Source organism: Gilliamella sp. App2-1 (assembly GCF_001690255.1).
In the GTDB taxonomy this organism is placed as follows: Bacteria; Pseudomonadota; Gammaproteobacteria; order Enterobacterales; family Orbaceae; genus Gilliamella; species Gilliamella apicola_G.
In genome coordinates this window covers 1-115,343 of sequence record NZ_LZGR01000043.1, presented here as the reverse complement: position 1 = coordinate 115,343, position 115,343 = coordinate 1, and the positions used below count along the sequence as shown (strand labels likewise).

Sequence of the window (115,343 nt, the reverse complement as noted above, 5' to 3'; positions counted from 1 at the left end):
GTACTAGTTATTTGCTAATTCATTGTTGATGTCAAATAAAATGAGTAATGCTGCGCTGCCACCAAACTCTTTTGGTGCTTGGTGAAAACAAATAATGCGAGGGTGTTGTGCAAGCCACATAGGCGTCTGTTTTTTTAAAATATTCTTTCCATGTCCATACATGATACATGCGCAATGGGCTCTTTCACGTAAACACGCGGCGATAAGGGCTGCAATCTCTTTTTTAGCCTCTTGCTGAGTGAGCCCATGTAAATCCAAAAAGAATTCTGGTTCATAAAATCCACGGCGTAATTTTTTTACTTCATAAGGATCGGCATTTTCTCGACTATATCTGATAGGATCTTGTTGCAATAGAGGTTGATAATTATCAGAAAAATAAAACTCAGCATGCGTTTTATCATGTTGTAGTTTTTGTGTTTCCATTATTTTTTTTGAGCGTTTTATCGGTTTATGAATAACAGTATCTTGTTTTAACTTTTTGGTGTTACCAATACTATTTTTAAACAAGTTTATGTCATCTTGGTCTAAATTAAATTTATTTGGCATTAATTTTCACTCTGGGTAAACTTTTTCTTTAAATTCACACAAATCTTCTATAACACAAGAACCGCATCTAGGCTTTCTGGCAATGCAGGTATAACGACCGTGTAATATTAGCCAATGGTGACAATTTATTTTATATTCTTTCGGTACGACTTTCAGCAATTTTTCTTCAACTGCTTCGACAGTTTTACCAGGTGCAAAACCTGTACGGTTACTTACTCTAAAAATATGTGTATCAACAGCAATGGTCGGCCAACCAAACGCCGTATTTAACACAACATTGGCTGTTTTACGACCCACACCGGGTAACTCAATAAGTGAATCAAAATTTTCTGGTACTTCGCCTTGATATTTATCAACTAAAATTTGACATGTTTTTATAATGTTTTCAGCTTTACTATTATAAAGCCCAATGGTACGAATATAGCTTTTTAGTTTATCAACACCAAGAGCTAAAATTTGCTCGGCAGTATTTGCAACAGTAAATAGTGGTTTAGTGGCTTTGTTTACACTAACATCAGTCGCTTGTGCTGAAAGCACTACTGCGATTAGTAGTTCAAAGGGTGTCTGATAAACTAGTTCTGTTGTTGGATCTTTAATATGATCCTTTAATCTTTCTAAAATTTGGATTCGGGTTGATTGTTTCACAAAATAATTATATTAAAAATAGTGAGGGGCATATTATATACTTTTATTTACTATTTATCTGTAGCTCACATTTAGTTTTTATATAGATTTAAACAATGAAATGTATCGAGTACTGATTACCAATTGCAAGATACATTTATTTTAAACGTTGTGTAGGTTTTAGTTATTTGAGTATTCACATTCATAATCACTGGCTTTTTAGCATGGTGATTTTATGATAAGCTAGCCAACTATTTTTTAATTTTATCAAACAAGGTTTTTTAAAAATATGTCCTTACCAATGATTGTCACCTTTACTATATACATTTTAGGCATGATTATGATTGGCTATTTTGCGTTTCGATCAACACAGAATTTTGGTGATTATATTTTAGGTGGGCGCCGTATTGGTAGTGTTGTGACAGCACTTTCAGCTGGCGCTTCAGATATGAGTGGTTGGTTGTTAATGGGGCTACCTGGTGCGGTTTATTTGTTTGGTATTTCTCAAAGTTGGACTGCAATTGGATTGATTATTGGCGCCTATTTGAATTGGTTACTGATCGCTGGACGATTACGTGTTTTTACGGAAATCAATCATAATTCATTAACTTTACCCGATTATTTTGCTCGTCGATTTGATGATAAAAGTTCTTTACTTCGCATCATTTCTGCGGTGATTATTCTTATCTTTTTTACTATTTATTGTGCTTCCGGTGTGGTTGCTGGCGCAAAATTATTCGAAAGTACATTTGGTATGAGTTATGGCTGGGCAATGTTAGCAGGTGCCGGTGCAACAATTATCTATACGTTTATTGGTGGTTTTTTAGCTGTAAGTTGGACTGATACTATTCAAGCCAGCTTAATGATGTTTGCACTTATTCTAACCCCAATCATGGTTATAGTGAATGCTGGTGGGCTTTCTGATGCATTGGCATATATTGAATCGCTCAATCCTGATTATACCAATTTATTTGCTCACATGGATTTTATCGCCATAATTTCATTATTAGGCTGGGGGCTTGGGTATTTTGGGCAACCACATATTTTAGCCAGATTTATGGCTGCTGATTCACACGAAGTAATGAAAAATGCGCGTCGAATTAGTATGACTTGGATGATTTTATGTTTAGTCGGAGCCATTACGGTTGGCTTTTTTGGTATTGCCTTTTTTGCTCATCATCCCGATTTAGCTTATTTGATTGACAATGGTAAACATGAACGTATTTTTATTGAACTGTCAAAATTACTGTTTAATCCTTGGATTGCAGGCATCCTGTTGGCCGCTATTTTAGCTGCAGTAATGAGCACATTAAGTTGCCAGCTATTAGTTTGCTCAAGCGCTATAACAGAAGATTTTTACCGAGCCTTCTTTAGACCAAAGGCGAAGCAACAAGAGTTGGTATGGGTTGGTAGAGTAATGGTGTTACTAGTTTCAGTTATTGCGATTTTATTAGCTATTAATCCAAATAATAGCGTACTTGATTTAGTGAGCCATGCTTGGGCTGGATTTGGTGCGGCGTTTGGTCCTATAATCATATTTTCTGTTTTTTGGTCACGTATGACGCGTAATGGTGCACTAGCTGGAATGATAACGGGTACAATAACTGTGTTGTTATGGATTAATTTCAATTGGTTTAATCTTTATTCGCTTATTCCTGGATTTTTATTTGCTTCTATAGCTATTGTTGTTTTTAGTTATTTTGATAAAAAGCCAAATGAAATAGTGGCAGATCATTTTGAACAAGCGTATAAACGTTATCATAACAAAACAAAATAAATTTTATTTAAACTAGAATATAAATGTAATAAATTTAATAGGTAAAATATCATGACAAAAAATGTGATCAAACAACTACAAGAACGTGGACTGATTGCTCAGCTTACCGATGAAAAAGCACTAATAGAACAAATTGAAAAAAATCCTATTGCGCTTTATTGTGGTTTTGATCCAACAGCCGATAGTTTGCATCTCGGTCATTTAGTCCCCTTACTTTGTTTAAAACGCTTTCAATTAGCTGGACATAAACCTGTGGCTTTAGTTGGTGGGGCGACCGGATTAATTGGTGATCCGAGTTTTAAGGCGGTAGAGCGTAAACTTAATACTGAGGAGACAGTTGTTGAGTGGAGTGAAAAAATTAAACAACAGGTCTCTCCATTTTTAGATTTTAATTGTGGTGAAAATTCGGCAATTGTGGCTAATAACTACGACTGGTTTAGTCGCATGAATGTGCTGACATTTTTACGTGATGTTGGTAAGTATTTTTCAGTAAATGCGATGATTAACAAAGAGTCAGTTAAGCAACGTATCGATCGTGATGAGGTGGGTATTTCGTTTACCGAATTTTCTTATAGCTTATTGCAATCTTATGATTTTGCTTGTTTGAATAAATCGCATGATGTTGTTTTACAAATTGGTGGCTCTGATCAATGGGGTAACATTACTGCAGGTATTGATTTAACACGTCGCTTACATCAAAAACAAGTTTATGGTTTGACTGTGCCTTTAATTACTAAATCAGATGGTACTAAGTTTGGTAAAACTGAAAGTGGTGCGGTATGGTTAGATCCGAAAAAGACAAGCCCGTATAAATTCTATCAGTTCTGGATTAACACTGCAGATGCTGATGTTTATCGATTCTTAAAGTTCTTCACATTTATGCCGTTAAATGAAATTGATGCATTGGAAGAAGAAGATAAAAACAGTGGTGTTGCGCCTCGTGCTCAATATGTACTTGCGGAACAAGTTACTCGCTTAGTTCATGGTGAAGAAGGGCTTATAGCGGCAAAACGCATTACTGAAAGCCTATTCTCTGGCAAATTAACTGATTTGTCTGAAACTGACTTTGAACAATTAGCTCAAGATGGTATGCCAACATTAGCCGCTGAGGGTGATATTGATTTACAACAAGCAATCGTTAATGCGGAGTTTGCTCCATCAAGAGGGCAAGCAAGAACGATGATTGAATCTAATGCCATTTCAATTAATGGGGAACGTAATACAACAATAGATTACCATTTTGCAGATAGTGATAAGCTTTTTAATCGTTATACTTTACTTCGTCGTGGTAAAAAATATTATTGCTTGTTAATTTGGAGCTAAATTCATGAAAAATATTTTATCGATTCAGTCACATGTTGTATTTGGTCATGCAGGAAATAGTGCTGCTGTATTTCCTATGCGTCGATTAGGGGTAAATGTTTGGCCTTTAAACACCGTACAATTTTCTAATCATACTCAATATCGTCAATGGACTGGAACGATAATGTCTGCATCTCATTTAACCGAGATTGCTGATGGAATTAATGAAATTGATGAATTGAAGCGTTGTGATGCGGTATTAAGTGGATATATGGGATCACCAGAGCAAGGCAATGCCATTATAGAGATTGTAAAAAAAGTAAAAGCAGTTAACCCTAATGCGATTTATCTTTGCGATCCTGTAATGGGTCATCCAGAAAAAGGTTGCTTTGTTGCATCAGGCGTATCAGAGTTTTTATGTAATACAGCATTGCCAATGGCAGATATGATAGCACCAAATATTTTGGAGCTTGAAGAGCTAAATGGTAAACAGCGTATTCATAACGTTGATGAAGCCATTTTAGTTTGTCGAGAGTTGTGTAAAAAAGGACCTAAAGCCATCTTGGTTAAACATTTAAGCCGTGCTGGGTATAAAAATGATCGTTTTGAAATGTTACTTGTGACTAAAGATGATGCATGGCATATTGATCGCCCATTAGTTGATTTCGGTGTAAGACAGCCGGTTGGTGTTGGCGATATGACAAGCGGACTATTTTTAGCGAATATTTTACTTGGAAAATCATTGGTTGAAGCCTTAGAACATACTACCTCAGCGGTGTATGCGGTTATGCTTGAAACCTTAAAACAAGATGAATATGAATTACAATTAGTTGCAGCCCAAAATGAAATCGAAAAACCAACACAATGGTTTAATGCAAAAAGAATTGATTAATTATAAAAATATGTAAAAATGGAATTAGCTAACAGTTAGTATTAAATTTATGAGGGGATAATGGACGATATTTCATTAGGAGTGATGCTCGCTGATTTACGAGAACAAATGGGATTAACTCAAGATGATATTGCCAATAAAATACATGTGCGAAAGGCAGTGATTGTAGATATCGAAAATGACCAGTTGCCTTATTCCCCTCCTGTTTTCATAAAAGGTTATATTCGTTCTTATGCTGAAATTGTCGGTTTGTCAGTTGAACAGTATCAACCTTATCTCGATGAATTAATTAAACAATATAAGACTCAACAAAAGAAAATCCAAACGCAAATGTTTATAACGAAAAAACAAGGAAAGGCTCCTTTTATCTTTATCGGTATATTTATTCTGCTTTGTGCGTGTGGTATCAGTTTATATTATGTTAATAAAGATAATAAAAGTAATCTTATTGAAGTAAGTCATTATATTTCTCCATCTCCCTCTAAGCATGTTAATAGTTAGCAAATTTTCTTATTCTCATACAGACATTTGTCTTAAATCTTGTTAAGATTGCTGGCTAGTTATTTTGTAATATGGTTAAACATGTATGAGTCATCAAGATTCACCAATATTTAGACGAGAATCTACCCGAATTTATGTCGGCAATGTTCCTATTGGTGACGGTGCGCCAATAGCAGTTCAATCAATGACAAATACTCGTACCACTGATGTAGAAAAAACGGTAGCTCAAATTCAAGCGCTTGAACGTGTTGGTGTAGATATTGTACGTGTTTCCATTCCTACGATGGATGCAGCCGAAGCGTTTAAATTTATTAAACAGGCAACAAAAGTTCCGCTCATTGCTGATATTCATTTTGATTATCGTATAGCTTTAAAAGTTGCAGAATATGGCGTTGATTGTTTAAGAATTAATCCCGGTAATATAGGTAATGAGTCAAGAATTCGTGCCGTTGTCGATTGTGCGAAAGATAAAAACATCCCAATACGTATTGGGGTGAATTCGGGATCGCTTGAAAAAGATATTCAAGAAAAATATGGCGAGCCCACTCCAAAAGCGATTGTTGAATCAGCAATGCGTCATGTTGATATACTTGACAGGCTTAATTTTGATCAGTTTAAAGTTAGTGTAAAAGCATCTGATGTGTTTACTGCAGTTGACGCTTATCGATTGTTAGCTAAACAAATTAAGCAGCCATTACACTTGGGTATAACTGAGGCAGGCGGTGTTCGTAGCGGTGCGATTAAATCGGCTATTGGATTAGGATTATTGCTATCAGAAGGGATTGGCGATACACTCCGAGTATCCCTAGCTGCTGATCCTACAGAAGAAGTTAAAGTTGGTTTTGATATCTTAAAATCGCTGCGTATACGGTCTCGTGGTATTAATTTTATTGCGTGTCCAACCTGTTCGCGCCAAGAGTTTGATGTGATTAATACAGTCAATGCATTAGAGCAGCGATTAGAAGATATTATTACACCAATGGATGTGTCAATTATTGGTTGTGTGGTTAACGGTCCGGGCGAAGCGTTAGCTTCAACCATGGGGGTTGCTGGCGGTCATAATAAAAGTGGTTTTTATGAAGATGGTGTGCGTATTGGCCGTATTGATAATGAACAAATGATTGATGAATTAGAAGCTAAAATTCGTGCGAAAGCATTAATATTGAAAAACCGAATTGCAGCAACTGAATTATAATTTGATTAGATAGCGAATAAATAAATGACAGAGAAAAAGATTCAATCTATACGAGGGATGAACGATTTACTCCCAACAGATAGTGCAAGTTGGCAACATATTGAAAAAATCGTTAAAGGTGTATTGAACAGTTATGGCTATAACGAAATTAGAACACCCATTGTTGAAGATACTGCGTTATTTAAGCGGGCTGTCGGTGAAGTGACCGATATTGTTGAAAAAGAGATGTACACATTCAATGACCGTAATGATGAAAGTATTACCTTACGTCCAGAGATTACCGCAGGTTGTGTTCGGGCTGGCATTGAACACGGCCTTTTTTATAATCAAGAACAACGCCTTTGGTATTTAGGACCGGCTTTTCGTTACGAAAAACCACAAAAAGGACGCTATCGTCAATTTCATCAATTTGGGGTTGAAGTATTTGGCCTTGAAGGGCCCAATATTGACGCTGAACTTATTTTATTAACGGCTCGTTTTTGGAAAGCTTTGGGTATTGAACAGCATACCTCTCTTGAGCTTAATTCAATTGGTTCTCTTGAGGCTAGAGCCAATTATCGAAATGCGTTAGTTGCCTTTCTTGAACAACATAAAGATAAATTGGATGAAGACTGTTTACGTAGAATGTATACTAATCCATTGCGTGTACTTGATTCAAAGAATCCAGTTGTGCAAGAGTTACTCAACCAAGCGCCAAAATTGTTTGATTATTTAGATGAAGAGTCCAAAGCCCACTTTGAAGGCTTGTGTCGATTATTGGATAATGCCGGAATAAAATATAATATTAATCAAAGATTAGTTCGTGGATTAGATTATTATAATCGTACAGTTTTTGAATGGGTAACTAGCAGTTTAGGTGCACAAGGCACTGTTTGTGGTGGTGGTCGTTATAATGGTCTTGTGAGCCAACTTGGTGGGCAACCAACACCAGCAGTGGGTTTTGCAATGGGTGTTGAACGTTTAGTGTTATTAGTTCAAGCGGTTAATCCATCATTCAATCACGATAATTCGATTGATATTTATATGATCTCATCTGGTGATGAAAAGACAATTGCAGCTGCACAAGATGTTGCAGAGCAATTGCGCGATGGCTTACCTGATTGGCGAATTATGACAAATTATGGTAGTAGTAATTTTAAGAAACAATTTACCAAGGCAGATAAATTAGGTGCTAAAATAGCTGTTATTATTGGTGAAAATGAATTAGCTAATCAGTCAGTAATGATTAAAAATTTACAAACAGGCGAACAAGTAGAAGTTGCACAAAAAGACGCTGTTCAAACTTGCTTGTCGATTAAGTAAAAGAAATAGGAGAAAAACGTGAGTCATCAGTTATCGAGTGAAGAACAACTTGAAGATATAAAAGGCTTTTTTGCTAATACTTGGAAAATTATGGTTGCGGTTCTTGTAATCGGATTATTGGCCTTTTATGGCTGGCGTTATTGGCAATCATATAAGGCTGAAAAAGCGATTGAATCATCAGATAAGTATGAACAGTTAATTGCTCAATTAGATGATAATCAACCAGATTCTGTTAATGAATTAGTCTCTTTTGCTAAAGACAACGATACTATTTATAGTGTGTTTGCTAATTTGCGTGCTGCAAAATTTTATATTGAAGTATTAAAAGATTATCCTGGTGCGCAAGCATTATTGGTTAATGCATTAAAGCAAACTGATTCAGAACCGGTTAAAGCGATTACCAATATTCGTATAGCGCGCTTACAGTATCAACAAGGGCTATATCAAGAAAGCTTAACATCGCTAGGCAATGTAACCAGTGAAAGTTGGGGTGCTGTCATTAACGATCTCCGTGGTGATGTGTTAGTAAAAATGACTCGCTATGCTGATGCAGTGGGTGCCTATAACGTTGCTTTAACTTTTTCTCCAACCAAAGATTTAGAAGAAAGCATTAAAATGAAGTTGAACCAAACTGAATATTTAAACGCAAAGCAACAAGCTGAACAAGAAGCTCAAGCAGCTAGAGAAAAGGCAGAGCAAGAAGCTCAGGCAAAAAAAGCTGCATCTGAAGAAAGTAAAAATTAATTTATCCTGTAATAAGGGGCTATACAATGAGGTTATCAAAATATCTTTTTACTGGTGTTTTTGTGTTTTCACTTGCTGGGTGCTCTTTATTCGGTGGGGAAGAAGAAATTGTACAAATTTCACCGTCACCAACAGTAAACAATAAATTCCCGATTCAACAAGTGTGGAAAAATAGTACTGCTGGTAATACTCATATTTATTCATTATTAGGTCCGATTAATTATGATAATGTTATTTACGTAGCAAGTCGTAGTGGTCAAGTTAAAGCAATTGATTTAGCAAGCGGTAATACTATATGGAATGTAAATTTATCTAAAAGTACGCTTTTTAGCACTAAGACTGCACTATTTTCTGGTGGCGTGAGTGTCGATGATAAATATGTGTACGTAGGTAGTGAGCGGGCTGTTGTGTATGCGTTAGATCGTCGCGATGGTAACGTGGTGTGGGAAAAAGTAGTAAAAGGTGAAGTGCTCGCACGCCCAGTACCTTCTGAAGACAAATTGATAATTCATACTGCAAATGGCATTCTTCAAGGTCTTAATCGTGATACAGGTGATTATTTGTGGGATGTTTCTTTCGACGTTCCCGCACTGTCGCTAAGAGGCAACTCTACACCGACTATCGCTCATGGTGCAGCTATTGTTGGCGATGATAATGGTCGAGTAAATGCTTACTTTATTAATGACGGCCAATTAATTTGGCAGCAACGTATTTCACAGCCATCAGGCTCTAATGAAATTGCAAAACTCAATGATGTTGATTCTACTCCCGTAGTTGAAGGCAATTTAGTTTATTCCTCTGGTTATAATGGTAGTTTAGTTGCACTTGATTTAAGTAATGGTCAGACTGTTTGGCGAAAAGAGCTTGGTTCTATTCATAACTTTGCGGTTGATACTAATCGGTTATTTGTTATTGACCAAAACGATAAGATTCAAGCTATTGATAAGAACGGTGGTGGTGAACTGTGGAGTCAATCAAACTTTATACATCGCCAGTTAACTGATCCGGTCATCTACCAGAATTATATTGTGTTTGGTGATTTTGAAGGTTACCTATATTGGCTAAATGCTGAAAATGGTGAACTTGCAGCTAAAACACAAGTGAGCAGTAGTGGATTAATATCTAAACCATTAGTTGTGGACAATAAATTAATCGTTCAAGTCAAAAATGGTGATATTTACGCTTTTACAATGAATTAAGTAATTTAGAGAAAAATCATGGTACCTGTTGTAGCACTTGTTGGTCGTCCAAATGTTGGAAAGTCGACTTTATTTAATCGGTTAACGCGAACCCGAGATGCCTTAGTGGCTGACTTTCCTGGATTAACTCGTGATCGCAAATATGGACGAGCAGAAATTAAGGGCCAAGAATATATCTTGATTGATACTGGCGGTATTGATGGAACAGAAGATGGGGTTGAAAGCTTTATGGCTGAGCAATCCCTGCAAGCCATAGAAGAAGCGGATATTGTTCTTTTCTTGGTTGATGCCAGAGCCGGCGCCATGCCTGCCGATCATGCTATTGCTAAGCATTTACGCTCTCGTCAAAAAGCCACTTTTTTAGTGGCTAATAAAGTTGATGGTATTGATGCGGATACTGCAATTTCTGATTTTTATGGCTTAGGATTGGGCGAAATTCATCCAATCGCAGCTAGCCATGGTCGAGGCGTGAGCTCGTTAATTGAAACGGTATTAGATCCTATTTTTCAGTTTGATAATAACGAAGAAAGTGATTTTGAGAATAAAGAACAAGTTGAGAACTTAACTGAATCTTGCGATGATTTTGTCGATGAAACAGAATCTCTTATTAATCAACCCATCAAAGTGGCTATTGTGGGGCGACCAAATGTAGGTAAGTCAACACTAACTAATCGAATTTTAGGTGAGGAACGAGTCGTTGTATATGATATGCCAGGCACTACGCGTGATAGCATCTATATACCAATGACACGCGATGAACGTGAGTATATCTTGATTGATACTGCGGGTGTACGTAAACGTGGCAAAGTCACCGAAACTGTTGAAAAATTTTCTGTCATTAAAACCTTACAAGCCATTGAAGATGCTAATGTTGCCATTTTAGTTATAGATGCCCGTGAAGGTATATCCGATCAAGACTTATCATTACTGGGTTTTATTATTAATAGTGGGCGCTCACTTGTTATAGCTGTTAATAAATGGGATGGCTTGTCACAAGATATCAAAGAGCAAGTGAAAACAACACTAGATGATAGATTAGATTTTATTGATTTTGCTCGTGTTCACTTTATTTCTGCTTTGCATGGTAGTGGAGTTGGTAACTTATTTGATTCAATACAAGAAGCATATGATTGCGCAACGCGCCGTGTCAACACCGCCTTATTGACTAAGATTATGCAAATGGCACAAGACGATCATCAGCCACCTTTGGTGCGAGGACGCCGCGTTAAATTAAAATATGCGCACGCGGGTGGCTACAATCCACCAATTGTTGTGATTCACGGTAATCAAGTAGAAGATCTACCTGATTCTTATAAACGCTATTTAATGAACTATTTTAGACGCTCACTAAAAATTATGGGCTCACCAATTCGAATTCAGTTTAAAGAAGGAGCAAACCCATTTGAAGGGAGAAAAAATAGTTTAACCGCATCACAGCAACGCAAACGTCGTCGATTGATGAAACATGTTAGAGGTCGAAAATAATTTATGTCTCAAAAAAAGCGGGGTGATGGTGGACAAGAAGGTCTTTGCCCAAAGTGTCATCATAAAATGAGTGTTGTTTCGCCTCAACATTTTAATTGTCTTCATTGCAAGCAACATTATTTTGAACAATATATTTGCCCAACTTGTCTGCAAAAAGCGCAGATGATTAAGGGTTGCGGGTCGGTGAACTATATTTGCCCAACTGATGGTTTAATCTCCAGCAGTAAGGTGATATTTCATTATTTACCAGAATAGAAGATATTATCTATATTAAAGCCATAAGAGGTTATTTTATGCGAGTTATTTTATTAGGCGCACCAGGAGCAGGAAAGGGAACCCAAGCACAATTTATTATGCAAAAATATGAAATTCCCCAAATTTCAACTGGTGATATGTTGCGTGCAGCAGTAAAAGCAGGTACAGCGCTTGGTTTGCAAGCAAAAGAATTAATGGATGCAGGTAAATTGGTTACTGATGAACTTGTTATTGCATTAGTGAAAGAGCGTATTGCGCAAAGCGATTGTGCTAATGGCTTTTTATTAGATGGTTTTCCTCGAACTGTTCCTCAGGCTGATGCTATGAAAGCGGCCGGTATTAAAGTTGATTATGTGCTTGAATTCGATGTACCAGACGCTGTCATTATTGATCGTATGAGTGGGCGCCGTATTCATGCTGCTTCAGGTCGTGTTTATCATGTTCGTCATAATCCACCGAAAGTTGAAAATGTGGATGATGTGACTGGGGAGCCCCTCACTATTCGCAAAGATGATAATGAAGAAATCGTTCGTAAACGTCTTGTTGAATATCATGATTTGACTAAACCACTCATTAATTATTATCAACATGAAGCAAAAGAAGGACACACACAGTATTTCCGTGTTGATGGAACACAGCCTGTAGCTGAAGTAACAAAAGAATTAGCTAAAATTTTAGGATAATTTATTCTTTATCAGAAGCGCAATTTCTTGCGCTTTTTTTATTTCCAACAGATTAATCTCGCCCTCATACAGCAATGAACTAAAAACAGAGCCATTATAAACATGACCTAAAAAATTCTCAGAAAAGTCACTGATTTTATTATATTTTTTAAGTAGATTTTTGTTCTAACCAAGGACAGATTCTTTACCTAAAAATTATTCAGGTAGCGTATTGATTTTATTTTATTTTTTAAGATAGAGAGCCTTAACCATAACAGCAAGACCCTATTTTTCGCAATACGTAAAATGCTATAAGACCATTCTTACAATATCGATTTCGCCTAATTCTTTATAAAGATTTTCGACCTGCTCAATATGCGTGGCATTAATGGTAATTGATACAGAATGATAATTACCTTTACTACTTGGTTTGATTGATGGTGTATAATCACCAGGTGCATGGCGTTGAATAACTGATACCACTTTGTCTACAAGCTCAGGTTTTGCTTCTCCCATTACTTTATAAGTAAAAGAACATGGGAACTCTAATAACTCATTTAATTTTGTTTTTTGCATAATTTTATTTTTCTCATTTAATAGGTTCAATGTATTGGTATCAAGAATGATTACTATATATAGGCTGTTTATCACTCTTCAAGTAATGCACAATAAACATCGCTTTTTAAAGTATATATTTTGAGCTATGATAAGAAAATTCTAACATAGTGAAATGAGCGTTTTTTACTATTTTTACCAATAAGGCTAAAACAATATGTCATCTAACTCCAAAAATAAAGAACCTTTTGGCACATTATTAGGTTATGCACCGGGTGGGGTTGCTATTTATTCATCTGATTATGAAACTTTAGAACCAAAGCAATATCCTAATGATGCATCATTTCGTAGCTATTCTGGTTATGAATATATGGGATATAAATGGCAATGCGTTGAATTTGCAAGGCGATTTTTATTTTTAAACTATGGCATTGTCTTTACCGATGTTGGAATGGCGCATGAAATTTTTTCACTGCGATTTCTGAGGAAAGTGGTTAACGAAGCGATTTTACCTTTGCAAGCGTTTGCTAACGGAAGCAAAAAAATGCCTCAAGCCGGCGCATTACTTGTTTGGGATGACGCTGGATTTTTTGACCGTACAGGACATGTAGCAATCATTACAGAAGTATTTAAAGATAAAGTACGGATAGCTGAACAAAATGTAATACATACACGTTTACCTATTGGACAGCATTGGACACGTGAACTTAAAATGACAGTGACTAATGACGGTTATCAATTACATGACACGTTTGATGATACGAAAATCTTAGGTTGGATGATTCAAACTGAAAAAACTGAATATAGTTTACCCCAACCTAAAATTTCTAAGTCGTTACTTGAAATCCATAGTGCTCATATTGAAAATCAAGGTCAATTTGCTAAAAAATGGCTAGATGAATCAGATCCATTAGAAAGTGCATATGTAGCAGCGACAGGTCATGCAATAAGCCACGATGATCACTACCGCTACTTCACTATTTCTGAAAGTGCCGAACAAGAACTCATCCGTGCAACCAATGAATTACATTTAATGTATTTGCATGCTACCGACAAGGTATTAATGGATGATAATTTATTACTTAATTTTAATATTCCAGAAATATTATGGCCAAGATTAAGGCTTTCGTGGCAGCAACGCCGTTATCAAATGATTACAGGGCGATTAGATTTTTGTATGGATGAGCGTGGCTTTAAAGTCTATGAATATAATGCTGATTCGGCTTCTTGCCATACTGAAGCTGGCCACATTTTACAAAAATGGGCAATTCAAGCTGGACTAAATATTGGTACTAATCCTAGCAGTGGCTTACTCAATTCTTTAGCTAACTGTTGGATGCATAGTGACGCTCAACCTTTTGTTCATATTATGCAAGATAATGATAGTGAGGAAAATTACCATGCGTTATTTATGCAAACAGCACTTACTCAGGCGGGATTTAGTAGCAAAATTTTACGAGGACTTACTGGACTAAAATGGGATAAACGGGGACGACTTGTAGATGATGAAGACCGCCAAGTCACTTGTGTTTGGAAAACATGGGCATGGGAAACCGTGCTCGATCAACTTCGTGAAGAAAGCGAAGCACAAATTGCGGGGTTACCAATTCGTACGTGGCATCCTGATAATTCGGTAAGATTAATCGATGTGCTTTTACGACCTGAGGTATCTGTTTTTGAACCTTTATGGACTGTTATTCCAAGTAATAAAGCTATCTTGCCTGTATTATGGTCTTTATTTCCAAATCACCGTTATTTATTAGAATCAACTTTCGAGCTCACTGACAGCCTAATTAAAAAAGGGTATGCGATTAAACCTATAGCTGGGCGCCGTGGCAGTGATATTCAGTTAGTGAGTAATAAAGATCAGATCCTTGATAAAACAGTAGGGCGATTTGCTAAACAAGAAAACATTTACCAAGAACTATGGTGCTTACCAAAAGTCGAAGATCGTTATCTACAGTTATGTACTTTTACTGTTGGTGGACATTATGGTGGAACTTGTTTACGTTCCGATCCTTCTTTAGTTATCAAAGGTGAAAGCGATATGCAACCATTACGTGTATTGACGGATGATGTGTTTTTAAAATAATTTTGTAAAAAAGTTTTAGGAAAGTAGATGTTTTAGTATAAAACTAGCACACATTATTAGTGTAATAGTTAATTTAATAACTTGTATAAACCTAATATTGATTGCTATCTAAGGTTTATGCAAGTGGTGCTATTTATAACACCACTTATCACAAAAATGATTAAAAACTCATGATATCCATATCAATTACAATAATAGCGTTTTCTGTTAAACTTATTTTTGTTGCGTAAAAGTGCTGAGAAATAAAATAATAGAAAGGAACATATGGCAAATACATTACTTCGAAGCGGTGATATCAAAGATTTTAAAATACTGGGGCATGATGGTAAAGCTGCTTATTTAGTTGCAGCTCAAATCCGTGAAATGTTTAGAGTTAAATTAGGCAAACAATATGCCGATTATTTAGCTATTCCGCAACGCAATGATCACGGTAATATTATCGATTGGTATATTCCTTTTGATTCAAATCAGCCTGATGGGCAATATGATATTGTCCCTTGGACTTCAGCTAGTGAATCTGAGCAACAGTCAGCGCTGGTTTTACTGAAAGAGTTTGAACATAAAGTGATGAATTTCGGCAAACAACTCGCCAGTCATCCTAATTTAGAAGGCGATCAACTGCTTTTTAGCCGTCTTATTTATGATCCCAAAAATAATGTTGATAGTGCCGAACCTAATTTGATGGCAATACGTTTTCCAAGTAATCAATTTGTTTATATTGTTAACGGTAAACCGGTGATCACTTTCTGGGGATTTGTGTATCCGCACACCTCTCAGGCCAATTCTCCATTCTATAGTTTAGAAGCGCTAGAAAAAGTTGCACAAGCAGCAACGATTACTTCCGTGCAAACGCCTATCAATAATAGAGCATGGTGGAAGCGTTGGTGGATATGGTTGCTGGGATTATTACCGTTATTGTTGCTTTTATTAGCCTTGTTTTTGTTACGCGGTTGTTGGTTAAAACCTGAGATATCGATTAATCCGAATGTATCTTTAGATAATAGCAATATTAATCAACCTGAAAAAGATGACAAACAGGATAAAAAAGCCACAGAACCAGAATTAAAAACTGAGCCAAGAGATGTGGTTGTTGATAATCGGTTGGGTGTCACGGGTAACGCCATACCAAATGGTACCATTTTAGACAATACAACTAGTACTCCGACTAATCCCGATGTAGCAAGTGATTCGGTTGATTATTCTGTAGCACCAAATAATGCAAATGAGGGGAATAATACTTCAAATCCAGATGCGCAAGATAATAAAAATGATCAAGTGACTCCGCCTGATATAGGTAAAACAGATGATAAAGATGAAAAATCAATGCCTAACGATCTTGATAAAAAAGATAATAAAGCGAATTCTAACGCTGCGGTTGATCAAACAAATAATTTAGCTTTACCAGCAGATGCAATCAAGCAAGGATCCACAAAATTCTTAGATGGCCAATGGTCTGCCAATGGCGGTATTCAAGATAAAGCCACAGGAAAACCGTTGCAATTAAGTTATAACTTTAAAGATGGTAATGGCGAAGTCACTATAACGCGTAGCGACGGTGTGAAATGTACGGGTAATGTTGGCACTGATATTAAAAATACTAATCTAGGTATAGCAGGTAATACAGAGGCTGTTTGTAGTGATAACACCAAATATCAATTACCCAAAATTCAATGCACACCAGGCAAAGATAATAAAGCCAATTGCCAAGGAATTTATAATAACGGGACTTCATTCCCGATAACGATGAAAAAACAATAAAGGTTGTATATGCTTCCAGAATTACGCAATTATGGTCAAGAAGTGACACTAATTATGAATAGTGGCATTCAGTTTCTTGATTTTGCACTTAAAATCGATTGGAAAGATAATCAATGGCGCAGTAAAGTTAATGGGGCTTTTATTGACCCATCAGAAAGTGGCGCACTCATCAAGTTGATTGAAGATGTGGAAAGTGGTCAATTTTTTACACCTGATAATTCAACATTTGCTGTCAAACCAACACAAGAAATTAGTGTTGATCAGTCGTTAAAATTATACGATGGTATTTGGTTACCTGTGCCTGTTTTGCGTTCAATACCGCCAGAGCGCTTTGACCAAGGACCGCATAATTGGAGCCGAGTTCGAATTGTTAGTATTCCTGAAGGTGAAGACCCTGATGGCAATACACATCGAATTACGTTTGCTTTTGATACAAAAGTATTTGCTAACTTACAAGATGTGGCTTACCTTGCTCCAACCGAAAATGATGTGAAGACTGGCGCAGTCTTTAGTTTAGCACATCGTTCAGATCAGGTTTCATGGTATTTGGAGCTTAAATGGATAACCAGTTGGTTAATTGATCTCTTTCAAGAGCTGGCACCACAATCTGAGCGGTTAAAGATGCATAAAGATGATCTTAATCAAGAAATTAAAAACAAATCTTATTATGGGCACTACCTAAATATCATCCATTTACTTGCCGATTCATTGCAATTACCAGCAATTAAAATTGTGTCAAACAATAAAGATGATGTGGTGAAATCAATTCCTGTCGATATGATTTTAGATGTGGGTAATTCACGCACTTGTGGGATTCTAATTGAAGATCATGCTCAAGATAAAGATAGTTTAAATCATCGTTATGAGCTTGAAATCCGTGATTTAACTCAGCCTGAGCATATCTATAATGAACCGTTTGAAAGTCGAGTAGAATTTGCCCAAACTTTTTTTGGTAAGGAACATTTTTCTTTGCAAAGTGGACGACGCGATACTTTTCGTTGGCCAAGTATTGTCCGTGTAGGTCAAGAAGCAAGCCGACTTGCCAGTCGGCGTGAAGGCAATGAAGGTGCAACGGGGCTTTCAAGCCCAAAACGTTATTTATGGGATCAAGATAAATATGAACAAGGGTGGCGTTTTAACTCTCATTATGTAAAAAGTGATCATGAACCATTTGCAACAGCAGAACCTTTTTCTAGTTTAATTAATGAATATGGAGAAGCGTTGCATATTCTTAGCAATGATATTCAAGACGAGTATGATCGCAAAATGCCGGTTTTCCACCCAAAATACTCTCGCAGTTCTTTGATGACGTTTATGTTATGTGAAGTATTAATGCATGCATTAATGCAAATGAATAGTGTCGCTCAGCGTAATAAACTAGAGCATGCGAAAACACCACGTAATTTGCGTTCAATCATTTTAACGATTCCGCCAGCCATGCCAAAACCCGAACAAGCAATATTTAAAAGTTGCGTATATCAAGCCATCGGTTTGGTTTGGAAAAGCCTTGGTTGGGATAGTTCAGATGACAATATTGATTTTAATAATCCTGAACAAATAAAAAGTGTTTGGCCAAATATTCCTGAAGTTTATATCCAATGGGATGAAGCGACTTGTGGCCAAGTTGTGTATCTTTTTAACGAAACACAAAATAATTATAATGGTCGTAGTGAAGAATTTATTGCTTCAATGGTTCGCCCAACTAAAGCTAATAAACAAAAACTCACCATTGCAACAGTTGATATTGGTGGTGGCACAACGGATTTAGTGATTAACGATTATCAATTGGACTACGGCGTTAGCGGGCAAGCCAATAGTAGTAATGCCTATATTGTACCAACGCAGCGTTTTCGTGATGGATTCAAAGTGGCTGGCGATGATATTTTACTCGACATCATTCAAGACACCGTTTTAACGGCTTTAACAAATGGCTTAAAACAAGCTGGAATTGTTGATCCTAATCCTATTTTGTCCACAGTTATTGGCTCACAACAACTATCAGTTCAAGATGCGGTATTGCGCCAGCAACTTACCTTACAGCTATTTACACCAGTTGGATTAAAAATATTAAAAGCATACGAACTTTATGACCCATTACACGCAGAGCAACATGTCTATTGTTCTACTTTCGGTGAATTATTACAACACAATATGATGACTGATAACGTGCTTAATTTTATTAATGAACCGATTAAGCGCGCATTAAATAATCCTGATTTTTCAGTACTTGACTTAAGTATTGAGATTAATCTTAAACGTATTCATTATTTGTTTATTCGCGGCGATTATTACAATATTTGTAAAACTTTTGATGCGTTATCCGAAATTATTAGTTGTTATCAGTGTGATGTTCTTTTGTTAACTGGTCGTCCTTCGCGTTTACCCGGTATCCAAAGTTATTTTCGATCACGCTTATCCATGCCTGCTGGTCGAATTTTGCCTTTGCATGGTTATTATACTGGTGGTTGGTATCCTTTCCATAAACAAGAACGAATTGATGATCCTAAAACAACGGCCGCCGTGGGGGCGATGTTGTGCTTTTTAAGCAAGAATTTACGATTACCTAATTTCTATTTTAGATCCTCTAATATAGATTTATATTCAACCGTTAAGTACATTGGACTTTTAGATAATCTTAATATGATTAAAAAAGAAAATGTCTATTATCAAGATATTGATCTGGATAATCCTGATTATGATTTTCCTCATCTCTCATTTGAAATACGAGGGACCACAAGACTTGGTTTTAGGCAACTTGAAGTTGACCGTTGGCCAGCATCGCCTATCTATATTTTAACGATTGAAAGCAGTGAAGTGGCTAAGCGATTGAGCGCTGAAGGCGTCGTGCTAGAAGTGACTTTAGGCATAAAAAATAAACAAAAAATGGTCGAGAATTTTTATATTAAAGAGGTAAAAGCCTCAGATGGTCGAGCCTGTAATAAAAATCAGGATATTAAACTCAGTTTAAACACCATGGTTAATTCGGGGTTAATAAGTACGCAATATTGGCTTGATAGTGGAATGATAAAACGATGAAAAACTTAAACGAACAACTGCCTAAATCTTGGGATCAGGTCTATCAAGCATCTGCAAAGGCTATTGAGTGGGTGAATCAAACACGCCATTCATCTAAACGTTTAAATAGCGAAGCGGATAACTTAATTTTGGATTTGCGTCGGTTACGTAACAGCGCAAAACGATTGGGAGATGTATCAACGAAATCTGTTGCAGTTGGTTTTTTTGGATTATCACAGGCCGGTAAATCCTATTTAATTTCAGCACTTGCAGCTGGTGAGAATGGTAAGCTTGAAACGGTTGTCGATAATGAAGTGTTAGATTTTATTGACCATGTTAATCCCGTGGGTAGTGGCAAAGAGGCGACGGGGCTTGTTACTCGCTTTAGCCGGATTGCCAAAGGTGGCATACCTAACTATCCGTTAGAATTAAAATTGTTTAAAGAGATCGAAATTGTCAAAATTTTGATAAATGCTTATTTTAAAGATTTTGATCAGCAAAAAGTATCTAATAAAATCGAGTTTGCACCGTTAAATCAGACAATTCAACGTTTGGAAAATCAGAAACAAACGAATTATGTCGGTGGTGTTAGCGAGGATGATATTGTTGATCTTTACGATTATTTATCTGAAAACTTTGGTAACTCGCTTGAAGAATTAAAAGGCGGATATTGGGAAAAAGTAACGCACCTGATTCCTTATTTATCAATAGTAGAGCGTGGCGAGCTGTTTTCTGTCTTATGGGGTGGAATTACTGAACTGACGATAATTTATACTCAATTGGCGACAACATTATCAAGTTTACACCATGCTGAAACTGTGTATGCGCCGCTTTCAGTATTAGTGAAAGAGAATAATGGCACCAAGTCACAAATTGACAGTATTATGAATGTCGATATTCTTGAGCGATTAAATACCGACAAAGATTCATCGATTACTATAACGCCGTTAAATAGTGAACCAACATCAATATCTTTAGCGCAATTGGCTTTTTTAACCGCCGAATTAATTTTCCCATTAGTCAATAAAACCAGAGTGCCAACTTTTGAAAATGTGGATTTACTTGATTTTCCTGGATATCGAGGGCGTTTAAATTTGATATCGATTTCAGATGTGAAAGAAGGCAACCCTATTGCTCAGCTTTTATTACGTGGTAAAGTTGCTTATCTTTTTGAAAAATATACTGATAGTCAAGAAATGAACGTGCTAGTTGTTTGCACTCCGTCAGATAAACAATCTGATGTTAATGATGTTGGTCCAGTACTTGAACGTTGGATCGATAAAACCCAAGGTGAAACAGCTGAAAAAAGAGCGACGAAAAAAGCCGGATTATTATGGGCAATTACCATGTTTGATAAACGCATTGGTACCTCATTAACTTTATCAGAAGACAATCTTAAAAATAGCTGGGGTAAAGGTGGGTTACTTCAGCAAACTATTTTAGAACGCTTTGGTAGTTACGATTGGTTAAGCAACTGGTCTAATGATCATCAATTTAATAATGTCTTTCTTGTGCGCAAACCAGGATTTGATGTACCGTTTTTAAATGTCGAGCCGAACACTTACCAAGAGCAATCTTATAATGAAAATTATCAAGATAAAATGAATGCATTAAGAAATACATTTGTGCAAAATAGTGATATCAAACAGTATGTGTTCCAGCCAGAAGAAGCATGGGATGCCATGTTAAAACTCAATGATGGTGGTATAGGGCGAATTAGCCAATACTTAGAACAAGTTGCTATTACTGAAGTCAAACAGCAACGAATTGTTGAACAACTTAATGAAAAAATTGAATATATTATTAATATGCGTTTTGATACTTGGTACCAAGCGGACAATGATGAAGAACTAGCCAAGAAAAAACAAATTATTGCTGATGTTGTTAAAGAGTTACAGAGCAAAGCACTATTATTAGGTGAGCTACTTAAAGCGTTTGAATTGCCAGATCAAACTATTAGAGCGCTTTATCATTCCAATACTGTCGAAAATGAAACGCAGCAAGCAGGTAATGATAATGTGTTAGATAATTTATCTAATGATTTTGGTTTAACTGCTAATTTTGAACTATTTTCTGATGTGAGTTCATCACCAACCACCAAACAAGTCGCTATATTATCGAATGAATCTAAGTTTGCAAAAACGGTTTTCTCGGCATGGTTAGAGCATTTAAGAAATCTTGTGCTAGATAAGCATATCTTGCAGTTTTTCGGTATCAATCAAAAATCGCTCTCTTTTATGGTAGAAGAATTGATTACTGCTGCAAATCGAATGAAACTTGAAGCAAGTTTAAGCGAACGCATTTTGAATAATGAAAACACAGGTAGTAAACGTGATGATCTAGAGTCTAGACAAGTCAGCACTATTCATACCTTACTGGCAGACTTTATTGCTTGGCTGGGTTTTATTCAAGGGCAAACAAGTGATATACCAATGAGCAAAGTTAATCAGGGGAAACCAATATTTTCTTCACCACTCAGCGAATTTAATGTGCAATCATCGCATTTATTACCAAAACTGGACGATAACACGAAAAATTACTCTCAGTATGCAATATTTGATTGGTTTATTGCCTTTGCTATGCTTGCGCAAGAAAATGTAGGGCATCATGCAGGACGCGAAATTAGCCAAGAACAAAATAGCCGATTGGGCGAAATTCTTGCTTTTTTTAAGCAATCGCGGATTAATTAAAATTAAATAACAAAATATTGAATAAATAACAAAGTATAGTAGGAAAGTCTTTTTGAGTGAAAAGAGCTTTCCCAATTAATAGCTCAGATAAACAATACTCACCTATTTGAGTATAAAAATAGAGGATATCATGGCATTAAGAATTGAATTAGCTAGTTATAAACCCGGTATTGCGAAGTTTTTAGCTCAAAAATGGAGTGGTAGTTCTGACATTGATATGCTTATACAACGAAATCAAGATGGCTATTATTTATCCGGTTTAAATCAATGGAGCCCAGAAAAAAACTGGCACGCGGTTGAAAATATGTCTGTTGATAATGGACAATTAACTGGACAAATTGGTGAATGGCTGGTCGACTCTTTATTATCACAAGAAAGCCAGATTCGATTTCTTATACAAATTCGTGATAAGCAAAATGAGAATTATGTTGATGGGGGGGTTGTGAGTATTGCTGATTCGGTTCTTGCATCAACCGCATTAAACTTGCAAGCTGCACTACCGAATGACGAACAAACTATAGCGCAGCCGGATCCTGTTAGTGATTCTATTATTGAAGATCAAACACCATTAATTGAAGAATCTAGCCTTGGCGCTGAAAATGAAACGTTTGCCGAATCCATCGAACCAGAAATCATACCAGAAGAGCCAGTTAAATCGAGAAGTCGCCTAGGGTTAATTATGGCTATTATTATCGGTTGTATAGTGCTAATTGGACTTGGCATGGCTGCATGGTATTTTTTATTTTTCAAAAATCAATCACCACCAACACTACCCACTCCAGCAGTGCAAATTAGTGGTCAATGTAGTTTGAACAACGTCTCTACTGATGATTTAACTTTTATTCAACAATGTTTACAGACCAAGCCAGAGACAGATGCCATTATTCAGATCATTACTGAAGCTAAAAAAGCTGAAAAATGTAATATCGCTCAGCGGTTATATGCAAATCAGGCTCAAACTAACCCTAAAATTGCGATGTTATATGCAAAAGAGTATGACGAAAAATATTATGAAGCAAATAATTGTTTTAAAGCGGATAAAGAAACGGCTATTTATTGGTATGAAACGTCTTTGACTAATGATGCAAATAATACGTTCGTTAAAGATCGTTTAACTGAATTACAAAAATAGTGAGGAGCAAGAATGAATAAGCTAGCTATCTCGAAACGCATTTGCACACTAGGTCTAACATGCCTGCCTTTGATGGGATTTGCAACTGAGCCACTTAAACAGGCTGGAAAAACAACCTTATACCAACGTGTATTAAGTACCCCAACGTGTGAATTAAAAAACAATATTACCGATGCTACAGGCAAATCCTTGCCTGCATTTTCCCGTTATTATGTTTATGAACGCAAAAATGACAATAATCAAGAATGGCTTAGTGTTGGCCCTGATTCTTATGGAAAAACCATTGGTTGGATTAATAATTCATGTGCGATTGCTTGGAATATGCAAATGACATTGGTTTTTACAAATCCAGTTGATCGTGATCCTTTGCTCTTTTTTAAAGATAAGGCCGCATTAACGGCGATTATTGATGCAGACAAGCCTGAAGCTTTATTAAAACCTATTCGTGACGCATTAAAAGCCAATAAACCCGCATTAGAAGTGGTGGCTCAAGAACCTAAAGAGTTCGTTGATTTTAAAAGTAACTTCTATTTATTACCTATTTTACAAGGTGAAGAAGTGATGAATGGGCAAGGGTTTTATGAGCGAGTGTTAGAAGTTGCCTCAGTCAGTAAACAAGCATCATTGATAAAAAATAGCACAAAACCAACAACTACCCAGACGACTGATGATAGTGCTAACCAAGTAGCCCCTTTTAAAGCCGCCATCGTGTTTGTTATTGACTCGACTATTTCTATGGATCCTTATATTTCAAGAACTAAGGAGGCAGTAACGCGAGTTTATCAACATATTGAAAAAGAAAATTTACAAAATCAAGTTAAGTTTGGGTTGGTTTCATTTCGGTCAAGTTTAAAGGCCTCTGATAAGCTTGAATTTGTGAGTAAAATTTTTGCTGATCCCAATAAAGTTAAAGATAAAGAGGACTTTAAACAACTGAGCTCTTCGCTTAAACAAGCTTCCGTTTCTACCTCGTATTTTGCCGAAGATTCCTATGCAGGTGTCGCTCAAGCATTAAATGATATTAATTGGAATAGCTTTGGGGCGCGTTATATGATTTTGATAACCGATGCAAGTGCAATTCCTGGTGATGATAAGCTCTCTAGTACAGGCATGGATGCGGCGCAATTAAGACTTGAAGCTCAGCATAAAGGTGTTGCGATTTATGCATTACATTTAAAAACGCCAAGTGGTGCAAAAGATCATCAAATTGCGGCAGAACAATATTCGGACTTAACGTATAACGATTTTATTCATAAATCACTTTATTACCCAGTGAATGCAGGTGATGTGAATGAGTTTGGTCAAAAAGTTGATTTGCTAGCAAAAGCATTGTCTGAACAAGTTAAACTTGCTTATAAAGGTGAAGCTTCTATTGGTAATGCCATCAATGCAAAAGATGATAATTCAGACATGTTAAAAGATGCATTGCTACTAAGCAAGGCAATGCAACTGGCTTATTTGGGAGATGTTAAAGGCACTCAAGCACCGTCCGTTTTTAAAGCATGGATTGCCGATAAAGATTTTGTCAAACCGACTATTCCAACAGCAGAGCCACGTATATTATTAACAAAATCGCAACTAAGTGATTTGAGCGATGTGGTTAGCAAAATCGCTAATGCGGCTAATGATGGATTGATTTCTGCCGATGATATGTTCTCTCAACTTCGTTCTGTTGCGGCTGCAATGGGGCAAGATCCAAGTAAATTAAAATCTGATTCCGTCACAAAAATTGCTGACTTAGGTTTGCTGGGTGAATATTTAGATAATATCCCTTATAAAAGCGATGTCACTGGACTTGATCAAGATACATGGAAAAGTATGAGTGGGCTTGAACAAGAAAAATTTATTCGTAATTTAAACAGTAAAATTCGCTATTATCAAAAATGTAATGCGGATGTCGATCGTTGGATTTCATTAGCTGACGGCAGTGATCCTCGCGAAAATGTTTATCCTATACCATTAGAAATGTTGCCGTAAAATGTTAAATATTAAGCAATTATCGATTTCACGTTCCACAGGTAAAACCTTTTTTAGCGTTTGTCTACCGACGCTTACTGTCAAAGCGGGTGAAGTTGTGGTTATTCAAGGTGATAGTGGCGCAGGTAAAAGCACTTTACTTGAAATGGTGGGCATGATTTTAAAACCAGACCAAATTGATGGTTATAACTTAGTTGTCGATAATTGTGATATTGATATCGCAACGCTAATCAAGCAAGATAAAATCGATGAACTTGCTGATATTCGGGCGCAATATTTAGGTTTTATGCTGCAAACAGGTGGATTACTGCCATTTTTGACGATTCGTGACAACATTTTATTATCATTGAAGTTATTACAAAAAAAAGTGGATAATAGCCGGTTTGATTATCTAGTGCAAAAACTCAATATCGTTCATTTGCTCAATAAATATCCTAAACAGTTATCAATTGGTGAAAGGCAACGAGCTTCTTTTATTCGTTCGATTATTCATAAGCCAGCGTTGTTACTTGCCGATGAGCCGACTTCGGCATTGGATCCCTATAATGCGAATTTACTGTTTAATTTAATTATTGAACAAGCTCAGCAAGATAACATTGCTGCCATGATTGTCACACATGACTGGCAACGCATCGCTAACAAAGAATTATTGACTTTATCGGCTAAGTTAATCTCGGCACAATCATCAGAATTTTTACCGTTACAAGATAAGGCGTAAAAAATGACTAAAGCAATATCAAAATGGTTACTTGTTACTCGTTTATCGTTAGCGGACTTATGGTATGACAAAAAAGTATCATTTTGTATTATTGCCTCAGTAATATCAGTGATTACACCCTTGTTATTGTTATTTAGTTTAAAGTACGGTGTTGTTTCGCAGCTTCGAGAACAATTACTCAGTGATCCGCAAAATTTAGAAGTAAAAATTGTAGGGAATTTGCAACTTAAAGATGAAATGTTTGAGTGGATAAAACAGCAATCTGAAACAGCTTTTGTGATTCCACTCACACGTTCGTTAAATACGCAAGCTGATTTAATGAAAGATGCTAACCATTTCGTCAATAATGCCGACATTATTCCCACGGCTAAAGATGATCCAATAACAAAAAATTTGTCATTACCGAATAATAAAAAGCAAATTTTATTAAGTTCATTATCAGCCGAAAAAATGCAAGTCACGATGGGCAGTCACGTGAAAATGGTGATCACAAGGCAGCTTGATGGAAAACTTGAAAAAGGAATGACTGAATTAGAAGTAGTTGGCATTATTCCCGAAAATCGTTATAGCCGTGCAGCGGCTTTTGTCTCTTTAGATTTACTGATTGATATGGAAAACTATTATGATGGATATCAAAGTGATGTTTTTCTAACCTCAACGGGGCAATTCAATCCACCTAATCATACTGCGTTTGCGCGAGCCCGTATTTATGCGGACTCACTGGATAATGTCGCACCGTTAGCATATAAATTACGAGAAAAACATATCGAAACGCGTACCCAAGCTAATGCAATTGAAAACATACAAGCGATTGATCGAGTGCTTAATTTTATTTTTAGCGTTATTGCCATTACGGCAGTATTGGGATGTGTTTTATCGTTTACTGGTTCATTTTTATCGAATATTGAACGTAAACGTAAAGATATTGCTTTTATGCGATTACTTGGATTTCGTTCAAAAGGCATTATGCTTTATTTGATTAACCAAGCAATGATTTTGAGCTGTTTCGCTTTTATAATCTCTTGTGGGCTGTTTGCGGTAGGAAATTGTGCTTTTAATTTAGTTTTAGGTAAAAATTTGCTTTCACAATCCGTTGTGAGTCAATTACAATTTTATCATCTTATTATTGCATTTTTACTGACTTTATTTATTTCAGCGGGCATTGTGGTTATAGGAGGGCGACGTGCTATTCAAATTCAACCAGCAGAAAGCTTACGTGAAGCATAATTATACCCGATTAGCTTGTTGGGGATTGGCCACAATTAGCTTACTACCGGCATTAAGCTTTGCTGAACCTTGGGATAGTAAATTTTATAATCCCAAGCCGGCAAAAGATGATGTCATTTTACCGATGCCATGTGACGGTAGTTTAGTGATGAAAAAGGTATTTACCCCTACCAATAAACCGCTAGATGATGTCAAAGTCATTTTAGGGAGCAATCAAAAAGAGTTCGGTTTTGCCGAGTATGCCACACCCAATTATATTGCAGGTAGTTTTTCTGATTCAGATAAAGAACGCTATTATTTGATAGGTAAATATGAGATTACCACATTGCAATATCAATCCGTCATGAATGATACTTGCCCAACTCCTAAAGTGAATCTTGCCTTTCCTATCACGGATATTAGCTGGTTTGATGCTATTGCTTTTACAGATAAATATAATCGTTGGTTAATTGCAAACCAGTCAAAAATAAAATCAATGAGTTTACCGAATGGTTATGTCCGTTTACCCAATAATACGGAATGGGAATATGCTGCGCGTGGTGGTTCAAAAGTGACAGAATCGGAATTTCGAGAATCACGATTCCCTATGACTAAAAATCTCGAAAGTTATGCGTGGTTTTCTGGTGCCAAGTCTGCTAATGGTAAATTGCAACTGATTGGCAGGCTAGATCCTAATCCTCTAGATCTGTATGATATTTTAGGTAATGCGAGCGAAATGATGTTTGATTCGTTTAGAATGAATAAACTTGATCGCTACCATGGTCAACAAGGTGGAATGATTGTGCGTGGGGGTAGCTATTTAACACCTGAATCTTCAACTACCAGTGCTTTTCGTATTGAAAAGCCTTTCTATGATGATAAAAGTGCTTATAAAAGTAAAGATGTTGGATTTCGCTTAGTTTATACAACTGAAGTGATGAATTCGAATAACAATATAAAAGAACTAGACAAAGAATGGAGTCAATTAGGTAGTGAGACGGACAGCGCAAAAAATGGTAATGTTGTCAGCGAGCTTGAAAAAATTACTAAACAAGTTGAAGATGAAAAAACAAAAAAAGAATTAAATCAACTCAATGCACTTTTACGTAGCGCTAATCAAGCGCGCGATGAGCAACGAGATCGTTCTATTCAATCAGCTTTACAATTAGGTGCATTTTTGTGTGCTAATGTTTCAGATTTGAACGGCAAGTTTGAGTATAATGACCATTTATACAAGACAATGATCAATGAGGTTTGTGATCTAAAAGAAACAGATGTTGTAGCCGATGACAATATGTGCTCAAAAATGAAGCTAGATAATTTAAAACAAGTTGTTGATGAATCTAAAAGTGCTCGAGACTTTATATTGAAATATTATTCTGACACGATTGTTAATACGGCGTCAAATTACGAGAAAAATACGATTAATGATCAAGTTAAATCAACGCAATTTATTTTAGAAAATAGCGGCAAAGCGAATATGAGCGATTATTTAAAACTCTATTTCGAACATATTAATCAATATATTGAATCGGGGAAGATCGAGCGAACAGCTTGGCTAAAAACGTGTAATGAGATAAAAGGAAAAAAATGATGAATAAAATTATAGTAACACTTACTATATGCTTATCGCTTATTTTAACAGGGTGTCAAGGTTCTGGAGGGGTAAGTTCTAGAAATGTCGATCCTGCATTAACAAAAAGTAATACGGCTAAATTTTTTAGCAAATCAGCATGGCAATCTTGTGCTGTCGGTGCTGGTTTAGGCGGTATTGGCTGTATGTTGGCAGGTGGGAAAACAGGGGTATGTCTTGCATCTGCTGCGGTTGGTTGTGGTGTGCTGATGGGTGCTAACTATTATCTTGATAGTAAACGTGCAGAATATGCTGATACCGAAATGCGTCTTGATGTTTATATTCAAGATATTCAAAAAAACACCTACGAAGTACAGGCTGTAACTCAAACAGCAAAAGCGGTATTAGATAAGAATTTAGCAACACTTAAAGTATTAAATAATCAAATTAAAAATGATACATTAAATAAAAAACAAGCTCAAAAAGATTTGAATCAAATTGATGCGAATATTGCTTATTTGACAGATAAATTACAACGTATGAAACAAGTTGAAAATGATTGGATTTTAATATCATCTCAAGAACGACAGTCAGGTGTGAATGTATCAAAACTTGATCAACAAATAAGCCAATTGCATAAACAAATTGCAGTACTTGGAAATCAAATTAATTTTGTTACACAACAACGTTCAGCGGTTAAGGTTAGCTAATTATGAAAAAAAAATATCTTTTATTACTCAGCCCATTTATTTTTTTAGCCGGTTGTTCAACTACGCCTGAGCAGTGCGATCCAACTAATACCAACATTGGAATTATGGATAAAATTAGCTGTAATTATTCAGGGAATTATCAGGCTCGAATTGATCACAAAAAACAAATTCTAGAAGATGAAGTAAGAGCTAATCAGCAGTTTAAAGAGATTTATGCCACTATCGAGAAGCAAAAAAACGCCACCGCGTTAAGCATTAAACAAAAAAAGGCACAGCAGCAAAAGTTGAAAACGGATTTAACTAAACTAACCAATGAAGTAAAACAAAAAGCCAAAGGACGTGACGACCTACAGGCTCAAGTGAAAGATATTGAACAGCAACTGAATAAAGTGAACAATTCAAATAGTTCTGAACTTGAAAAACAAGTTGAGTTAGATAAGTTAAATAGAAAACTTCAACAATTGCAAAAAGCATTAAACATATAAATATATTTCTTACTTAATCGATGTTTAAATAACAACAGCAGTCGTTAAATAAAAGGAAATAAATTAGCAATGCAGCGAATAACAAGAATTATTTTTGATCATCATCCCGAAAAGATGTCGTTATTCGATCAATATAATTCTTTGTTAGTATTGCTAAAACCACATTTAACTGAACGTACTTTTTCGATCTTAGCTATACCAAAGTTGATTGATGATAATCAGTACATTGGATGGTACAGCCCTTTAGAAGGGCAACCTATTTTATTGAGTGAAATTAGTGCTCAATCACATAAAGCTAAGATAGAAAATACGTTACAAAATCGTATTAACGATATCGAAACTGCGGTTAAGTTAATGTCAATCACTGCTGAGCAGCAGGTATTTATTTCATCGTGGTTACCTAGAATTAAAAGTTTAGGTAATCATATTTATGTGATTAATGATGACCCCGTTATTGTTAATACCTTTGAAGATCCTATTTTACCAGCACCTGCCCCAGTTATTCCGTCAAAATCATTTTGGCATTGGTGGCATTTTTTACTTTTAGCCTTATTGTTACTTGCTTTGCTTGGTGTTCTTTGGTACTTATTTTGTCCATATGGAAAAGCAAAGCCTGAGCCAGTGGTTCTTGATGCTAAGCCAGTAATAACTCAACCAGTTGAAGAAAACAAGCAAGCTGAACCAGTACCTGAGCCTATTACTGAGTCAAAAGATCCCGCACCAGCACCTGCAGCAGAACCTTTACCAGAACCAAAGGTGAAAAATCCTCCTAACTGCATAACCAAGAAAGAGATACAAAAAAATCCAAATCCATCAAAAATGGCAATAGTCTTTGATAATTCATTATCTATGACAGTAACATTAAATGAACCGCCATCTGAAATTAAACAATATTTTCAATATATGGCTTATGGATATGGACGTAATTTTTCCGAGCAAGAAAGAATTAAATACGAAAAGCGAATGACACGTTTACCAACTCGTTTATCAAGTAGTAAAAGTGTGGCTACTTCAAGTATTGATAGCATACAACAGAACATCGATATATCACTTGTAACGCTGACTAATTGCCCTGCTGCAGATGTTTCACCGTTTTATAATTATGTTAATAGGAGAGCGCTAAAGCGTAAAATTAAGCAATTAACACCGACTGGAGCTGGCGGAGGAGGTACACCTTTGTATAGCGGTCTAGAAAAAGCCAGCAAAATGCTTGACGGTGTAAAGCGTGATGACTATATTCTGATTATTAGCGACGGTGAAGACAATTGTACAAGAAATAATATTTGTACTTTAGCTAATTATATAGCTGCACAAAAGCCACGATTAAAGATTAATATTGTGGATATTGCTGGTGAACACAAAATAGACTGCATTGCCAATGCGACGGGCGGAAAAGTATACATTGCACAAAGTCCTAAAGACTTGATTCAACAGATGAATAAAGCTGTTTCAAATCTGAAAATCAACAGACCAGTATGTCAATAAAAAACATAAGCTCCCATTAATACAAAAACAAGTAGACAATTATCTGCTTGTTTGTGTGTTTTATATTTAATTAAAGTCTGAAATTTAATGAATCTCTAAAGTTTTAGGTATTGCAAAAAATGAAAGAATCCAAAAATTACACAAATCTTATATTTAAACATCTATCTGACTGAAACTTTTTGACAAAATTTTTAAAGATTTTCACCAAAATCTATTTAGATGATAATTATCTTCTTTAATAAGAAAGTTACACCATTACCCAATAAAAAACCAGACATAGCATCTGGTTTTTATGTTTGTTTTTTTATAACAGTAATATTTAGAAATCTAAATTGGCTGCTTTAAGGGCATTTTCTTCAATGAATAATCGTCGTGGTTCAACTTCATCGCCCATAAGAGTTGTAAACAATTGATCTGCTTCAATTGCGTCTTTGATGGTGACTTGTAACATACGGCGACTGGTGGGATCCATGGTGGTTTCCCATAATTGTTCAGGATTCATTTCGCCAAGACCTTTATAACGCTGAATAGTTAAGCCACGACGAGACTCTTTAATTAACCAATCAACGGCTTCTTCAAAAGATTCAACCGGCTGTTTACGCTCACCGCGTTGAATAAAGGCACTCTCTTCCAGTAGATCTTTTAATTGTGCGCCAAGGCGGCAGATATTACGGTATTCATTGCTATGGATAAAGACTTGATCTAATGGATAATTTGTATCAACACCATGGGTTCTGATTTTAATGGTTGGCACATATAATTGTGCTTTTTCATTATATTCAGTTGAATACAGGTAGCTGCTGCCATGTTGCTCTTTGTTCGATAATTTTTCAACAATGGTTTTTGCCCAATTTTCAGACTGCTGCTGGTTTTTTAAAATACTTTCGTTTAATACGTCATGATAAACCAATTCAGAAAGTAGCGCTTTAGGGTAACGACGCTCCATTTTGGTAATCATTTTTTCGACTTTTTGATATTCGGCAATGAGTCTTTCTAACGCTTCGCCTGCAAGTGCAGGGGCATGGTCATTAACATGTAATGAGGCATCTTCAAGGGCTAAAGCAATTTGAAACTGCGTCATTGCTTCATCATCTTTGATGTATTGCTCTTGCTTGCCTTTTTTGACTTTATATAAAGGCGGTTGTGCAATATAAACATAGCCACGCTCTATGATTTCTGGCATTTGGCGATAAAAGAACGTTAGTAATAGAGTACGAATATGTGAACCATCGACATCGGCATCGGTCATGATAATAATGCTATGGTAACGCATTTTATCTGGATTATATTCATCACGGCCAATACCACAACCTAATGCAGTAATTAACGTTCCCACTTCTTGCGATGAAAGCATTTTATCAAAACGGGCTTTTTCGACGTTCAATATCTTACCTTTTAGCGGTAAAATTGCTTGATTTTTGCGGTTACGTCCTTGTTTGGCCGAGCCACCCGCAGAGTCCCCTTCCACTAGGTAGAGTTCAGATAGCGCTGGGTCTTTTTCTTGGCAATCGGCAAGTTTACCCGGTAGTCCACCTAAGTCTAAAGCACCTTTACGGCGTGTCATTTCTCGCGCTTTACGAGCGGCTTCTCGCGCTCTTGCTGCGTCAATAATTTTTCCGACGACAATCTTGGCATCGCTTGGGTTTTCAAGGAGATATTCGGCTAATTTTTCACCCATGACGGATTCAACCGCAGATTTAACTTCTGATGAGACTAATTTGTCTTTGGTTTGTGATGAGAATTTAGGATCTGGGACTTTTACTGATACAACCGCGATGAGACCTTCACGCGCATCATCACCTGTGGCACTAATTTTCGCTTTTTTGCTGTATCCTTCAGATTCCATATAATTGTTTAATGTGCGTGTCATTGCACCACGGAAACCGGCTAAGTGTGTACCACCGTCTCTTTGGGGGATGTTATTAGTAAAACAATAAATATTTTCTTGGTAACCATCGTTCCACTGCAGTGCCACTTCGACGCCAATATCGTCTTTTTCTGTGCTGAAATAAAATATTTTAGGATGAATAGGATTTTTATTTTTATTTAAATATTCAACAAAAGCTTGGATACCGCCTTCGTAATGATAATGTTCGCTTTTACCGGTGCGTTCATCAAGTAATCTGATGGATACCCCCGAGTTTAAGAAAGACAATTCACGTAGTCGTTTAGCTAAGATTTCATAAACAAACTCAATATTAGTAAAAGTTTCTGGACTTGGCCAGAAGCGAACATAGGTACCTGATTCAGTGGTGTCGTCAATCACTTTGAGTGGCGCTTGTGGCACCCCTAAGTGATAAATTTGTTGGTGAATTTTACCATCACGATAAATCACTAATTCTAACTTATCCGATAAAGCATTAACCACTGAAACACCCACACCGTGTAAACCACCGGATACTTTGTAAGAATTATCATCAAATTTACCACCTGCATGTAGCACGGTCATAATAACTTCAGCCGCTGAGATACCTTCTTCCTCATGAATACCAGTCGGAATACCACGACCATCGTCACGCACAGAAACAGAGTTATCGGGATGAATTGTCACTTCAATATGGTGACAATACCCAGCTAATGCTTCATCTATGGCATTATCGACCACTTCAAAAACCATATGGTGAAGTCCTGTTCCATCATCAGTATCACCAATATACATACCTGGACGTTTACGGACAGCATCAAGCCCTTTGAGTACTTTAATGCTAGAAGAATCATAAGAATTAGACATGGATTTCTCGACTTATTTGATTGTTTATATCATTCTGTATATTTAAGAAATTATACCAGATTTTATATAAAAAATCTTATCATTTTCATCGATCATGTGGGTAATTTGCGCTAGGTTAACGGCGGTAATAAATACTTGTGAATGAGCTAATTTTAAACGTTTGGCTAACAACGCTCGTTTATTGTTATCGAGTTCAGAGGCAAAATCATCAATCAAGTAAACACAAGCTTGGGTACTTTGCTTTGAGTAATATTCACCTTGAGATAGGCGTAAGGCACACATTAATAGCTTTAATTGACCACGCGATAACAAATCTTCAACTGGAATATTGTCGACACGTAATCGAATATCCGCTTTATGTGGACCGACTGATGTGTAGCTAAGGAGTTTGTCTCGCTCATATTGTTTATATAATATTTCAGCATAGTCAGTACTATGTTCCCAACCTTGATAATATTGGCAATTCAGCTGATATTCGGGTAAAAAGTCATGGCAAGTTTTTATAATTTCAGGGAAAATCTGTTGCGAATAATCCGCTCTAATGTGACTAATTTTCTCAGCAATGGGAGCGAGTTCTTTGTCCCAAGGTAATAATTGATTATAACTATGGGATTGCTTTAATAATGCATTGCGCTGTTTAAATAAGCGTTTTAGATTATTCCATAAATGAACAAATTCTGGATAATGATGAAAACATCCCCAATCAATAAATGCGCGACGATATTTGGGACCACCGCTCAATAAATCAAACCCTTCAGGTGTAATTAATTGTATGGGTAATAATTTGGCTAAATCAGCTAATCGAAAGCCTTCGTCCCCATCTATTTTGATTTTATTTTCGCTATTCCGTGACTTTGCAAGACCAATGGAATGGACTTGTTGATGGGTATTTTTTATCTCACTAAATAATACAAGCTCTGGTTGTTCATGCTGAATAATTCGATTTGATTGAGTATGTCTAAATGCGCGACCATGGCCAAGCATATAAATAGCTTCAAGTAAGCTCGTTTTTCCACTACCATTATCACCAACAATAAAATTGAAATGTGGCGATAAAGATAATTGTGCATGATCAATATTACGGAAATGATGAATGTTGATTTTTGATAGAGTCATATGCCTTGAATAAGGCCGGCCGAAGCCGGACAATTAAATGAGATTTGATTATAAGCGCATTGGCATAACAACATAAGTAGCGGTCTGATTGTTGATATCTTCTATTTGTACACTTGATGTTGCATCAGTTAATAGCAGTTGTACGCTATCACATTTCAATGTATTTAATATATCAAGTAAATAGGTGACATTGAAGCCGATCTCAAGCTCTGCTGATTCATATTTTACGTCAATAACTTCTTCTGCTTCTTCCTGTTCTGGATTATTTGCGGTGATTTTTATCTGATTGTTATGGACATAAAGTCGAATACCTCGGAATTTTTCGTTGGATAAGATCGCAACACGTGATAGGGCGTTTCTGAGTTCTTCACAAGATACTTCAAGTGGTTTATCGGGGTTGCGTGGTAATACGCGTTTGTAGTCGGGGAATCTGCCATCAATGAGTTTTGATGTGAAGGTGAAATCACCAAGATTAACACGTAAATTATTATTACCGATTTGCATATTGATTAATTCGTCGTTATCACTAACCAGTTTAGCAAGCTCAAGGACCCCTTTTCTTGGTAAAATGACTGAACAAGAAGTTTTAGTATCTTCTTCAATAGGTTGTGCACATAAAGCTAATCGATGTCCATCTGTTGCAACTGATTTTAATAAACCATCTTCAATTTCAAATAACATGCCATTTAAATAATATCTTACATCTTGGTTAGCCATTGAAAATTGCACTGCATCAATAAGACGTTTAATGGTTTTTTGTGGAATAGAAAGATCAACATCACTTTGCCAATTTTCTAAATTAGGAAAATCGCTAGCGGGCAGTGTGGATAAAGAAAATTTACTACGACCTGATTGAATCATCAATCGGTTATCATCAACGCTTATCGAAATTTTGGCATTATTAGGTAGGTTTCGGCAAATATCAAGAAATTTCCTTGCTGGCACGGTTGTTGCACCAGGTTCACTTAGTTCAACTAATGGTATATGCGATATCATTTCTATTTCAAGATCAGTTCCCGTCATCGATAGCGTGTTATCGCTTACTTGTAATAGTAAATTACCCAAAATTGGTAGTGTTGGACGACTACTCAATGGTGCACTGACAAGTTGCAATGGTTTTATCAATTTTTCACGATCTATAATAAATTTCATAGTATTGATTCTTTTTTAAGTTGATAATGTTCGAATTAAATTGGAGTAATCTTCTTTAATATTATTGCTTTCTTCTTTCAACTCTGCAATCTTTCTACATGCATGTAATACCGTTGTGTGATCTCTGCCTCCAAAGCCATCGCCGATCTCTGGCAGGCTTTTGTTGGTCAGTTCTTTGGCAAGTGCCATTGCCATTTGTCGTGGTCTTGCAACAGAACGAGAACGACGTTTAGAAAGTAAATCTGATACTTTAATTTTATAGTATTCGGCAACCGTTTTTTGAATGTTTTCAATGGTAACTAGTTTTTCTTGTAAAGCTAGTAAATCTTTTAAGGCATCTTTAACAAAATCAATGGTAATGGCTTTACCAGTAAAATTAGCATTAGCGATAACACGATTAAGCGCACCTTCTAATTCACGAACATTGGAACGTAATCGTTTAGCAATAAAAAAAGCGACTTCTTCAGGTAACTTAATATGATTTTCTTCGGCTTTTTTCATTAAAATTGCAACTCGTGTTTCTAGTTCGGGTGGTTCGATTGCAATGGTTAATCCCCAACCAAAACGTGATTTTAAGCGATCCTCAACGCCATTTATTTCCTTAGGGTAGCGATCAGAAGTTAATATAATTTGTTGATTGCCTTCTAACAATGAATTGAACGTATGAAAAAATTCTTCTTGCGAACGCTCTTTATTCGCAAAAAATTGAATGTCATCAATAAGCAACGCATCAACTGAACGATAGTAGTTCTTAAATTCTTCAATCGCATTATTTTGTAATGCTTTAACCATATCTTGCACAAAGCGTTCCGAATGCATGTAGACAACTTTAGCGTTGGCTTTTTCAGCCATTATTTGATTACCAACTGCATGTAATAAATGGGTTTTACCTAAACCGGTAGAGCCATATAAAAATAATGGGTTATAAGCTTTGCCAGGGTTTTCAGCTACTTGTTTTGCTGCAGCAACCGCAAGCTGGTTGGATTTACCTTCAACAAAGCTATTAAACGTGTGCTTATGATTAATACCTGAATGGTAGACATGATTATTATTTGTTTCTTTTGTCGTTTTCCATGCAGGTACCACTTCTGTTTTGCGCTGACTACTTTGCAATTTTTTATCGGTAGATACAGTTGAACCAACTTCAAGAAATAATTTTAGAGAATCGTCATTAAAAAGTTTATTTAATAATTGGGAAATAGTTGTTAGATATTTATTTCTGACCCAATCTAGGACAAATCTATTTGGTGCATAAATATAGAGTTTATTATCAACCAGTTCCGCTTGCAACGGACGAATCCATAAATTGAATTCCGTTGTCGGGATCTCTTCTTGTAATTGAGAAAGGCAATCTTGCCAAATTGCGGTAGGCACGGCAACTCCTTTAACTTTGCTTACTAACAATACTGTAAAGCATTATAATCTTTTTTGTGGATAATTTGTAGATCTAAGGTGATATATAATTTAGTTGTTAACAAAAAAGATAGATAAAAAAACCCGGCTTTTAACCGGGTCTTAATCAATAATTTAAAAAATTAATTTGTTGTATTAGTTACTTCAACTTGTTGAATGTTACGTGCTTTAACTTCAATTTCAACACGACGATCTGGTGCTAAACATGCTTTCAAGTTAGCGCCACGAAGAGCATTACATTTAGTACCAGTAACTGGTTGAGATTTACCCATACCACGTGCGCTGATTAAGTCAGCAGGAACACCTTTAGATACTAGGTATTTCATAACTGAGTTAGCTCGTTTTTCTGATAGTTTTTGGTTATAGTTATCTGAACCGATACGATCAGTATGACCAATTACTACGATAGCGCTTTCAGTTGGGTTAATTTTAACAAGATTTGTAAGTAAGTTGTCTAATGCTTGGCGACCTTCTTCTTTTAAGTCAGCTTTTGCATAAGAAAATAATACATCTTCATTTAATACATAACGGTTTTCTTGAGTTTTTACTTCAACCGGTGGTGTAGCAACTGCAGTAGAACCTAAACGGTAAGTGATACCTAAAGTTACTAAACCTGCATCTGGAGAAGCGTCAGTTTTAGTATGAATATGTTGAACATATTGATATTCTAAACGAGTAGAGAAATCTTCGTCGATACGATAGTCAAGACCTAATGCATAAACAGGAGATACGTCAGTTTTTGTGCCACCGTGACCGTATTGTGCTTTAATATCTCCACCATTTTTCCATTTAGCGATAGTTACCATTCCACCAGCACGACCATAGATATCTAAATCGTCAGAGATAAATGATAATGGATAGCTTAATTTACCAGTTAAAGATACACCTTGTGCAGAAATCTTGCTGTTTCCAGCTTTAGTATTATCAGCAGTCCGAGTTCTTTTATATTTAGCAGAACCTAACCAATCATAACCTAATTCAAATGCTAAATAAGGGTTTGCTTGGAAACCAAGGAAAGCACCGCCCGCAACATTACTACGATTTGATGTTTTAATACCGATTTCATCTTTATTATAGCCACGGACTTTATTGGCATCTAATCTGTAAAGTTCTGACCAACCTAATTTAGCACCTGTATAAAAAGTGTTTTCTTCGTATGATGCGTTAGCTGCAGTAGCTGTTAAACTTGCAACTGCGATTGCTAGAGCTAGAGTAGTTTTTTTCATTTTATTGCCTCAACTTATATGTTGTTATAGACGATGTTTAGTTTCTTTATTGTTTAAAATTTACTTCAAATAAAAAAGAACAATTACTTATTTTTATATAATTATGTTACCCATAATTTAGTGCCTAGTATAACATAGATAATAGGCAAATCTATAGTTATTGCTACAGCAATAGAAAATATTTAAATAATTTTATCAAATTATTTTGTTAATAGTCATGTAAAAGTCATTAATGGTATTTGCTAATGAATTAGCCATAATAAAGAAGTCCGCTTCAAGTCGTTTATCAAATTCATCGGAACCGATATCTTCATTTTCGTCTAAAATAACCGAGTCAAATTTAATTCGTTTAAATGTTAAGTCATTATTGACGATAAAGCTGACGCCTCTTTCGTCAATAATTTTAATTTTAGTGATCCATTTTCCAGAATCAAAATGGACACGCATTTCATCGCTGGTGATTTCTTGATTTTTACAACTGATAATCCCATTACCCTCAAGCGGATCTTTAAGTTCGGCTTGGTCACCCAATAAAAATGGCGGGAATGTTAAATTCTCTTTAGCCCATGTGGTCATGACTTGCTCAAGAGGTTTATCAATTGATAAAGGTATTAAAGCAAGTGAACCAAGCTCTTTACGTAATATAGCTAAGATATCTTCTGCTTGTTTAAAACTACTACAATCAACAATAATGCGTTTATTCTGTGTATCAATCCATAACCAATAGTGATTATATTTACTAAATGCTCTTGGCATTAGATCAATCATGACTTCGTCTTTTAAGGTGGCTTTTTCGTTTTTAGTCAGCTTTCTGTTTAAAGCTTGTTCTTGCTTATCGATTTTCTCTAATAATGCTTGTTTAATGACGGGGGCAGGTAATATTTTTGTTTCTTTTTTGATACGTAATAACAAATGCCCTTGTATATCAACAATAAAATCATCGTTATTATTATCATGATAAGGAGAAACCCAACCTATTTTGGTGGTATCTAAACTACCACACGGAGTAAAAAGCTGAGATTTTAGTGCTTTTTCAATCGCATCTTTATTAAGTAATGTATCATTATTAAGTTGATAAATGATGGCATTTTTAAACCAAAGCATACTTTTCTATTTCCTGAATTTTTTGTGATAAAGTTTTTATCTTGTTTAAACGAGTAACAACTTATAGTGGATAAGCCGAGATTATTTTGTTATTGAGTATGAATGTATATTCATTAAAAGTGATAAGATACACCCATATAAACTGAGGTTACAGTGCTATTGTCAACCATAGGGCTATCGGCCGCATCGCCAGTTAACTTATCAATATGAACTCCGCCAAAAGTCGCAATATTTTGGGTTAATGAATATTGTGCTGCTATTTCAGCGTAAGGTGTTAATGAATCATCAACATTAAAGTATCGTAATTTTGAACGTGAGGATTCTTTATGCGAGACACCATAATAATAATCATTATGTTTATTATTGGCCCAATTTATACCGATAGTAGGCGCAACAATTAAATTACCTTGCATATAAGGAACCGTATAATCAGCATTGACTAAAATACTATTACTTTGATTTAGTACATCTGCCCCTACGCTACTAGAAAAACTTCCCCAGTTGGTATCAATGGAATACTCGATTTCTGCAAGTAGTGTTGAATGACGGCTATTAAGTTGCTTTAATTGGTGATTATCTGAATCATGTGGTTTAAATTCATTAGATAAATAACGAGCGCCAATGGAGATGCTTTGATTATCTTCATTATACGCATAAACACCAGCCGATAAGTCATCAATAAAAAATAAGCCATTATCATAATCAATATGACCGATAGGGTAATAATTAGTGCTATAACCTTTATAAGGTGAATTTGCCAAATCCATACCCGCCCCGATGGAAATGGGATCAGCTAACGCATTTTTGGTGGTGCCTAAAACGATGATTGACAAAATAGAAAGTGCACAAGCTGTTTTTTTCATTGTTTTATACCCATATATAAAAAGTGATCACCTGTAGCTAGTAACACAAACTTTATTATCATTTATTTTGCTGTTTCGCATATCGTCACACAATCTATACATTAATTGTACATTGTAACAAACCAATTTCTTGAATAATAATGCCACATTTTATCGTATTTGAATATGGATTAGTGAGATAATTATGAGTAAACCAACTTTAGAAATGATTAATAGTCGTCCTGATGATGCGACATTGTTAGCGGATGAAGCTAAATATTGTTCTTTTGGTGATACCGTGCATTATGTTGAACCACCAAAAATCTTTGATGGTTGTGAAGGTAGCTACATGTATGATAAAGAAGGCAAAGCTTTCCTTGACTTACAAATGTGGTATTCTGCGTGTAACTTTGGTTATGCTAATGAACGTTTAAATAATGTGCTTAAAAAGCAAATTGATACTTTACCACAGTGCGCTAGCCAATATTTGCATCCAACTAAAATTGAATTAGCCAAAACGATAGCCCAAGGCATGGAAAAACGCTTTGGTTATGAAGGACGAGTACATTTCAATGTGGGTGGTTCACAATGTATTGAAGACTCTTTAAAATTGGTTCGTAATGCATCTGGCGGTAAATCGTTAATGTTTGCTTTCCAAGGTGGATACCATGGTCGTACTTTAGGCGCTTCATCCATTACATCAAGTTATCGTTATCGTCGTCGCTATGGTCATTTTGGTGATCGTGCTATGTTTGTTCCATTCCCATATCCTTTCCGTCGACCAAAAGGCATGACAGCAGAAGAATATGGTGAACATTTGGTGGCTGAATTTGCGCGTTTATTTGAAACCGAATACCACGGTGTTTGGGATCCAAAAGTGGGACAAGCGGAATATGCAGCGTTTTATGCCGAACCTTTACAAGCAACAGGTGGTTATATTGTTCCTCCTCGTAATTACTTTAAAGGTCTTAAAAAAGTATTAGATCAGTATGGTATTTTATTAGTCGTTGATGAAATCCAAATGGGCTTTTATCGTACTGGTAAACTTTGGTCAATTGAACACTTTGATGTCAAACCTGATGTTGTGGTTTTTGCTAAAGCATTAACTAATGGTCTTAATCCGCTAGGTGGTTTATGGGCACGTGAAGAATTAATTAATCCACAAGTATTCCCAGTTGGTTCAACTCACTCAACTTTTGCCTCAAATCCACTTGGTACAGCAGTTGGTCTTGAAGTGTTAAAAATGACTTCTGAAACCGATTACGAAAAAATGGTCATGGAGAGCGGTGCTTACTTCCTAGAAGGTTTAAAAACACTTGAGAAGAAACACAAAGAGATCGGCGAAGTTGATGGTTTAGGCTTAGCGCTACGTGCTGAAATCTGTACTGAAGATGGCTTTACAGCCAATAAAGCACTTGTTGACAAAATGGTTGATATCGGTATGTCCGGTGATCTTGATTGGAAAGGTACCAAAATGGGCTTAGTGCTGGATATTGGTGGTTACTATAAAAACGTGATTACCTTTGCGCCATCGTTACACATCTCTCGTCAAGAAATTGATCAGGGTATTGAACTGTTGGATCAATTAATTACTCGAGCTAAAAAAGAGCTTTAATTGTTTTGTTTTCATTTTCCCGCCAATGTCTATTGGCGGGACCGCGAGTTACAGCCAATCTTATATTTAACGTTATGAAATATATCAATCAGTTAGAACCCAATGAATTAATAGACAATTTTTTAGCTCATCCTCCACAAGAATTTTCCGCATGGCTGAGTGAAGATGGTGTGCCTGTTTTTTCTGCCAAGTTTGATCTTCTTACTACTGCAGATGATGATTTCAGACATAAAATTCAAAAACTGCCTTTTTATCATAAATGGCAGCGCTACTTACAACCCAATACTTGTTTTGTTGGCGCAACTGTTTCGGAATATGCGTTACTAAATGATAAAGTGGATGCTAATCAATTAGCACAACATCTAAAAACGGCTTATGCTAAGCAATATCCTTTTTTGATTGTTAAAGATATACCTATCGCATCGCCTTTACTGAGAGACAAAGAAAATGATTATTCAATGCATCTTATTTCGTCACTAAAAGAACAAGGTTTTATTGAAGTCGAGGGGCAAGCATTGGCTTGGCTACCGATTGATTTTGTAAATATAGATGAGATTTTTTCACGATTTTCTTATAGTCGACGTAAAAATTTTAGGCGAAAACTAAAATCACGAGAAAAATTAGTGATTAATATGTTGCATAGTGGTGATGAGTGTTTTTATGACCAAGCGGTTTTAGATGAGTATTATCAATTGTATCTTAATGTTTATCAGCAAAGTGAAATCCATTTTGACTTATTGACTAAGCCCTTTTTTACTCAGCTATTACAAAGCAAAATCCAAAATGCGCATATTGTGACTTATCACCATGATGATAAGTTGGTGGGGTACAATATTTGTTTTGTTGTGAACAATATGCTAGTTGATAAGTATATTGGTATGGTTTATCCACAGGCAAGAGAGCTCAATCTCTATTTTGTAAGCTGGTTTGTTAATCTTGAATATGCTTTGCAGCAAGGATTTAGTCATTATATTGCGGGTTGGACCGATCCTGAGGTAAAAGCATCACTCGGTGCAAAATTTACTTTTACTAAGCATCTTGTCTATATTCGCAATCCATTACTAAGAGCTGTATTACGCAGATTGATTGGTCACTTTGAAAGTGATAAGGAGAAAGTAGCATGACCTGTCCTATTATTCTCAACTTTGATGGAAGCGTGGGTGATATTTGTCATGCTCAAACGATTGATGTTACGCAGTGGCAAGATACAATTCGTTTTGGTTGCACTAAGAAACAATTTAGCCAATTTAAACAGGCATTACAAAAATCTTTACCCGACACTCATGGCACGGTATTAATGGGCAGTGGTGATTTTCATCATATTTCATTATTACTTATTGAACGTTTAGCACAGCAATATTCCGCAGACAATCCGATCCAAGTTGTGATTTTTGATAATCACCCCGATAACATGCGTTATTTATTTGGTATCCATTGTGGATCATGGGTTAGTTATGTGGCAGGTTTGCCATTTGTGAGTCATGTACATGTGCTTGGTATTACCTCCCATGATATTGGACTTGCTCATTTTTGGGAAAATAGGTGGAAACCACTTTTTCATAAAAAACTGACTTATTGGAGCTTAGATGTCAATGTCGCATGGGCAAAAAAAATTGGTTTAGGACATGCTTTTAGGCATTTTGCCACACCAGATGACCTTATTGCTAACTTCTTATCCGAACAATATCATAGCGCACAACCGGTCTATTTATCGATTGATAAAGACGTATTAAGCGAAGAGGTGATTCACACCAACTGGGATCAAGGCAAGCTACAAACGTATCATCTGCTTGATACTATATCGTCAATTAAAACTAGAATTATCGGCAGTGATATTACGGGAGAACTGTCAATATGGCAGCCATCAAATTGGTTTAAACGTTTACTCAGTTCGCTAGATAAACAACCGACTATATCACCCCAAAACCTTATCAATTGGCAACAAGAACAACATCAACTTAATGTGACATTATTAAAAGCATTAGCAGTATAAATTGGTGTAAAAAAATTTCAGAAAAGTAGGTGTTTAAGTATAAAAATTTACCTACTTTTCCATTATTTGTTATGATGAGAACTTAACGTTGATGATGTTGCAAATTTTGTTTAGATAATTTGCTTTCTGCTAACGCCAAAAAGAGAATGCCCGAAACAATTAGTGTTGCACCAATTAACTTGAATAAGGTAATGGGTTCGTGAAATAACCAGATAGAAACAATCATGACTGTCACAACTTCAAAGTGCGATGCCGCAAAAGCTGGGCCTACTGGTGCTTTTTTTAATAACGTCATCCAAGTAAAGAAAGTCAGAATATAACCCGCTATTGAAATATAGATCCAAGGGTTAGTAAATACGCGAGTTAACCATTCTAGGCTCATTTCTAAAGGTTGCGCTTCAATAGCGGTTAATTTAAAACTACATTGCGCAATTGTGTCAAAAAAGAGTAATACAGAAAAACCAATTAAGTAAAATCTAGCCATATTAAGACATTCCTACAAAAATGACGCCAGCGGTGATTAATAACATTCCTATCAAACGGTAACTAGTCAGTAATTCTTTGAAAAGAATACGACCAACTAGCATAATTGTAATGATATTAAATGAAGCAAGTAATACCCCTTGAGAAAGAGGGACTAACGTTAAAAAGGCTAACCATAATAAAAATTCAGCAACATAAGAGGTAACGCCAATCCAAATCCACTTATTTTTTGCTAAATCTAGCCAATAGTACCAACCATCGCGATTGTTGGGCGCGATGGCAGCAAATTTAAAAGCAACCTGTCCTAAGGTATCGAAACAAATGTTACTAACCCAAAGTAGAATAACTAATGGTGACATTATGCTTTTATTCCTTCTGCTATATTATCAAAGAAAGAAGCACACTCCTTGATCACTTCGCGGCGCTGGCTATCAATGGTAATTAAATGATAGCTATCATTTAATACCACTAACTTTGTTGGTCCTGAAACTTGCTTTTCGACCAATTTGGCATTCGTTTCTATATTGGCGATATCATCGTTACCTGAATGCATAATTAAACAAGGCGAAATCACTTGGGGCAATTGCTTGCGCATCGCTTTTGCCAATAACTGCATTTCGGCAAGCGCAGGGAATGGATTTCCAGCAAGGCCTGCTGATGCAGCATCACCACTTAACATACTTTCAGAGACCACCGCACGAATGCGTTCATCTTTAAGTCCATAAGGCGGTTGTTCAATGAAAACCTGTTTTTGGAAAATACCCAATTTTTTAAAGTAAACAAGTAAGAAAAACAGTTTTTTTGCCCAAAATGGCATACTCCAACCATCGTAACAAAATGTGGGTGCTAACACACCAACCCCTTTAATTTGTTCAGGTCTGTCTACTGCCAGTTTGAGCGCAAGTAGTGCGCCCATTGATAGTCCTGCAACAAAGATATTATCTACATGCTGTGCTAAATAATCAGCGCCATCTTGCACGCTTTTATACCAATCTTGCCAAGTTGTTTTACACAAATCTTCTTCCGTACCACAATGCCCAGCTAACTGGATGGCATAAACCGTAAATCCTGCTTTATGTAAACCATTGGCTAAAATTCGCATTTCATTGGGCGTCCCAGTTAATCCATGAATTAATAGCACGCCATTTTTGTTACCTGGTAGAAAGTACGATAAATCTTCAATTGTACTCATTAGTATTCCTTATTCTTTTACTATCATGATCGGAATTAGCAAATCCTGAGCTTGTTTTAAGGCTTGAGTTACATTAGCAAAACTCTTGATGGCACAGTGCTCAATCTTATTTTTTTCACAATAATGAACCAGCTTGTTTTTAGCAAACACAAAATCAACATTATGCGATACGCAGTAGTCTGAAGAGCCATCACCAACATATAATATCTGCGTAAAGTGCTGTTGTTTTTTAACGTGATTACATTTGCAATTGCCGCTTTTTTTGATGCAGTCTTTGTTTGCATAGGGGAACTCAAGGCGCCAACTGCGCACATTATTGTGCGTCAATTTATTGGCAAAAATTGGCAAAAGTTTAATACCATGACGTTTTAAAATAAACTCAATGGCATAATCAAGTCCATCGCTAACTACGTGAACAGGGATATTATTTTGTTCAGTATAATGAATAAATGATTTAAAATCTGGATCAATTTCAATTTGTGATAAGACGTCATTAAGCTCGTCTAAGCTTGCATCCATTAAGGCAATTTGCTTGCTCATACATTCTTGAGAGCCAATTTTGCCATTAACCCATAATTCTTCAAGCTCATCACAACCATCTTGACCGAAATGGCTCAGCAACGTATCGGTAACGTCTTTCACACTAATTGTGCCATCAAAATCACATAAGATAATTGGCGTATGACGCTGTGTATGAGATGGATAAAAAAGAGGGTTTGTTATTGATGAAAAAGTATTCATTTCTGATATAAAAATAGTCTATTTATAGATATTGGCGCAAATTTTCTCATAAAGTGACAATAAACTTTGTAGACTCTTTGTATATGTTTTGTAACGGTCGGCTAATTGTCTGTATAATGAAGAATCTCTAAGTACAAGCTGCGGTAATTGAGAGCACATAATGAGTGAACGTATATTAATCATCGAAGATGATCAACGATTAGCCAACTTAATTCAAGTTTATCTCATTCGGCAAGGATATCTTGTTGAATGGCATAATAGTGGTGCAGGCGCTGAAGAAAAGATTCAACAGCTTAATCCTGATTTAGTTATATTAGATGTGATGTTACCTGAAAAAACAGGTTTTGATATTTGTCGTGATATACGCACATGGTTTACTAACTATATCCTCATAATGACAGCCAGCGAAGATAATATTGATGAAATTGTTGGGCTTGAATTAGGTGCAGATGATTATTTGGCTAAGCCCGTTGAGCCAAGATTACTGCTGGCCCGAATACGAGCCTTATTAAGACGGAAACAGATAGAAACTGATAAAGACAATCATAAAGAATTTGTGTTGCCACAGAATAATAAAACCCTAATATTTGGCAATTTAATCGTAGATGGTGAAAATCGAAAAGTGCTCTTGCAAGAGCAAGAAATTGATTTAACGACAGCCGAGTTTGATCTGTTATGGTTACTTGCTCATAATGCGGGGACAATTCTATCTCGAGATGATATTTTTTCTCAGGTAAGAGGTATCGATTTTGATGGTAGCGATCGGTCTATTGATGCTCGTGTGTCAAGACTTCGTCGTAAATTACTTGATGATCCAGATAATCCATCACGCATCAAAACGGTTCGTGGCAAAGGCTATTTATTTATGCGAGAGGGAGAAAGCCATTGAGTCAGCTCTTAGCTAAACCGCTATTTTTCAATCGCCGAATTGTGTTTTATTTGATCATTTTACTTTTATTGCAAAGTATTATTGCTTATGGTGCTTTATTAGTTTTTGATTCATTACCTTCATCATTAACGGATATACCTGATGATCATGTTGTGTTTCGAGAATCCCAGCGAGGTACGGTAAACCTTATTCGTATGCAGATTAACGAACATAAAGATCGCCCCCTTCAAGAAGTGGTTAGTGAATTACAACCTTATTTTGGTTATCCTATTGAAGTACTGTCAAGTAACACACGGTTACCTGATACTGTACTTAATGAGTTAAAGAAGCTGGATTTTTCTTATGATAGTGACAAAGAGGTTGTTTACATTGATTTAAAAGATGGTCATTTACTTCAATTAGGTCCGATTGTAATGCGGGATATTTTGGAATCAAATACCATGTCATTGACCATTTTTCTTATTATTTGGGCTTTATTTAGTGCCATCATCTTTTTTATTTTAATTTATATGGCGTTTAGTGTCGTTTGGAAGGATCTTGTCAATATTAGGCAAACTGCCGAACAACTTGGGCAAGGTAATTTAAAAGCACGAACCGAAAATGTAAAAGGTTGGTTGTTTAAGCCGCTCGCTAACGTATTAAATAATATGGGCACGCATATTGAACACTTAGTCAGTACCAATCAAACGATTTCCCATGCAATGGCACACGAACTACGCACACCGCTTGCACGAATGCGATTTGAACTTAGTATGCTTGAAGAAGCTAATGACGAGCAAGAAAAACGTCTTTTACAAAAAGGTATGAGTGATGATATTAACGAGCTTGAAACATTAATCAATGCCAGCTTGAATTATTTTAAAATGCAGCAAAGCAATATCGAGCTAAACTTAACGCGTGTAGCACTCAAAGAGTGGGGTGAAAAAGTGTGCCAATCACTGGCTTTATTCAAACCTAAAGAGTTTGAACTAACTTGTAATAGCCAAGATGCATACGCTATGATTGATACCAATTTAGTTGAAACTATTGTAAAAAATCTGTTACTTAATGCGTTTAAATATGCAGCACATAAAGCAGTTTTAAATATTACCAAACATGAAAATCGCGTTATCCTTGAGATCGATGATGATGGCGCTGGCATTCCTTTTGATGCGCGCGAAAAGATTTTTATGCCTTTTGCCAGACTTGATACTAGCCGAACACGTTCAACGGGTGGTTATGGTCTTGGTTTAGCCTATGTAAAATTAATGGCAGAATTTCATGATGGTAAAGCATTTGTAGTAACCAGTCCCCTTGGTGGCGCAAGATTTGTGGTTTCGCTAAAGTCAGGCGATGAATAAAACAATCATTAAAGGTAATTTTTTAGCCAAATCAGTCAGGTATCATTTTGATTTTATTTTGTTTTTTATTTTGATTTTTTGATCTAACAATAGTTTTTTTGTTAAAACCAATAGGCTTTTGTGAAAAGCTCATTTTGTCGATGCAAATCGCCTATTTTCCATTTCAGAAACAAGAAAAATTTGTTATATTCGTCAGCTAACATAATACGCAATAACAAAGCAAAAATTCTCAATTTGTTATTAATAAATATATCATCAGAGGTTTTTTATGAGCGGTTCATTACCGACCGAGACAGATAATCGTCCATCTAATTTTATTCGTCAAATTATTGATGCAGATTTAGCAGCAGGAAAATATAAAACAACGCATACCCGTTTTCCGCCAGAACCTAATGGTTATTTACATATTGGCCATGCTAAATCAATTTGTTTAAATTTTGGTATTGCGCAAGACTATCAGGGTAAATGTAACTTACGTTTTGATGATACTAATCCAGCCAAAGAAGATATAGAGTATGTTGAGTCGATTAAACAAGATGTCCGTTGGTTAGGGTTTGAATGGGATGGTGAGATTTGTTACTCATCTGATTATTTTGACCGGCTATATGATTATGCAATTGAACTCATCAATAAAGGGCTTGCTTATGTTGACGAGCTGTCTGCTGATGAAATTCGTGAATATCGTGGTACTTTAACGCAACCGGGTAAAAATAGCCCTTATCGCGATCGTAGTATTGAAGAAAATTTAGCACTTTTTATACAAATGAAAGAAGGCAAATTCGCCGAAGGAAAAGCCTGCCTAAGAGCCAAAATTGACATGGCCTCGCCATTTATTGTGATGCGCGATCCTGTGTTATACCGCATCAAATTTGCCGAGCATCACCAAACAGGCAACAAGTGGTGCATTTACCCAATGTACGATTTTACCCATTGTATTTCAGATGCGATTGAAAACATCACCCATTCACTGTGTACGCTTGAATTCCAAGACAATCGCCGTTTATATGACTGGGTATTAGACAATATTACGATCGAAGCGCGTCCGCACCAGTATGAATTTTCAAGATTAAATTTAGAGTATGCCATTACGTCTAAACGTAAGCTAAACCTATTAGTAGCAGAAAACATTGTTGATGGCTGGGATGACCCGCGTATGCCAACGGTATCGGGTTTACGTCGCCGAGGTTATACACCTGCTTCGATCCGTGAATTTTGCCGACGAATTGGGGTGACTAAGCAAGAAAATACTGTTGAAATGAGCACCCTTGAGTTTTGTATTCGTGAAGATCTGAATGAAAACGCACCTCGTGCAATGGCGGTGCTAGATCCCGTTAAAGTTGTGATCGAGAACTTCTCTGACACGATTGACGAAGTGCTTAGCATGCCAAATCACCCAAACCGCCCAGAATTAGGTGCTCGCGAAGTGACATTCACGCGTGAAATTTACATCGACCGAGCTGATTTTAGAGAAGAAGCCAATAAAAATTACAAACGTTTAGTACTGGGTAAAGAGGTTCGTTTACGTAATGCTTATGTGATACGAGCTGATCGCGTTGAAAAAGACGCCGAAGGCAACATCCAAACGATCTATTGTAGTTACGATCCGGCAACATTAAATAAAAATCCAGAAGATGGACGTAAGGTGAAAGGCGTCATTCATTGGGTTTCGGCTAAGTTTGCCAAACCGGCTGAAATTCGTCTGTATGATCGTTTATTTAATACGCCAACCCCAGGTGCAGCCGAGGACTTTTTATCAACCATTAATCCTAATTCATTAATTATTAAACAAGGTTTTGTTGAGCCAAGTTTACAACATGCACAAGCCGAGCATGCTTACCAATTTGAACGTGAAGGGTACTTCTGTTTAGATAGTAAATTTGCAACCGAAGATAAATTAGTGTTTAACCGAACAGTGGGCTTAAGAGACAGCTGGAACGAAGCATAATTTAACTCGCCAGTCATTCGCCAACTTAATTCGGCGAATGACGACCGCTTTCAATGATTTAGTTCTTATGTTTAAACAATTTTATTTGTTGATTCAAATAACTCAGTAAATCAGGTATACGGTATTTGCCTGCCATTAATTGCACGTTTTCTGCCGTACTTTCTAACGATATGCCGATTGAAGTCACATATAAAGGATGTTTGATCTGACATCGCATAACTTCAATCAAATATTCGCTATTACCAGAAAAAGGTTTTTAGTAACTCCAATAATAGAGTTGGTTTTATTTAACGCACTATACACAAGTCATCTTAACCCTATTTTACCTTCATCTAAATGCATATAACCATCAATCACGATGCTTTTAATTAGACCTAAATCAACTTTATCAAGCAGTGATAGTATGCAAGGTAAATTCCGTTGATAACATTGACCAGCTTGATAGGGGGGTAACAGTATCTTGATAATCAACGATTACCTTTTCAATTTCAGATATCGAATGAGTTCAATGATTAAATGAAACGCCGACCAATTCGCCGTGGTTATCCCAAACCATCAATGGTTAATCTATAGCGATTATGACTAATACCGCCTAAGCTACTCATTAATACAGCAACGAATCCTTAATCATGAAGTAGAAATGACACATTGTTTTTTAATGTTTTGATTATATCGTATTGATTTATATTAATTATGTTGATTTAACTGTGGCCTTGATATAATGCATCTAAAATATATCGTAATTGTGTGACATTGAATTGACCGGGTGCCGATGCATTTTTAGCGGCGCCAAAAGTCATTGCTGAGCCAAATGTTGAACCTGCTATACGGCTAACGGCACCAAGACCGGCCATCGACATGGTAACAATGGGTTTGGTGGCGTATTTTTCGTTCATTTCAGTGGTTGCAGAAAGCAAAGTTAACACATCATCAGTGGTTTGTGGCATGACGGCAATTTTAAGAATGTCGGCACCAAGGTCTTGCATCTTTTGTAATCGATAGATGATATCGCTTTTAGCGGGTGTTTTTTCAAAATCATGGTTTGATGCTACAACAAATATCTGATTTTTGTGTGCAACAGCAATTATATCTTTTACGTAATCATCGCCAATAAACAACTCGACATCAATCAGATCGACAAGTCCACTACATGCCATTTCTTTATTTAATTCAATATATGATGTTAAAGGCCAAGGTTTGACGCCGCCTTCATTTACGGTTCTAAAGGTGAATAAAAGCGGTTTATTCGGTAATAAATCGCCTATTGTCTTTGCTATCTCTTTGACTGCATTGATATTATCAACGTTCGTAAAGTGATCAACGCGCCACTCTAAAACATCAAAATCAATAGATTGTAAAAACTTAACTTCATCAATTAATTCCGCTTTAGTTTTACCGATAATTGGCACAATAATTTTGGGTGCGCCCAAACCGATCTCAAGTTGTTTGATAGTGACTGTTTTCATTTTATATCCTGTTAATCGCCGTTGCTTTTATTATAGGGTTTTATTTTATGGGTTAGATCAAATAAAACAAGTTGATGTAATGTAATCACACTTAATTCAACTAATCATTAAAGCCCATTTGTTCTTTCACATATTCAATGGGGGCCTCTTCACCTGTCCAAATTTTTATTTGCGCAGCGCCTTGCCATAACATCATACCTATACCATTTAATGTTTTACAGCCTTGTTGTTCAGCTATTTCGAGTAGTTTTGTTTTACGTGGACTGTAAATACAGTCTGTAACAACAAGATCAGGATTTAACATTGTTGGATCAGTAATTAAGCTTTGTCCTTCTAATGGTTTCATCCCCACACCTGTTGCATGACAAAGAACCGCACTCGTTGCAATTTCTTGGCGTAGCTGATCTTTATCAGCCAGATCGATAACACGCACATGACATTGGGTATTTTGATTCAATTTTTTTGCAACCGCTTCGATCTTGGCATAGCACTCATCTTTTTGGTTAAAGATGGTGATCTCTTTTACACCATCAAGCGCAGCTTGTGCCACAATGGCTGTCGCAGCGCCACCCGCACCAAGGATAGTTATTTTTTTTCCTATCACATTAATGTTGGCTTCTTTAAGCATACGCATATAACCCATTCCATCAGTGTTATAACCAGTTAAAACCCCATTATCATTTGAAATAGTGTTACATGCTCCACTCAATTCGACAGCTGGTGTTAGCTTATCTAGATATTGGCAGACAAGCTGTTTATTAGGCATAGATATCGCACTACCACGTAAACCCAATGCCCGAATTCCTTTAATTGCATCAGGCAGTTTTTCTTGATCAACTTCAAATGCTAAATAAACATAGGGTACATTCAGTTTAGCATAAATGGTATTTTGCATTTGAGGGGATAAACTATGGCGAATAGGGTAAGCCATTAAACCAATTAATAAAAAATGTCCGTCTATATTATTTCTCATTCACCGCACTCCACAATAGCCTTATTTGCCTATAAAGCTTTCTATTTTTAACCTTCTTTAGCAACACGCGTTTAGTTTTGTATATTAAGAAGAAGTGAGTATACACTATTGATTGCACTTTCAATATCTATCGCCTAAAATAATAAGCTTTGCTTCTCAATTAAGAATCTATTTATGAATACAGTGCTTGATTTGTTCTCGTCAATAAATGCAGTTGTAGTTGCGGTAATTTGTATGTTAATTTTATCTCTTTGCCGTGTTCATGTCGTTATTAGCTTAATTATTGGCGCATTTGTTGGTGGGCTATTTAGCCATTTATCGTTGAAAGAAACCATTGATGCATTCAATACTGGGATCAGCAATGGGGCAAATATTGCGCTTTCTTATGCGATGTTAGGTGCATTTGCAGTGGCAATATCAAAATCTGGCTTACCTGAATTATTGGCAGATAAAGCGATCAAACAGCTTACCTCAAGCGATGCGAAAAAACGCATCAAATGGATTTTAATTATCATTATTGCATTAGTTAGTATTTCTTCACAAAATGTTATCCCTATTCATATTGCCTTTATACCACTTTTAATTCCGCCACTTTTATATGTGATGTCGCGATTACAACTCGATAGAAGGATGATTGCTTGTATTATGACATTTGGTCTAATTACGCCTTATATGTTTTTACCGGTGGGATTTGGGAATATCTTTTTAAATCAAATATTATTAAAAAATATTACTGCATCAGGTATGGATGTGAGCCATGTTAATGTGATGCATGCAATGGCCATTCCAGCATTAGGTATGTTTATGGGTTTATTATGGGCGATCTTTGTCAGTTATCGTAAACCTAGAGAATATAAAATTATTCGAGGCGTAGCGAATTTAGATGCGTTAAACAATGTGAATAAGCGCTCACTGATTGTTTCACTACTGGCCATTGTTCTCTCCTTTACTGTTCAGCTTTATACTGGATCGATGATTTTAGGGGCTTTAATTGGTTTTATTTGCTTTATTGTATCGGGTTCGATTAAATGGGGCGAAGCGGATGGTGTTTTTACTGATGGCATCAAAATGATGGCAATGATCGGTTTTGTGATGATTTCAGCACAAGGCTTTGCCGAAGTATTAAAACAGACTCATGAAATCGAACCACTAGTGATTCATAGCGCGGCTTTATTTGCTGGCAATAAAGTGATTGCTGCTTTTGTTATGATGTTGATTGGATTGATTATTACCTTAGGTATTGGCTCATCATTTTCGACAGTCCCTATTATTGCTGCCGTTTATGTGCCTCTTTGTGTGCAGCTTGGCTTTTCGCCAATTGCAACCGTCTGTTTAATTGGCGCATCTGGTGCAATTGGTGATGCAGGATCGCCGCCATCAGATACCATTTTAGCCACTTCTTCAGGGCTAAATCATGATGGGCAACATGACCACATTCGCGATAGCGTTATCCCAACATTTACCCATTTTAATATTCCGTTATTTATTGCTGGTTGGGTTGGATCATTAATTTTATAATCAGCATATTGTTGAATTTAGGTCACTATCATTATGAATAATCGATCACATCAAAATATTCGAGCTATTTGTGCACAAGCTATTTTTAATGTGCTAGAAGAAGGGCAATCATTAAGTGCGACATTGACAACTTTAAACCACAAAATAGCCGATAAAGATAAGGCGTTAGTACAAGAAATCTGTTTTGGTGTGATGCGAGTATTGCCAGAACTTAATTTTTATATTCACACCTTAATGAGTAAAGTGTTAACCGGTAAAAATAGAATTTTGCACTATTTATTGTTAGTGGGAATTTATCAGATTCTTTATACCCGTATTCCAGCACATGCAGCAGTCGGTGAGACAGTTAATGCGGTCAATACTCTCAAAAAAACACAGCTTAAAGGGGTTGTAAATGGTGTATTGCGTGAGTTTTTGCGCCAACAAACATCATTACAACAACAATTTACACAAGACAGCAAGCAACAAAGCCAGCAGACATTACACCCAAGTTGGTTGTTAACACGCCTTAAGCAATCCTATCCAGAGCAGTGGCAAGCCATTGTTCATGCTAATAACCAAAGGCCACCAATGTGGTTGCGAGTTAATCTTAACCAATATTCAGTAAATGATTACCAACAATTACTTGCTGAACAACAAATTGAATCCGATAGCTTTCCAGAGTTACCTAGTGCTCTGCGATTATTGTCGCCTGTCAATGTAAATAAATTACCCTATTTTGATGAGGGTGCTGTCACGGTACAAGATCTGTCTGCTCAATATGCCGCTTATTTGTTAGCACCGCAAAATGGCGAGCTCATTTTGGATATGTGCGCAGCACCTGGTGGTAAAACCACACATATTTTAGAAGTTGCTCCAAAAGCACAAGTTTTAGCGGTGGACATTGAGCCTAGCCGAGTGAAGCGCATTCACGAAAATTTAACTCGATTAAACTTACATGCCGAAGTTAAAGTTGGTGATGGATTAACCCCAGAACGATGGTGTAAAGGGCAACAATTTGATCGCATTTTACTTGATGCACCTTGCTCGGCAACAGGCGTTATCCGCCGTCATCCAGATATAAAATGGTTACGCCGAGATAATGATATTGCCCAATTAACTGAGCTACAGCATGCAATCTTAACTAATATTTGGTCTTATTTAAAAATTGGTGGTACTTTAGTTTATGCCACTTGTTCAATTCTACCAGACGAAAATAAATTACAAATTGAGCGTTTTTTACAAGAAAACACCAGCGCCAAATTACAAGGTGAACTTAAACAATTTTTACCTATTGAAAATGGTGGTGATGGTTTTTTTTATGCGGTTTTAAAAAAGCATAGTTAATACAACATAAAATATGATGATTTATCAATTATTATAAATCATCATATTGATTTTTATTGGTTATATTTATTTATGATTTCAACTAACTGTTGCCCATGTTGTCGTGCTTTTGTTTTTATTTTAGCTTGCATTTCTTCAATCTCTGGTGAAATACCATATAAAAGTATTGGTGGCAGATATTCCATTTGCGTATATAAAGTTGATACTTTGACGGGCTCTAATAAATTATCCATTAAATCGTTGTGATATTTTTTATAATTTTGTTCTTGTTGTCCTATGGTTAAACTTGGTAATAGTTTTTTACCTTTTAATTTATCGCCTTTGGAGCCATAAGCAAATTGGTAAGTAAATACTTCATCAAACCATATTTTTAATATTGCCGGCATGTTAAACCAATACATTGGATATTGTAAAACGATAAGGTCATGTCTGAGTAATGCGGCTTGCTCCTCTTGTACATTGATTTGATAGTTTGGATAAAGCTTGTGAATATTGCGAATTTCAATATCCTCAACTTTATCTTGTAATGTTTCGATAATTGTTTTATTGGCGATAGACTGTTTAATATTGGGGTGACCTAAAATAATTAATGTCATAATGATACTTTTTTCCTTTTTTGCTGTTAAAATGATAGTTACTCTAATTAGTTTATTTGTAAATAAACTTATAGCAATATCTATCAAACTTGATAGTTAGGTGAATTAATGCAAATAGATGAACAAAGACCATTAAAACGTTATAACAATAAAACTTATTATTGCCCTATTAGTTTGGCAATGGATTTAGTTGGTGGAAAATGGAAAGGGGTAATACTTTATTATTTGCTTTTTGGTGAAAAAAGATTCAGCGAATTGAAAACTATTATTCCTCATATTACCGATATGACATTAAGTATACAACTTAAAAAATTAGAGGAGGATGGGTTAATTACTCGACGCGTTTTTGGTGATAAACCCCCTTTAAAAGTTGTCTATAAATTAACGCCATTTGGCGAAAAATTAGGGCCTGTATTAGAGCAACTTTGTTTATGGGCGTTGAATATTTAAGATTGATATAAGCATCGCGGTGGAATGATTAAAGGTAACCCACGGTTTTATCTATTTTGTCAAAAAGTTTCAGGTAACTATGTGTTTAAGTATAAAAAACTAAAAAAATCACACAATCCTAACTTGGACAATCTTTAGTAGTTGTGATAAATTTTGGGCTTGTTTTATCTTATAAAGATGTTCAGATATGGCTTATACTCTCACCTACAATGATTTACCTGAAAATATCCAACATTGGCAAGGTTTACCGCTGTCATTAAATGGCTGTGAAGTGGTTCCTTTAGATTATAATGCCGGTAAAACAGGCTGGATTATTTATGGTAAAAAGTTAAATAAAACAGTCTTATCAAAATTCCAAGATCAACTTGCTATGCCAATGGTGATTGTTTCATCATGGAAAATCAAAACTTATCAGATTGTTCGTATTGCAGGGGTGATACCTAAAAAAGCTAAATCGATATCATTAGCATTAGGTATTGATGTTGCCCCAATCGATAATTTACCCACGCTACGCTCCCCGGGGTTACTTGTTATGGACATGGACTCAACCGCTATTGGCATTGAATGTATTGATGAACTGGCTAAATTGCATGGTGTCGGGCAGCAAGTTGCGGACGTGACTGAACAAACGATGCGTGGTGAACTTGATTTCACAACGAGTTTGCGCAAACGTGTGGCAACGTTAAAAGGTGCACATCAAGATCTTTTACAGCAAGTAAAAGATAGCTTGCCTCTTACGCCTGGATTGACATTTTTAGTGAAAGAATTGCATAAAAAAAATTGGCATGTTGCTATTGTGTCAGGTGGTTTTACCTATTTTGCTGATCACTTAAAGCAAAAGTTAAAATTAGTTGAAGTTTATGCCAATGCGTTAGAAATTAAACATGGTAAATTAACGGGTAAAGTGACTGGTCAAATTGTTGATGCAAAATATAAAGCAAGGACATTACAACAATTAGCTGCAACACTTAATATCCCCATTGAGCAAACAGTGGCGATTGGTGATGGTGCCAATGATTTAATGATGATTCGTATAGCGGGTTTAGGCGTTGCCTATCGTGGCAAACCCAAAGTAGTTGAAAAGGCACGAATCAGTATTAATTATGCTGATTTAACGGGTTTATGGTGCATTTTATCAACCAGTTTATTAAGTGAAGGTTAGGAGATTAAATTGGCAAAAGCGGTAAAGCGAGCTTATGTTTGTAATGATTGTGGCGCAGACTATCCGCGTTGGCAAGGTCAATGTAGTGCTTGCCATGCTTGGAATACCATAACTGAAGTGAGGCTTGCAAGTACCGCTTCGCGCAATGATAGATTAACCGGTTATGCGGGTAGTGGTGTTGGTCAAGCAAAAATTCAAAAATTATCTGAAATCAGCTTAGAGGCACTGCCAAGATTTTCAACAGGTTTTTCAGAATTTGATCGTGTGCTTGGTGGAGGCGTCGTACCGGGTAGCGCGATTTTAATTGGGGGTAATCCTGGTGCAGGTAAAAGTACGTTGTTACTGCAAACCATGAGTAAGCTATCATCACAAATGAATACACTTTATGTAACAGGTGAAGAGTCACTTCAACAAGTTGCGATGCGTGCACATCGCTTGGGTTTACCGGCTGATAATATCAATATGCTGTCCGAAACAAGCATTGAGCAAATTTGCCTGCTTGCCGAACAGTCACAACCTAAACTTATGGTAATTGACTCTATTCAAGTGATGCACCTTACTGATATCCAATCATCCCCCGGTAGTGTTGCACAAGTTCGCGAAACAGCTGCCTATTTAACGCGGTTTGCTAAAACGAAAGGAATTGCCATTATTATGGTTGGGCATGTAACCAAAGATGGTTCGCTAGCAGGGCCAAAAGTACTTGAGCACTGTATTGACTGTTCAATTTTATTAGATGGTGATGCTGATTCTCGTTTTAGAACGCTACGCAGTCATAAAAATCGCTTTGGGGCGGTGAATGAACTGGGGGTATTTGCGATGACTGAACAAGGTTTAAAAGAGGTTAGTAATCCATCCGCAATCTTTTTAAGCCGTGGCGATGAGATGCTACCGGGTAGTTCGGTCATGGTACTGTGGGAAGGTACCCGACCATTACTGGTTGAAATCCAAGCACTTGTCGATCACTCTATGTATGGTAATCCAAGACGTGTAACCGTTGGATTAGATCAAAATCGACTGGCATTATTGCTTGCGGTATTACACCGGCATGGCGGGTTACAAATGGCCGATCAAGATATTTTTGTTAATGTGGTTGGGGGGGTTAAAGTCACCGAAACTAGTGCGGATTTAGCATTGATAGCGGCGCTGGTATCCAGTTTTCGCAATCGTCCTCTACCACAAGATGTTGTTATATTTGGTGAAATTGGCCTTGGCGGTGAAATTCGACCTGTACCGAGTGGGCAAGAACGCATATCTGAAGCCGCTAAGCATGGTTTTAAAAAAGCAATCGTACCAATCGCTAATATGCCCAAGAAAAAGCCCGAAAATATGCAGATTTTTGCCGTTAAAAAAGTTTCAGAAGCATTAGATATTTTAGGTGATTTTTAAAAATCATCTCAATTATCAATCGTTAAAATTATTCCGCCGAGGTTTATCGGCGGTTAAGATTGGATTTATCTTCGATTAAATTTGCGACGAATGTTATTTTTAATAACAAATTTCATAGCAAGGTTGATAAGCACTTCCTCCCGGCAATTTCATTCGGTCTTGTTGAACAAAACTACGCAATAAATTATCAAGTTGCTGCATAATTCCGATATCTCCTTGTAACTTATATCGACCATGTTCGCCAATTTGCTTCATACCAAACTCTTTCACGTTACCAGCGACAATACCAGAAAATGCACGACGCAAATCTGCGGCTAATAGTTCCACAGGTTGATCACGATGAAGATTTAATGACGCCATATTAGCGTGCGTTGGCTCAAAAGGATGTTGTAGCGATTCATCAATTTTCAGTAGCCAATTAAATCCATAAGCATCGCCGGTTTTTAAGCGTGAAGATTTAACATGTTTAACGCCATCTTTCATAATACGTGCCACTTGTTCGGGCGAGTCGATCACGATTTGGTAAAGCTTGGTTGCCTCATCACCTAATGTGCTCCGAATAAAATTATCTATTGATGCAAAATAGCCTTCGCATTCTTTTGGTCCTGTCAAGATCAGAGGGAGTGATTGATGTTGATTGGCTGGGTTTAATAAAATACCTAGAATATAAAGCAACTCCTCGGCGGTACCCGGCCCACCCGGGAAGATGATAATACCATGCGCCAACCGCACAAAAGCTTCAAGACGTTTTTCGATATCAGGCATAATAATCAGTTCATTGACTAACGCATTAGGCGGTTCCGCTGCAATAATTGATGGTTCGGTCATGCCAATAAAGCGACTGTCTTTATAACGCTGCTGTGCATGACCAACTGCGGCACCTTTCATTGGTGCTTCCATAATACCAGGACCACAACCAGTGCAAATATTAAGTTCTCGCAAACCCAGCTGCATACCCACTTGGCGAGCATAATAATATTCGCTTTCGTTAATGGAATGTCCACCCCAGCAGACAACTAAATTTGGCTCTTCACCTACATGGAGTGAGTTTGCATTACGTAAAATTGAAAAAACAAGGTTTGTAATATAAAACGAATGATCTCTTTCAAATTTGATATTAGAAATAAGCTCTTTAACGGCGCTGATTTGACTATTTAAAAAAAGGATATCGCGTAATACAGCAAACAAGTTAGCTTGGATTGAACGAATAATTCGTCCATCAACAAAAGCGCTTTCCGGAGCATTAATCAATTCTAATTTCACGCCTCGTTCTTTGCTAATAACATTAATTTCAAAAGACTGGAATCTATCTAACAGATCTTTAGTATTATCGGTTTTAGTGCCAGCATTCAAAGTGGCTAATGAACAATTTCTAAATAATTGATAAAGTTCACTATTGGCTGATTTTTTTAAAATATCGACTTCTGCCTGAGCAAGCAAATCCATCGATCCTAATGGGCTAATATGGGTGATCATCACAACCTCTGTTTGACGGTTTTATCAGCAAGACGACTATTATATACTCAAACTGATTAAATAAGTAAATTAGATAAACTCTATTTAAAAAAGGAGGTTTATGATAGAAACTTCTCGTGTTTTGACGGTGTTATTTTAGGAAGGCGTTACCGTTTTAATTGTTCAGTAAACAGGTATTTTATAAAAATTAATTTGTTCATAGTCAAAAAATGAAGCCTATGCTAGACTGAACCAAACTCTGAAGCTCTTTTGCCTAAGTGATATTTCAATTCATAAGGTGGATTAGCCGCGGTATAGCACAGAAATGGCTATGCTTCCCGATTTGGATAAGGTGTTTAATATAATATGCAATTAGTTGATAATTATCAGCGTCGATTTCAATATCTGCGTTTGTCGATTACCGAGCTGTGTAATTTTCAGTGTCAGTACTGTTTACCCAATGGTTATCAACCTAACAAGGCTCATAAATTTCTGTCGCTCAGCGAGATTAATCATGTTGTTGCAACATTTACGGAGCTTGGTGTGCGCAAAATTCGGTTAACAGGTGGCGAACCTACTTTGCGTCGCGATTTTATGGATATTTTGTCGATCATCTCCGCTTACCCAAGTGTAAAAGAACTGGCTATGACGACTAATGGTTCTCGTTTATTAAAAAATATTCACCATTGGCATCAAGCAGGTTTGAATGCGATTAATATTAGTATTGATAGCCTTTCCCCACATTTATTTAAATTAATTACCGGTCAAGATAAGCTTAAAGAATTAATGCAATGTGTGGACAGAGCATTAGAAGTGGGTATAAAAAAAGTCAAAATTAATACTGTCTTGATGAAAAACATAAATGATAATTTAGATGATTATTTGTCATGGATTAAATGTCGACCAGTCGAATTACGTTTTATTGAACTTATGGAAACAGGCGAAAGCTTTGATGTGTTTAATCGTTATCACCAGTCCGGTAGTTTGATTGAAACAAAGCTAATTGCACAGGGTTGGCAATTGCAATCTAGAAATCCGCTATCAGGTCCCGCTAAAGTTTATGTCCATAGCGACTATCAAGGTAAAATTGGACTGATTATGCCGTATTCAAAAGATTTTTGTAAAAGTTGTAATCGATTGCGCGTATCATCCATTGGTCAATTACATTATTGTTTATTTGGTGAGGCTGCAGTTGATTTGCGTGATTTGCTTCAAAGTCCAGCGCAAAAGCAACAATTAATTGCAAGAATCTTTTCTTCGCTAATGATCAAACCAGAAAAACATCTGTTACATGCTCATAATGTTGGTATTACCCCTAATTTATCCAATATTGGTGGATAATTGAATATTTTGCTTTGGCACATTCATCAGTTGCCAATGCTTTATTGCCCAATCTAAAATTTGCTGTTGTGTGGCATCTTGCCAATGTTTTGGCACACATTGCCCTAAAAATTGCAGAGCTTGAACGGTTAATGCTTTAAGATTGTTTAAATCAATCGGGTTTGCATGGTTTTGTTTTGATAGTTTATTGCCGTTGTTATCGAGTACTAGCGGTAAATGGCAGTAGCTTGGCACAGGAAAGCCGAACAGTTGATACAGTGAGATTTGTTTAGCAGTGACTGGTAATAAATCCGCACCTCGCACAATTTCAGTAATGCCTTGCTGATGATCATCTAATACCACCACTAAATTATAGGCAAATAAGCCAGCTTTACGATGAATAATAAAATCTTCTTGTGCGCTAGCTTTTTCAACGGTTTGTAGACCACGAATTTGATCTGCAAATTGAAAAATAGGGTGATTTTGTTTTAAACGAATCGCAAACTGTTGTTTATTATTGATAGATAAATGCCGTTCACGACAAAAACCATCATAAATACCATTTGCCAGACTTTGAATTCGCTGTCTAGTACAATCACAATAATAGGCTTGTTGATTATCGATTAGCGTTTGTAAAATAGCTTGGTAACGTTCGTTGCACGATGATTGGTATAAAACCGCATCATCCCAATATAAATTTAGTGCTTCAAGCGTTTTTAATATCAGTGATGATGCCCCTTTGACTTCTCGTGGTGGGTCGATATCTTCAATACGAACCAGCCATTTACCGAGGCAAGATTTAGCTTGGAGATAACTCCCAAGCGCTGTAACCAACGAACCAAAATGTAATGGTCCTGATGGTGAAGGGGCAAAACGACCGATGTAATGCATAGGTCTAATTTGAGAATGATAGATGAAACTGGCGTTACATGCCCATCTGTTTTTCGCGCAGTTCCGCAAGCGTTTTACAATCGATACATAAATCTGCTGTTGGTCTTGCTTCTAAGCGTCGGATACCAATTTCAACACCACAAGATTCACAATAACCAAAATCGTCTGATTCGATTTTCTTTAACGTTTTTTCAATTTTTTTAATCAGTCTTCTTTCTCTATCTCGAGCGCGTAATTCAAGGCTGAATTCTTCTTCTTGCGTTGCTCGGTCAGCTGGATCTGGAAAATTCGCTGCTTCATCTTGCATGTGGGTAACTGTTTTGCCCATTTCACCTTGTAGTTGAGCAAGCCAGGCTTCTAAAATAAGTTTAAAATGTTTCAATTGCTTAGGGTTCATGTACTCCTCGCCTTGTGCCTCTTTATATGGCTCAAGCCCAGCAATTGAAAGCAGGCTAAGAGAAGATGTATTTACTTTTTGTTCCTTTTTCACAGCAATCCCCTTAAGTACAGATTATTTGAAAGCGCTAAACTATAACAATAATTCAGCCATTGGCAAAATTTTTTTATCATTTTTTTTTACTTTAGATAAAAAAATAATGTAACCGATTGTTATTGATAAAAATAATTAAATATTCCACATTTTCAAATCATTTTTGGGACATTTAGCAACTAAATCTTTTAACTTATCGTTGTCAGGTAAAATAAGATTAGGGGCAATATCAAATAAAGGGTAGAGTACAAACTCCCTATTTTTCATATGATAATGAGGGATAGTGAGTCTTTCACTATTAATGACTAAATCATCATAAAGTAAAATATCCAGATCCAAGGTTCTTGCTCCCCAACGGTTGTCTTTGCGTACCCGACCTTGCGCTTTTTCAATGGTTTGCAGTTCATCCAGCAGGGCGATTGGCGATAGATTTGTCGTCAATTTAATGACGGCATTAAGATAATCATTTTGATCTTGTGGACCAAGTGGCTTACTGCGATAAAAAGGAGAAATATCCATAACAGTCGTGTTAGGTAGCTGCTTTAATGCCGCAATTGCACGATTGGCTTGCGCCAATGGATCTTCAAGGTTACTGCCTAAGGCGATATAACAAGTTGACATAATGAGATGTTAAATTTTTGATTTGATTGTTTTTGTTGAAACCATTTTAACATATAAAATAATCGCTCCAAATGATTATATTAATGACTAACGCATTATGATTTTGGGTTATTAGAATATAACTACATAGTCTTTAACTTATAGCTAATGATAGGTTATTTTAGTTATCTCGAAGTAAACTAATTTTCCTAATCGCTTATCGTATTTGCTTAGTTTGAGAGTTTTGCATGAATTTAGGTCAACAGTTAAGTTTTTTAATCCAAAATACGCCAATAATCAGTGACCCACAAGTTATCAATTGTGCTATCAATGGGGTAACGGATTATTTTGCTTGCGCTTTACAAGCTTGCCATGAAGATGATGTTTATAAATTGCTAGCATGGATAGCGGATGAAGGTGGAAATGCGAGAGCTTGGTTAATTGGCCAAAAAAAGTTGGCTAGCGCAAGGCAAGCAGCACTTTTTAATGGCTTTCAAGCGCATTGTTTAGATTATGATGATGTACATTCAGATGTTCGAGGTCACCCATCTGCCGTTATTTTATCCGCACTCATTGCAAGTGTTCGATTCGATAAGACTGAGCAAAAGATTGATGGTCGACGTTTTTTAACGGCTTATGTGATTGGTATTGAAGTGATGGCTTTATTGGGGCAAAGCGTCAATCCACAGCATTATGAACAAGGTTGGCATACAACCATGACTTTAGGCGGGATTGCTGCAACAGCAGCTATTTGTTATCTCTATGATGAACCTTTTTTATCACAAGCATTAACGTTAGCTGCGACTCAAGCATCGGGAATGCGTTTGTTAATGGGTACGCCGATTAAGTTTTTGCATGCTGGGCTCGCAGCTGAGCATGCCATACAATCGGTTGAATGGTTAAGAGCGGGTATACATGCTGATCAGGATTTTTTAGATGATAAATTAGGTTTTTTGGCTATTTATGGGCAAGGTAATACGCATTTTGATTTAAGTCGTTGGGGCAAAACTTGGAAGATTGTTGATCCCGGATTATGGTTTAAAAATTATTCTTATTGTTCGGCTGCAGCTTATATTGCTGATGCGGGGCAATTGCTTTATCGAAATGCTAACTTTAGTGTTGATAAGATTGAGCGTATTACTATCTTTTTTTCTCCACCACAAAGTGATGCCGCGTTAATTTATCAAACGCCTTTGCTTGCTGAACAAGGGCGTTTTTCGGCTGAGTATGTTTTAGCATTAACCCTTTTAGGATTGCCACTTAGTTTTGAACAGTTTTCTGTAAAACCAATTTCAAATGGCATAAAACAATTGATGCAGAAGATGAAACGTAGCTATCAAATACAACTTATACCCCATCCACAGGCGTATAATAAACGTTATGTTGTTGTTGAAATTCTTAATCGCACCGGCGAAAAGTTGATCCAACGAATTGATATGCCAAAAGGTTCGCCAAAAAATCCATACAGTCAGCGCGAATTATCATTGAAGCTGGTCAAAGCCGTAGGCGACCAAAAGACAACGGATAATTTATTGAAAGATATTCGTGCGCTTGCGATCGATTTAGATTTGCATACATTTTTATTGTCACATCTATTTACGCTTTAACAATTAAAAATTAATTTTATGGTTAAGTCAGTTTTTTATCGTTAAATTTCAAAATCAATTTCATCAGTCAATTGGCGTAAAAAACGTTGTGTTATTTCATTTTGTGGATTATCAATTATTGATTTTGCAGGCCCTTCTTCAACAATTACGCCATCTGCCATAAAGATAACTCGGTCTGCAACATACTTAGCAAATTCCATTTCGTGGGTCACGATAATCATTGTGATATGTTGTTTGGCTAGCTGTAGCATGACTTGTAATACTTCGTGTACACGCTCGGGATCGAGTGCGGATGTTGGTTCATCAAATAATAATACTTTGGGTCTGACCGCAAGTGCTCTTGCGATAGCAACACGCTGTTGCTGACCACCAGATAAGGTGATGGGATATTGTGTGGCGTAGGATAACATACCAACGCGTTCTAATAATGCTAGGCCAAGTTGTTCGGCCTCTTTTTTATCTTTCTTTTGTCCAACAATTAATGGATAGGTGATATTTTCTAATGCGGTTTTATTTTTAAATAAGTTGTAGTGTTGAAAGACCATTGCAGATTGCTTGCGTAAATGGGTTTCTTCTTTATGACTATAATGTTTAGCATCTAGCATCGCTGTGCCAATTTGAATGGTACCGTTGTTCGGTTTTTCTAATAAATTTAAACAACGTAATAAGGTCGATTTACCTGATCCCGAAGGTCCAATAATTGCGACCACCTCGCCTTGTTTGATGTTTAGGTTGATCTCTTTTAAGACTTCATTATTAGCAAAGCGTTTAGATAAATGTGATACCGTAATCATAACACTTCTCCTTAACGATGATAAGGTACAGTGAGTTTCTGTTCTAACTGTTTTTGTATCCAAGAATAGATAACTACAGTCAACCAGTAAACAATGCCTACAGCTAAATAGGTTTCAAAGTAGAGCAATGAGTTAGCGGTTAACATTTTTCCGGCTGCTAATAGTTCTTGCACGCCAACAAAAAAGGCGACAGACGAATCTTTAAGCAATGAGATGAACATATTACCGGTGTTGGGTAAGGCACTAACCATGGCTTGAGGCAGTATAATACCGCGATAAACTTGTATTTTACTTAATCCTACTGTTAGTCCCGCTTCTTTCTGCCCGTGATCAACGGACTCTAGACTTGCTCGGAAAATTTCGGCTAAATAGGATGAATATTTTAAACTAAAGCAGATAATGGCTGCCGTTGTTGCCCCCATTTGTTTTAAAACAGGAAAAATCTGCGGTAATCCGTAATAAATAATAAACAGTAAAACAACGGATGGTATTCCTCGAAACAGAGATATAAATAGTGCAAAAAGAGTATCGATAATGATTATTTTATTGCTACGCAATAATGCAATCGCTAGCCCTAATATAATGGCAAACATAATCGATACGATGGTAATAAAAAGGGTAACCGGCAGATAAGGCAATATCTGCGGAAACACACTTAAAAAATAGTTTACATTAAAATTCATAAGGTAATATCTTCGCCAAAATATTTAATTGCCAGATTTTTCAATGTGCCATTAGTGCGTAACTTTTCGATGGCTTGATTGAATTTTTCACGCAGTGCTTGTCCTTTTTCATCTTTACTAAATGGAAATGCGACTTGCTCAATAGTAATGGGGTCACCGACTAATTTGAACGGTAGATTTTTACGCTTAATTTCAGCCAGTAATATCGGTTTTGAATTGACATAACCATCAACGCGTTGATACTCTGTGTCATATATTGCGCCATCTCGCGTTTCATAGGTCTTGATGGTGATTTCATTGTTAGGAAAGGCTTTTTTTAGATTGTTTATATGATTTGAGCCTAGCACACCCGCAATAGTTTTGCCTTTAAAATCAGTTAATTGATTGATATCATTGTTATCTTTGTGAGTCACAATTTGGCTACCATAAAAGCTATAGGTGTTCGAAAAATCATATTTGGCTTGACGAGCAGGTGTAATTGCAACCGCATTGGCAATAGTATCTAATCGTCCGGTATCAAATTGTCCCATCAATCCACCAAATTCCGCAATGACCCATTCGACTTTATAGCCTAATTCTTTGGCAATCGCTTCGGTAACCTCAACATCAAATCCGACTAAATTGCCATCTTGTTCATAACCGTTTGGGTAGCTCTGTCCTGTAGAACCCACTTTAATAATATTTTGCTCTATGGCTTGATGGTTGGATTGATTATCGCAACCCATTAAGGTTAGGCTAGTTAATAAAAGTGCGGATAGTAACGAGGTTATTTTTTTCATTGTTGATTACTCCTTTTTTTCCATTCGGTGTAGCTTTTATGATTTAAGATTTTTTCAAAATAGAGCGTGGTATGATCGGGTGTTAAATCCGCTTGCCCTATTTTTTTATAACCTTTATTCATATACGTTTGGGCAAGCCATGGATGATTTGCGGCAGTGCCTAACGTGACAGCGGGTAACTTTAGTTGGTTAATTAAAATTTGCTGTTCAACAAAATCCCATAATACATTACCATAGCCTTGACCTTTATAACGTGGATCGGTTGCAAACCAACCTAAATGGGGTAACCCATAAGGTCCTGGGTTATTGCCCCACGGAAAGCGAATGCTTAAGGTTGATAGTAGCTCATCATCTTTTTCAAATAGATACACGGCATTCGATGCAATATGCTCAGCAATCTGCGGTTGCATGACTGTCGCTGCGGCAAAATGAATGCCTAATTCAGTTGTGGCTTGATAAGCACTATGCAGTAGTGCCTGATAAGCTGGAATATCTTTATCAGTCATTAAGCGAAAGCTCATGCTAATACTCCACACTGTTGAGCATATTGAATGACTTGTGCTACTTTTTCAGGAGCAGAGCCAAGATAGTTAATTGGATCTAACCAAGTATCAAGTTCCGATTCGGTCAATATTTGGTTCAAGCTTGGATCTTCTAATAATATCTCTTTAAATGGTCGATTTTGTTCAAACGCTTTCATAGCGCTTTGATAAACCAGCTGATGAGCGGTTTGTTTGCCTAATCGCTTACCGATTTCGAACATCACTTTTTCTGATAACAGCAAGCCATTTTGCAGTGATAAATTGGCCAACATCCGATCAGCATTGACTTTAAGACCTTTAAGCACGGCAAGGGCTGTTTGCAATTGCGCTGAAATGTAAAGGTTAATTTCGGGTAGTGCGATCCATTCGGCACGCCAACTCATGGCATCGCGTTCATGTTCAACTTGCATTGATTCGTGAATTAACGCGACGCTTTTTAAAAGTGGAGCCGTCAAACTGGCTAAACCTTCTAATGCTGCTGGGTTGCGTTTATGTGGCATGGTGGTTGAGCCAATTTTTCCTGCCGAGAAAGGTTCTTCGACTTCGTTAATCTCAGTACGCATCAAGTTATAAAATTCATTACCTATTTTGCCTAATGTGCCACTGATTAGTGCGATGACTGATGCATATTCAGAAAAACGATCACGAGCTGCTTGCCAACCAATATTAGGGGTATTTAGTCCGAGTAACATTAACGCTCGCGATTCTACTTGTGGTCCTAGCTTGCCCATTGATGCATAAGTACAAATTGCGCCACTAATATTACCGACTAATACCCGTTGTTTGATTTCGCTTAAACGTTGTAAGTGCCGAATAAATTCATCTAACCATACCGCAAGTTTAAAACCAAAGGTTGTGGGAAGTGCTTGCATGCCATGTGTACGCCCAACCATGGGTAAATATTGATACTGTTTGGCTAAACGTTTTAGTTCGAGTGCCACTTGTTTACTATCGCGTTCAATGACTTCAAATGATTGTTTTAATTGTAAAACAGTTGCGGTATCGACAATATCTTGTGTGGTCGCTCCGTAATGAATATATTGACCGGCATCACCGACTTGTTTTTGTAGTGCGTTAATGGTCGACATTAACGAGTGTTTGGCTTTTGCTGCTTCTTCGGCAATGTGTTCAATTGATAGTTTAGATGCATCGGCTTTGGCTATGATTGCATTGGCTGCTTCGGTTGGAATAACGCCTAGCTCGCCTTCTGCTTTAGCTAAAGCGACTTCGACCTCTACTTGTTTTTGCAAGCGATTTTGCTCTGACCAGATCGATCTCATTTCGCTTGTACCAAAGTTATTGCCTAAAATTAAAAAATCTAAAATATGTGACGCCACCAAACTATCCTCAATCATGGTTATTATCCGGTTAAATAATTATTCGTAATTATTGGGAGATCGTCTAATAATCTGTTTGTCTATGGATATAACTAATTGGAATAAAAGATTAATAGAAATGGGCAATTTGAGTGATTTAAGTCATAATCAGAATACTTTTTGAGTGGAGGGGAGGCGCTAAACAAGTTCATCTCTTTGCAAAAATCGTTCAGAAAACCAATTGATTTTATTTGATTTTTTTTGCTTCATGTTGTTAACTATCGTTTTAATAAGAGTTAAAAATAAAATTAACTAATTAGGATAAGCTAGGCGAAAAGAAAGAAAAAATTTTGTTTATCTTTTATTTAGATAAGTGGTTTGGAAAAATATTAAAAATAAATAAAATCAGTATTTTTCTAAATGTCTTTTAATAATCAAAATTATCTCAAATTTAAAAGATCAAAGAAAAACACGCTAGTTATTTGCGTGTTTTTCTTGTGACCTAAACAATAGCATTAACAATGTTCTAGTAATTGTTTATTACAATTTTTATAGCACTTGAACAATCGATTCGCAAAGTCTAGACATGTTATCTAATGTCATGCCTGCCACATTGATACGCCCTGAATTAACGATGTAGATGCCATAATCATTACGTAATTTAAGCACTTGCTCTTCGTTCAAACCACTGAACGAGAACATCCCGTTTTGTTTGGCGATGAAGCTAAAATCTTGATTGGCTCCTTTATCTTGTAATGTTTTTACAAATAGTTGTCGCATGCGGTGAATGCGTTGTCGCATACCAGTTAACTCATCAATCCACTCTTCTTTTAATTCTTCATTGTTTAAAATGTAAGAGACGATTTTAGCACCATGAGCAGGTGGATTTGAGTAATTAGCGCGAATAATTGTTTTGACTTGACTAAAGGCGCGATCGGCAATTTCAGTATTTGCAGCAATTAGCGTGAATGCGCCTACGCGTTCATTATAGAGACCAAAATTTTTTGAATATGAGCTAGCAATAAGTAGCTCTGGATGGTTATTAGCAAATAATCGTAGCCCATAGACGTCTTCTTCTATACCTTGTCCAAAGCCTTGATAAGCTATATCAAACAGTGGCAACCAACCATTTTTTAAGGCAAGATCCGATATAGCTTGCCATTGTTCTGGGGTTGGGTCAATACCGGTTGGGTTATGACAGCAACCATGGAACAACACTGCTTCACCAGCGGTAACTTGGCTTAAGCTGCTCATCATGGCATCAAAATCAAAAGTGTGAGTGTGTGCACTGTAATAATGGTATTGATGTACTTCAAGACCAGCAGTTTGGAATACACTACGATGATTTGGCCAAGTTGGATTGCTTACCCAAACGCGTTTTACTTTAGTCCGGCGGGCTAAAAAATCCGCCATTATGCGTAAGGCCCCTGTTCCGCCAGGCGCTTGTGCAGTTCTTGCTCGTTCATTTTCACGACCAAAAAGTAAAATTTGCGTTACAATATTGAAGGTATTGACACCATCAATAGGTAAGTAACTTTTGGTAATTTCGTCATTTAATAAAAAATGTTCTGCTTTTTTCACACTTTCTAAAATAGGTGTTTTGGTCGTTTCATCTTTATAAATACCGACACTTAAATTAATTTTATTGATGCGTTCATCTTTATTATAAAGATCGGCCAGCCCTAAAATGGGATCTGCCGGTGCTGCTGTTAAATTTTCAAACATAATTCACCTATTTCATCCAATTGGTATCACCGCATTATATACACATTATTTTGTAAGTTACAATTTCGAAAAAAGCATACTATAAATAGATTTTTATAAGCATTCTTTATTTTTAACATTCCTATATTTAGTAAAAAACTATAAGCTGATTAAAAAATGAAATCAAATCATTAGCTAATGTTATTAATTCTCCCGTAATCAAATCTTCTTTTACTACTTCGCCTGTTAAATTGTTTAATGAAATAATTGTTGTGCTGTCATCTGTCGAAGCAATAAAAATAGTCGGTATTCGTTTTAATCTTTTTTGCTGAGATAAATGAGCTATTAAATTTTGTTCTAAAGTTGAAAAATCATCATCATTCCATGCTTGAATTAAAGTTAAATGAGTGTTGGCAAACTTAGCTGTCATATTGCCTGCATATTGTGTTCCATAAAAAATGTGAGCACTGGGATGTAAAGTGATACCGACAACTTGTTCAACAATCGTAAGATCTCTTGGCGGCTCCAATAAAAATGGTTGCCAAAATACCGTGAGATATTCAGTTTTTAAAATACAAGGCGAGGGAATAGCATGCAATTCTTCGCTTTGTGGTGCATACTTAAACTGGTCAATCCAAAGAGTAGTAAAATCAAGTAAGGCAATTTTATAAGCAGAGTTCATGGACAAATGTATCTCATATTCAAATTATTATGTTATTTAATCGTCATTATACTGATTAAGTTTTGCAATGCATAATTACCTCAACGTTTCATTTTTTATTAATTAGGTAATTTGTAAAGTAAAAGATTGTAAAGAGGTAATAGGTGATTAGGTGTTTTAATATAAAACTTTAAGCAAATCAAATAAGTTATTTATAATACGGTAAACGTTCGTTAAAAATAACGAAAAATGAATCCTTAACTGTTTGTAAAATATCTAGTTTAATTTACTTGCTATCCTTGACTGAAACGTTAATAATAGAGACGGATAATTTTATCCTTGTAATGCAGCAATGGCGTTAGACATTACAGTTTGTCAAAATAAAATCGCGTAAGTAGAATCATTATAATTAGATAATCTGTTTATTTTAAACAATTGCATAAAGATTTAGTTTGTTTGCCAAAACCGGTAAGACGCAGAGGTTTGCTTATTAACCATATTAATAGTGTCAATAAATTATAAAATTAGGTTTTTTGCAAAGTATTTAGTGCTTTTTAATTTAATATTTTGCTTGTTATATTGATGTTGTGTAAGCGGTATCGGATTCACATAAAATAATAACAAAAATAACACAAATAAAATAATGAATGCCGTATACAAATATTTAGTTAAGTACCATTATTCATCATTGTTAAAATAACCACTTATCAATAATAAGATTCTACCTACAGTTAATTCAGACTAATGAAGAGTGTAGAATAATGAAAAGAATGTTAATCAACGCAACCCAGCAAGAAGAGCTGCGCGTTGCGCTTGTTGATGGTCAAAGATTGTATGATTTAGATATTGAAAGCCTTGGGCATGAACAAAAGAAAGCCAATATTTATAAAGGTAAAATCACTAAAATCAATCCAAGTTTAGAAGCCGCATTTGTTTCTTATGGTGGCGAGCGCGATGGATTTTTACCTTTAAAAGAGATTGCTGAAAGTTATTTTCCATCTAATATTTCTGGACGGCGTAGTATTAAACACCTACAAGAAGGTCAAGAAGTTCTTATCCAAATTGAAAAAGAGATTCGGGGCAAAAAAGGTGCGGCTTTAACCACCTATATTAGTTTAGCTGGCAGCTATTTAGTGTTGATGCCTAATGATCCTCGTGCTGGCGGAGTTTCGCGTCGCATAGAAGGTGAAGAACGAGCCGATCTTAAACGTATTATTGATGCTATCGAAAAACCTAAAGGTATGGGTGTGATAGCCCGAACTGCAGGGGTGGGTAAAAGTCAAGAAGAGTTACAACAAGATTTAGATGCATTAGTTACCTATTGGGCAGCCATTCAAAATGAAGCAAAAAAGCATCCTGCACCTAGTTTAATTCATAAAGAAAGTGATATTATCACTCGCGCATTTCGTGATTATTTACGTGATGATGTTGGTGATATTTTAATTGATAATCCCAAAGTGCTTGAAATTGCTAAAAAACGGTTAGCAGATTTAGGACGTGTTGAGTATGTCAGTCGCTTAAAGCTTTATGAGGGTGATGTACCATTATTTAATCATTTCCAAATTGAAGGTCAGATTGAGTCGGCATTCCAGCGTGAAGTTCGCTTACCTTCTGGTGGCTCAATTGTGATTGATGCGACAGAAGCGCTTACAGCAATTGATATTAACTCTGCTAAATCAATTCGCGGTAGTGATATTGAAGAAACCGCATTTAATACTAATCTTGAAGCAGCCGAAGAAATAGCTCGCCAACTACGCTTACGAGACTTAGGTGGTTTGATTGTTATCGATTTTATTGATATGACCCCAGTTCGTAATCAGCGTGAAGTAGAAAATCGCCTTAAAGAAGCCATGAAAACTGATCGTGCGCGTATTCAAACGACTCGTATTTCACGCTTTGGTTTGCTCGAAATGTCTCGTCAACGATTAAGCCCTTCATTACGCGAAGCAACTCATCATATATGCCCTCGTTGTCAAGGAACAGGTACTGTTCGTGACAATAATTCATTGTCTTTATCTATTCTTCGTTTAATTCAAGAAGAGGCAATGAAAGATAATACTGTACAAATCGATGTCATTGTTCCAGTACCAATAGCGAGCTATTTACTCAATGAAAAACGTCGCGCTATCACCAATATTGAAAGTATGCATCCTGATGTCAAAATTGTGATTGCTGGCGATGAAGAGATGGAAACACCTCTATATAAAGTAATTCGTAAGCGTAGAGGAGAAGAAACAGACGTACTGAGTTATCATCTCCCAAAACTGATTCGTGAGCTTGAAGAGGAGGAAGATGACCAACTAGCTGTTGAAGTTGTTGTGGAACAAGCGGTATTATCAGGCCCTAAAGTTGAGGCTTGTGCAGCATCAAAAGAACAGATAGAGTCAAAAACTAAAAAATCAGGTGGGTTGTTTAGTGGATTATTTGGTAAGTTACGTAAACTGTTTGTTACAGAAACAGCAGAACCCGAGCCAGAGGTTAAAACAAAAATAGCCAAAAGACGAGATAATCAACGAGCAAACAATCGACGTCAACGTAATAACCGAAACAATAGTGTGGCTAGTAATACTAATATTGTTGCGACAGGTACTACTGAAGAGGTGAAAGAATCAAGTCGAAATAATAGCCGTAGAACTAAACAAAATACTAATGCAAGTACTAATTTGACAAACTCTGCAAATAATCTTAAGACAGATAAAGTTGTTGAAACTGTACAACCAAAACAGCGTGAAGCTAAACCAAGACGTCAACAACGGGTATTAACTAGAAGTATTCGCATAAAAAATAGTGATAGTATGGTGGAAACTGAACAAGAAAGAGTTATTATTCCTTCTTTATTATTACCCATTATTGTACCTGAACCAACTGAAAACAATATTGCAACGGAATTTCAACCAAAACGTCAGCGTCGTACTTCAAGACATTTACGAATGAATGGTCAACGTAATAAACGCCGTGCTCGTAATGTAGAACTAAAACAGTCACCAATGCCGTTGCCGTTTGCTGCAGCATCATTAGAATTAGCTTTAGGTCGTGTTATTGTTGATTACAGTCGAATAAATAATGATGAATCAAGTATTAAGGTACCGGTTATCCCTTCGCTTTTACTGCCTGTCATTGTTAAAAATGAAGAGGATGTCAATAGTGTTGATACAGCTAGCATGGATGAAGTATCCAAAAGTTCTTTATTCATAAATGCACAAGAAGATTTTCAAGTTGATGAGCAAAATAGTAATGATGTTGGTTTGCTAACTAATGATTTACAATCAACAGGCTACTCTTCTTCAGCAATGACTAAAGCACCTGCTCCTGAATATGTGACTTCTGCTATTGGAATAAAATCACGTGAAGAGTCAGATTATCGTTTTGAAGGTAAAGGAAATGCTGGCGGTTTAAGTGCACAAGATCATGCTTATGCCGCAGTAAGTAAACCGGTGATAATCGATTAATCTTATAATATATTAAAATAACGGTGATATATGTCACCGTTGTTTTAATACTTCTTAACTTCGATAAAGATAAACAATGATTATCTATATTTTTAAGAAAATAGTAACGTTTTTATTTATTATCTGCGTTCTAGCTCAGATAAGCTTTTGTCTTGTGTATTTTTCGCCTTATTCAATGTTAGGTGAACCTAGTTTTATTGATGCATATAGAGCTTTTTTTCAGCAATTACTACAAGGTCAATTTACGCTAATATCTGGAGAAAAAGTACATTTTTTTCATACAATTTCTACTACTTTTGAACTTTGTATCTTAGCTTTACTTGTTACGTTGCTTATTGGATTACCTTTAGGGATCTTTCTTGGTCTGAGTAATATTCATTGGTTAAATAACACAATTCGCCTAGGATGTTTATTACTTTATTCATGCCCATTAGTCTTACTTGTTGTTATTATTATGTTCCTGATATCTCCTTCATGGACAGTATCATTGAATTTTCACTTATCTCCAACCGAAACAGGTACTTCATTATTGGACATTTTGTTTTCTTCAAGTGATGATAAGATGCGCCTATTACTAGAGCAATTTCGCTATTTGCTTTTACCTATGCTTATTTTGGCAATTCAGCCAAGTATTATGACTATCCAATTAGTAAGCCAATCAGTAAAAAGTATCTCACGTCAAAACTTTATAAAAATGGCAATTATTCGAGAAAGATCGCTTTTTAAAATTTTACGTCGGCATTTATTACCTAATTCTATTCCTGCAACCATTCCACAGTTAACATATAATACAACTACATTGTTGTTTTCTACCATGGTGATAGAAATTTTATATAATCGAGAAGGACTAGGGCAGTGGGTGATGAGTGCTTATCACCATCATAATTATTTTATTATTTCTATTGCCATTCTAGCTTGTGGCACTGTTATCAGTTTATTAGCACTATTAGGTGAAATTTCGGCTGTTGTTATTTATCCTTTGCGTCATAAGGAACATTATGTCTAGGCTAGCTAGGTTAATAAAAGGTATAAAGTTAAGCTTTAGTCGGTTGCACAGTAATTTTTACTTAATTGTTGGCTTTTATGGCATATTGGCGATTACATTTATAGCATTATCAACTCAATGGTTTTTTCATGCCCATTTAAACCCTAGTTACCCAGCTTTATTGCCACCTGCTTGGTGGTCTAGCGGTGATATCAATCATATACTCGGTACCAACGCGAAAGGGCAAGATATTTTTAATTATTTGTTAATTGGTTATCGTTCAACTATGACAATGACGTTAAAAGCAGTATTTTATGTGGTTGCCATTGGCGGAGTAATTAATTACTTAATGTTTTTTATATCATTTATACGCCCTTTTGTATTGTTTATTTTTAAATTCTGTATGGTTGTACCGCCGTTACTTGGTGTGATTGTGATTAGCTTATTATTAAAAGATAATATTACTAATATGTTATTGGTGATTGGATTATCTTATTCCCCACGCTTTATTTACAATATCCATCAACGTGTTATCAACGAATGGAATAAAACTTATATTACGGCCTATAGACTTGATGGACTATCTTCGTTTTCAATTTTAAATCATTATATTCTACCTAACATTTTACCTCTTTATCTGACCGAAATTGTTTCATTGTTTGGATCGGTTATTTTGTCAGTTACCACAATAACTTTTTTAGGCTTTGCTAATGATGTTTCCCGTCCGGATTTGGGAATGATGATGTTTCAAATGAAAGATATCATTGCTATTAATTATTTGGCCTTTTTATCTCCAGGAATTGCGGTTTCAGCTACAATTATTTTGGTATATTTATTCAACTTTGGATTATATGGCCGAAGAGCAGGAACTTAATGATGGCATTATTAGATATTCGAAATTTAACCATTGAGTTTATTACGCCAGAGGGTCTTTTGCGCGCAATTGATCGGGTTAATTTGAAGTTGTCAGAAGGTGAAATTCGAGGCTTGGTTGGTGAATCAGGCTCAGGAAAAAGCCTTATCGCTAAAGCTATCTTAGGGGTAACTAATCATAACTGGAAGATTTCAGCCGATCGTATTTATTTTAATGATATTGATTTACTTAAACTCTCACCTAGACAACGTCGAAAAGTGATTAGTGCTAATATCTCTATGATATTTCAAGAACCACAATCTTGTTTAGATCCCTCTATGAAAGTTGGGCAACAGTTAATCACTGCAATTCCAAGAAGAACATTTAAAGGGCATTGGTGGCAGCGATTATTTTGGCGTAAGCATCGAGCGATTGAGTTATTGCATCGGGTAGGAATTAAGAATCACAAAGAGATATTAAAGTCCTATCCGTTTGAATTAACCGAAGGCGAATGTCAGAAAGTCATGATAGCCATTGCGTTGGCTAATCAGCCAAAGCTACTTATTGCTGATGAACCAACAAATGCAATGGAAGCCACTACCGAAGCACAAATTTTTAGGTTGCTCGCTAGTATGAATCAAAATATGGGGACTACTATCTTGCTTATCAGCCATGATTTACAAATGGTAACCAGATGGACTGATCGTATCAATGTCCTATATTGCGGACAAACCGTTGAAGTTGCTAATAGTGAAGATTTAATTAAATCACCTTATCATCCTTATACTCAGGCGCTGATTTATGCTATCCCTGATTTTGGTAAAGCCATGCCACATAAAAGCCCGTTAAATACGTTACCCGGAGTGATTCCATCATTGGAGCATTTACCCATAGGCTGTCGATTAGGACCACGATGCCCTTATGCCCAAAAGAAGTGTATTTTGGCTCCAGAATTGATAACGATAAAAGATCATTTTGTAGCCTGTCATTTTCCGTTAAATACTGATGAGTAACCGTAAATGAATAGGAATACACGATGAATCCAATATTAAAAGTACGTAACTTATCTAAGCAATTTAAAATTCCTAAAGGTCTTTTAGGACATATACGCATTGATGCAGTCAAGCCATTATCATTTTCTCTTAATGAAGGTAAAACTCTTGCAATTATTGGGCAAAATGGCTCAGGAAAGTCAACGCTGGCAAAAATGTTAGTTGGTATGATAAAACCTGATAATGGCGATATTTGGATTGATGGTAATAAAGTTCAATACGGTGATTATAGTCACCGTTGTCAACTGATTCGGATGATATTTCAGCACGTAGAAAGTTCATTTGATCCGAGATTACGTATTGGTCAATTGCTTGAGATCCCCTTAAAGCGTAATGCTAATTATGGTGCTCATGAACGTGAAAAGTTAATTAGCGGTGTATTAAAACAAGTTGGATTGTTACCTGAACATGCCTCTTATTACCCTTCTGTGATGGCGGCGGGGCAAAAGCAACGTGTGGCATTAGCTCGAGCATTGATTTTAAAACCCAAAGTAATAATTTTAGACGAAGCCTTAGCGGCATTAGATATTTCGATGCGTTCACAAATTGTCAATTTAATGTTGACATTACAAGCTGAACAAAATATTTCTTATGTATATGTCACTCAAGATATTGGGATGATGAAACATATCAGCGATGAAATTTTGGTTATGCACAATGGCGATCTTGTTGAGTCTGGTAATACTGCTGAAGTATTGGCTTCGCCGCTAAGTGATATTACCCAAAAATTGATAAATAGTTACTTTGGTGAAGCACTTACTGCTGATACATGGCGTACCGATACGCGTGCTTTTTAGTTAATAAAACTATCTATCATTTGCATTTTAGCGCGTGAGGTAATGATCATTTTATTTGGATTATTTACCTACTTTTAATCTAATTGTTCTAATGAATTTGTTATATAAAAAATCTCGACAAATAACATAAAAGGCTCTATATTTAGCTGTATAGATTTCTAGACGTCTATTTCTGATGTTTAAAAATAACTTACCATTATAGGAGCTTTTGTTATGCCTATTTGTATTCCTGACTCATTACCCGCTGTTGATGTGTTACGTAATGAGAATGTATTTGTTATGACCTCATCACGAGCTAATACTCAAGAAATTCGTCCACTTAAGCTCCTTTTTTTAAACCTCATGCCTAAAAAAATCGAGACTGAAAATCAATTTTTACGTTTACTTTCTAATTCGTCTTTACAAGTTGATATTCAATTATTGCGTATTGATCAACGAGAGTCAAAAAATACACCTGTCGAACATTTAAACAGTTTTTATTGTGATTTTGATGATATTCGTGAACAGAATTTTGATGGGCTAATTATAACTGGCGCTCCACTAGGGAAAGTGGCTTTTTCGGATGTTGTGTATTGGCCTAAATTATCCGAAATTATTGCTTGGGCAAAAGATCATGTCACCTCAACAATGTTTGTTTGTTGGGCGGTTCAAGCTGCATTAAATGTCTTATATGATTTACCTAAATTCACTCGAGCACATAAGTTATCGGGTGTTTTTCAGCACCAAATTGTTCAACCTAATGCAATTTTAACGCGTGGCTTTGATGATACCTTTTTAGCGCCTCATTCGCGTTATGCTGATTTTCCAATTGATAAAATTATAAATTACACAGATCTATCCATTTTAGCAACGTCTGATATTACAGGACCTTACTTAATGGCAACCCCTGATAAACGTATGGCTTTTGTAACAGGACATCCCGAATATGATTCATTTACATTAGCTAATGAATATTTTCGTGACTTAAAGGCAGGTATTAGTCCAAATATTCCTTATAATTACTTTCCTGATAATAATCCCGATGTTGAGCCAAAAGCAACGTGGCGCAGCCATGCTTATCTATTATTTAGTAATTGGCTTAACTATTACGTTTACCAGTTAACTCCATTTGATTTAACTACTCGAGATTTAACGATTGATGACTAATAAATTCAGCTAAATTGTATTTGGCTTTATATATTGTGGTCGGTTATATGCTGTAATTGGATCTTGTTAGGCTATTGCTAGATTTAGCTAACAATAGCCTAGAAAAGCGAGTCTTTAAATGAATATATAGCTCACGTCTATGGCATAAACAAAAAATGAGCAAAGAAACTATTTTTGCTTAATTTAGTGCCTAATTTAAATAACAATTGGTAAAGTTTACGAAGTATTATCTGAATGTGGTTTGGTTATATTATCAAACTTGTAACCAAAATGTCACAGGCCCATCATTAATCAAAGATACTTGCATGTCGGCCGCAAATTGACCTGTTTGAGTTGTTATTTTTTGTTGGCATTGTTCGACAAAAAACTGATAAAGCCTATTTGCTTCATCAGGGTTAGCGCCTTTAGTAAAGCTTGGTCGCATTCCTTTTTTAGTGTCTGCTGCTAGGGTGAATTGAGAAACAACTAATACTTCGCCGTTAACGTGGTTAACATTTAGATTCATTTTCCCTTCATTATCACTAAAAATGCGATAGCCTAATACCTTTTCACATAAACGGATTGCTTTCTGCTCATTATCGTCTTGCTCAATACCAAGTAAAATCAGCAGTCCTTGATTAATCTGTCCAATAATGTTATTGTCTACTGTAACACTAGCTTGTTTTACTCGTTGGATTAAGGCGATCATAAATTAATTACTCTGGTAAAGGGGGATTGTTAACAACGTGTTTTTTTTGTCGGTTATAGTCAGTCAATGTTGCGGCAAATTCAGCACCGAACAAAACAATACACCAAGAAAAATAGATCCAAACTAACATAATGGGGATCGATGATACTACTCCATAAATGAGTTGATAAGTTGGAAACGAAGTAACATACAGTGCAAATGCACGTTTACCGAATTCAAATAACACTGCAGCGACAAGCGCACCAAGTATCGATTCTTTAAAAGGAACAGATTCGGTCGGAATAATGCTATAAAGTAACCAAAAACCAATCACAGAAATAACAAATGGTAGGAAATTAAGTAATATGTTGCCTGTTGTTACTGTTGATAGCCATTTTAGCGAAAAGATATAAGAACTAACTGCTACACTAGATCCAACTAAAATAGGGCCCAAGGTTAATATTGTCCAATACATGGTTAGGTTGTACATGAATGAACGTTTACGTTCGGTTTTCCAAATATGATTAAGTGCTGTATTAATTGAGTTGATCAACAATAAGGAAGTAACAATTAAACCTATTATCCCGACAAAGGTCATTTTTCTTGTATTGGAGATAAATTGTTCTAGATAATTTTGGATGGTATCACTAGCAGTAGGAACAAGGTTATTATAAATCAATTTTTTTAATGAATGGCTAACTTCATCAAACATTGGAAAAGCAGACAATAAAGAAAAAATAACGGTAATAAGTGGTACTAGTGCAAGTATGGTGGTATAAGCAAGCCCAGCAGAAGAGGTTGTAAGTCGATCGTTGTTAATACGATTCCATAATAATTTCATAAAGATCTGTATTTGCGTCAGTGATTTCATTAGCTTCTTTCTATTTTAGTTAGAAATAATACAATTATTAAATCCATTACTATTTAATGAGTTTAATACCTTATTTGCTTCTTGTTTACTTGTATAAGGTCCCACTGTAACTCGATATAATTGTCCTGAAGAAATATTACCGCGAATACCTGTCATTGCAAGTTTAGCTTTTAGTGTGTCAGCATTAGATTTATCCTTAAATGCTCCACATTGTAATAACCATTTAGTTGTAATAGTTGGTGTTACATTTGAAGATTGATTTTGTATTGCAGTATTTTCTTGTAAAGAAGGTGCAACAGTACGAGCATTCTTAATAAAACTATCTAGAATTTGTTGTCGTTCACCAGCAGTAGAACTTGATATTGATCCATAGTTTGCATTAGGGGTTTCTAATTCTTTAAGGTATGTCCAACGTTCTTGTGGTTGTTCTGGTAGCGTTATCACGGGTGTCTGAGTTTTTGCTTTTCGAGGTTCAATATTTTTTTGGGGAGCATTATTGGCAATAAAATAAAGAATAGCAGAAAATAGAATAATGATGATAATAGCCAAAAATATCATTAACTTAGGCTTGTTTCGTGACTTATTTTTTTTTGATTGGCTCTTTTTTCTAACATAATCACGCTGAACCACAATAGACTCTCTTCTATTTTATTAACATTGCAAAATAACTTGTATATAAAAAAAGTGGCTTACACCACTTTTTGTCATTTTTCTTTAACTATGATAGTTAACAAATAATCGCATTAAGCCAATGCTTTAATTTGTTTAATTAAATTCGCTTTATGACGTGCAGCTTTATTTTTATGAATTAAGCCACGAGCCGCTTGACGGTCAACAACTGCTTGCATGTCTTTGAATGCTACTTCAGCTGTTTGTTTATCACCAGCAGCAACAGCTGCGTAAACTTTTTTGATATAAGTACGCATCATTGAACGGTTGCTAGCATTATGTTTACGGCGCTTTTCGGATTGAACCGCACGTTTCTTAGCTGATTTGATATTAGCCAAAGTCAACTCCCAAGTTTAGATAAAAATTAGATATTAATAAGGTGGCAAAATATGCCTGATTTTCTTTCTATTGTCAATGGCACTGGATAAAAAATATGATTAGGAAATTTTATATTCATTATAAGTGTTTGTTATTTGACCGGGAATGTCTATAACCTAAACAGAAATTTTATGTTAGAATAGCAAAAGTTTTATTATATTTATATTTTATAAGAGGGAGTATCATGTCTATTATTAGAATGCAAGATCTTGATCTAAAAGGGAAACGTTTATTTATTCGCTCAGATCTTAATGTGCCAGTTAAAAATGGTAAGGTCACTTCCGATGCGCGTATTAAAGCGTCATTACCTACTATTGAAGAGGCAATTAGAAAAGGTGCTAAGGTAATGGTTACCTCTCATATTGGGCGTCCAACAGAAGGAGAGTATAACCCAGAGTTCTCTTTACAACCTGTTGTTGATTATTTAAAAGAACATGTGTCATTCCCTGTTCGTTTAGTAAAAGATTATCTTAATGGCGTAGATGTAAAAGAAGGCGAATTAGTTGTACTAGAAAACGTCCGTTTCAATGTAGGTGAAGGTAAAGATGATGAAGCTTTATCTAAAAAGTATGCTGCTCTTTGTGATATTTATGTAATGGATGCGTTTGGTACTGCTCACCGAGCACAAGCTTCGACTCATGGTGCGGGTAAATTTGCACCGGTTGCTTGCGCTGGTCCATTATTAGCAGCTGAGCTTGATGCGTTAGGTAAAGCGCTAGATAATCCAGCAAGACCAATGGTTGCTATCGTTGCTGGTTCTAAAGTATCAACAAAATTAACCGTACTTGATTCGCTATCAAAAATTGCTGATCACATTATTGTTGGAGGAGGTATTGCTAATACCTTTATTGCTGCTGAAGGTTATAATGTAGGTAAATCGCTTTATGAAGTAGATTTAATTCCAGAAGCTAAAAAATTAATGGCTAACTGTGAAATCCCTGTTCCAACCGATGTCCGTGTTGCAACTGAATTTAGTGAAACAGCCGTAGCTACTGAAAAATCAGTTCAAGATGTTAAAGAAAATGAACAAATTCTTGATTTAGGTGATAAATCAGCAGAAGTATTAGCAAATGTCATCAAAAACGCGAAAACTATTTTATGGAATGGTCCTGTGGGTGTTTTTGAGTTCCCTAATTTTCGCCGTGGCACTGAAATTGTAGCGAAAGCAATTGCCGATAGCGAAGGTTTTTCAATCGCTGGTGGTGGTGATACATTAGCTGCAATTGATCTATTTGGTATTGAAGATAAAATCTCTTATATTTCAACTGGTGGCGGAGCTTTCCTTGAATTTGTTGAAGGCAAAAAACTACCTGCTGTTGCGATGTTAGAAGATAGAGCAAAAGCGTAGAATTGAAGTTTAGTAAAAGGATGAGTTAATGACTCATTCTTTAATTTTTATAAATAAATTTATAGGTAATAAGATGGTTACTAAGATTTCTGATGTTGTTAAACCTGGTGTTGTCACTGGTGATGATGTTCAAAAAGTGTTTCAAATTGCTCGTGATAATAACTTTGCATTACCAGCTGTAAATTGTGTTGATACAAATACAATCAATGCGGTTATTGAAACTGCTGCTAAAGTTGGATCACCAGTCATTGTTCAATTTTCAAATGGTGGTGCTCAGTTTATTGCAGGTAAAGGTCTGAAATTAGAAGGTCAAGAAAGCGCTGTTTTAGGTGCAATTTCTGGGGCAAAACATGTTCATCTTGTAGCAGAAAAATATGGTGTACCGGTTATTGTTCATACTGATCATTGTGCTAAAAAATTACTTCCATGGGTAGATGGATTACTTGATGCTGGTGAAACTCATTTTGCTAAAACTGGTAAACCATTGTTTTCATCTCATATGATTGATCTTTCAGAAGAGTCACTAAAAGATAACATTGATATTTGTTGTCAATATCTTGCTCGTATGTCAGCAATGAAAATGACTTTAGAGTTAGAATTGGGATGTACTGGTGGCGAAGAGGATGGTGTTGATAATAGTCATATGGATAGCTCAGCACTTTATACTCAACCAGAAGATGTAGCTTATGCTTATGAGCGTTTAAGTGCCATCAGTCCTCGTTTTACTATTGCTGCATCATTTGGTAATGTGCATGGTGTTTATAAACCAGGTAATGTAAAATTAACACCAAAAATTCTAGATAATTCACAAAAATATGTATCAGAAAAGTTCAATTTACCTGCAAAATCATTGAATTTTGTTTTCCACGGTGGTTCAGGTTCAACGCCAGAAGAAATTGCTGAAGCAGTCAGTTATGGTGTAATCAAAATGAATATTGATACAGATACTCAATGGGCTAACTGGGCGGGTGTTTTAGATTACTACAAAGCAAATGAGGCCTATCTACAAGGCCAATTAGGTAATCCAGAAGGTGTTGATGCTCCAAATAAAAAATACTACGATCCGCGTGTATGGCTACGCAAAGGACAAGATTCTTTAGTTGCTCGTTTAGAACTTGCATTCAAAGAGCTTAACGCAGTTAATGTTCTTTAATGTTTAAGTTATTTAGAGTAAAAGCAAGGTGTTTACCTTGCTTTTGATTATCCGATAATTCAAATAAATCTTGCATTTTTATTTGAATTATCGGATAATCCTGCCCTCATTTAACTTAGGGGAGCTGTCTATTTATTAATATTAATTATTAATAGAGGCGTTTGCACCCGAGAAAAGGAAACTAAAAATGGCAAAGAAAGTACAAGCTTACATTAAGTTGCAAGTTGCAGCTGGTGCAGCGAATCCTAGTCCACCAGTTGGTCCAGCTCTTGGTCAACACGGTGTTAATATCATGGAATTCTGTAAAGCGTTTAATGCAAAAACAGAAAGCATGGAAAAAGGATTACCAATTCCTGTTGTAATTACAGTTTATTCAGACCGTTCATTTACATTCGTAACTAAAACGCCTCCGGCTGCAGTTTTATTAAAGAAAGCCGCTAAAATCAAGTCTGGTTCTGGCGAACCTAACAAGAAAAAGGTAGGTAAAGTGACGATTGCACAAATTCGCGAAATCGCTGAATTAAAAGCTGCAGATATGAATGGTGCTACCATTGAAACGATGATGCGTTCTATTGAAGGAACAGCTCGTTCAATGGGTTTGGAAGTGGAGGGTTAACCAATGGCTAAATTATCTAAGAAAGCTAAACTTATCCGCGAAAAAGTGAATGCGACTAAGCAATATGAAATTAATGAAGCTATCGCTTTATTAAAAGAACTTGCTACCGCTAAATTCACAGAAAGTGTTGACGTTGCCGTTAATTTAGGTATCGATTCGCGTAAATCAGACCAAAATGTTCGCGGTGCAATTGTGCTTCCACATGGTACTGGACGCAGTAGTGTGCGCGTTGCTGTATTTACTCAAGGAGCAAAAGCAGAATTAGCTAAAGAAGCGGGTGCTGATTTAGTAGGTATGGACGATCTTGCTGATCAAATCAAAAAAGGCGAAATGGATTTTGATGTTGTTATTGCATCACCTGACGCTATGCGTGTTGTTGGTCAATTAGGTCAAATTTTAGGACCGCGTGGTTTAATGCCAAACCCTAAAGATGGAACTGTTACCCCTAATGTTGCTGAAGCTGTAGAAAATGCTAAAGCAGGTCAGATTCGTTACCGTAATGATAAAAATGGTATTATCCATACAACTATCGGTAAAGCTGATTTTGATGCAGATAAGCTTAAAGAAAATTTAGAAGCATTACTTGTTGCGTTAAAACGTGCAAAACCAGCATCTTCTAAAGGTGTATTTGTTAAGAAGGTGAGTCTTTCTACTACAATGGGCGCTGGTGTCGCTATTGATCAAGCAACATTAAATGCAACTGTTTAATGATTTTTATCGTTAAACAAAGAAATCGGTTGGTGTCTGGCCTTAACCAGACCCCGTTCAAGACCGTAGGTGTGGTTGATGTTTAACTACTTAATTTCCCTACGTAGACGGTGACAGAACCTGATAAGATATAATAGAAGGATTCTGCTCATCGTGGTTGTGCTAGCTACATTTGTAACTAGTTAAATTAAGTCTAGGCTTCGCCTAGTATAATCCAGGAGCAATACCAATGGCACTAAATCTTCAAAATAAACAAGAAATTGTTGCTGAAGTTAATGAAATCGCCAAAGGTGCGCTATCTGCAGTTGTTGCTGATTCTCGTGGCGTAACTGTAGAAAAAATGACTGCATTACGTAAATCTGCTCGTGAAGCGGGTGTTTATATGCGTGTTGTTCGTAATACGCTATTGCGCCGTGTTGTTGAGGGTACTCAATACGAGTGTTTAAAAGATACGTTTGTTGGTCCAACTCTAATTGCATTTTCAAATGAGCACCCAGGTGCCGCTGCGCGTATTTTTAAAGCGTTTGCGAAAGAAAATGAAAAATTTGAGATTAAAGCCGCAGCCTTTGAAGGTGAGTTGATTACTGCAGCGAACATTGATCGCTTAGCAACATTACCTACTTATGAAGAAGCATTAGCTCGCTTGATGTCAACCATGAAAGAAGCCGCAGCTGGCAAACTGGTTCGTACTCTTGCGGCGGTTCGTGATCAAAAAGAAGCTGCTTAATTGTCAGTTTGATTATGAATATTATCAATTAAAAAAATGTAAATTTGGGAAACTATATTATGTCTATCACTAAAGAACAAATTTTAGATGCAGTTGCTGAAATGTCTGTTATGGATGTTGTTGAACTTGTATCAATGATGGAAGAAAAATTTGGCGTTTCTGCAGCTGCAGCAGTTGCAGTTGCAGCAGCTGGTCCGGCTGAAGCAGCAGAAGAAAAAACTGAATTTGATGTAATCTTGAAAGAAGTTGGTGCTAACAAAGTAGCTGTCATTAAAGCAGTTCGTGGTGCAACAGGTTTAGGCTTAAAAGAAGCGAAAGATCTTGTTGAATCAGCTCCAGCAACAGTTAAAGAAGGCATTAGCAAAGCTGATGCAGATGAACTTAAAAAGGCACTTGAAGAATCTGGTGCAGTTGTCGAACTTAAATAAGTTTATCAATAATACCATAAATGGCTGGGGGTTTTATACCTCCAGCCATTTTGCGCTATAATAAGTTAAAGAATTTTATTTGAAGATTATCAATAAAGTAATAAAGAAATAGTATATTTATTAAGCCTAATCAATTGATATTTATAGATATTTTCGATGAGGTGTCAGGTGCCATCAGTTAGCGATAGCACTCCTGATGAATATTTAATCATGCTAAAATAGCAGATAAGCAAGTTGAGGAACTAATGGTTTACTCTTATACCGAGAAAAAACGAATTCGTAAGAATTTTGGTAAGCGTCCACAAGTCTTGGATATACCGTATCTTCTTTCTATTCAACTTGATTCGTTCCAGAAATTTATTGAGCAAGATCCAGAAGGACAATATGGCTTAGAAGCTGCATTCCGTTCAATATTTCCGATAAAAAGTTATAGTGGTAATGCTGAGTTACAGTACGTGAGCTTTAAGATGGGTGACCCCGTATTTGATGTTAAAGAATGTCAAATTAGAGGGATCACTTACTCAGCACCGTTGCGCGTAAAATTACGTTTAGTTATTTATGATAAAGATGCGCCAGAAGGAACAGTTAAAGATATTAAAGAGCAAGACGTCTACATGGGCGAGATTCCTTTAATGACGGACAATGGTACATTTGTGATCAACGGTACAGAACGTGTAATCGTATCACAATTACATCGTAGTCCGGGTGTATTCTTTGATAGTGATAAAGGTAAAACACATTCTTCAGGTAAAGTTTTATATAATGCTCGGATTATTCCTTATCGTGGCTCTTGGCTTGATTTTGAATTTGATCCAAAAGATAATCTTTTTGCTCGAATTGACCGTCGTCGTAAACTTCCAGCAACAATTATTTTGCGTGCACTAGGTTATGAAACAGAAGAAATCTTAGCTATTTTCTTTGAAAAAACTAATTTTGAAGTTGGCAAATCTAAGTTAAAAATGGATCTTGTCCCAGAGCGTTTACGTGGTGAAACAGCACTGTTTGATATTGAATCAAAAGGTAAAGTGTATGCTGAAAAAGGCCGACGTATTACTGCTCGTCACATTCGTGAATTAGAAAAAGATAAAGTTAGCAAAATTGATGTACCAGTTGAATATATCGTTAATAAAGTTCTTGCTAAAAATTATGTTGATGAAGCTACGGGAGAGGTTATTGCTTTTGCTAATACACCAATCTCATTAGAACTATTACTTCAATTAACCAAAGCAGGACATAAACAAATAGAAACTTTATTCACTAATGATTTAGATCATGGTGCATTTATTTCTGAAACATTAAATGTGGATTCAACTCGCGACCGACTAGGCGCGTTAGTTGAAATTTATCGCATGATGCGTCCAGGCGAGCCACCAACAAAAGAAGCTGCTGAAGCATTATTTGATAATTTATTCTTCTCTGATGAACGTTATGATTTATCTGCTGTTGGTCGTATGAAGTTTAACCGTTCTTTAGGGCGTGATAGCATTGAAGGCGAAAGCGTTTTAACGAAAGATGATATCGTTGACGTAATGAAGAAATTAATCGCTATTCGTAATGGACATGGTGAAGTCGACGATATCGACCATTTAGGTAACCGCCGTATTCGTAGTGTTGGTGAAATGGCAGAAAACCAATTCCGTATTGGTTTAGTTCGTGTTGAGCGAGCAGTGAAAGAGCGCTTATCTTTAGGTGATCTCGATTCATTAATGCCACAAGATATGATTAATGCTAAACCAATTTCAGCAGCGATTCGTGAATTTTTTGGTTCAAGTCAGTTATCTCAGTTTATGGATCAAAACAACCCATTATCTGAAATTACCCATAAACGTCGTATTTCAGCATTAGGTCCAGGTGGTTTAACACGTGAACGAGCAGGGTTCGAAGTACGTGACGTACATCCAACACATTATGGTCGTGTATGTCCAATCGAAACGCCAGAAGGACCAAACATCGGTTTAATTAACTCATTAGCGGTTTATGCTCGTACCAATGAGTATGGATTTTTAGAAACACCATACCGACGAGTGATTGATGGTATCGTAACTGACGAAATTAATTATTTATCAGCGATTGATGAAAGTGAATTTGTAATAGCTCAGGCAAACTCGAACCTTGATGAAGATGGCCGTTTTAAAGAAGACTTAGTAACTTGTCGTTTAAATGGTGAATCAGGCTTATATAGTCCAGAACAAGTTCATTATATGGACGTATCAACCCAGCAAATCGTATCGGTTGGTGCATCATTAATTCCATTCCTTGAACATGATGATGCGAACCGTGCTTTAATGGGTGCAAACATGCAGCGTCAGGCAGTACCAACGTTGAAAGCGGAAAAGCCGTTTGTTGGAACGGGAATGGAACGTGCAGTGGCAGTTGACTCAGGTGTAACAGCTGTTGCTCGTCGCGGTGGTACAGTTCAATATGTTGATGCATCGCGTATTGTGGTTAATGTTAATGCTGATGAAATATATGCAGGTGAAACCGGTATTGATATTTATAATTTAACTAAATATACCCGTTCTAACCAAAACACTTGTATTAATCAGATTCCATGTGTGGAATTAGGCGAAAAAGTTGAGCGTGGCGATGTGCTTGCCGATGGTCCATCAACTGACTTAGGTGAATTGGCATTGGGTCAAAACATGCGAGTGGCTTTCATGCCATGGAATGGTTATAACTTTGAGGATTCTATTTTAGTTTCTGAAAAAGTGGTACAAGATGACCGTTTTACATCAATTCATATTCAAGAATTATCTTGTATTTCTCGTGATACCAAGTTAGGCGCGGAAGAAATTACCGCTGATATTCCAAATGTGGGCGAAGCTGCACTATCTAAACTTGATGAATCAGGTATCGTTTATATTGGTGCTGAAGTTCAAGGTGGTGATATTCTGGTCGGTAAAGTAACACCTAAGGGTGAAACGCAATTAACGCCAGAAGAAAAATTGCTACGTGCAATTTTTGGTGAAAAAGCATCTGATGTTAAAGATACTTCATTACGCGTACCAAATGGTGTTTCAGGTACAGTTATTGATGTTCAAGTGTTTACTCGTGATGGTGTACAAAAAGATAAACGTGCGCTTGAAATCGAAGAGATGCAACTTAAACAGGCAAGAAAAGATTTAACTGAAGAACTTAAAATCTTAGAAGCTGCATTGTTTGCTCGTATTCGTGATGTACTAATTTCGGATGGAATCAAAGCTGATAAATTAGATGCTTTACCACGTGAAAAATGGTTAACAATCGGTATCCCGAATGAAGATAAACAAGCTCAATTAGAACAGCTTGCTGAGCAGCACGAGGAAATCAAAGCTGAATTTAATAAGAAATTTGAAGCTAAACGCATGAAGATCACACAAGGTGATGATTTACAACCCGGTGTGCTCAAAATTGTTAAAGTTTACTTAGCAGTTAAACGTCAAATTCAGCCTGGTGATAAGATGGCTGGTCGTCATGGTAACAAAGGGGTTATCTCTAAAATTAACCCAATTGAAGATATGCCATATGATGACAAAGGTCGTCCTGTTGATATCGTATTAAATCCACTAGGTGTTCCATCTCGTATGAATATTGGACAGATCCTAGAAACTCACTTGGGTATGGCTGCTAAAGGTATTGGTCAGAAGATTGATACGATGTTAAAAGAACAGCAGGAGTTAGCTAAATTACGTGAGTTTATTCAAAAAGCGTATGATCTTGGTTTAGGCGCTGCACAAAAAGTTAATGTAGCAGAATTTACTGATCAAGAAGTCATGAATTTAGCACAAAACTTGCGTAATGGTATGCCACTAGCAACTCCTGTGTTTGATGGTGCCAAAGAGCAAGAAATTAAAGCCTTACTAGAGCTGGGTGATTTACCAACTTCTGGTCAAATTACTTTGTATGATGGTCGTACAGGGGAACAATTTGAACGTCCAGTTACTGTAGGTTATATGTATATGCTTAAATTGAATCATTTAGTTGATGACAAAATGCATGCCCGCTCTACTGGTTCATACAGTCTGGTTACTCAACAGCCATTGGGTGGTAAAGCTCAATTTGGTGGTCAACGTTTTGGTGAGATGGAAGTATGGGCACTTGAAGCATATGGTGCAGCTTATACCTTACAAGAAATGTTAACCGTTAAATCAGATGACGTAAACGGCCGTACTAAGATGTATAAAAATATTGTAGATGGTGATCATCGTATGGAGCCTGCGATCCCAGAATCATTTAATGTACTATTAAAAGAGATCCGTTCGCTAGGTATTAATATCGAGTTAGATGAAGAATAATTTTTGCTAACTTAAATGATTTCTATTTATAGGGATAACTTATTATTAGTAATAAGTTATCTAATTGGTTTAACTCCATAGGAGTCAATTGTGAAAGACTTACTAAAGTTTCTAAAAGCACAAACAAAAACAGAAGATTTTGATGCTATCAAGATAGGCCTTGCTTCTCCTGATATGATTCGTTCATGGTCTTTTGGTGAAGTTAAAAAACCTGAAACAATCAATTATCGTACGTTTAAACCTGAGCGCGATGGATTGTTTTGTGCGCGTATTTTTGGACCAGTAAAAGATTATGAATGTTTATGTGGAAAATATAAACGTTTAAAACACCGTGGTGTGATTTGTGAAAAATGTGGAGTTGAAGTAACTCAAGCTAAAGTACGTCGTGAACGTATGGGGCACATTGAACTAGCATCACCAACTGCCCATATCTGGTTTTTAAAATCATTACCATCTCGTATCGGTTTATTACTTGATATGCCACTTCGCGATATTGAGCGAGTGCTTTATTTTGAATCATTTATGGTTCTTGATGGTGGTATGACGAATCTTGAACGTGGTCAGATTTTAACTGAAGAACAATATTTAGATGCGTTAGAAGAGTTTGGTGACGAATTTGATGCTCGCATGGGGGCAGAAGCTATCCAAGAGTTATTACGTAATATTGATGTGCAAGCAGAATGTGAAGCACTACGTGATGAACTCGCTACCACTAATTCTGAAACTAAGCGTAAAAAGCTGACCAAACGTATTAAGATTATTGAAGCATTTATTCAATCAGAAAACAAACCTGAATGGATGATTCTGAACGTATTACCTGTGTTGCCGCCAGATTTACGCCCATTGGTTCCACTTGATGGCGGGCGTTTTGCAACATCAGATCTTAATGATCTTTATCGTCGAGTTATTAATCGTAATAACCGTTTAAAACGTTTATTAGACTTGGCTGCACCGGATATCATTGTACGTAATGAAAAACGGATGTTACAAGAATCGGTCGATGCATTATTAGATAATGGTCGTCGTGGTCGTGCGATTACTGGTTCAAACAAACGCCCATTGAAGTCACTTGCTGATATGATTAAAGGTAAGCAAGGTCGTTTCCGTCAAAACTTGTTAGGTAAACGTGTTGACTATTCTGGTCGTTCTGTAATTACTGTAGGTCCATACTTACATTTGCATCAGTGTGGTTTACCGAAGAAAATGGCCCTTGAATTATTCAAACCATTTATTTACGGTAAATTAGAGCGTCGCGGTTATGCAACAACCATTAAAGCAGCGAAGAAAATGGTTGAGCGTGAAGATGCAATTGTATGGGATATCTTAGATGAAGTTATCCGTGAGCATCCAGTATTACTAAACCGTGCCCCAACATTGCATAGATTAGGTATTCAAGCATTTGAACCGATTCTAATTGAAGGTAAAGCCATTCAATTACACCCATTAGTTTGTGCGGCGTTTAATGCTGACTTCGATGGTGACCAGATGGCGGTTCACGTTCCATTAACGTTAGAAGCACAATTAGAAGCTCGTGCGTTAATGATGTCAACCAACAATATTCTTTCACCGGCAAGTGGTGAGCCTATCATCGTTCCTTCACAGGACGTGGTTTTAGGTCTTTACTATATGACTCGTGATAAAGTCAATGCCAAAGGTGAAGGCATGATATTAACCGGCCCTAAAGAAGCTGAAAAGCTATATCGTTTAGGTCTAGTTGAATTACATGCCAAGGTTAAAGTTCGTATTACTGAAAGCCAACGTAACAGTGTAGGCGAGTGGGAAGATACCACCTCGGTTGTTGATACAACTGTTGGTCGTGCAATTTTATGGTTAATTATGCCAAAAGGGATGAGCTTCTCTGTTATCAATCAACCTTTGGGTAAAAAAGCGATCTCTAAAATTTTAAATATCTGTTATCGCCAGTTAGGCATGAAAGATACGGTTATTTTAGCTGACCAAATCATGTACACTGGATTTGCTTATGCGGCGCGTTCAGGTGTATCAGTTGGTATTGATGATATGGAAATTCCAGCGAAGAAATCACAAATCATCAACGAAGCTGAAATCGAAGTTGCTGAAATTCAAGAGCAATTCCAATCTGGTTTAGTAACTGCAGGTGAACGTTATAACAAAGTTATCGATATTTGGGCTGCCGCTAATGAGCGCGTTGCTAAAGCGATGATGGATAACTTATCAACTGAAAAAGTAATTAACCGTGAAGGCGAAGAAGAAGTTCAATCTTCTTTCAATAGCATTTACATGATGGCCGACTCTGGTGCGCGTGGTTCTGCAGCACAGATTCGTCAGCTTGCTGGTATGCGTGGCTTGATGGCAAAACCAGATGGTTCGATTATTGAAACACCTATCACTGCGAACTTCCGTGAAGGATTAAACGTACTTCAGTACTTTATCTCTACGCATGGTGCGCGTAAAGGTCTTGCGGATACCGCATTAAAAACAGCGAACTCAGGTTACTTAACTCGACGTTTAGTTGATGTAGCGCAAGATTTAGTGGTGATTGAAGATGACTGTGGCACCTTAGAAGGTGTAGTGATGACACCTGTTATTGAAGGCGGTGATGTTAAAGAGCCACTTCGTGAACGAGTATTAGGTCGAGTCACGGCTGAAGATGTATTAAAACCTGGTAGTGCAGATATCTTAATCCCACGTAACACATTACTTGATGAAAGTAAATGTGACTTACTTGAAGCAGAATCTGTTGATAGCGTTAAAGTGCGTTCAGTGGTTTCGTGTGATACTGATTTTGGTGTGTGTGCAAAATGTTATGGTCGTGACTTAGCACGTGGTCACTTGGTCAATAAAGGTGAAGCAATCGGTGTCATTGCGGCGCAATCAATCGGTGAGCCAGGTACACAGTTAACCATGCGTACGTTCCACATTGGTGGTGCGGCATCGCGAGCGGCTGCCGAATCAAGTGTTCAAGTTAAAAACAAAGGTAGTATTAAATTAACTAACGCTAAATTTGTAACTAACCCAGACAAGAAACTGGTAATTACTTCACGTAATGCTGAATTAACCATTATTGATGACTTAGGTCGAATGAAAGAAACCTACAAAGTGCCTTATGGTTCGATTTTAAGTAAAGGTAATGGTGTTGCGGTTGATGCGGGTGAAACAGTGGCTAACTGGGATCCACATACGATGCCAGTTATCTCTGAAACTAAAGGTTTTGTTCGTTTTGTGGATATGGTTGATGGGCAAACTATTACTCGTCAAACTGATGAATTAACTGGTTTATCATCTATTGCGATATTAGATGTAGCAGAACGTACAGGTGTAGGTAAAGATTTACGTCCAGCCATCAAAATTGTTGATGCTAGAGGTGATGATATCTATCTTGCCGGTACTGAAATGCTTGCGCAATACTTTTTGCCTGGTAAAGCTCTAGTACAGTTAGAAGATGGTGCTGAAATCAATATTGGTGACACACTCGCTCGTATTCCACAAGCATCTGTTGGTACCAAAGATATCACAGGTGGTTTACCACGTGTTGCTGATTTATTTGAAGCACGTAAACCAAAAGAGCCAGCAATCTTGGCTGAAATTGACGGTATCATTTCATTCGGTAAAGAAACAAAAGGTAAACGTCGCTTAATTATCACGCCATTAGATGGTAGTGAACCATATGAAGAGATGGTTCCAAAATGGCGTCAACTTAACGTGTTTGAAGGCGAACAAGTTGGTCGTGGTGATGTGATTTCTGATGGTCCTGAATCAGCGCATGATATTTTACGTCTACGTGGCGTTAATGCGGTAACCCGTTATATTGTTAACGAAGTTCAAGAAGTTTATCGTCTACAAGGTGTAAAAATTAACGATAAACACATTGAAGTTATCGTCCGTCAAATGTTACGTAAAGCAACGGTTATTCATCCGGGTGGCTCACGCCTACTTGAAGGTGAACAACTTGAAGTTTCACGTTTGAAGATTATCAACCGTGAACTTGAAGCGCAAGGTAAAGAACCAATTGTTTACTTACACGATTTACTTGGTATTACTAAAGCTTCCCTAACGACTGAATCGTTTATTTCTGCGGCTTCGTTCCAAGAAACAACTCGTGTCTTAACTGAAGCAGCAGTGGCTGGTAAAAATGATGAATTACGTGGCTTAAAAGAAAACGTAATTGTAGGTCGATTAATTCCAGCTGGTACGGGTTATGCTTATCATAAAGAACGTTTACGTAAACGCGCAATGCCATCAACAGATGAGATTCAAACAACAATTTCAGCGGAAGAGGCAACAGCTAATTTAGCTGAATTACTAAACTCTGCCGAAGAGAATCAATAGCCTCATTAGGTTTAATTTGCAAATAGCACGCATGGCGTGCTATTTTTTTATGTCATGCTTAAAACTATATGAAAGAAGATTGGTATGTATATTGTAATGAACCGTTTTAAAATTAAACGCGGTAGTGAAGATACATTTATTGACATGTGGCGAAAGCGTGATAGCCATCTGAACGAAATGCAAGGGTTTAATCGTTTTTACTTTTTACAAGGAAAAACAGAAGAAAATTATACACTATTTTCTTCATTTACTGAGTGGGAATCTAAAGCTGATTTTGAAGCTTGGGTTAATTCTGAACACTTTAAGCATACCCACCGTAATACGAATAACCGACCAAATAATAGTGATATTTATTTAGAGCTAGCATAATTAGAGTGTTTCGAAGTCGTACTTTAATAAATGTGATATTAAGTCTGATAAAGTTGCAAAAAACTATTTTAATTATTTATCATTCAGTAAATCAAAGTGATGTGAGTAATAGCAAACCCTGTTTTACATCAACGCCATAATAACAAAATAAAAATCGTCCACAATCTATACCGCATTAAATTTTGTTTTTCAAAACATCAAAAAACTCATTAAAATCAATTTTATATCCAATCTATTTTATTAGAGAATGTAATAATTGTTGATAAACAACATAGTAAAGAGTCAATGAATGTTAAAATAATAATTAGTAACAAAAACAAATTATATTCCATGCGCCCATTGACGAAATCATGATTTAAAGGTAATATGCGCGCCTTATGTATTGTGTTCTTTTTTTAGAAGGAACATAAGAGAAACTTTAAGGTAGCATGCATATTTTATGCAAAATAAATTGCCATTAACAATTGACCCAATTAAATCGGCACAAAAAAAGCTTGATTATGTTGGATATTATCCAGCTAAAAGTGTAACTAGGGTTGAAAGTCCGCAAAGTGATATTGAGTGCAGCTTATCTTTTAAGTTTGATGAGCAGCGGCTTTGTGTTATTACAATTGATGCAAAAATGACGTTAGAGTTGGTTTGCCAACGTTGTTTTAAACCTTTTATCACAGAAGTTCATGTGATGAATAAATTTAGTCCTGTTAAGAGCGATGCTCAAGCAGAGGCTCTACCGGAACATTATGAGCCCGTTCTGATGAACGAGTTTGGCGAAGTAGATATATTAGCGTTACTTGAGGACGAAATTATTCTCTCGTTACCAATTGCGCCGGTACATGATAGTAAACACTGCGAAGTGTCAGAGGCTGATATGGTATTTGGTGACATTTCAATTGAACATGAAAAACCAAATCCATTTGCAATTTTAGTTAGTTTAAAGAATAAGGGGTAAATCCATGGCTGTTCAACAGAATCGTAAAACTCGTGCAAAACGTGGTATGCGTCGTTCTCATGATGCATTAACTGTTGCTAATATTTCAGTTGATGAATCAGGTAAAACACATTTACGTCATCACGTAACCGCTGATGGTTATTATCGTGGTCGTAAAGTGATTTCTAAATAATTACTACCTAATTAGAAATCCTCAGGTGACATTTTGGATAATCTAACCATTGCGTTAGATGCTATGAGCGGGGACTTCGGTCCTCGTGCTATTATTCCTGCAGGAATAACAGCTCTAAACTGTTATCCAAACCTTTCTATTTTTCTGGTGGGCGATCCAACGGAAATTAGTTTCTTTTTGTCAAAAGAAAATTCAAAACTTGTCTCTCAATATGAACAAGAGGGGCGGTTAACCTTGATCGAATCGACTGCGGTTATTGCTAATGATATGAAGCCTGCATATGCGATTCGCCATAGCCAAGGGACGTCAATGAGAATAGCGCTTGAGCTGGTTAAAGATAACAATGCTCAAGCCTGTGTTAGTGCTGGTAATACAGGTGCTCTGATGGGGCTGTCCAAACTCTTATTGCACTCTTTAACTGGTATTGATCGCCCAGCTTTAGTTGCCACTATTCCCGCATTAAACAATCAAAGTACAGTTGTGCTGGATTTAGGTGCTAATGCTGAATGTGATAGTGATATGTTAGTACAATTTGCCATAATGGGCGAAATATTAGCAAAAACAGTGCTAAAAATTGAACATCCTCGAGTTGCCTTACTTAACATTGGTGAAGAAGATATTAAAGGATTGGATAAAATACGTGCAGCAGCTTCTATTTTAAAATCGAATGATCAGATTAATTACATTGGCTATTTAGAAGGTAATGAACTTCTCACTGGCAAAACAGATGTATTAGTATGTGATGGTTTTGTTGGCAATGTGACGTTAAAAACAGTAGAAGGCTTAGTTAAAATTTTCATGTCTTCATTTAAGTTGTCTCTTGGTCACAATTCATTATTAATGAAACTATTAAGTAAATGGTTACAGAGAAAGTTCTCAAAAAATTTTGGTTATTTGGAACCAGGACGATATAATGGTGCTTGCTTGCTTGGACTTAGAAGTATTGTGATTAAAAGTCATGGTAGTGCTAACCAAAAGTCATTTTTTGCAGCAATTGAACAAGCTATTTTGGCTATACAAACAAATATACCAGAGAAGATTGCAACAAGCCTTTCTTCCGCACTACCCAAGAGCGAATAATTAGATGTATACAAAGATATTAGGAACTGGGAGTTATCTTCCAAAACAGATAAGAACTAATGCAGATCTTGAAAAAATGGTCGATACTAGTGATGAATGGATCACAACGCGTACCGGTATTAAAGAAAGGCGCATTGCAGAGCCACATGAAACTGTAACGAGCATGGCTTATGAAGCTGCTATAAATGCAATTGAAATGGCCAATATCGATAAAGAAGAAATTGGTATGATTATTGTTGCAACAGCAACCTCGGTCAATGCATTTCCAAGTTCAGCAACAGAATTGCAAGCCAAACTAGGTATTGGTGATGTTGTTGCGTTTGATGTATCTGCCGCTTGCTCGGGATTTATTTATGCGCTTGATATAGCTGATAAATATATTAAAAGTGGTGCAATTAGTTATGCCTTAGTTGTTGGTTCAGATATGTTAACCCGTGGTGTTGATCCAAATGATAGAGGTACCATTATCATTTTTGGAGATGGTGCAGGAGCAGTTGTTGTTGGTGCATCAAAAGAGCCAGGTATTATTGCTTCACATCTTCATGCTGATGGCCGCTATGGTAATTTATTAAAATATCCATATGTTGATCGTCGTGATATGAAAGATCCTGTTTATATGACCATGCATGGTAATGAAGTATTTAAAGTGGCAGTTAAAGAGTTGTCAAATTTGGTTGATGAGCTTTTGACAGAAAATGCGTTTAACAAAGCAGATTTAGATTGGTTAGTACCACATCAAGCTAATTTGAGGATTATTTCAGCAACCGCAAAACGGCTGGATATGGATATGAATAAAGTCATTGTCACATTAGATAAGCAGGGCAATACTTCTGCTGCTTCTGTTCCTTGTGCTTTAGATGCTGGGGTGAGAGATGGGCGAATTCAACAAGGTCACCTGATTTTATTAGAAGCCTTTGGTGGTGGATTTGTTTGGGGTTCTGCGCTAGTTAGATTTTAGTTTATTATGTGTTTTTAATGATCAAGGATTTAATAATGACCAAATTTGCAATGGTATTTCCAGGACAAGGCTCTCAGGCTGTCGGCATGTTAAAAGATCTTGCTGATGATTTTCCAATTATCAAATCAACATTTGATGAAGCTTATGAGGTACTTGATTATGATTTGTGGGATTTAGTACAAAAAGGTCCAATAGAAGAATTAAATAAAACATGGCAAACACAGCCTGCGCTACTTGCTTCGTCTGTTGCAATATTTAGAGTGTGGCAAAGTGTTAATGGCGCTCAACCCGAATTTATGGCTGGTCATAGTTTAGGCGAATACTCAGCATTAGTTTGTGCAGGAGTAATTAATTTTAAAGATGCGATTAAATTAGTTGAATTACGTGGAAAACTAATGCAAGAGGCAGTCCCAAGCGGTACAGGTGCAATGTATGCCATTATTGGATTAGATAACGAATCTATTAGCAAAGCATGTGAACAAGCCGCTGAAGGTCAAATTGTTGCTCCAGTGAATTTTAATTCACCAGGTCAAGTGGTTATTGCCGGTAATAAAGAAGCTGTTGAACGTGCAGGTGCGTTATGTAAAGAAGCTGGTGCTAAGCGTGCATTACCACTTGCTGTCAGTGTGCCATCACATTGTGCGTTAATGAAACCAGCAGCCGATAAGTTAGCTACTACTTTAAACGATATTGAATTTAGTACGCCAAATTTTGCTGTTATTAATAATGTCGATGTTAAAGTTGAAACTTCAGCAGAAAAAATTAAAACTGCATTAATTGCTCAGCTTTATAGCCCTGTACGTTGGACACAGACGGTAGAATATATGGCAAAACAAGATGTAACACTTTTAGTTGAAATGGGACCAGGGAAAGTGTTAACTGGATTAACTAAACGTATTGTTGATACACTTTCAGGTCTTGCGGTTAATGATAAATCATCGTTAGAAACGGCATTAGAAAACACAAAGTAAAGGATAAATAGAGGTGGTTATGAACCTATCAGGAAAAATTGCTTTAGTTACTGGCGCAAGCCGTGGGATCGGTAAAGCAATTGCAGAAAAATTAGTTGCTTGTGGCGCAACGGTTATTGGTACGGCAACAACAGAAAAAGGTGCTGAGTCTATTAGTCATTACTTAGGCTCAAATGGTAAAGGCCTTGCTTTAAATGTGACGGATGAAGCATCCATTGAATCTGTGATTAATACAATAAAAATTGAATTTGGTGATATTGATATTCTTGTTAATAATGCAGGTATTACGCGTGATAATTTGTTAATGAGAATGAAAGATGACGAATGGCAAGATATTTTAGATACCAATCTAACATCTGTTTTTCGTTTATCTAAAGCATTAATGCGTACAATGATGAAAAAACGCTATGGCAGAATTGTTACTATCGGCTCAGTAGTTGGTACAATGGGTAATGCAGGTCAAGCTAACTATGCAGCAACTAAGGCAGGATTAATTGGTTTTAGTAAATCATTAGCGCGCGAAGTTGCATCACGTGGTATTACTGTTAATGTTGTGGCTCCTGGTTTTATCGCAACTGATATGACTGATGCATTAACTGATGAACAAAAAGCGTTAACATTGGCGCAAGTTCCTGCTGGACGATTAGGTGAGCCAACAGAAATTGCTAATGCAGTTGCTTTTTTGGTATCAGATGAAGCGTCTTACATTACTGGTGAAACTTTACATGTCAATGGAGGCATGTATATGGTGTAATTGACTAGAATAGTGTAAAATGAGCCAATAACTTGATGTTTCGAACAAAAATTAAGCAATTGGGTTGAAAAATGATTGGCATTTTTTTCAACATTTTATAAACTTACATTCACCGCCACTTTCGGCGATTTTTATAGGAAAAAAAGAGTATGAGCACTATTGAAGAGCGAGTTAAAAAAATTATTGTTGAGCAACTTGGTGTAAAAGAGGAAGAAGTTAAAAATGAATCTTCTTTCATTGAAGATCTTGGCGCTGACTCTCTTGATACAGTTGAATTAGTTATGGCTTTAGAAGAAGAATTTGATACAGAAATTCCTGATGAAGAAGCTGAAAAAATTACAACTGTTCAATCAGCAATTGATTATATTACTGCAAATCAATAAGGTTAGCAGAGTTTTCATGATAGGCGGTCAAAAGATCGCCTAGTTTGTGTTTTTAATTTTTAAATTAAAAAAGTTTGGTATAAATCTATAGAAAACTCAAAATAAAATTTTCAATGATTCAAATTTCATTACAATCCTTTCCTGGAGGACAATGTGTCTAAACGCAGAGTTGTTGTTACTGGAATGGGCATGATATCTCCTGTAGGTAATACAGTTGAATCCACTTGGCAAGCTTTATTAGCAGGACAAAGTGGCGTTGAACTCATAGAACACTTTGATACAGCCCCTTTCGCAACGCGTTTCGCCGCTATGGTTAAAAACTTTAATGGCGAAGATTATAATATTTCACGCAAAGATGCTCGTAAAATGGATTATTTTATCCAATACGGGATTGCTGCGGGTATGCAAGCAATGCAAGATGCAGGCATTGAGATCACGGAAGAAAACGCGAAAAGAATTGGTTGTGCTATAGGTTCAGGTATTGGTGGACTTGGGTTGATTGAAGAAAACCACAGTGCATTAATCAGTGCTGGACCACGTAAAATTAGTCCGTTCTTCGTACCATCAACAATTGTTAATATGATTGCAGGTCACTTATCCATTATTTATGGATTAAAAGGACCAAGTATTACTATTGCAACAGCATGTTCTTCAGGTGTACATAATATTGGTCATGCTGCACGTATGATTGCTTATGGTGACGCTGATGCGATGTTAGCTGGAGGAGGCGAAAAAGCGAGTACTCCTCTGGGTATTGGAGGCTTTGGTGCTGCTCGTGCCTTATCAACTAATAATGATAATCCTAAAGTTGCAAGTCGGCCTTGGGATAAAGATCGTGATGGTTTTGTATTGGGTGATGGTGCTGGTATCATGTTCTTAGAAGAATATGAACATGCCAAAAAGCGAGGAGCTAAAATCTATGCTGAGCTAGTTGGGTTTGGTATGAGTGGTGATGCTTATCATATGACTTCACCTCCAGCTGATGGCAGTGGAGCTGCATTAGCTATGCAATGTGCTCTTCGTGATGCTGGTATTAATCCTGATCAGGTTGGTTATATCAACGCCCATGGTACATCGACACCTGCTGGCGATAAAGCTGAAACACAAGCGGTAAAAAGTATTTTTAAAGAAAGTGCCAACAAAGTTATGGTTAGTTCAACTAAATCAATGATAGGGCATTTATTGGGAGCTGCTGGTGCTGTTGAGTCTATTTTCACTGTACTTGCACTTCGTGATCAAGCAGTTCCACCAACAATTAATCTTGATAATCCTGACGAGGGTTGTGATCTTGATTATGTTCCGCATACAGCGCGTCAAGTTAAGAATTTAGAATATGCACTTTGTAATTCTTTTGGTTTTGGTGGAACCAATGGTTCAGTGTTGTTTAAGAAATTCTAATATCTCTTTATCCGTCAATAATATATTATTGGCGGATATCTTTAATATATGGTTTTTCACTTATAAAATTTATAATGAAAAAAGTCTATATCTTTTCTGTTCAATTAGAATTTGCAATTAAAGAGAATAAGAATATTCCTTTTGCTTGTGTTATAATCTCAAGCTAACTTTATAGCCTCATTTCTGGTAGTTATGGTTGAACCTAAATTTATTCATCTTCATTTACATAGTGATTTCTCGATGGTTGATGGAATTGCTAAAGTTGGCGCATTAGTAAATGAAGTGAGCAAGTTACAGATGCCAGCTTTTGCAATTACTGATTTTACTAATCTTTGCGGGCTGGTTAAATTTTACGGTTCAGCAATGTCAAAAGGTATTAAACCGATCATTGGTGCAGATCTCGCTATTAGAAGTTCTCAAATGCCTGATGATATTTATCATTTGACTTTATTGGCAGCTAATCATCAAGGATATCAAAATCTTACTTTATTGATTTCTAAAGCTTATCAGCGAGGATATCTAGGTGATTTGCCAGTTGTTGATAATGACTGGCTAATTGAGCATCGAGCTGGATTAATTGTATTAGCAGGTCGAGAAAGTGATATTGGGATCGGTATTATTCGTAATAATCAACTAATCGTTGATAACGCTATTAATTTTTATCTTGAAAATTTTAGTGAGCATTTTTATTTTGAATTAGTACGCACTAAACGAACCAATGAAGAACTATTTATTCATCGAGCTGTGAATTTGGCTGAACAATATTCGTTACCCGTTGTTGCAACTAATGATGTTCGATTTTTGAAATCTTCTGATTTTGATGCTCACGAGATTCGTGTCGCTATTCACGATGGTAATACGCTAGAAGATCCTTCCAGACCTAAAAACTACTCGGCAGAGCAATACCTACGTTCAGAACAGGAAATGTGTGAATTATTTTCTGACATTCCTGAAGCACTTGAAAATAGTGTTGAAATAGCAAAACGCTGTAATGTTTCTATTCGATTAGGCGAATATTTTTTACCTAAATTTCCAACTGGCGATATGTCTACTGAAGACTTTTTAGTGCATAAATCACGAGAAGGATTAGAAGAAAGGCTAGCGTTTTTATTTCCTGAACCAGCAATTAGAAAGCAAAGACGACCAGAATATGATGAGCGTTTAGACACCGAATTAACCGTAATTAACCAAATGGGTTTTCCTGGTTACTTTCTGATTGTTATGGAGTTTATACAATGGTCAAAAGATAATGATATTCCAGTAGGACCAGGACGAGGATCTGGTGCTGGCTCGCTAGTTGCATATGCTTTGAAAATTACTGATTTGGATCCACTTGAGTTTGATTTACTTTTTGAACGTTTTTTAAATCCAGAACGTGTTTCAATGCCAGACTTTGATGTTGATTTTTGTATGGAAAAACGCGATCTGGTTATTGATCATGTCGCTGATATGTATGGAAGAGATGCTGTTTCCCAAATTATTACTTTTGGTACTATGGCAGCTAAAGCAGTAATACGGGATGTGGGGCGAGTACTTGGACATCCCTATGGGTTTGTCGATCGTATTTCAAAATTAATACCTTTAGATCCTGGTATGACACTAGCCAAAGCTTTTGAAATTGAACCCCAGTTACAAGAGTTATATGATAATAATGAAGAAGTCAAATCATTAATTGACATCGCCCGGCAATTGGAAGGTGTAACCCGAAATGCTGGTAAGCATGCCGGTGGAGTGGTGATCTCACCAACTAAAATTACTGATTTCTCGCCAATTTATTGTGATCCAGAGGGCCATCATCCGGTTACTCAATTTGATAAAAATGATGTGGAATATGCAGGTCTTGTGAAATTTGACTTTCTAGGCTTACGAACATTAACCATTATTGATTGGGCAATCAAAATGATTAATGAACGTCAGCTGCGAGAGGGTAAAGAAAAAGTCGATATTGCTCGAATTCCTTTAGATGATGAAAAATCTTTCGAATTATTATTAAAAGCTGAAACTACAGCGGTATTCCAACTTGAATCCCGTGGTATGAAAGATTTAATAAGACGTTTGAAGCCCGACTGTTTTGAGGATATGATCGCTTTAGTCGCATTATTCCGTCCAGGTCCTTTACAATCAGGCATGGTCGACAATTTTATTGACCGAAAACATGGAAGAGAAGAGGTTTCTTACCCTGATATTAAATACCAACACGACTCATTAAAACCTATTTTAGAACCCACTTATGGTATTATTTTATATCAAGAACAAGTTATGCAAATCGCACAGACTCTTTCAGGTTATACATTGGGCGGTGCTGATTTATTGCGCCGAGCTATGGGTAAGAAAAAACCGGAAGAGATGGCGAAGCAACGTTCTGTTTTTAAAGAAGGAGCTGAAAAACAAGGTATTGATGGTGAGCTGTCGATGCGAATATTTGATTTGGTTGAAAAATTTGCTGGATATGGTTTTAATAAATCTCACTCGGCTGCTTATGCGCTTGTTTCTTATCAAACTTTGTGGCTGAAAACGCACTATCCTGCCGAATTTATGGCTGCGGTTATGACTGCCGATATGGATAATACCGATAAAATTGTTGGTTTGGTTGATGAATGTTTGCGGATGGGGTTAAAAGTCAATCCTCCTGATATCAATAGTGGCCTGTATCACTTTCATGTAAATGATAAAGGTGAGATTGTTTATGGTATTGGGGCTATAAAAGGTGTCGGTGAAGGGCCTATTGAGGCAATTGTTGAAGCACGTAACAGTGGGGGATATTTTAAAAATATTTTCGAACTTTGTGCTCGAACAGATATGAAGAAGATCAATCGCCGAGTACTTGAAAAGCTCACTATGGCGGGGGCTTTTGATAAATTAGGACCTCATCGAGCGGCTATATTGCATAGCATCAATGATGCAATGCAAGCGGCAGATCAATATGCTAAAGCGCAAGATATTGGTCAAGAAGATATGTTTGGTGTTTTGGCGGAAGAGCCCGAACAAGTTGAGCATGCTTATGCTGCAGTTCCTGAATTACCTGAGCAAGTTTTGCTTGATGGGGAACGTGAGGCTTTAGGACTTTATTTAACGGGACATCCTGTAACACAATATTTGAAAGAATTAAATCGTTATACAGGTGGATTGCGAATTAGTGAGGCCTCTCCAACAGGTTGGGGTAAGATGGCCACTTTTGCAGGTATTGTTGCTGATGCTCGGATTCGAATTACTAAAAAAGGTAAAAAAATTGGTTTGTTTACTTTAGATGATCGTTCTGGCCGAATTGATGGTATGCTTTTTACAGAGTCTTTGGAGAAATTTGGTCATTTACTTGTTAAAGATAAGATCTTAATTGTTACAGGTCAAGTCAGTAATGACGATTTTAATGGTGGCTTTAAAATGTCAGTGCGTGATATCGTTGACCTAAAAGATGCTCGAGCTAAATATGTAAAAGGATTGTCCATTACTTTGACGGAAAGCGAAGTAAATCAAACAATATTACAGCGGTTACAACAATTGTTTGAACCTTATCGGCATGGCAGTGTACCTGTTAATTTATATTATCATCGAGATGATTCTGTTGTTAGGATACAATTTGGCACGACATGGAGAATTATTCCAGAGGATGCTTTAATTGTTGAGTTAAAGACACTACTTGGTCTTGATCGTATCGAATTTGAGTTTGAATAAATCGATAAACTTATTAATAGTAGATTGGTTGATTAATTTAATTTTTTGAATAAATAAAAGCTACTTTCAGTAAATGCGAGTGGCACGAGATTTAAAATAGTTGAAGTCTAATAATATAAATGTAGGTGACTTCAATGAGTGTTACATAGTAGAATTGGTTTAATTTTATCTTAAGAATTAGTCAGTATACTGTATTAAATAGTATATTTTTTAGAATATCAAATAAATTAAGAGGCAATTACAAGCGTTATGAACAATTTTTTGGAATTTGAAAAGCCGATAGCGGAATTAGAAGCAAAAATTAATTCCTTAAAGAATATTGATTCGCAACAAGTTGAATTAGATATTAATTTAGATAAAGAGATTAAGCAATTACATAAAAAAAGCCGTGAATTAACAAAAAAAATATTTGCTAATTTAACTCCTTGGGAAATTGCGCAATTAGCTAGACATCCAAATCGTCCCTATACGTTGGATTATATAAAAGAAATTTTTACTGACTTTGATGAATTAGCTGGTGATAGAGCTTATGCCGATGATAAAGCAATTGTTGGTGGAATAGCACGTATTGATGGACGAACTGTGGTGGTTATTGGACATCAAAAAGGTCGTGAAACAAAACAGAAGATTTACAGAAACTTTGGTATGCCAGCTCCCGAAGGTTATCGTAAAGCTTTACGATTAATGCAATTAGCCGAACGTTTTAAATTGCCCATTATTACTTTTATTGATACTCCAGGAGCCTATCCGGGTATTGGTGCCGAAGAGCGAGGCCAAGCGGAAGCAATTGCTCGTAATTTAAGAGAAATGTCACGTCTTAAAGTACCAACTATTTGTACAGTAATTGGTGAAGGTGGATCTGGGGGGGCTCTTGCTATTGGGGTAGCAGATAAAGTTAATATGCTTCAATATAGTACTTATTCTGTCATTTCACCAGAAGGCTGTGCTTCTATTTTATGGAAAAGTGCTGATAAAGCACCAGTTGCAGCTGAAGCCATGAATATGACAGCAGATAATTTATTAAAATTAAATTTGATTGATTCAATCGTGCCCGAGCCACTTGGTGGTGCTCACCGAGATTATGCTACCGTATCTGTTTCACTCAAAACACAACTACTTAGTGATCTTGATGAACTTGAAAGTATGGATTTATCTACATTACTAGAAAGAAGATTTCAACGTTTGATGAACTATGGTTATGTAAGGTAATTTTAACTTTGGAATACTATAATGAAAAAATCGACAGGATTACTACGTATTTTTAATGCGACAAAATATTCTTTAAAAGGCTTAAAAGCGGCAATCAAATTTGAAGCTGCATTTCGCCAAGAGTTAATTTTATTGGTTGTGGCTTATATCATTGTAATGCTAGTCGATTTTTCTATTTATGAACGTATTTTGTTACTTGGATCAATTGGTTTTGTGATGATTACAGAGTTAATCAATAGTGCGATTGAATGTGTTGTTGATCGTATTGGTAGTGAAAGACATGAGTTATCTGGCCGAGCAAAAGATTATGGTTCAGCTGCTGTATTTTTGTCATTATTATTGACAGTTATTTTGTGGATTTATCTATTTTCTTGTCACTTTTTCTCATAATTTTTACCTAAACGTAGACTTTTCTGAAAATTATTGGCAATAGATAATTAGCAAAACACTATTCGGAAACGAGTTCTTTAATGAGAAAATTTCCAGTTTTTTCTGTATCTAACGTGGATTTTAGCCATGGCATAACTGTACGCATTTGTTCATGTAACTTCCATGGTGGATTAATTACTATCATTCCTGATGCAGTCATTCCTTTTTGATTATTATCAGGTTTTATTGCTAACTCAAATTGTGAAATTCGCTTGATACCTAAGTTAACAATACCATCAATCATTTTTTGAGTTTGTGTACGGGATACCACAGGATACCAAATTAAGTAGATGCCTGTAGCAAATCGTTTGTATGCTTCAAATAACGCTGCAGGAATCTTTTGATAATCATCCTTAATTTCATAAGAGGGATCAATTAATATAATTCCACGACGTGATTGCGGGGGTAACTTTGATTTTAGTTGGGCAAAACCATCTTCACGTAGCACTGTTGTTCGTTTATCTTTGCTAAATTCTTGCCTTAATAAAGGATAATCAGATGGATGTAATTCAGTAAGATTGAGCTTGTCTTGCTCACGTAATAATTGCTTGGCAATTAATGGTGAGCCAGGATAATATTTTAATTCATCAAAAGGATTATAACGTCTTAGTATTGATATATAGGTCTTGAGCAATTCTGGAATATTAGATTGTTGCCATAGTAAATTAATTCCTGATAAATATTCACCGGTTTTTTCAGCATGTTCACTCTTTAGTAGGTATCGCCCCGCCCCAGAGTGTGTATCTAAATATAAAAAAGGTTTTTCTTTTTCTTTTAATGATTCAATACATAACGTTAAAACAATATGTTTTAATACATCTGCATGATTACCAACATGATAACTATGGCGATAACTTAACATTAGGAATTTACTCTCTCTTGTTCATTTTTTTGCATATAAAAGGTTGTTAAAGCTAAACAAAGAAGGCAGGGAATCTCCATTAATTCTTCTATTAAATCTTTTCGATCCCTTGTTATAACTAATAATTCATGGCCAATACGGCGGTGTTCTGCAATATCAGCTATACCCAAGAATAAAAAAGCTAAAAATATATGCCAAACTGGAATTTTTTCAAATTTGTAGCGACGAACAATTTCTCGGCGGATTGTGGGTAAAAATATACTGAATATTGGAAGTGCCATTATAATACCAGCAATAATTTTATAATAAAAACGGGGTACTTCAGGAAAAAAGTCCCGCCCCCAACTAATTCCCCGACCAAAAAGCATAAACCACCAAAATATTGTCCAAATCCAAAATTTGTATAATTCCGAATGTTTAGCCACACGTTTCGCATAATAGTAGGTATAACAACACATAAATAATAAAAAAAGTGATTGAACATGTTCAATAAGAGTAACGGTAAGTCCATTGTATAAAGGTATAAAAAAATTACCTATAATGTAAAGAATAATACCAAGAATAATAATCGATAAGGAACTTTTGTAAAAATGAAAATCTAATTTACACATACAATGTCTTAATATTTATTAGCGTTTTTAAGTTTGAGTATAGTACCGCATTTACGACATAAATAACTAGTTTTATCGTTTTTAATTTTATTGTGTCTTATTGAAGTTAAATGATGTTGTTGACAACTACAGTAGTATAAATAAGTATTGCGTTGTACCGTAAAATGGTGAGTTGTAGTTGGGATTTTGCCTAATATTTCTGACATAATATATTGCCATTGTTTACCGTGTGGCTTTACTTTTCCAAATTCCTTAAAAACAATGAGATGTGCCAATTCATGAGGTACAACTTCCTCAATAAAATGTGTACCATTTTCTAACAACATTATTGAATTAAGTTGAATTTCCCAACGTATTAAAAAGGCACTACCTGCAATGCTACCTTTGGGCTTATAGACAATTTTAGGTTCTTTATATTGAGTATGTAGAAGTTGATTGGCTTGTATTAAGTGAGTTCTTAAACAAGCCATTACCTGATTATGTAAATAAATTGGGATGCGTTTATAATCCTGCTGCATCGCGAAGTAGTGCTGCTTTATCTGTTTTTTCCCAAGGGAAGATATCTCGTCCAAAATGACCATAACTTGCAGTTTGTTGGTAAATTGGCTGAATGAGGTCAAGCATCTGAATCAATCCATAAGGTCTTAAGTCAAAAAATTCTTTGATAAGTGAAACAATTTTATGGTGATCGATTTTTTCAGTGCCAAAAGTATTAATATAAATTGATGTAGGATTGGCAATACCAATTGCGTAAGATATCTGTAATTCACATCTGTCAGCAAGTCCAGCCGCAACAATATTTTTGGCAACATAGCGTGCAGCATAAGCTGCTGAACGGTCAACTTTTGACGGATCTTTTCCTGAAAAAGCACCACCGCCATGACGTGCGGCTCCGCCATAAGTATCTACAATAATTTTGCGGCCAGTTAACCCACAATCTCCCATTGGACCACCAATAACGAAGCGTCCAGTTGGATTAATAAAGTATTTTGTCCTTGAAGTTAACCATTCAGTTGGTAATGTAGGTTTAATGATTTCTTCCATAACAGCTTCATGTAATGCTTTTTGTTCAATGGCTTCTGAATGCTGTGTAGATAAAACGATAGTATCAACCCCTTTTATTTGACCGTCTTGGTAAATTAATGTGACTTGGCTTTTTGCATCAGGCCTTAACCAAGAAAGTGTGCCATTTTTTCTGACTTCTGCTTGGCGACGCATCAAATCATGAGCATAACTTATGGCTGCAGGCATAAAGTTTGGCATTTCATTGGTCGCATAACCAAACATAATACCTTGATCGCCCGCACCTTGTTCTAGTGGACCTTTTCGATCGACCCCTTGATTGATGTCAGGAGATTGCTTGCCAATAGCATTAAGCACCGCACATGAATTTGCATCAAATCCCATTTCAGAACTGGTATAACCAATATCATTAATGGTTTTTCGAGTTAATTCCTCAATATCTACCCAAGCTGAAGTCGTGATTTCACCACCAACTAAAGCCATACCCGTTTTTACATATGTTTCACAAGCAACACGTGCTTTTGGGTCTTGCTTTAATATTGCATCAAGTACTGCATCAGATATTTGATCGGCAATTTTATCTGGATGACCTTCTGAAACAGATTCTGAAGTAAATAGAAATTCTGACATAGAATACCTTCTTAAATTAATTCTTGCATAACGCCTGATATATAATATTCAGCTTTAATATATGAATCTATTTTAGCAGTTTTACCATCTAGACGTCTAGTCTATAATTTATCGAACAAAATACAATATTGGCTTGGGTAAAATTACTTGCATTAATTTTTAATCAATTTACGATATTGGCGTTTCTAATTTATTATCTAGTGACCTATAGCTAAAATGAATATCGTAAAACAATCACCTTCTATATTAGTGTTTGATTCAGGTATTGGTGGATTATCTGTTTATAATGAAATTTACAATAAAGTACCCAATGTACACTATATATATGTATTTGATAATGAAATGTTTCCTTATGGAGATAAATCTTCAGGATTTTTAATTAATAGAGTCAATTCGGTCATTGAAGCTATTACTAAATTTTACTCAATAGATTTAGCGGTTATTGCCTGTAATACAGCTAGTACTATTTGTTTACCTAGTTTACGCTCCAAATTTTCTTTTCCTATTATTGGCGTTGTACCAGCGATTAAACCAGCTAGCTTAATTACTAAAAATAAATGTATAGGGTTATTAGCGACAAAAGCAACAATTGAAAGAACTTATACAACTGATTTAATACAGCAATTTGCGGCACATTGCACTGTTAAATTGTTAGGCCTGTCGGAATTAGCACTCATAGCCGAAAATAAATTGCAAGGTGTTACTGTAGATATGAAACAGCTAAAAGAAATAATGCAACCTTGGCTTGAATTACAAACAATCCCCGATACAATAGTGCTTGGCTGTACGCATTACCCTTTTATTAAAACAGAGTTACAGATGATTTTTCCTCAAGCTACCTTCATAGATTCAGGTTATGCAATTGCAGCAAGGGTTTGTAATTTACTAAATGATAAATATAACATAGACCAAATACCTTCATCTACATCTGAAAATATTGTATTGAGTACAAGCTATACTCTGTCTGTGGAAAAGTTGATTAAAAAATTATCCGGTTATAATCTTAATAAATATCAAACTATTAAAATTTAATGTGTCTAAATATCACTCGAATGAATGAGTGTTTGAACTTTTTTGCTTGCTAAAAAAAAAGAAGTCCTTATAATGCGCATCCACTGACACGCAGTCAGCGACAAGCAGACAGTGAGTGAGTTAAAAAATAAGATCGAAAAATTGAAAAAAAGATCTTGACGAATTAAAAGGTGTAGCGTAGTATACGCAGCCCTTGAGACAGCAAACTAAATTAACAAAATGTTGATTAGGAATAGAAGCTGTCAGCTCTTTAAAAAGAAAAAACAGACAATCTGTGTGGGCACTTGCGAGACAAAGAATTAAAAGTCTACGGACTTAAAAGAATCAAGTCTTGATAAGTGACACTGAAGATTCATTTGAATATGTCAGAGACAGTTATTGAGCATCAAACTTTAAATTGAAGAGTTTGATCATGGCTCAGATTGAACGCTGGCGGCAGGCTTAACACATGCAAGTCGAACGGTAACATGAGTGCTTGCACTTGATGACGAGTGGCGGACGGGTGAGTAATGTATGGGGATCTGCCGAATGGAAGGGGACAACAGTTGGAAACGACTGCTAATACCGTATAAAGTTGAGAGACCAAAGCATGGGACCTACGGGCCATGCGCCATTTGATGAACCCATATGGGATTAGCTAGTAGGTGAGGTAAAGGCTTACCTAGGCGACGATCTCTAGCTGGTCTGAGAGGATGACCAGCCACACTGGAACTGAGACACGGTCCAGACTCCTACGGGAGGCAGCAGTGGGGAATATTGCACAATGGGGGGAACCCTGATGCAGCCATGCCGCGTGTATGAAGAAGGCCTTCGGGTTGTAAAGTACTTTCGGTGATGAGGAAGGTAGTGTATCTAATAGGTGCACTAATTGACGTTAATTACAGAAGAAGCACCGGCTAACTCCGTGCCAGCAGCCGCGGTAATACGGAGGGTGCGAGCGTTAATCGGAATGACTGGGCGTAAAGGGCATGTAGGCGGATAATTAAGTTAGGTGTGAAAGCCCTGGGCTCAACCTAGGAATTGCACTT

At 36.4% G+C, this 115,343-nt stretch carries 101 protein-coding genes, 1 rRNA gene and 1 riboswitch; of the genes, 64 read left to right on the top strand and 38 right to left on the bottom strand.

Annotation, left to right across the window (positions count from 1 at the left end):
- Positions 1 to 3 precede the first annotated feature (3 nt).
- Positions 4 to 546, bottom strand: a complete 543-nt coding sequence (gene smrB, locus A9G22_RS05655; RefSeq protein ID WP_065586654.1) for an endonuclease SmrB — start codon at positions 544 to 546, stop codon at positions 4 to 6.
- Between the two features lie 6 nt (positions 547 to 552).
- Complete coding sequence (gene nth, locus A9G22_RS05650) at positions 553 to 1,191, bottom strand: endonuclease III (protein WP_065586653.1); 639 nt, start codon at positions 1,189 to 1,191, stop codon at positions 553 to 555.
- 268 nt (positions 1,192 to 1,459) lie between these two features.
- Between nth and putP the strand changes: the two genes are divergently transcribed.
- From putP to adk, 11 genes are all read left to right on the top strand, one after another.
- A complete protein-coding gene (gene putP, locus A9G22_RS05645; protein ID WP_176700237.1) occupies positions 1,460 to 2,947 on the top strand; it encodes a sodium/proline symporter PutP in 1,488 nt (495 codons plus the stop codon).
- A gap of 51 nt (positions 2,948 to 2,998) precedes the next feature.
- On the top strand, positions 2,999 to 4,270 hold the full coding sequence (gene tyrS, locus A9G22_RS05640) for a tyrosine--tRNA ligase (RefSeq protein WP_218058750.1): 1,272 nt from the start codon (positions 2,999 to 3,001) through the stop codon (positions 4,268 to 4,270).
- 4 nt (positions 4,271 to 4,274) lie between these two features.
- Entirely contained in the window at positions 4,275 to 5,141 is an 867-nt protein-coding gene (gene pdxY / locus A9G22_RS05635) for a pyridoxal kinase PdxY (RefSeq protein ID WP_065586651.1), read from the top strand.
- Positions 5,142 to 5,201: 60 nt separating this feature from the next.
- Positions 5,202 to 5,642 (top strand): helix-turn-helix domain-containing protein, encoded by a 441-nt coding sequence (locus A9G22_RS05630; protein WP_065586650.1) that lies wholly within the window; start codon positions 5,202 to 5,204, stop codon positions 5,640 to 5,642.
- An 85-nt stretch (positions 5,643 to 5,727) separates the two neighbouring features.
- Positions 5,728 to 6,837: a flavodoxin-dependent (E)-4-hydroxy-3-methylbut-2-enyl-diphosphate synthase gene (ispG, locus tag A9G22_RS05625; RefSeq protein ID WP_065586649.1), complete on the top strand. Its 1,110-nt coding sequence runs from the start codon at positions 5,728 to 5,730 to the stop codon at positions 6,835 to 6,837.
- A 24-nt stretch (positions 6,838 to 6,861) separates the two neighbouring features.
- Positions 6,862 to 8,139 (top strand): histidine--tRNA ligase, encoded by a 1,278-nt coding sequence (gene hisS / locus A9G22_RS05620; RefSeq protein WP_065586648.1) that lies wholly within the window; start codon positions 6,862 to 6,864, stop codon positions 8,137 to 8,139.
- A gap of 18 nt (positions 8,140 to 8,157) precedes the next feature.
- Positions 8,158 to 8,883, top strand: a complete 726-nt coding sequence (locus A9G22_RS05615) for a YfgM family protein (protein WP_065586647.1) — start codon at positions 8,158 to 8,160, stop codon at positions 8,881 to 8,883.
- A 26-nt stretch (positions 8,884 to 8,909) separates the two neighbouring features.
- Positions 8,910 to 10,082 carry an outer membrane protein assembly factor BamB gene (gene bamB / locus A9G22_RS05610; protein WP_075508502.1) on the top strand — a complete coding sequence of 391 codons (1,173 nt, stop codon included), beginning with the start codon at positions 8,910 to 8,912 and terminating at the stop codon, positions 10,080 to 10,082.
- A gap of 18 nt (positions 10,083 to 10,100) precedes the next feature.
- On the top strand, positions 10,101 to 11,567 hold the full coding sequence (der, locus tag A9G22_RS05605; RefSeq protein ID WP_075508501.1) for a ribosome biogenesis GTPase Der: 1,467 nt from the start codon (positions 10,101 to 10,103) through the stop codon (positions 11,565 to 11,567).
- A 3-nt stretch (positions 11,568 to 11,570) separates the two neighbouring features.
- Positions 11,571 to 11,822 carry a YfgJ family double zinc ribbon protein gene (locus A9G22_RS11820; RefSeq protein WP_082264511.1) on the top strand — a complete coding sequence of 84 codons (252 nt, stop codon included), beginning with the start codon at positions 11,571 to 11,573 and terminating at the stop codon, positions 11,820 to 11,822.
- 38 nt (positions 11,823 to 11,860) lie between these two features.
- Positions 11,861 to 12,505, top strand: a complete 645-nt coding sequence (adk, locus tag A9G22_RS05600) for an adenylate kinase (RefSeq protein ID WP_075508500.1) — start codon at positions 11,861 to 11,863, stop codon at positions 12,503 to 12,505.
- 288 nt (positions 12,506 to 12,793) lie between these two features.
- Here adk and ybeD read toward each other — a convergent pair whose 3' ends face one another.
- Positions 12,794 to 13,060, bottom strand: a complete 267-nt coding sequence (ybeD, locus tag A9G22_RS05595; protein ID WP_065586643.1) for a DUF493 family protein YbeD — start codon at positions 13,058 to 13,060, stop codon at positions 12,794 to 12,796.
- 196 nt (positions 13,061 to 13,256) lie between these two features.
- On the opposite strand from ybeD, the gene gss reads away from it, so the two are divergent.
- The 12 genes from gss to A9G22_RS05535 all read left to right on the top strand — a co-directional run bounded on the left by gss (position 13,257) and on the right by A9G22_RS05535 (position 31,880).
- Positions 13,257 to 15,131, top strand: coding sequence for a bifunctional glutathionylspermidine amidase/synthase (gss, locus tag A9G22_RS05590; RefSeq protein ID WP_075508499.1), 1,875 nt, complete (start codon positions 13,257 to 13,259; stop codon positions 15,129 to 15,131).
- A gap of 264 nt (positions 15,132 to 15,395) precedes the next feature.
- Positions 15,396 to 16,889, top strand: coding sequence for an SrfA family protein (locus A9G22_RS05585; protein ID WP_065586641.1), 1,494 nt, complete (start codon positions 15,396 to 15,398; stop codon positions 16,887 to 16,889).
- Between the two features lie 9 nt (positions 16,890 to 16,898).
- Positions 16,899 to 19,925: a virulence factor SrfB gene (locus A9G22_RS05580; protein WP_075508498.1), complete on the top strand. Its 3,027-nt coding sequence runs from the start codon at positions 16,899 to 16,901 to the stop codon at positions 19,923 to 19,925.
- Entirely contained in the window at positions 19,922 to 22,594 is a 2,673-nt protein-coding gene (locus A9G22_RS05575; protein WP_075508497.1) for a putative virulence factor, read from the top strand. The genes A9G22_RS05580 and A9G22_RS05575 overlap by 4 nt, the downstream gene beginning before the upstream one ends.
- A 130-nt stretch (positions 22,595 to 22,724) precedes the next feature.
- The gene (locus A9G22_RS05570; RefSeq protein WP_065586638.1) at positions 22,725 to 23,726 is read left to right on the top strand and encodes a hypothetical protein; all 1,002 of its coding nucleotides are present in this window, start codon (positions 22,725 to 22,727) and stop codon (positions 23,724 to 23,726) included.
- Between the two features lie 12 nt (positions 23,727 to 23,738).
- Positions 23,739 to 25,703, top strand: coding sequence for a vWA domain-containing protein (locus A9G22_RS05565; protein WP_075508496.1), 1,965 nt, complete (start codon positions 23,739 to 23,741; stop codon positions 25,701 to 25,703).
- 1 nt (position 25,704) lies between these two features.
- The gene (locus A9G22_RS05560; protein WP_075508495.1) at positions 25,705 to 26,421 is read left to right on the top strand and encodes an ABC transporter ATP-binding protein; all 717 of its coding nucleotides are present in this window, start codon (positions 25,705 to 25,707) and stop codon (positions 26,419 to 26,421) included.
- Positions 26,422 to 26,424: 3 nt separating this feature from the next.
- A complete protein-coding gene (locus A9G22_RS05555) occupies positions 26,425 to 27,648 on the top strand; it encodes an ABC transporter permease (protein WP_075508494.1) in 1,224 nt (407 codons plus the stop codon).
- Positions 27,605 to 29,221 carry an SUMF1/EgtB/PvdO family nonheme iron enzyme gene (locus tag A9G22_RS05550; RefSeq protein ID WP_176700236.1) on the top strand — a complete coding sequence of 539 codons (1,617 nt, stop codon included), beginning with the start codon at positions 27,605 to 27,607 and terminating at the stop codon, positions 29,219 to 29,221. The genes A9G22_RS05555 and A9G22_RS05550 overlap by 44 nt, the downstream gene beginning before the upstream one ends.
- A complete protein-coding gene (locus tag A9G22_RS05545) occupies positions 29,221 to 29,910 on the top strand; it encodes a hypothetical protein (RefSeq protein WP_075508493.1) in 690 nt (229 codons plus the stop codon). Before A9G22_RS05550 ends, A9G22_RS05545 begins: the two co-directional genes overlap by 1 nt.
- 2 nt (positions 29,911 to 29,912) lie before the next feature.
- On the top strand, positions 29,913 to 30,395 hold the full coding sequence (locus tag A9G22_RS05540) for a hypothetical protein (RefSeq protein WP_065586633.1): 483 nt from the start codon (positions 29,913 to 29,915) through the stop codon (positions 30,393 to 30,395).
- Positions 30,396 to 30,464: 69 nt separating this feature from the next.
- The gene (locus A9G22_RS05535) at positions 30,465 to 31,880 is read left to right on the top strand and encodes a VWA domain-containing protein (RefSeq protein ID WP_065586632.1); all 1,416 of its coding nucleotides are present in this window, start codon (positions 30,465 to 30,467) and stop codon (positions 31,878 to 31,880) included.
- 319 nt (positions 31,881 to 32,199) lie between these two features.
- On the opposite strand, the gene gyrB is transcribed toward A9G22_RS05535, so the two are convergent.
- The 7 genes from gyrB to A9G22_RS05500 all read right to left on the bottom strand — a co-directional run bounded on the left by gyrB (position 32,200) and on the right by A9G22_RS05500 (position 41,485).
- Positions 32,200 to 34,611: a DNA topoisomerase (ATP-hydrolyzing) subunit B gene (gyrB, locus tag A9G22_RS05530; protein WP_075508492.1), complete on the bottom strand. Its 2,412-nt coding sequence runs from the start codon at positions 34,609 to 34,611 to the stop codon at positions 32,200 to 32,202.
- 42 nt (positions 34,612 to 34,653) lie between these two features.
- Positions 34,654 to 35,727 (bottom strand): DNA replication/repair protein RecF, encoded by a 1,074-nt coding sequence (gene recF / locus A9G22_RS05525; RefSeq protein WP_065586630.1) that lies wholly within the window; start codon positions 35,725 to 35,727, stop codon positions 34,654 to 34,656.
- 48 nt (positions 35,728 to 35,775) lie between these two features.
- The gene (gene dnaN / locus A9G22_RS05520) at positions 35,776 to 36,879 is read right to left on the bottom strand and encodes a DNA polymerase III subunit beta (protein WP_065586629.1); all 1,104 of its coding nucleotides are present in this window, start codon (positions 36,877 to 36,879) and stop codon (positions 35,776 to 35,778) included.
- A gap of 15 nt (positions 36,880 to 36,894) precedes the next feature.
- Positions 36,895 to 38,253, bottom strand: coding sequence for a chromosomal replication initiator protein DnaA (gene dnaA, locus A9G22_RS05515; protein WP_075508491.1), 1,359 nt, complete (start codon positions 38,251 to 38,253; stop codon positions 36,895 to 36,897).
- A 161-nt stretch (positions 38,254 to 38,414) separates the two neighbouring features.
- A complete protein-coding gene (ompA, locus tag A9G22_RS05510) occupies positions 38,415 to 39,518 on the bottom strand; it encodes a porin OmpA (protein WP_065586627.1) in 1,104 nt (367 codons plus the stop codon).
- A 195-nt stretch (positions 39,519 to 39,713) separates the two neighbouring features.
- Positions 39,714 to 40,622, bottom strand: coding sequence for a recombination-associated protein RdgC (locus A9G22_RS05505; protein ID WP_065586626.1), 909 nt, complete (start codon positions 40,620 to 40,622; stop codon positions 39,714 to 39,716).
- 113 nt (positions 40,623 to 40,735) lie between these two features.
- Positions 40,736 to 41,485 (bottom strand): MipA/OmpV family protein, encoded by a 750-nt coding sequence (locus tag A9G22_RS05500; RefSeq protein WP_075508490.1) that lies wholly within the window; start codon positions 41,483 to 41,485, stop codon positions 40,736 to 40,738.
- Positions 41,486 to 41,669: 184 nt separating this feature from the next.
- On the opposite strand from A9G22_RS05500, the gene A9G22_RS05495 reads away from it, so the two are divergent.
- From A9G22_RS05495 to A9G22_RS05485, 3 genes are all read left to right on the top strand, one after another.
- A complete protein-coding gene (locus A9G22_RS05495; protein ID WP_141669987.1) occupies positions 41,670 to 43,079 on the top strand; it encodes an aspartate aminotransferase family protein in 1,410 nt (469 codons plus the stop codon).
- Between the two features lie 74 nt (positions 43,080 to 43,153).
- Entirely contained in the window at positions 43,154 to 44,203 is a 1,050-nt protein-coding gene (locus A9G22_RS05490; RefSeq protein ID WP_065586625.1) for a GNAT family N-acetyltransferase, read from the top strand.
- A complete protein-coding gene (locus A9G22_RS05485; RefSeq protein ID WP_065586624.1) occupies positions 44,200 to 45,072 on the top strand; it encodes an arginase family protein in 873 nt (290 codons plus the stop codon). The genes A9G22_RS05490 and A9G22_RS05485 overlap by 4 nt, the downstream gene beginning before the upstream one ends.
- Before the next feature lie 82 nt (positions 45,073 to 45,154).
- Here the strand turns inward: A9G22_RS05485 and A9G22_RS05480 are convergent, their stop codons facing one another.
- Genes A9G22_RS05480 through A9G22_RS05465 form a run of 4 tightly spaced genes read right to left on the bottom strand, consistent with a single transcriptional unit; the run spans position 45,155 to position 47,488 of the window.
- Positions 45,155 to 45,556: a DMT family transporter gene (locus A9G22_RS05480; protein ID WP_065586623.1), complete on the bottom strand. Its 402-nt coding sequence runs from the start codon at positions 45,554 to 45,556 to the stop codon at positions 45,155 to 45,157.
- 1 nt (position 45,557) lies between these two features.
- Positions 45,558 to 45,914 (bottom strand): EamA family transporter, encoded by a 357-nt coding sequence (locus tag A9G22_RS05475; RefSeq protein ID WP_075508489.1) that lies wholly within the window; start codon positions 45,912 to 45,914, stop codon positions 45,558 to 45,560.
- A complete protein-coding gene (locus A9G22_RS05470) occupies positions 45,914 to 46,747 on the bottom strand; it encodes an alpha/beta hydrolase (protein ID WP_065586621.1) in 834 nt (277 codons plus the stop codon). The genes A9G22_RS05475 and A9G22_RS05470 overlap by 1 nt, the downstream gene beginning before the upstream one ends.
- Before the next feature lie 9 nt (positions 46,748 to 46,756).
- A complete protein-coding gene (locus A9G22_RS05465; protein WP_081296962.1) occupies positions 46,757 to 47,488 on the bottom strand; it encodes an MtnX-like HAD-IB family phosphatase in 732 nt (243 codons plus the stop codon).
- Positions 47,489 to 47,648: 160 nt separating this feature from the next.
- On the opposite strand from A9G22_RS05465, the gene A9G22_RS05460 reads away from it, so the two are divergent.
- From A9G22_RS05460 to glnS, 3 genes are all read left to right on the top strand, one after another.
- Positions 47,649 to 48,377, top strand: a complete 729-nt coding sequence (locus tag A9G22_RS05460; protein WP_065586620.1) for a winged helix-turn-helix domain-containing protein — start codon at positions 47,649 to 47,651, stop codon at positions 48,375 to 48,377.
- Entirely contained in the window at positions 48,374 to 49,717 is a 1,344-nt protein-coding gene (locus tag A9G22_RS05455) for an ATP-binding protein (RefSeq protein WP_065586619.1), read from the top strand. The genes A9G22_RS05460 and A9G22_RS05455 overlap by 4 nt, the downstream gene beginning before the upstream one ends.
- Positions 49,718 to 49,985: 268 nt before the next feature.
- The gene (glnS, locus tag A9G22_RS05450; protein WP_075508488.1) at positions 49,986 to 51,662 is read left to right on the top strand and encodes a glutamine--tRNA ligase; all 1,677 of its coding nucleotides are present in this window, start codon (positions 49,986 to 49,988) and stop codon (positions 51,660 to 51,662) included.
- Between the two features lie 58 nt (positions 51,663 to 51,720).
- On the opposite strand, the gene A9G22_RS11245 is transcribed toward glnS, so the two are convergent.
- The 4 genes from A9G22_RS11245 to A9G22_RS05440 form a co-directional block, all read right to left on the bottom strand.
- Positions 51,721 to 51,879 carry an endonuclease V gene (locus tag A9G22_RS11245; protein ID WP_141669986.1) on the bottom strand — a complete coding sequence of 53 codons (159 nt, stop codon included), beginning with the start codon at positions 51,877 to 51,879 and terminating at the stop codon, positions 51,721 to 51,723.
- 89 nt (positions 51,880 to 51,968) lie between these two features.
- Positions 51,969 to 52,133, bottom strand: a complete 165-nt coding sequence (locus A9G22_RS11380) for a hypothetical protein (RefSeq protein WP_176700235.1) — start codon at positions 52,131 to 52,133, stop codon at positions 51,969 to 51,971.
- Between the two features lie 230 nt (positions 52,134 to 52,363).
- Positions 52,364 to 53,128, bottom strand: coding sequence for a type I 3-dehydroquinate dehydratase (aroD, locus tag A9G22_RS05445; RefSeq protein WP_075508487.1), 765 nt, complete (start codon positions 53,126 to 53,128; stop codon positions 52,364 to 52,366).
- A 100-nt stretch (positions 53,129 to 53,228) separates the two neighbouring features.
- On the bottom strand, positions 53,229 to 54,101 hold the full coding sequence (locus tag A9G22_RS05440) for a shikimate dehydrogenase (RefSeq protein ID WP_075508486.1): 873 nt from the start codon (positions 54,099 to 54,101) through the stop codon (positions 53,229 to 53,231).
- Positions 54,102 to 54,275: 174 nt separating this feature from the next.
- Here A9G22_RS05440 and A9G22_RS05435 point away from each other — a divergent pair, with 174 nt between their 5' ends.
- Positions 54,276 to 55,619, top strand: coding sequence for a Na+/H+ antiporter family protein (locus A9G22_RS05435; RefSeq protein ID WP_065586614.1), 1,344 nt, complete (start codon positions 54,276 to 54,278; stop codon positions 55,617 to 55,619).
- A 33-nt stretch (positions 55,620 to 55,652) separates the two neighbouring features.
- On the top strand, positions 55,653 to 56,945 hold the full coding sequence (gene rsmB / locus A9G22_RS05430) for a 16S rRNA (cytosine(967)-C(5))-methyltransferase RsmB (protein WP_075508485.1): 1,293 nt from the start codon (positions 55,653 to 55,655) through the stop codon (positions 56,943 to 56,945).
- 53 nt (positions 56,946 to 56,998) lie between these two features.
- On the opposite strand, the gene A9G22_RS05425 is transcribed toward rsmB, so the two are convergent.
- Complete coding sequence (locus tag A9G22_RS05425) at positions 56,999 to 57,541, bottom strand: NAD(P)H-dependent oxidoreductase (RefSeq protein ID WP_065567395.1); 543 nt, start codon at positions 57,539 to 57,541, stop codon at positions 56,999 to 57,001.
- Between the two features lie 108 nt (positions 57,542 to 57,649).
- Between A9G22_RS05425 and A9G22_RS05420 the strand changes: the two genes are divergently transcribed.
- The 3 genes from A9G22_RS05420 (at position 57,650) to radA (ending at position 60,542) form a co-directional block, all read left to right on the top strand.
- Positions 57,650 to 57,991: a winged helix-turn-helix transcriptional regulator gene (locus A9G22_RS05420; protein ID WP_065586612.1), complete on the top strand. Its 342-nt coding sequence runs from the start codon at positions 57,650 to 57,652 to the stop codon at positions 57,989 to 57,991.
- A gap of 187 nt (positions 57,992 to 58,178) precedes the next feature.
- On the top strand, positions 58,179 to 59,153 hold the full coding sequence (serB, locus tag A9G22_RS05415; protein ID WP_065586611.1) for a phosphoserine phosphatase: 975 nt from the start codon (positions 58,179 to 58,181) through the stop codon (positions 59,151 to 59,153).
- A 9-nt stretch (positions 59,154 to 59,162) separates the two neighbouring features.
- Complete coding sequence (gene radA, locus A9G22_RS05410) at positions 59,163 to 60,542, top strand: DNA repair protein RadA (protein ID WP_065586610.1); 1,380 nt, start codon at positions 59,163 to 59,165, stop codon at positions 60,540 to 60,542.
- 99 nt (positions 60,543 to 60,641) lie between these two features.
- On the opposite strand, the gene ppnN is transcribed toward radA, so the two are convergent.
- A complete protein-coding gene (gene ppnN / locus A9G22_RS05405) occupies positions 60,642 to 62,018 on the bottom strand; it encodes a nucleotide 5'-monophosphate nucleosidase PpnN (protein WP_065586609.1) in 1,377 nt (458 codons plus the stop codon).
- A gap of 224 nt (positions 62,019 to 62,242) precedes the next feature.
- A riboswitch (molybdenum cofactor riboswitch) is annotated at positions 62,243 to 62,368 on the top strand.
- Here ppnN and moaA point away from each other — a divergent pair.
- On the top strand, positions 62,364 to 63,338 hold the full coding sequence (moaA, locus tag A9G22_RS05400) for a GTP 3',8-cyclase MoaA (RefSeq protein ID WP_065586608.1): 975 nt from the start codon (positions 62,364 to 62,366) through the stop codon (positions 63,336 to 63,338). Its footprint overlaps the riboswitch before it by 5 nt.
- On the opposite strand, the gene gluQRS is transcribed toward moaA, so the two are convergent.
- From gluQRS to folK, 3 genes are all read right to left on the bottom strand, one after another.
- The gene (gluQRS, locus tag A9G22_RS05395) at positions 63,318 to 64,217 is read right to left on the bottom strand and encodes a tRNA glutamyl-Q(34) synthetase GluQRS (protein ID WP_176700240.1); all 900 of its coding nucleotides are present in this window, start codon (positions 64,215 to 64,217) and stop codon (positions 63,318 to 63,320) included. The genes moaA and gluQRS overlap by 21 nt on opposite strands.
- A 25-nt stretch (positions 64,218 to 64,242) precedes the next feature.
- Positions 64,243 to 64,698: an RNA polymerase-binding protein DksA gene (gene dksA / locus A9G22_RS05390; RefSeq protein WP_065586606.1), complete on the bottom strand. Its 456-nt coding sequence runs from the start codon at positions 64,696 to 64,698 to the stop codon at positions 64,243 to 64,245.
- A 135-nt stretch (positions 64,699 to 64,833) separates the two neighbouring features.
- Positions 64,834 to 65,319, bottom strand: a complete 486-nt coding sequence (folK, locus tag A9G22_RS05385) for a 2-amino-4-hydroxy-6-hydroxymethyldihydropteridine diphosphokinase (protein ID WP_065586605.1) — start codon at positions 65,317 to 65,319, stop codon at positions 64,834 to 64,836.
- A gap of 227 nt (positions 65,320 to 65,546) precedes the next feature.
- On the opposite strand from folK, the gene A9G22_RS05380 reads away from it, so the two are divergent.
- Positions 65,547 to 66,905 (top strand): MmgE/PrpD family protein, encoded by a 1,359-nt coding sequence (locus A9G22_RS05380; protein ID WP_065586604.1) that lies wholly within the window; start codon positions 65,547 to 65,549, stop codon positions 66,903 to 66,905.
- A gap of 41 nt (positions 66,906 to 66,946) precedes the next feature.
- Here the strand turns inward: A9G22_RS05380 and A9G22_RS05375 are convergent, their stop codons facing one another.
- From A9G22_RS05375 to syd, 7 genes are all read right to left on the bottom strand, one after another.
- Positions 66,947 to 67,699 carry an amino acid ABC transporter ATP-binding protein gene (locus A9G22_RS05375; RefSeq protein WP_065586603.1) on the bottom strand — a complete coding sequence of 251 codons (753 nt, stop codon included), beginning with the start codon at positions 67,697 to 67,699 and terminating at the stop codon, positions 66,947 to 66,949.
- A gap of 11 nt (positions 67,700 to 67,710) precedes the next feature.
- Positions 67,711 to 68,382: an amino acid ABC transporter permease gene (locus A9G22_RS05370; RefSeq protein ID WP_065586602.1), complete on the bottom strand. Its 672-nt coding sequence runs from the start codon at positions 68,380 to 68,382 to the stop codon at positions 67,711 to 67,713.
- Positions 68,379 to 69,161: an amino acid ABC transporter substrate-binding protein gene (locus A9G22_RS05365; RefSeq protein ID WP_065586601.1), complete on the bottom strand. Its 783-nt coding sequence runs from the start codon at positions 69,159 to 69,161 to the stop codon at positions 68,379 to 68,381. Before A9G22_RS05365 ends, A9G22_RS05370 begins: the two co-directional genes overlap by 4 nt.
- A complete protein-coding gene (locus A9G22_RS05360) occupies positions 69,158 to 69,682 on the bottom strand; it encodes a GNAT family N-acetyltransferase (protein WP_141669985.1) in 525 nt (174 codons plus the stop codon). The genes A9G22_RS05365 and A9G22_RS05360 overlap by 4 nt, the downstream gene beginning before the upstream one ends.
- Positions 69,679 to 71,040, bottom strand: a complete 1,362-nt coding sequence (purB, locus tag A9G22_RS05355; RefSeq protein ID WP_065587032.1) for an adenylosuccinate lyase — start codon at positions 71,038 to 71,040, stop codon at positions 69,679 to 69,681. The genes A9G22_RS05360 and purB overlap by 4 nt, the downstream gene beginning before the upstream one ends.
- A gap of 528 nt (positions 71,041 to 71,568) precedes the next feature.
- Positions 71,569 to 72,744, bottom strand: coding sequence for an amino acid aminotransferase (locus tag A9G22_RS05350; protein WP_065586600.1), 1,176 nt, complete (start codon positions 72,742 to 72,744; stop codon positions 71,569 to 71,571).
- Between the two features lie 127 nt (positions 72,745 to 72,871).
- Entirely contained in the window at positions 72,872 to 73,405 is a 534-nt protein-coding gene (syd, locus tag A9G22_RS05345) for a SecY-interacting protein (protein WP_065586599.1), read from the bottom strand.
- Positions 73,406 to 74,145: 740 nt separating this feature from the next.
- Between syd and rne the strand changes: the two genes are divergently transcribed.
- The 6 genes from rne to metA all read left to right on the top strand — a co-directional run bounded on the left by rne (position 74,146) and on the right by metA (position 81,666).
- Positions 74,146 to 76,833, top strand: coding sequence for a ribonuclease E (gene rne / locus A9G22_RS05340; protein ID WP_065586598.1), 2,688 nt, complete (start codon positions 74,146 to 74,148; stop codon positions 76,831 to 76,833).
- 154 nt (positions 76,834 to 76,987) lie between these two features.
- Complete coding sequence (locus A9G22_RS05335) at positions 76,988 to 77,839, top strand: ABC transporter permease subunit (RefSeq protein ID WP_176700234.1); 852 nt, start codon at positions 76,988 to 76,990, stop codon at positions 77,837 to 77,839.
- Positions 77,832 to 78,692, top strand: coding sequence for an ABC transporter permease subunit (locus A9G22_RS05330; protein ID WP_065586596.1), 861 nt, complete (start codon positions 77,832 to 77,834; stop codon positions 78,690 to 78,692). The genes A9G22_RS05335 and A9G22_RS05330 overlap by 8 nt, the downstream gene beginning before the upstream one ends.
- 2 nt (positions 78,693 to 78,694) lie before the next feature.
- Positions 78,695 to 79,684, top strand: coding sequence for a putrescine export ABC transporter ATP-binding protein SapD (gene sapD / locus A9G22_RS05325; protein ID WP_065586595.1), 990 nt, complete (start codon positions 78,695 to 78,697; stop codon positions 79,682 to 79,684).
- A 23-nt stretch (positions 79,685 to 79,707) separates the two neighbouring features.
- On the top strand, positions 79,708 to 80,520 hold the full coding sequence (locus tag A9G22_RS05320) for a peptide ABC transporter ATP-binding protein (protein WP_065586594.1): 813 nt from the start codon (positions 79,708 to 79,710) through the stop codon (positions 80,518 to 80,520).
- Positions 80,521 to 80,733: 213 nt separating this feature from the next.
- Positions 80,734 to 81,666 carry a homoserine O-acetyltransferase MetA gene (metA, locus tag A9G22_RS05315; protein ID WP_065586593.1) on the top strand — a complete coding sequence of 311 codons (933 nt, stop codon included), beginning with the start codon at positions 80,734 to 80,736 and terminating at the stop codon, positions 81,664 to 81,666.
- Positions 81,667 to 81,919: 253 nt separating this feature from the next.
- Here metA and dtd read toward each other — a convergent pair whose 3' ends face one another.
- The 4 genes from dtd to rpsT all read right to left on the bottom strand — a co-directional run bounded on the left by dtd (position 81,920) and on the right by rpsT (position 84,211).
- Entirely contained in the window at positions 81,920 to 82,354 is a 435-nt protein-coding gene (gene dtd, locus A9G22_RS05310) for a D-aminoacyl-tRNA deacylase (protein ID WP_065586592.1), read from the bottom strand.
- Positions 82,355 to 82,361: 7 nt separating this feature from the next.
- The gene (locus tag A9G22_RS05305) at positions 82,362 to 83,204 is read right to left on the bottom strand and encodes a virulence factor BrkB family protein (protein WP_065586591.1); all 843 of its coding nucleotides are present in this window, start codon (positions 83,202 to 83,204) and stop codon (positions 82,362 to 82,364) included.
- A 15-nt stretch (positions 83,205 to 83,219) separates the two neighbouring features.
- On the bottom strand, positions 83,220 to 83,762 hold the full coding sequence (locus tag A9G22_RS05300; RefSeq protein WP_141669984.1) for an SPOR domain-containing protein: 543 nt from the start codon (positions 83,760 to 83,762) through the stop codon (positions 83,220 to 83,222).
- A 185-nt stretch (positions 83,763 to 83,947) separates the two neighbouring features.
- Complete coding sequence (gene rpsT, locus A9G22_RS05295; RefSeq protein ID WP_025316521.1) at positions 83,948 to 84,211, bottom strand: 30S ribosomal protein S20; 264 nt, start codon at positions 84,209 to 84,211, stop codon at positions 83,948 to 83,950.
- A gap of 224 nt (positions 84,212 to 84,435) precedes the next feature.
- On the opposite strand from rpsT, the gene pgk reads away from it, so the two are divergent.
- From pgk to A9G22_RS05195, 20 genes are all read left to right on the top strand, one after another.
- Positions 84,436 to 85,599 carry a phosphoglycerate kinase gene (gene pgk, locus A9G22_RS05290; protein ID WP_065586589.1) on the top strand — a complete coding sequence of 388 codons (1,164 nt, stop codon included), beginning with the start codon at positions 84,436 to 84,438 and terminating at the stop codon, positions 85,597 to 85,599.
- A gap of 73 nt (positions 85,600 to 85,672) precedes the next feature.
- The gene (gene fbaA, locus A9G22_RS05285) at positions 85,673 to 86,752 is read left to right on the top strand and encodes a class II fructose-bisphosphate aldolase (protein WP_065587031.1); all 1,080 of its coding nucleotides are present in this window, start codon (positions 85,673 to 85,675) and stop codon (positions 86,750 to 86,752) included.
- A gap of 187 nt (positions 86,753 to 86,939) precedes the next feature.
- Positions 86,940 to 87,368: a 50S ribosomal protein L11 gene (gene rplK / locus A9G22_RS05280; RefSeq protein WP_065586588.1), complete on the top strand. Its 429-nt coding sequence runs from the start codon at positions 86,940 to 86,942 to the stop codon at positions 87,366 to 87,368.
- Between the two features lie 3 nt (positions 87,369 to 87,371).
- A complete protein-coding gene (gene rplA, locus A9G22_RS05275; protein ID WP_065586587.1) occupies positions 87,372 to 88,076 on the top strand; it encodes a 50S ribosomal protein L1 in 705 nt (234 codons plus the stop codon).
- Between the two features lie 229 nt (positions 88,077 to 88,305).
- Entirely contained in the window at positions 88,306 to 88,803 is a 498-nt protein-coding gene (rplJ, locus tag A9G22_RS05270) for a 50S ribosomal protein L10 (protein WP_065561374.1), read from the top strand.
- A 59-nt stretch (positions 88,804 to 88,862) separates the two neighbouring features.
- Positions 88,863 to 89,231 (top strand): 50S ribosomal protein L7/L12, encoded by a 369-nt coding sequence (gene rplL, locus A9G22_RS05265; protein ID WP_065586586.1) that lies wholly within the window; start codon positions 88,863 to 88,865, stop codon positions 89,229 to 89,231.
- A 245-nt stretch (positions 89,232 to 89,476) separates the two neighbouring features.
- Entirely contained in the window at positions 89,477 to 93,505 is a 4,029-nt protein-coding gene (gene rpoB / locus A9G22_RS05260) for a DNA-directed RNA polymerase subunit beta (RefSeq protein ID WP_065586585.1), read from the top strand.
- A gap of 90 nt (positions 93,506 to 93,595) precedes the next feature.
- Complete coding sequence (gene rpoC, locus A9G22_RS05255; RefSeq protein ID WP_075508484.1) at positions 93,596 to 97,813, top strand: DNA-directed RNA polymerase subunit beta'; 4,218 nt, start codon at positions 93,596 to 93,598, stop codon at positions 97,811 to 97,813.
- Positions 97,814 to 97,897: 84 nt separating this feature from the next.
- Entirely contained in the window at positions 97,898 to 98,182 is a 285-nt protein-coding gene (locus A9G22_RS05250; RefSeq protein ID WP_075508483.1) for an antibiotic biosynthesis monooxygenase family protein, read from the top strand.
- A 439-nt stretch (positions 98,183 to 98,621) separates the two neighbouring features.
- Positions 98,622 to 99,131, top strand: coding sequence for a 23S rRNA accumulation protein YceD (gene yceD / locus A9G22_RS05245; RefSeq protein WP_075508482.1), 510 nt, complete (start codon positions 98,622 to 98,624; stop codon positions 99,129 to 99,131).
- A gap of 4 nt (positions 99,132 to 99,135) precedes the next feature.
- Entirely contained in the window at positions 99,136 to 99,303 is a 168-nt protein-coding gene (rpmF, locus tag A9G22_RS05240; RefSeq protein ID WP_025316508.1) for a 50S ribosomal protein L32, read from the top strand.
- Positions 99,304 to 99,336: 33 nt separating this feature from the next.
- Positions 99,337 to 100,383: a phosphate acyltransferase PlsX gene (gene plsX, locus A9G22_RS05235; protein ID WP_081296960.1), complete on the top strand. Its 1,047-nt coding sequence runs from the start codon at positions 99,337 to 99,339 to the stop codon at positions 100,381 to 100,383.
- A gap of 4 nt (positions 100,384 to 100,387) precedes the next feature.
- Positions 100,388 to 101,341, top strand: coding sequence for a beta-ketoacyl-ACP synthase III (locus tag A9G22_RS05230; protein WP_065586581.1), 954 nt, complete (start codon positions 100,388 to 100,390; stop codon positions 101,339 to 101,341).
- Positions 101,342 to 101,376: 35 nt separating this feature from the next.
- Positions 101,377 to 102,312, top strand: a complete 936-nt coding sequence (fabD, locus tag A9G22_RS05225; protein WP_065586580.1) for an ACP S-malonyltransferase — start codon at positions 101,377 to 101,379, stop codon at positions 102,310 to 102,312.
- Positions 102,313 to 102,331: 19 nt separating this feature from the next.
- The gene (gene fabG, locus A9G22_RS05220) at positions 102,332 to 103,066 is read left to right on the top strand and encodes a 3-oxoacyl-ACP reductase FabG (protein WP_065586579.1); all 735 of its coding nucleotides are present in this window, start codon (positions 102,332 to 102,334) and stop codon (positions 103,064 to 103,066) included.
- A gap of 149 nt (positions 103,067 to 103,215) precedes the next feature.
- Positions 103,216 to 103,449: an acyl carrier protein gene (gene acpP / locus A9G22_RS05215; RefSeq protein WP_034910452.1), complete on the top strand. Its 234-nt coding sequence runs from the start codon at positions 103,216 to 103,218 to the stop codon at positions 103,447 to 103,449.
- 153 nt (positions 103,450 to 103,602) lie between these two features.
- On the top strand, positions 103,603 to 104,847 hold the full coding sequence (gene fabF, locus A9G22_RS05210) for a beta-ketoacyl-ACP synthase II (RefSeq protein ID WP_075508481.1): 1,245 nt from the start codon (positions 103,603 to 103,605) through the stop codon (positions 104,845 to 104,847).
- A 192-nt stretch (positions 104,848 to 105,039) separates the two neighbouring features.
- Positions 105,040 to 108,519: a DNA polymerase III subunit alpha gene (dnaE, locus tag A9G22_RS05205; protein WP_075508480.1), complete on the top strand. Its 3,480-nt coding sequence runs from the start codon at positions 105,040 to 105,042 to the stop codon at positions 108,517 to 108,519.
- Positions 108,520 to 108,768: 249 nt separating this feature from the next.
- Entirely contained in the window at positions 108,769 to 109,728 is a 960-nt protein-coding gene (gene accA, locus A9G22_RS05200) for an acetyl-CoA carboxylase carboxyl transferase subunit alpha (RefSeq protein ID WP_065586576.1), read from the top strand.
- A 21-nt stretch (positions 109,729 to 109,749) separates the two neighbouring features.
- Complete coding sequence (locus tag A9G22_RS05195; RefSeq protein ID WP_065586575.1) at positions 109,750 to 110,118, top strand: diacylglycerol kinase; 369 nt, start codon at positions 109,750 to 109,752, stop codon at positions 110,116 to 110,118.
- 58 nt (positions 110,119 to 110,176) lie between these two features.
- Here the strand turns inward: A9G22_RS05195 and A9G22_RS05190 are convergent, their stop codons facing one another.
- The 4 genes from A9G22_RS05190 to metK are packed head-to-tail and all read right to left on the bottom strand — an operon-like array spanning position 110,177 to position 113,283.
- Entirely contained in the window at positions 110,177 to 111,019 is an 843-nt protein-coding gene (locus tag A9G22_RS05190) for a 23S rRNA (adenine(2030)-N(6))-methyltransferase RlmJ (protein ID WP_075508479.1), read from the bottom strand.
- Positions 111,019 to 111,630, bottom strand: coding sequence for a hypothetical protein (locus tag A9G22_RS05185; RefSeq protein ID WP_065586573.1), 612 nt, complete (start codon positions 111,628 to 111,630; stop codon positions 111,019 to 111,021). Before A9G22_RS05185 ends, A9G22_RS05190 begins: the two co-directional genes overlap by 1 nt.
- 8 nt (positions 111,631 to 111,638) lie before the next feature.
- Complete coding sequence (locus A9G22_RS05180; protein WP_065586572.1) at positions 111,639 to 112,148, bottom strand: SprT family zinc-dependent metalloprotease; 510 nt, start codon at positions 112,146 to 112,148, stop codon at positions 111,639 to 111,641.
- Positions 112,132 to 113,283: a methionine adenosyltransferase gene (metK, locus tag A9G22_RS05175; RefSeq protein ID WP_075508478.1), complete on the bottom strand. Its 1,152-nt coding sequence runs from the start codon at positions 113,281 to 113,283 to the stop codon at positions 112,132 to 112,134. Before metK ends, A9G22_RS05180 begins: the two co-directional genes overlap by 17 nt.
- Positions 113,284 to 113,499: 216 nt before the next feature.
- On the opposite strand from metK, the gene murI reads away from it, so the two are divergent.
- Together murI and A9G22_RS05165 are read left to right on the top strand one after the other, a co-directional pair.
- Positions 113,500 to 114,315: a glutamate racemase gene (gene murI, locus A9G22_RS05170; RefSeq protein WP_065586570.1), complete on the top strand. Its 816-nt coding sequence runs from the start codon at positions 113,500 to 113,502 to the stop codon at positions 114,313 to 114,315.
- Between the two features lie 394 nt (positions 114,316 to 114,709).
- Positions 114,710 to 115,343 (top strand): 16S ribosomal RNA (locus A9G22_RS05165); the annotation flags it as partial.

What these genes read in the sequence shown, in the direction of transcription:
- smrB (WP_065586654.1), bottom strand. Translation starts at nt 546, where the DNA reads ATGCCAAATAAATTTAATTTAGACCAAGATGACATAAACTTGTTTAAA.
- putP (WP_176700237.1), top strand. Translation starts at nt 1,460, where the DNA reads ATGTCCTTACCAATGATTGTCACCTTTACTATATACATTTTAGGCATG.
- tyrS (WP_218058750.1), top strand. Translation starts at nt 2,999, where the DNA reads ATGACAAAAAATGTGATCAAACAACTACAAGAACGTGGACTGATTGCT.
- pdxY (WP_065586651.1), top strand. Translation starts at nt 4,275, where the DNA reads ATGAAAAATATTTTATCGATTCAGTCACATGTTGTATTTGGTCATGCA.
- A9G22_RS05630 (WP_065586650.1), top strand. Translation starts at nt 5,202, where the DNA reads ATGGACGATATTTCATTAGGAGTGATGCTCGCTGATTTACGAGAACAA.
- ispG (WP_065586649.1), top strand. Translation starts at nt 5,728, where the DNA reads ATGAGTCATCAAGATTCACCAATATTTAGACGAGAATCTACCCGAATT.
- hisS (WP_065586648.1), top strand. Translation starts at nt 6,862, where the DNA reads ATGACAGAGAAAAAGATTCAATCTATACGAGGGATGAACGATTTACTC.
- bamB (WP_075508502.1), top strand. Translation starts at nt 8,910, where the DNA reads ATGAGGTTATCAAAATATCTTTTTACTGGTGTTTTTGTGTTTTCACTT.
- der (WP_075508501.1), top strand. Translation starts at nt 10,101, where the DNA reads ATGGTACCTGTTGTAGCACTTGTTGGTCGTCCAAATGTTGGAAAGTCG.
- A9G22_RS11820 (WP_082264511.1), top strand. Translation starts at nt 11,571, where the DNA reads ATGTCTCAAAAAAAGCGGGGTGATGGTGGACAAGAAGGTCTTTGCCCA.
- adk (WP_075508500.1), top strand. Translation starts at nt 11,861, where the DNA reads ATGCGAGTTATTTTATTAGGCGCACCAGGAGCAGGAAAGGGAACCCAA.
- ybeD (WP_065586643.1), bottom strand. Translation starts at nt 13,060, where the DNA reads ATGCAAAAAACAAAATTAAATGAGTTATTAGAGTTCCCATGTTCTTTT.
- gss (WP_075508499.1), top strand. Translation starts at nt 13,257, where the DNA reads ATGTCATCTAACTCCAAAAATAAAGAACCTTTTGGCACATTATTAGGT.
- A9G22_RS05585 (WP_065586641.1), top strand. Translation starts at nt 15,396, where the DNA reads ATGGCAAATACATTACTTCGAAGCGGTGATATCAAAGATTTTAAAATA.
- A9G22_RS05580 (WP_075508498.1), top strand. Translation starts at nt 16,899, where the DNA reads ATGCTTCCAGAATTACGCAATTATGGTCAAGAAGTGACACTAATTATG.
- A9G22_RS05575 (WP_075508497.1), top strand. Translation starts at nt 19,922, where the DNA reads ATGAAAAACTTAAACGAACAACTGCCTAAATCTTGGGATCAGGTCTAT.
- A9G22_RS05570 (WP_065586638.1), top strand. Translation starts at nt 22,725, where the DNA reads ATGGCATTAAGAATTGAATTAGCTAGTTATAAACCCGGTATTGCGAAG.
- A9G22_RS05565 (WP_075508496.1), top strand. Translation starts at nt 23,739, where the DNA reads ATGAATAAGCTAGCTATCTCGAAACGCATTTGCACACTAGGTCTAACA.
- A9G22_RS05560 (WP_075508495.1), top strand. Translation starts at nt 25,705, where the DNA reads ATGTTAAATATTAAGCAATTATCGATTTCACGTTCCACAGGTAAAACC.
- A9G22_RS05555 (WP_075508494.1), top strand. Translation starts at nt 26,425, where the DNA reads ATGACTAAAGCAATATCAAAATGGTTACTTGTTACTCGTTTATCGTTA.
- A9G22_RS05545 (WP_075508493.1), top strand. Translation starts at nt 29,221, where the DNA reads ATGAATAAAATTATAGTAACACTTACTATATGCTTATCGCTTATTTTA.
- A9G22_RS05540 (WP_065586633.1), top strand. Translation starts at nt 29,913, where the DNA reads ATGAAAAAAAAATATCTTTTATTACTCAGCCCATTTATTTTTTTAGCC.
- A9G22_RS05535 (WP_065586632.1), top strand. Translation starts at nt 30,465, where the DNA reads ATGCAGCGAATAACAAGAATTATTTTTGATCATCATCCCGAAAAGATG.
- gyrB (WP_075508492.1), bottom strand. Translation starts at nt 34,611, where the DNA reads ATGTCTAATTCTTATGATTCTTCTAGCATTAAAGTACTCAAAGGGCTT.
- recF (WP_065586630.1), bottom strand. Translation starts at nt 35,727, where the DNA reads ATGACTCTATCAAAAATCAACATTCATCATTTCCGTAATATTGATCAT.
- dnaN (WP_065586629.1), bottom strand. Translation starts at nt 36,879, where the DNA reads ATGAAATTTATTATAGATCGTGAAAAATTGATAAAACCATTGCAACTT.
- ompA (WP_065586627.1), bottom strand. Translation starts at nt 39,518, where the DNA reads ATGAAAAAAACTACTCTAGCTCTAGCAATCGCAGTTGCAAGTTTAACA.
- A9G22_RS05505 (WP_065586626.1), bottom strand. Translation starts at nt 40,622, where the DNA reads ATGCTTTGGTTTAAAAATGCCATCATTTATCAACTTAATAATGATACA.
- A9G22_RS05500 (WP_075508490.1), bottom strand. Translation starts at nt 41,485, where the DNA reads ATGAAAAAAACAGCTTGTGCACTTTCTATTTTGTCAATCATCGTTTTA.
- A9G22_RS05495 (WP_141669987.1), top strand. Translation starts at nt 41,670, where the DNA reads ATGAGTAAACCAACTTTAGAAATGATTAATAGTCGTCCTGATGATGCG.
- A9G22_RS05490 (WP_065586625.1), top strand. Translation starts at nt 43,154, where the DNA reads ATGAAATATATCAATCAGTTAGAACCCAATGAATTAATAGACAATTTT.
- A9G22_RS05485 (WP_065586624.1), top strand. Translation starts at nt 44,200, where the DNA reads ATGACCTGTCCTATTATTCTCAACTTTGATGGAAGCGTGGGTGATATT.
- A9G22_RS05480 (WP_065586623.1), bottom strand. Translation starts at nt 45,556, where the DNA reads ATGGCTAGATTTTACTTAATTGGTTTTTCTGTATTACTCTTTTTTGAC.
- A9G22_RS05475 (WP_075508489.1), bottom strand. Translation starts at nt 45,914, where the DNA reads ATGTCACCATTAGTTATTCTACTTTGGGTTAGTAACATTTGTTTCGAT.
- A9G22_RS05470 (WP_065586621.1), bottom strand. Translation starts at nt 46,747, where the DNA reads ATGAGTACAATTGAAGATTTATCGTACTTTCTACCAGGTAACAAAAAT.
- A9G22_RS05465 (WP_081296962.1), bottom strand. Translation starts at nt 47,488, where the DNA reads ATGAATACTTTTTCATCAATAACAAACCCTCTTTTTTATCCATCTCAT.
- A9G22_RS05460 (WP_065586620.1), top strand. Translation starts at nt 47,649, where the DNA reads ATGAGTGAACGTATATTAATCATCGAAGATGATCAACGATTAGCCAAC.
- glnS (WP_075508488.1), top strand. Translation starts at nt 49,986, where the DNA reads ATGAGCGGTTCATTACCGACCGAGACAGATAATCGTCCATCTAATTTT.
- A9G22_RS11245 (WP_141669986.1), bottom strand. Translation starts at nt 51,879, where the DNA reads ATGCGATGTCAGATCAAACATCCTTTATATGTGACTTCAATCGGCATA.
- aroD (WP_075508487.1), bottom strand. Translation starts at nt 53,128, where the DNA reads ATGAAAACAGTCACTATCAAACAACTTGAGATCGGTTTGGGCGCACCC.
- A9G22_RS05440 (WP_075508486.1), bottom strand. Translation starts at nt 54,101, where the DNA reads ATGAGAAATAATATAGACGGACATTTTTTATTAATTGGTTTAATGGCT.
- A9G22_RS05435 (WP_065586614.1), top strand. Translation starts at nt 54,276, where the DNA reads ATGAATACAGTGCTTGATTTGTTCTCGTCAATAAATGCAGTTGTAGTT.
- rsmB (WP_075508485.1), top strand. Translation starts at nt 55,653, where the DNA reads ATGAATAATCGATCACATCAAAATATTCGAGCTATTTGTGCACAAGCT.
- A9G22_RS05425 (WP_065567395.1), bottom strand. Translation starts at nt 57,541, where the DNA reads ATGACATTAATTATTTTAGGTCACCCCAATATTAAACAGTCTATCGCC.
- A9G22_RS05420 (WP_065586612.1), top strand. Translation starts at nt 57,650, where the DNA reads ATGCAAATAGATGAACAAAGACCATTAAAACGTTATAACAATAAAACT.
- serB (WP_065586611.1), top strand. Translation starts at nt 58,179, where the DNA reads ATGGCTTATACTCTCACCTACAATGATTTACCTGAAAATATCCAACAT.
- ppnN (WP_065586609.1), bottom strand. Translation starts at nt 62,018, where the DNA reads ATGATCACCCATATTAGCCCATTAGGATCGATGGATTTGCTTGCTCAG.
- moaA (WP_065586608.1), top strand. Translation starts at nt 62,364, where the DNA reads ATGCAATTAGTTGATAATTATCAGCGTCGATTTCAATATCTGCGTTTG.
- folK (WP_065586605.1), bottom strand. Translation starts at nt 65,319, where the DNA reads ATGTCAACTTGTTATATCGCCTTAGGCAGTAACCTTGAAGATCCATTG.
- A9G22_RS05380 (WP_065586604.1), top strand. Translation starts at nt 65,547, where the DNA reads ATGAATTTAGGTCAACAGTTAAGTTTTTTAATCCAAAATACGCCAATA.
- A9G22_RS05375 (WP_065586603.1), bottom strand. Translation starts at nt 67,699, where the DNA reads ATGATTACGGTATCACATTTATCTAAACGCTTTGCTAATAATGAAGTC.
- A9G22_RS05370 (WP_065586602.1), bottom strand. Translation starts at nt 68,382, where the DNA reads ATGAATTTTAATGTAAACTATTTTTTAAGTGTGTTTCCGCAGATATTG.
- A9G22_RS05365 (WP_065586601.1), bottom strand. Translation starts at nt 69,161, where the DNA reads ATGAAAAAAATAACCTCGTTACTATCCGCACTTTTATTAACTAGCCTA.
- A9G22_RS05360 (WP_141669985.1), bottom strand. Translation starts at nt 69,682, where the DNA reads ATGAGCTTTCGCTTAATGACTGATAAAGATATTCCAGCTTATCAGGCA.
- A9G22_RS05350 (WP_065586600.1), bottom strand. Translation starts at nt 72,744, where the DNA reads ATGTTTGAAAATTTAACAGCAGCACCGGCAGATCCCATTTTAGGGCTG.
- syd (WP_065586599.1), bottom strand. Translation starts at nt 73,405, where the DNA reads ATGAACTCTGCTTATAAAATTGCCTTACTTGATTTTACTACTCTTTGG.
- rne (WP_065586598.1), top strand. Translation starts at nt 74,146, where the DNA reads ATGAAAAGAATGTTAATCAACGCAACCCAGCAAGAAGAGCTGCGCGTT.
- A9G22_RS05330 (WP_065586596.1), top strand. Translation starts at nt 77,832, where the DNA reads ATGTCTAGGCTAGCTAGGTTAATAAAAGGTATAAAGTTAAGCTTTAGT.
- sapD (WP_065586595.1), top strand. Translation starts at nt 78,695, where the DNA reads ATGGCATTATTAGATATTCGAAATTTAACCATTGAGTTTATTACGCCA.
- A9G22_RS05320 (WP_065586594.1), top strand. Translation starts at nt 79,708, where the DNA reads ATGAATCCAATATTAAAAGTACGTAACTTATCTAAGCAATTTAAAATT.
- metA (WP_065586593.1), top strand. Translation starts at nt 80,734, where the DNA reads ATGCCTATTTGTATTCCTGACTCATTACCCGCTGTTGATGTGTTACGT.
- dtd (WP_065586592.1), bottom strand. Translation starts at nt 82,354, where the DNA reads ATGATCGCCTTAATCCAACGAGTAAAACAAGCTAGTGTTACAGTAGAC.
- A9G22_RS05305 (WP_065586591.1), bottom strand. Translation starts at nt 83,204, where the DNA reads ATGAAATCACTGACGCAAATACAGATCTTTATGAAATTATTATGGAAT.
- A9G22_RS05300 (WP_141669984.1), bottom strand. Translation starts at nt 83,762, where the DNA reads ATGATATTTTTGGCTATTATCATCATTATTCTATTTTCTGCTATTCTT.
- pgk (WP_065586589.1), top strand. Translation starts at nt 84,436, where the DNA reads ATGTCTATTATTAGAATGCAAGATCTTGATCTAAAAGGGAAACGTTTA.
- fbaA (WP_065587031.1), top strand. Translation starts at nt 85,673, where the DNA reads ATGGTTACTAAGATTTCTGATGTTGTTAAACCTGGTGTTGTCACTGGT.
- rplK (WP_065586588.1), top strand. Translation starts at nt 86,940, where the DNA reads ATGGCAAAGAAAGTACAAGCTTACATTAAGTTGCAAGTTGCAGCTGGT.
- rplA (WP_065586587.1), top strand. Translation starts at nt 87,372, where the DNA reads ATGGCTAAATTATCTAAGAAAGCTAAACTTATCCGCGAAAAAGTGAAT.
- rplJ (WP_065561374.1), top strand. Translation starts at nt 88,306, where the DNA reads ATGGCACTAAATCTTCAAAATAAACAAGAAATTGTTGCTGAAGTTAAT.
- rplL (WP_065586586.1), top strand. Translation starts at nt 88,863, where the DNA reads ATGTCTATCACTAAAGAACAAATTTTAGATGCAGTTGCTGAAATGTCT.
- rpoB (WP_065586585.1), top strand. Translation starts at nt 89,477, where the DNA reads ATGGTTTACTCTTATACCGAGAAAAAACGAATTCGTAAGAATTTTGGT.
- A9G22_RS05250 (WP_075508483.1), top strand. Translation starts at nt 97,898, where the DNA reads ATGTATATTGTAATGAACCGTTTTAAAATTAAACGCGGTAGTGAAGAT.
- yceD (WP_075508482.1), top strand. Translation starts at nt 98,622, where the DNA reads ATGCAAAATAAATTGCCATTAACAATTGACCCAATTAAATCGGCACAA.
- rpmF (WP_025316508.1), top strand. Translation starts at nt 99,136, where the DNA reads ATGGCTGTTCAACAGAATCGTAAAACTCGTGCAAAACGTGGTATGCGT.
- A9G22_RS05230 (WP_065586581.1), top strand. Translation starts at nt 100,388, where the DNA reads ATGTATACAAAGATATTAGGAACTGGGAGTTATCTTCCAAAACAGATA.
- fabD (WP_065586580.1), top strand. Translation starts at nt 101,377, where the DNA reads ATGACCAAATTTGCAATGGTATTTCCAGGACAAGGCTCTCAGGCTGTC.
- fabG (WP_065586579.1), top strand. Translation starts at nt 102,332, where the DNA reads ATGAACCTATCAGGAAAAATTGCTTTAGTTACTGGCGCAAGCCGTGGG.
- acpP (WP_034910452.1), top strand. Translation starts at nt 103,216, where the DNA reads ATGAGCACTATTGAAGAGCGAGTTAAAAAAATTATTGTTGAGCAACTT.
- dnaE (WP_075508480.1), top strand. Translation starts at nt 105,040, where the DNA reads ATGGTTGAACCTAAATTTATTCATCTTCATTTACATAGTGATTTCTCG.
- accA (WP_065586576.1), top strand. Translation starts at nt 108,769, where the DNA reads ATGAACAATTTTTTGGAATTTGAAAAGCCGATAGCGGAATTAGAAGCA.
- A9G22_RS05195 (WP_065586575.1), top strand. Translation starts at nt 109,750, where the DNA reads ATGAAAAAATCGACAGGATTACTACGTATTTTTAATGCGACAAAATAT.
- A9G22_RS05190 (WP_075508479.1), bottom strand. Translation starts at nt 111,019, where the DNA reads ATGTTAAGTTATCGCCATAGTTATCATGTTGGTAATCATGCAGATGTA.
- A9G22_RS05185 (WP_065586573.1), bottom strand. Translation starts at nt 111,630, where the DNA reads ATGTGTAAATTAGATTTTCATTTTTACAAAAGTTCCTTATCGATTATT.
- A9G22_RS05180 (WP_065586572.1), bottom strand. Translation starts at nt 112,148, where the DNA reads ATGCAGCAGGATTATAAACGCATCCCAATTTATTTACATAATCAGGTA.
- metK (WP_075508478.1), bottom strand. Translation starts at nt 113,283, where the DNA reads ATGTCAGAATTTCTATTTACTTCAGAATCTGTTTCAGAAGGTCATCCA.
- murI (WP_065586570.1), top strand. Translation starts at nt 113,500, where the DNA reads ATGAATATCGTAAAACAATCACCTTCTATATTAGTGTTTGATTCAGGT.